At 53.9% G+C, this 97,217-nt stretch carries 69 protein-coding genes, 1 rRNA gene and 2 pseudogenes; 28 read left to right on the top strand and 44 right to left on the bottom strand.

All coding sequences use genetic code 11. The features are described from left to right. The coding region (locus tag JKK62_RS11265) for a TetR/AcrR family transcriptional regulator (protein WP_201427994.1) at positions 1–248 on the bottom strand (248 nt) is incomplete at its 3' end. A 252-nt stretch (positions 249–500) separates the two neighbouring features. Between JKK62_RS11265 and JKK62_RS11260 the strand changes: the two genes are divergently transcribed. Beyond that, positions 501–2,630, top strand: a complete 2,130-nt coding sequence (locus JKK62_RS11260) for a right-handed parallel beta-helix repeat-containing protein (RefSeq protein WP_201427993.1) — start codon at positions 501–503, stop codon at positions 2,628–2,630. Between the two features lie 75 nt (positions 2,631–2,705). Here the strand turns inward: JKK62_RS11260 and sigG are convergent, their stop codons facing one another. From sigG to JKK62_RS11245, 3 genes are all read right to left on the bottom strand, one after another. Then, positions 2,706–3,488, bottom strand: coding sequence for an RNA polymerase sporulation sigma factor SigG (gene sigG, locus JKK62_RS11255; protein ID WP_201427992.1), 783 nt, complete (start codon positions 3,486–3,488; stop codon positions 2,706–2,708). 147 nt (positions 3,489–3,635) lie between these two features. Beyond that, positions 3,636–4,940 carry a DNA recombination protein RmuC gene (locus tag JKK62_RS11250; protein ID WP_436286311.1) on the bottom strand — a complete coding sequence of 435 codons (1,305 nt, stop codon included), beginning with the start codon at positions 4,938–4,940 and terminating at the stop codon, positions 3,636–3,638. 384 nt (positions 4,941–5,324) lie between these two features. After that, entirely contained in the window at positions 5,325–6,245 is a 921-nt protein-coding gene (locus JKK62_RS11245) for a S1 RNA-binding domain-containing protein (protein ID WP_201427990.1), read from the bottom strand. Positions 6,246–6,491: 246 nt separating this feature from the next. On the opposite strand from JKK62_RS11245, the gene JKK62_RS11240 reads away from it, so the two are divergent. The 3 genes from JKK62_RS11240 to JKK62_RS11230 all read left to right on the top strand — a co-directional run bounded on the left by JKK62_RS11240 (position 6,492) and on the right by JKK62_RS11230 (position 9,006). Then, on the top strand, positions 6,492–7,247 hold the full coding sequence (locus JKK62_RS11240; RefSeq protein WP_201427989.1) for a peptidylprolyl isomerase: 756 nt from the start codon (positions 6,492–6,494) through the stop codon (positions 7,245–7,247). 86 nt (positions 7,248–7,333) lie between these two features. Beyond that, positions 7,334–7,903: a peptidylprolyl isomerase gene (locus JKK62_RS11235; protein WP_201427988.1), complete on the top strand. Its 570-nt coding sequence runs from the start codon at positions 7,334–7,336 to the stop codon at positions 7,901–7,903. A 215-nt stretch (positions 7,904–8,118) separates the two neighbouring features. Next, positions 8,119–9,006: an HAD family hydrolase gene (locus JKK62_RS11230; protein WP_201427987.1), complete on the top strand. Its 888-nt coding sequence runs from the start codon at positions 8,119–8,121 to the stop codon at positions 9,004–9,006. 190 nt (positions 9,007–9,196) lie between these two features. Here JKK62_RS11230 and JKK62_RS11225 read toward each other — a convergent pair whose 3' ends face one another. From JKK62_RS11225 to JKK62_RS11210, 4 genes and pseudogenes are all read right to left on the bottom strand, one after another. Continuing rightward, complete coding sequence (locus JKK62_RS11225; RefSeq protein ID WP_201427986.1) at positions 9,197–10,480, bottom strand: ABC transporter substrate-binding protein; 1,284 nt, start codon at positions 10,478–10,480, stop codon at positions 9,197–9,199. Further along, positions 10,477–11,268: an ABC transporter permease gene (locus JKK62_RS11220; protein WP_201427985.1), complete on the bottom strand. Its 792-nt coding sequence runs from the start codon at positions 11,266–11,268 to the stop codon at positions 10,477–10,479. Before JKK62_RS11220 ends, JKK62_RS11225 begins: the two co-directional genes overlap by 4 nt. Then, on the bottom strand, positions 11,265–12,056 hold the full coding sequence (locus JKK62_RS11215) for an ABC transporter permease (RefSeq protein ID WP_201427984.1): 792 nt from the start codon (positions 12,054–12,056) through the stop codon (positions 11,265–11,267). The genes JKK62_RS11220 and JKK62_RS11215 overlap by 4 nt, the downstream gene beginning before the upstream one ends. Before the next feature lie 361 nt (positions 12,057–12,417). After that, positions 12,418–13,452 (bottom strand): annotated as a pseudogene (locus JKK62_RS11210) (ABC transporter ATP-binding protein); the annotation flags it as partial. A 490-nt stretch (positions 13,453–13,942) separates the two neighbouring features. Between JKK62_RS11210 and JKK62_RS11205 the strand changes: the two are divergent. The 5 genes from JKK62_RS11205 (at position 13,943) to JKK62_RS11185 (ending at position 19,567) form a co-directional block, all read left to right on the top strand. Next, positions 13,943–14,839 (top strand): ABC transporter permease, encoded by an 897-nt coding sequence (locus tag JKK62_RS11205; protein WP_201427982.1) that lies wholly within the window; start codon positions 13,943–13,945, stop codon positions 14,837–14,839. Between the two features lie 12 nt (positions 14,840–14,851). Next, positions 14,852–15,673: an ABC transporter ATP-binding protein gene (locus JKK62_RS11200; protein ID WP_201427981.1), complete on the top strand. Its 822-nt coding sequence runs from the start codon at positions 14,852–14,854 to the stop codon at positions 15,671–15,673. Positions 15,674–15,961: 288 nt separating this feature from the next. After that, positions 15,962–17,683 carry a LicD family protein gene (locus tag JKK62_RS11195; RefSeq protein WP_201427980.1) on the top strand — a complete coding sequence of 574 codons (1,722 nt, stop codon included), beginning with the start codon at positions 15,962–15,964 and terminating at the stop codon, positions 17,681–17,683. Between the two features lie 157 nt (positions 17,684–17,840). Further along, positions 17,841–18,548, top strand: a complete 708-nt coding sequence (gene ispD, locus JKK62_RS11190; RefSeq protein WP_201427979.1) for a 2-C-methyl-D-erythritol 4-phosphate cytidylyltransferase — start codon at positions 17,841–17,843, stop codon at positions 18,546–18,548. Further along, positions 18,545–19,567 carry an alcohol dehydrogenase catalytic domain-containing protein gene (locus JKK62_RS11185; protein ID WP_201427978.1) on the top strand — a complete coding sequence of 341 codons (1,023 nt, stop codon included), beginning with the start codon at positions 18,545–18,547 and terminating at the stop codon, positions 19,565–19,567. The genes ispD and JKK62_RS11185 overlap by 4 nt, the downstream gene beginning before the upstream one ends. Positions 19,568–20,009: 442 nt before the next feature. On the opposite strand, the gene groL is transcribed toward JKK62_RS11185, so the two are convergent. The 14 genes and pseudogenes from groL to rpoB all read right to left on the bottom strand — a co-directional run bounded on the left by groL (position 20,010) and on the right by rpoB (position 42,282). Beyond that, a complete protein-coding gene (gene groL, locus JKK62_RS11180; RefSeq protein WP_201427977.1) occupies positions 20,010–21,638 on the bottom strand; it encodes a chaperonin GroEL in 1,629 nt (542 codons plus the stop codon). Positions 21,639–21,656: 18 nt separating this feature from the next. Continuing rightward, positions 21,657–21,941 carry a co-chaperone GroES gene (locus JKK62_RS11175; protein ID WP_201427976.1) on the bottom strand — a complete coding sequence of 95 codons (285 nt, stop codon included), beginning with the start codon at positions 21,939–21,941 and terminating at the stop codon, positions 21,657–21,659. A 262-nt stretch (positions 21,942–22,203) separates the two neighbouring features. Further along, positions 22,204–23,346: an ABC transporter substrate-binding protein gene (locus JKK62_RS11170; RefSeq protein WP_201427975.1), complete on the bottom strand. Its 1,143-nt coding sequence runs from the start codon at positions 23,344–23,346 to the stop codon at positions 22,204–22,206. Between the two features lie 135 nt (positions 23,347–23,481). Continuing rightward, positions 23,482–24,591: a THUMP domain-containing class I SAM-dependent RNA methyltransferase gene (locus JKK62_RS11165; protein ID WP_201427974.1), complete on the bottom strand. Its 1,110-nt coding sequence runs from the start codon at positions 24,589–24,591 to the stop codon at positions 23,482–23,484. A 553-nt stretch (positions 24,592–25,144) separates the two neighbouring features. Beyond that, on the bottom strand, positions 25,145–25,681 hold the full coding sequence (gene hpf / locus JKK62_RS11160) for a ribosome hibernation-promoting factor, HPF/YfiA family (protein WP_201427973.1): 537 nt from the start codon (positions 25,679–25,681) through the stop codon (positions 25,145–25,147). Between the two features lie 22 nt (positions 25,682–25,703). After that, complete coding sequence (locus JKK62_RS11155) at positions 25,704–26,192, bottom strand: S1 RNA-binding domain-containing protein (RefSeq protein ID WP_201427972.1); 489 nt, start codon at positions 26,190–26,192, stop codon at positions 25,704–25,706. Between the two features lie 69 nt (positions 26,193–26,261). Next, the gene (locus tag JKK62_RS17545; RefSeq protein ID WP_243411827.1) at positions 26,262–26,720 is read right to left on the bottom strand and encodes an FtsB family cell division protein; all 459 of its coding nucleotides are present in this window, start codon (positions 26,718–26,720) and stop codon (positions 26,262–26,264) included. Positions 26,721–26,937: 217 nt separating this feature from the next. Continuing rightward, positions 26,938–27,147, bottom strand: a pseudogene (gene yabQ, locus JKK62_RS17990) (spore cortex biosynthesis protein YabQ); the annotation flags it as partial. Beyond that, complete coding sequence (locus tag JKK62_RS11140; RefSeq protein WP_201427969.1) at positions 27,147–27,416, bottom strand: YabP/YqfC family sporulation protein; 270 nt, start codon at positions 27,414–27,416, stop codon at positions 27,147–27,149. The pseudogene yabQ and the gene JKK62_RS11140, both read right to left, overlap by 1 nt. Before the next feature lie 229 nt (positions 27,417–27,645). Beyond that, a complete protein-coding gene (locus JKK62_RS11135; protein ID WP_201427968.1) occupies positions 27,646–28,098 on the bottom strand; it encodes a GNAT family N-acetyltransferase in 453 nt (150 codons plus the stop codon). Between the two features lie 33 nt (positions 28,099–28,131). After that, positions 28,132–28,371, bottom strand: a complete 240-nt coding sequence (locus JKK62_RS11130; RefSeq protein ID WP_201427967.1) for an RNA-binding S4 domain-containing protein — start codon at positions 28,369–28,371, stop codon at positions 28,132–28,134. Positions 28,372–28,542: 171 nt separating this feature from the next. Beyond that, positions 28,543–34,644 (bottom strand): starch-binding protein, encoded by a 6,102-nt coding sequence (locus JKK62_RS17810; RefSeq protein WP_201427966.1) that lies wholly within the window; start codon positions 34,642–34,644, stop codon positions 28,543–28,545. A 279-nt stretch (positions 34,645–34,923) separates the two neighbouring features. Beyond that, the gene (gene rpoC, locus JKK62_RS11120; protein ID WP_201427965.1) at positions 34,924–38,475 is read right to left on the bottom strand and encodes a DNA-directed RNA polymerase subunit beta'; all 3,552 of its coding nucleotides are present in this window, start codon (positions 38,473–38,475) and stop codon (positions 34,924–34,926) included. 15 nt (positions 38,476–38,490) lie between these two features. Then, positions 38,491–42,282: a DNA-directed RNA polymerase subunit beta gene (rpoB, locus tag JKK62_RS11115; RefSeq protein WP_201427964.1), complete on the bottom strand. Its 3,792-nt coding sequence runs from the start codon at positions 42,280–42,282 to the stop codon at positions 38,491–38,493. Between the two features lie 565 nt (positions 42,283–42,847). On the opposite strand from rpoB, the gene JKK62_RS11110 reads away from it, so the two are divergent. Continuing rightward, on the top strand, positions 42,848–43,591 hold the full coding sequence (locus JKK62_RS11110) for a biotin--[acetyl-CoA-carboxylase] ligase (RefSeq protein WP_201427963.1): 744 nt from the start codon (positions 42,848–42,850) through the stop codon (positions 43,589–43,591). 82 nt (positions 43,592–43,673) lie between these two features. Here the strand turns inward: JKK62_RS11110 and JKK62_RS11105 are convergent, their stop codons facing one another. Together JKK62_RS11105 and spoVAC are read right to left on the bottom strand one after the other, a co-directional pair. Continuing rightward, on the bottom strand, positions 43,674–45,713 hold the full coding sequence (locus JKK62_RS11105; RefSeq protein ID WP_201427962.1) for a protein kinase domain-containing protein: 2,040 nt from the start codon (positions 45,711–45,713) through the stop codon (positions 43,674–43,676). 168 nt (positions 45,714–45,881) lie between these two features. Continuing rightward, complete coding sequence (spoVAC, locus tag JKK62_RS11100; RefSeq protein ID WP_201427961.1) at positions 45,882–46,316, bottom strand: stage V sporulation protein AC; 435 nt, start codon at positions 46,314–46,316, stop codon at positions 45,882–45,884. Positions 46,317–46,693: 377 nt separating this feature from the next. On the opposite strand from spoVAC, the gene JKK62_RS11095 reads away from it, so the two are divergent. The 5 genes from JKK62_RS11095 to JKK62_RS11075 all read left to right on the top strand — a co-directional run bounded on the left by JKK62_RS11095 (position 46,694) and on the right by JKK62_RS11075 (position 52,477). After that, entirely contained in the window at positions 46,694–47,824 is a 1,131-nt protein-coding gene (locus tag JKK62_RS11095; RefSeq protein ID WP_201427960.1) for a cysteine desulfurase family protein, read from the top strand. A 177-nt stretch (positions 47,825–48,001) separates the two neighbouring features. Then, positions 48,002–49,174: a tRNA uracil 4-sulfurtransferase ThiI gene (gene thiI / locus JKK62_RS11090; RefSeq protein WP_201427959.1), complete on the top strand. Its 1,173-nt coding sequence runs from the start codon at positions 48,002–48,004 to the stop codon at positions 49,172–49,174. Between the two features lie 104 nt (positions 49,175–49,278). After that, positions 49,279–50,022, top strand: coding sequence for a cache domain-containing protein (locus JKK62_RS11085; RefSeq protein ID WP_201427958.1), 744 nt, complete (start codon positions 49,279–49,281; stop codon positions 50,020–50,022). Positions 50,023–50,063: 41 nt separating this feature from the next. Further along, the gene (gene srtB / locus JKK62_RS11080) at positions 50,064–51,992 is read left to right on the top strand and encodes a class B sortase (protein ID WP_201427957.1); all 1,929 of its coding nucleotides are present in this window, start codon (positions 50,064–50,066) and stop codon (positions 51,990–51,992) included. Between the two features lie 59 nt (positions 51,993–52,051). Continuing rightward, a complete protein-coding gene (locus JKK62_RS11075; protein WP_201427956.1) occupies positions 52,052–52,477 on the top strand; it encodes a hypothetical protein in 426 nt (141 codons plus the stop codon). Between the two features lie 200 nt (positions 52,478–52,677). On the opposite strand, the gene htpG is transcribed toward JKK62_RS11075, so the two are convergent. The 9 genes from htpG to JKK62_RS11030 all read right to left on the bottom strand — a co-directional run bounded on the left by htpG (position 52,678) and on the right by JKK62_RS11030 (position 64,520). Then, positions 52,678–54,567 carry a molecular chaperone HtpG gene (gene htpG / locus JKK62_RS11070; RefSeq protein WP_201427996.1) on the bottom strand — a complete coding sequence of 630 codons (1,890 nt, stop codon included), beginning with the start codon at positions 54,565–54,567 and terminating at the stop codon, positions 52,678–52,680. A gap of 397 nt (positions 54,568–54,964) precedes the next feature. After that, positions 54,965–56,110, bottom strand: a complete 1,146-nt coding sequence (locus tag JKK62_RS11065) for a 3-phosphoglycerate dehydrogenase family protein (RefSeq protein ID WP_201427955.1) — start codon at positions 56,108–56,110, stop codon at positions 54,965–54,967. 118 nt (positions 56,111–56,228) lie between these two features. Further along, complete coding sequence (gene serC, locus JKK62_RS11060; protein ID WP_201427954.1) at positions 56,229–57,314, bottom strand: 3-phosphoserine/phosphohydroxythreonine transaminase; 1,086 nt, start codon at positions 57,312–57,314, stop codon at positions 56,229–56,231. A 478-nt stretch (positions 57,315–57,792) separates the two neighbouring features. Continuing rightward, the gene (locus JKK62_RS11055; protein WP_201427953.1) at positions 57,793–58,953 is read right to left on the bottom strand and encodes a hypothetical protein; all 1,161 of its coding nucleotides are present in this window, start codon (positions 58,951–58,953) and stop codon (positions 57,793–57,795) included. Positions 58,954–59,084: 131 nt separating this feature from the next. After that, the gene (locus JKK62_RS11050; protein ID WP_201427952.1) at positions 59,085–60,476 is read right to left on the bottom strand and encodes an aminopeptidase; all 1,392 of its coding nucleotides are present in this window, start codon (positions 60,474–60,476) and stop codon (positions 59,085–59,087) included. Between the two features lie 138 nt (positions 60,477–60,614). After that, the gene (locus tag JKK62_RS11045; protein ID WP_201427951.1) at positions 60,615–61,244 is read right to left on the bottom strand and encodes a lytic transglycosylase domain-containing protein; all 630 of its coding nucleotides are present in this window, start codon (positions 61,242–61,244) and stop codon (positions 60,615–60,617) included. Next, complete coding sequence (locus JKK62_RS17985) at positions 61,228–62,856, bottom strand: L-threonylcarbamoyladenylate synthase (protein ID WP_201427950.1); 1,629 nt, start codon at positions 62,854–62,856, stop codon at positions 61,228–61,230. The genes JKK62_RS11045 and JKK62_RS17985 overlap by 17 nt, the downstream gene beginning before the upstream one ends. A gap of 149 nt (positions 62,857–63,005) precedes the next feature. Further along, a complete protein-coding gene (gene prfA / locus JKK62_RS11035; RefSeq protein ID WP_201427949.1) occupies positions 63,006–64,082 on the bottom strand; it encodes a peptide chain release factor 1 in 1,077 nt (358 codons plus the stop codon). Between the two features lie 252 nt (positions 64,083–64,334). Then, on the bottom strand, positions 64,335–64,520 hold the full coding sequence (locus JKK62_RS11030) for a DUF951 domain-containing protein (protein ID WP_201427948.1): 186 nt from the start codon (positions 64,518–64,520) through the stop codon (positions 64,335–64,337). Between the two features lie 253 nt (positions 64,521–64,773). On the opposite strand from JKK62_RS11030, the gene JKK62_RS11025 reads away from it, so the two are divergent. Further along, positions 64,774–66,834: a hypothetical protein gene (locus tag JKK62_RS11025; RefSeq protein WP_201427947.1), complete on the top strand. Its 2,061-nt coding sequence runs from the start codon at positions 64,774–64,776 to the stop codon at positions 66,832–66,834. Between the two features lie 352 nt (positions 66,835–67,186). Here JKK62_RS11025 and glmM read toward each other — a convergent pair whose 3' ends face one another. From glmM to JKK62_RS11000, 5 genes are all read right to left on the bottom strand, one after another. Continuing rightward, a complete protein-coding gene (glmM, locus tag JKK62_RS11020; RefSeq protein WP_201427946.1) occupies positions 67,187–68,533 on the bottom strand; it encodes a phosphoglucosamine mutase in 1,347 nt (448 codons plus the stop codon). 5 nt (positions 68,534–68,538) lie between these two features. Then, positions 68,539–69,195: an acyltransferase gene (locus tag JKK62_RS11015; protein WP_201427945.1), complete on the bottom strand. Its 657-nt coding sequence runs from the start codon at positions 69,193–69,195 to the stop codon at positions 68,539–68,541. A gap of 4 nt (positions 69,196–69,199) precedes the next feature. Beyond that, positions 69,200–70,003: a glucosamine-6-phosphate deaminase gene (nagB, locus tag JKK62_RS11010; protein ID WP_201427944.1), complete on the bottom strand. Its 804-nt coding sequence runs from the start codon at positions 70,001–70,003 to the stop codon at positions 69,200–69,202. 695 nt (positions 70,004–70,698) lie between these two features. Further along, positions 70,699–71,706, bottom strand: coding sequence for a UDP-glucose 4-epimerase GalE (gene galE, locus JKK62_RS11005; RefSeq protein ID WP_201427943.1), 1,008 nt, complete (start codon positions 71,704–71,706; stop codon positions 70,699–70,701). Between the two features lie 77 nt (positions 71,707–71,783). Continuing rightward, positions 71,784–73,679 carry a polysaccharide biosynthesis protein gene (locus tag JKK62_RS11000; RefSeq protein WP_201427942.1) on the bottom strand — a complete coding sequence of 632 codons (1,896 nt, stop codon included), beginning with the start codon at positions 73,677–73,679 and terminating at the stop codon, positions 71,784–71,786. Positions 73,680–73,937: 258 nt separating this feature from the next. Here JKK62_RS11000 and spoIIID point away from each other — a divergent pair, with 258 nt between their 5' ends. From spoIIID to JKK62_RS10975, 5 genes are all read left to right on the top strand, one after another. Next, positions 73,938–74,201 (top strand): sporulation transcriptional regulator SpoIIID, encoded by a 264-nt coding sequence (gene spoIIID, locus JKK62_RS10995; RefSeq protein WP_201427941.1) that lies wholly within the window; start codon positions 73,938–73,940, stop codon positions 74,199–74,201. A 242-nt stretch (positions 74,202–74,443) separates the two neighbouring features. Further along, positions 74,444–75,652, top strand: a complete 1,209-nt coding sequence (locus tag JKK62_RS10990) for a DegT/DnrJ/EryC1/StrS family aminotransferase (protein ID WP_366503346.1) — start codon at positions 74,444–74,446, stop codon at positions 75,650–75,652. A gap of 171 nt (positions 75,653–75,823) precedes the next feature. Next, positions 75,824–76,513 carry a response regulator gene (locus JKK62_RS10985; RefSeq protein ID WP_201427940.1) on the top strand — a complete coding sequence of 230 codons (690 nt, stop codon included), beginning with the start codon at positions 75,824–75,826 and terminating at the stop codon, positions 76,511–76,513. Then, complete coding sequence (locus JKK62_RS10980; RefSeq protein ID WP_207752179.1) at positions 76,497–78,080, top strand: sensor histidine kinase; 1,584 nt, start codon at positions 76,497–76,499, stop codon at positions 78,078–78,080. Before JKK62_RS10985 ends, JKK62_RS10980 begins: the two co-directional genes overlap by 17 nt. A 146-nt stretch (positions 78,081–78,226) precedes the next feature. After that, complete coding sequence (locus JKK62_RS10975) at positions 78,227–80,005, top strand: trypsin-like peptidase domain-containing protein (protein WP_201427938.1); 1,779 nt, start codon at positions 78,227–78,229, stop codon at positions 80,003–80,005. A 332-nt stretch (positions 80,006–80,337) separates the two neighbouring features. Here JKK62_RS10975 and JKK62_RS10970 read toward each other — a convergent pair whose 3' ends face one another. Both JKK62_RS10970 and rrf read right to left on the bottom strand, forming a co-directional pair. Beyond that, positions 80,338–81,051, bottom strand: a complete 714-nt coding sequence (locus JKK62_RS10970; RefSeq protein ID WP_201427937.1) for an NAD-dependent protein deacylase — start codon at positions 81,049–81,051, stop codon at positions 80,338–80,340. Between the two features lie 229 nt (positions 81,052–81,280). Further along, positions 81,281–81,397 (bottom strand): 5S ribosomal RNA (rrf, locus tag JKK62_RS10965). Between the two features lie 202 nt (positions 81,398–81,599). Here rrf and JKK62_RS10960 point away from each other — a divergent pair. Next, complete coding sequence (locus JKK62_RS10960; RefSeq protein ID WP_201427936.1) at positions 81,600–82,667, top strand: ABC transporter substrate-binding protein; 1,068 nt, start codon at positions 81,600–81,602, stop codon at positions 82,665–82,667. 177 nt (positions 82,668–82,844) lie between these two features. On the opposite strand, the gene JKK62_RS10955 is transcribed toward JKK62_RS10960, so the two are convergent. Further along, positions 82,845–84,062 carry an immunoglobulin-like domain-containing protein gene (locus JKK62_RS10955; RefSeq protein WP_201427935.1) on the bottom strand — a complete coding sequence of 406 codons (1,218 nt, stop codon included), beginning with the start codon at positions 84,060–84,062 and terminating at the stop codon, positions 82,845–82,847. 126 nt (positions 84,063–84,188) lie between these two features. Here JKK62_RS10955 and rlmD point away from each other — a divergent pair, with 126 nt between their 5' ends. The 4 genes from rlmD to JKK62_RS10935 all read left to right on the top strand — a co-directional run bounded on the left by rlmD (position 84,189) and on the right by JKK62_RS10935 (position 87,468). Further along, a complete protein-coding gene (rlmD, locus tag JKK62_RS10950; RefSeq protein WP_201427934.1) occupies positions 84,189–85,328 on the top strand; it encodes a 23S rRNA (uracil(1939)-C(5))-methyltransferase RlmD in 1,140 nt (379 codons plus the stop codon). 63 nt (positions 85,329–85,391) lie between these two features. Then, positions 85,392–85,679 carry a DUF4160 domain-containing protein gene (locus JKK62_RS10945; protein ID WP_201427933.1) on the top strand — a complete coding sequence of 96 codons (288 nt, stop codon included), beginning with the start codon at positions 85,392–85,394 and terminating at the stop codon, positions 85,677–85,679. 3 nt (positions 85,680–85,682) lie between these two features. Beyond that, complete coding sequence (locus tag JKK62_RS10940) at positions 85,683–86,345, top strand: YoaK family protein (RefSeq protein WP_201427932.1); 663 nt, start codon at positions 85,683–85,685, stop codon at positions 86,343–86,345. A gap of 88 nt (positions 86,346–86,433) precedes the next feature. Beyond that, positions 86,434–87,468 carry a YdcF family protein gene (locus JKK62_RS10935; protein ID WP_201427931.1) on the top strand — a complete coding sequence of 345 codons (1,035 nt, stop codon included), beginning with the start codon at positions 86,434–86,436 and terminating at the stop codon, positions 87,466–87,468. A 469-nt stretch (positions 87,469–87,937) separates the two neighbouring features. Here the strand turns inward: JKK62_RS10935 and JKK62_RS10930 are convergent, their stop codons facing one another. Further along, on the bottom strand, positions 87,938–90,148 hold the full coding sequence (locus JKK62_RS10930) for a right-handed parallel beta-helix repeat-containing protein (RefSeq protein ID WP_201427930.1): 2,211 nt from the start codon (positions 90,146–90,148) through the stop codon (positions 87,938–87,940). A 235-nt stretch (positions 90,149–90,383) separates the two neighbouring features. Here JKK62_RS10930 and JKK62_RS10925 point away from each other — a divergent pair, with 235 nt between their 5' ends. Beyond that, a complete protein-coding gene (locus JKK62_RS10925; RefSeq protein ID WP_201427929.1) occupies positions 90,384–93,695 on the top strand; it encodes a fibronectin type III domain-containing protein in 3,312 nt (1,103 codons plus the stop codon). A gap of 209 nt (positions 93,696–93,904) precedes the next feature. Then, a complete protein-coding gene (locus tag JKK62_RS10920; protein ID WP_201427928.1) occupies positions 93,905–94,711 on the top strand; it encodes a ZIP family metal transporter in 807 nt (268 codons plus the stop codon). 52 nt (positions 94,712–94,763) lie between these two features. Here the strand turns inward: JKK62_RS10920 and JKK62_RS10915 are convergent, their stop codons facing one another. Beyond that, a complete protein-coding gene (locus tag JKK62_RS10915) occupies positions 94,764–96,278 on the bottom strand; it encodes an asparagine synthetase B family protein (RefSeq protein WP_201427927.1) in 1,515 nt (504 codons plus the stop codon). Next, on the bottom strand, positions 96,223–97,217 hold a 995-nt coding region (locus JKK62_RS10910), incomplete at its 5' end, for an LCP family protein (RefSeq protein ID WP_207752178.1). The genes JKK62_RS10915 and JKK62_RS10910, both read right to left, overlap by 56 nt.

Raw genomic sequence — 97,217 nt, 5'->3', positions numbered from 1 at the left:
GTCGTTTTCACTCCGTGCTCCGTGATCAAAAGTCCCAGTTCCGTCAGAACCGTATTCTCCAACTGTTCGTAAATATCGTAAACGTCCAGATAATAGTTGTAGACGGTCGTGCGGCTGACATCCGCCTTCTCCGCTATCTCATGCACCGTAATATCTCTGAGCTCCTTTTCCTGCAGAAGCTCTGCCAGTACGGTACCGATTTGCTTCTTTGTTTTCAGCGCTTTTCTGCTGACTTTGTGTTCAGTCATATTATCACCAGCCTTTTCATATTGGTAATTTTATCAAAAGCCGAATGATTATTCAAGCACATTTACAAATATCCTGCAATTTGTTTGATTTTGAACAGATCAGCCTTTAAGTGTTCAAAAGTGAACACTTTAGGGCAAGATTGATAATTGAAGCCGGCTGACTGTCATGCTATCATAGTGTTGCAATCAAATGAGAGCCCGCCAAAACCGAGCAGACTCTTCCACATACAAATACGGAAAAGAGGAGAACACATGAAAAAGAGAACCATCAAAACCAGAATCATCGCAACCGCATTATCTGTCGTTACACTTTTTTCCCTGTTCAGCGCATGTGCGACAACATCTGCTTCGGCACTTGAGATCGACTACAAAGGGATTATCAAAGAAGCAGCGTCCAACGGCGCAGAAAAAGCGATCGACGCTGTCACCGAAGAAGGCATCGTTAACACGGTGCTCAAAAAAGGCGTCAACTTTCTTCTCGGCTTGCTTTTCGACGAAGACGACAACTCTCCCACCATCCAGGATGTGCTTGATAAACTCGACAATCTTTCAAATAAGCTCGAGGGTTATCACGACGAAGAGATGAAAAACCTCAAGCTCATCAACTCCAACATCGACTCCAAGGACTTCCGCCTTGAAGCGGACAGCATCAGCGACGACTGTCAGGCAGCAGTCAGGAAGATCAGACAGTTCGACGCCAATATCACCACCCCCGGTGAAGGCGTGATCGACAACACCACCTATAAAACCTACAACAAGATCCTTTCCCAGTCCTCCTGCGACCTCTCCGCTCTGGAAAAGAACTTCAACAGAATGGTAGAATATATCAAAGGCGTTCGTTCCTCTACAGATTATCGCTCCGGCTACCGCGTAACCTCCGAGTACCTCATGAACAAGATCCTTGCGAATTACAAGGAGACCGCGCACGACTGGGCGACCTCTCCCGACTTTCTCGAATTCCTCAACAACGTCAACGAAGAGATCGAACTCATGGAAGCGAACGTCACGCTCGATTACTTCACCATCCTCACCCTCAACAACATGGCTTACAAGGTCAGAGAGTATGAGATCAAGAACGGCATCTACGAGGCAAACGACAATGAGCAACCCTATGCCTACTTCGAGAATTTTGCGAAAGACCTGACTGATTCTCTCTCTTCCGTCAACGATATCTACAAGAGCGTTATCGAAGAAAACAACAACAACGGCGATTTTATGCAGGCGACTTCCGAGATCCCGAACGCAGTGGGCGGCAAGAACATCAAGGGTTTCCACACGATCGCCGAAGCATGGGCGCAATCCTTTAAGGCGAGCCCTACCTACACCATCACCCTCAACGGCGACATCAAGGCAGACCCCTACAAAGGCTTCAACTACGAAGGTCTCCCCGAAGGCCAGTATGACTTCAAAAACAATGGTGGTTTCCAAATCAACTACAACAGAAACATCACCTTTGACCTCAACGGTCATACCATCGACTGTACCGCCAACAAGATGATCTTCCTCTTCGATCTGTACTATAACGCGACACTGACCATCAAGGACGGCACGATCGTCGGCGGTGCGTGTGCAGTTTGCGAAGGAAACAAAAGCAACGACGCCCTTGTTATGAAGAATGTCACGATCCGTAACACATCCTTATCACCGATCAACTTCTGGGACGACGATAGGTGGAGTACAGCACACTCCGTTACCTTAGACGGCTGCCATGTCGAAAACTGCCAGAGGATCCAGATCACTTCCTGCAACGCAAAGGTCAACGTCACCAACTCCACCTTCACCAATAACTACTCCGGCTTAACCGGCGGCGCCTTCTATCTGCCCTCTACCCAGTACCCCACCTTCGAGAACTGCACTTTCAAAGGCAACAAAGCGGCGAATGGCTGCGGCGGCGCGATCGACGCCAAAAGCGTGATCTGCAAAAACTGCAACTTTGAAAACAACACTTCCGAAGAAAACAACCAATACGGTACAAAGGGCGCCGGCGGTGCGATCGCAGCAAACGCACTCAAGCTTTATGACTGCACCTTCACCGGCAACACGACCAACGATCAGGCGGGCGCTGTTTGGTGCTGCTGCGGACAAAACTACACTCAGATCATCGAGAGATGCACCTTTGACAACAACAGCTCCAAAAACGTCGGCGGCGCGATCAGAATCGATTTGATCGACGGAAATGCTCACAGCATCAAGAACTGCACCTTCACCAACAACACCTCCGGCAGAGGCGCTGCCGTCTTGGTCGAAAACTTCTGCGGTCACTGCGATGACATCGCCTACCACTGGGGCAACAGCGGCAGCAACAACCGCAACACCACCGGTTACGACGCCAGAAAAGTAGTCCCGGAATTCGCATGGGGTCTGAGCGGAGCAAGAAGATAAGTACAACAGACCGGTACAAAAAGATAACAATATAACACCCGTCCTGTCATCACGCGACAGGGCGGGTGTTCTGCATTACAGCTCCCTTTTGATGCTGTCGATCGCGCCTTTTTCAATGCGGCTGACCTGCGCCTGGGAGATTCCGATCTCCTCGGCGACCTCGGTCTGGGTCTTTCCGCGGAAATAGCGCAAGGATAAGATCCGCTTCTCGCGGTCAGAAAGCTTTTTGAGCGCCTCCTTAAAGGCGATCTCCTCCAGCCAGTCGCGGTCGTCACTCTTGTCCCCCACCTGATCCATGACGTACACCGTATCCGTGCCGTCGGAAAAGACAGGCTCGTATAACGACACCGGCTCGACGATCGCTTCGAGCGCCAGCACGACGCTCTCCTTATCCGTATCGATCGCCGCGGCGATCTCCTCCACCGTCGGCTCACGGTTGAGTTTTACCGTCAGCTCCTCCTTCGCCTTCATTGCGTGATAGGCGGTGTCGCGCATACTGCGTGAGACCCGCACACTGCCGGAGTCGCGCAGATGCCGCCGCAGCTCGCCCATGATCATCGGCACGCCGTAGGTGGAAAAGCGCACATCCAAGCCGACGTCGAAATGATCGATCGCCTTGATCAGCCCGATGACCCCGACCTGAAAGAGATCGTCGAGGTTCTCTCCCCTGCCGGTGAAGCGTTGGATCACGCTGAGCACCAGCCGCAGATTGCCGTTGATCATCTCTTCTCTTGCCGCTTTCCGTTCTGTTGCGGTGCCGTCGCGCATTTTCAATAATAATCCGCGTTTTTGTTCTTCGTTCAATACAGGCAGCCGCGCGGTATCCACGCCGCACAGTTCGACCTTATGATACTGCAAAAAATCCCTCCGTGTCCATACTGCCTTTAGTATGGTCACGAAGGGATGATTTCATTCTGAAATATCAATAGTCATTGCGAGGACGCGTGCGTCTTTTTCTTGGCAATCTCAACCGATTCAGAAGGCTTCGGGCTTCGCGATGACGTTTTATGCATCGTCAATATTATTTTCCACAGAAGAAAAATATGCTTCAATGGGAGTATCGTTGCTCTCCACGGCGCTGAGCTTGCGGGTGATCTGTCGGGTACGCACGCCGACGAGCTTATCCAGCTCCTTGTTCGCCTGATCGAGCTTGGTCTGGGTCGCGACAAGCACGGTGTTGAAGGTCTCGAATTCCTTTTTGACCGAGCCCAAAAGGTTCCAGACCTCTGCCGATCGCTTCTGCACGGCGAGGGTCTTGAAGCCCATCTGGATCGAATTGAGCAGCGCCGCCATCGTGGACGGACCCGCGATATTCACCTTATAGTCGCGCTGTAACAGCTCGACCATGCCGCGGTTGACCACCTCGCTGTACAAGCCCTCAAAGGGCAGGAACATCACGGCGAATTCGGTGGTGTTGGGCGGGTCGATATACTTGTCGCGGATATCCTTCGCCTCGCGGCGGATGGTGTTGATCAGATTCTTTGCCGCGGCGTCGACCGCCTCCTTGGAGCCGCTGTCATACGCGTCGCGCAGTGCGGCATAGCTGTCGCCGGGGAACTTGGAGTCGATGGGCAGGTAGATGAACCCGTCATCCCGCGCGGGGAGCTTGATCGCGAATTCGACCACATCGCGCGAGCCCTTCTTGGTCGCGACGTTGGTGTCGTACTGGTCGGGGGTGAGGATCTCCTCGAGGATATTGCCGAGCTGGATCTCGCCGACGATGCCTCGGGTCTTGACGTTGGAGAGCACCTTCTTCAGATCACCGACGCCCACCGCGAGGGTCTGCATCTCGCCCAGACCCTTGTACACCTGTTCGAGGCGTTCGCTGACCATCGCGAAGCTGCGATTCATCTTCTCCTCCAGCGTCTTTTGCAGTTTTTCGTCAACGGTGGTGCGCATCTCGGTCAACTGCTTGTTGTTATCCTCGCGGATATCGCTGAGCTTTTGCTCCATCGAGCGGCGGATATTCTCGAGCTTCTGCTCATTCTCGAGCGAGAAGGTCTTTAAGCGCTCCTCAAAATGCCCGAGCTTCTCGCTTTGCGAAGCGGAAAAGCTCTGCTGGTTGGTCGCGATCATCTCGCCCATATTCTTGACCGAATTCTGGGTCGAGGTGATGACCTCGGTGCGCAGGGCGGCGATCTCGTCATTGGTATTCTTCATCGTCAGCTGCGTGCTTTTTTCGATCTCGGCGCGCAGCCGGTCGATCTCCTCACTGTTGTTATTATTCTTATTTGGAATAATAATAATCGCGGCGATCGCGGCGATCAACCCCGCCAGCGCGAGCAAACAGAGGATGATAAACTGATACATTTCCATCAAAACACCTCATCACAAGTTGTTGAGGCTATTGTATCACGGAACCCCACATATTGTCAAACGGACGCATGCGTCTTTATCTTGTCTTTTGTGCCGCGTCATCTAAATCAGAGTACGGCATCAAACGATCGCAAGTCTATGTAGGGGATGACGCTTGCGACATCCCGCAACCTTTCCGTTCAGTGTCACCCAAACGCGAAGCAGATCTATTATTCCGCAGGGATGGTCATTAAATACTTGTGCCCCTATCCGCAAAATAACGAACGTTTCTGTTAGCGAAAACAAGTGTTAGGAGAGTGATGTTTCTGCCATACGGGTCGTCATAAATGTCGACCCCTACAATTCCTTTTGCGGGTCGTCGGGGCGCCGACCCCTACATTATCGGAATATTGTTTCAATCAAACGGTTGGACTCCGGCGGCGAGTAAGTGAAACACTCGATATGTCCGCTTGTGATGAAATAATCGGGCACAGCCGGCACATGCGGCTCGCCGAAATGGTCGATGATGATCAGCTTGATCTTCATCTTCTGCGGGATGATGCTCTTGATGTACACAGCGGCGGTATCGCCGACACGCAGGTTATCCCGCAGCTCGGCAAGCCCCGCCAGATTCGGCATGAGCTCCACGAACGCGCCGTAGTTCTCGATAGAACGGATCACACCCGTCACCGTCTCCCCTACCGCGAACCGCGCGGCGTTCTCTGCCCATGTGCCCAACAGCTCCTTATGACTCAGGGTCACGCGGTTATCGGTGACGGACTTGACCACGGCATAGATATCCATCCCCACCGAAAAGCGCTCGTCGGGATGCTCGATGCGCGACACGGAGATCGCGTCGATCGGCATCAGCGCCACCAGTCCGCACCCGATATCGCAGAACGCCCCGAACGGCTCCAGATGTGTGATACGTGCCGGGATGACATCGCCGACATGCAGCCCGCCGATATATTGTCGGGCGCATTGCTGCTGTGCGTCCGCGCGGGACAGCACCGCCGTCATGCCGTTCTCCCGACGGATGAATTCCTTGATGACAAAGCACACCGCTCTGCCGACGCGCGAGATCACCGCGATATCGCGCACACTGCCCTCACGGATCCCCAGCGCCCCTTCCTCACGCGGGATCACGCCGCGCATACACGGCAGATCGACCTTCAGATTATGGTCGTGGTCGCACAATACCGCGCGCGCTTCCAGAATATCGCCGCGCTCCATCGCCGCGCGCATATTTTCATAGGAGCTCAGCGCGTTGCTGTTTTCTGCTGTATCGATTCTCTTTCCCTCCGGGAGAAATGCCGTCATGATGATCCTCCTGATACCGCCGTCTGCCAAACGCCGATCCGGCGCACGGGAACGCGGTAGTTTTTTACATGATACAATCTATGAGCGGGATATGGGAGTTATGACTTTATCATTTTTGAAATAAACGTCGCGGCGACAGCATATTTATTTTCAGTCAGGTATTGAAAAACAATGCCGTTTCGTATACAATAGAAAGGTAAGCCGACTATCATTTACCAAGAACCCGTCGGCAGAAAGGAAACAAACATGAAACGTATTATCGCAATCGTATTGACAGTATTGATGATCGCCGCCGTTACGGCAGGCTGTAACCAGAAGGTCGGCTCCGGCACTACCTCCGCAACCTCCAAGTCGGAATCCAAGTCGGAATCCAAGGCGGATACCGCGGAGACCGCGGCAAAGGACGCTAAATCCACCGAGGCACTGCTGAACATCGACGACGTACCCGCGCCCGATCTGGACAAAGCCGACGCAGAATATCAGAAGAAGGCTCCCGAACAGGGTGAAGAGGTCGCGATCCTCCACACCAACTACGGAGACATCTCCTTCAAATTCTTCCCCGAGGTCGCGCCCAAGGCGGTCAACTCCTTCAAGGCTCTCGCCAAGGATCATCGCTATGACGGCACCATCTTCCACCGCATCACCAAGCCCGAGACCAGCGGTATCGGCGTGGTACAGGGCGGCGACTACACCAACTTCAACGGCACCGGCGGCGTATCCGCGTACGGCACGGGCTTCGGCTTAGAGGTCTCAGATTATCTGAGCAACACCGAGGGCTCCGTCGCGATGGCACGCAGCCAGGATCCCAATTCCAACGGCTCTCAGTTCTACATCAACTCTACCAACAACAACAGCTTGGACGGTCAGTACACCGTATTCGCGCAGGTTTATGACGGCATGGACGTTGTCAGCACCCTCGCAAAGGTACAGACCGGTCAGAACGATAAGCCCGTCAAGGACGTCGTTCTGCAGAGCGTAGAGATCGTGGAATATTCTAAATAAGAATAATGAAACGGTTCTTACCCATTGTACTTTGTATCATTTTGATTGCCGCGCTCACAGCCTGCGGCAATAAGGAGGCAACTAACATGGTTTTATCCGGCGGCTACACCAACATCGATGAGATCCCCGCGGCGAAAACCGATATCCCCGCGGATTATCAGAAAACATCCCCCAAATCCGGCGATACCGTCGCGATCCTGCACACCAACAGGGGCGATATCAGCATGCGCTTCTTCCCCGAGGTCGCGCCGATCGCGGTCAACAACTTTATCGCGCTGGCAAAGGCGGATAAGTTCAACAACACCATCTTCCACCGTGTGATCAACAACTTTATGATCCAGGGCGGCGATTATACCAACTTCAACGGTACCGGCGGCGCGTCGGTCTACGGCAGGGAGTTCAAGCTCGAGACCAACCCCAATGTGCATAACAGCGCGGGTTCCGTCGCGATGGCGAACCGCGGTCCCGGCACAAACGGCTCGCAGTTCTACATCAATCAGGTCGACAACAACTACCTTGACGGCAGTTATACCGTTTTCGGACAGGTATACGACGGCATGGACGTCGTCAACACCATCTGCGGCGTACAGACCAATATGATGGATAAACCCCTCAACGACGTTGTCATCGACAGCATCGAGATCACAACCTACTAAGAAATGAATACTGAAAGCTTAAGATTGAAGAATGAATAATTAATGTATCTCGCTAACGCTCGGTCACTTGTTACAATCCCTCAGTCCTCGTTCGAGGACAGCTCCCTTTACCAAAGGGAGCCTTCATTGGGTGCGGGTATCCCGCCCTTCTTTATTCAATTTTCAGTTTTCAGTTTTCAATCTTCATTATTTTGTACCCTCAACCGGAGGCCTCTATGGAACGACCCGTCATCGCCATCATGTATGACTTTGATAAGACCCTGTGCACAAAGGATATGCAGGACTACGGCTTTATCCCGAGTCTCGATCTGCGCCCCGATGAATTCTGGCACAAAGCCAATGAATTCGGCTTTGGCGCGCAGATGGACGGCGTACTCGCCTATCTGTACACGATGATCGAAGAGAGCAAGCGCAAGGGGATGCCCCTCACGCGCGAGAAGCTGATCGACTGCGGCAGGAGCATCGAGCTGTATGACGGCGTCAGGGAGTGGTTCGACCGCATCAACCTCTACGGTGCGGCACAGGGCGTGCAGATCGAGCACTATGTCATCTCGTCGGGGCTCAAGGAGATCATCGAGGGCTCCGGGATCGCGGACAAGTTCACCAAGATCTTCGCCTGCGAATTCCTGTACGATGACGACGGCTGCGCGCTGTGGCCGAAAACCGCCGTCAACTACACCAACAAGACCCAGTTCGTCTACCGCATCAACAAGGGCGTGCTGGATATCGCGAACGACGTCGACCTCAACCGCTCCATGCCCGACGACTCCAAGCGCGTTCCCTTCACCAACATGATCTACATCGGCGACGGACTGAGCGATGTGCCGTGCATGAAGATGATGAAGGCATACGGCGGCTGCGCGATCGCGGTATATCAGGACAACAACAAGAGCAAGGTCGAAGAACTGCTGATGGGTGATCGCGTGGACTTCATCTTCCCCGCCGACTACACCAAAAAAGGCAGGCTCGACAAGACCGTGCACAACCTGATCAAGAAAATGGCGATCAGCGACGAGCTGGTGAAAGAAAACGCGAGACAGCTGAAAGAATTGGAATCGGAGAACGGAGAACAGAGAACGGAGAACGGTGTCGGGAAACGCTGACGCGTTTTGATAAAGATAATACTGATAGATAACAATAACGCTCATGACTCTTTGAAAAGCCATGAGCGTTGTTTTTTATTCGGTTGAGATTGCCACAGCTCTTACGAGCTTCGCCATGACAATTTATAATCGGGTGCGGGCAGCGCCCGCCATTCACTGTTAACCGTTCTCCGTTAACTGTTCACCGTTCTCATATCTTGTTGATCCTTCCCCTGTTCTTCACCGCTCTGCGGATATCGAGGATGATGATGATCAGGGTCGCGATGATGACCAGCGCCAAGATCACGCCGACAGCCCATACCGCGGCGGGGTTGACGGTCTTTTTCTCGACCTCATTGATCTCCGCGGACGCGGAACACGCTTCGACAAAGCGCTTTTGCATATAGCCGTAGATATCATCGTCGATGTTGGAGAAGGTGTAGCATTTATCGAGATATTCCTGCGGCGGGTTGATCAGCTCGCTCTCGAGCATATCTTCATCGATCAGATCCAGCGCGGCGGTGTTCGGCGTACCGTAGGTGATGTACTCCGAATTCGCGGCGGCGATCCTCGGCTCGCACATGAAGTTGATGAACAGCTCCGCGTTCTCTTTATTCTTGCAGGTCGCGGGGATGCACATCGCGTCGTTAAAGAGGTTGGAGCCTTCCTCGGGCAGACAATAATCGAGGTTCTCATTATTGAGCATCATGGTGTAGATGTCGCCCGCGTAGTAGGCGCAGATACCGCTTTGGTTGCCCTCCATCTCGGCGAACACCTGATCCATGACGTACTTTTTGAGGACGGCTTTCTGCTCGATCAGCTTTTCGGTCGCGCGGTCGATATCCTCACGCGTAAAGCTCTCGGCGCCCGGATCGATCGGCGGATCACACAGCTGCATCGCGATCGCCATCGCGTCACGCGAGTTGTTGAACATCAGGATGCCATCGTCTTTATACTTGGGATCCCACAGATCCTTGAAGCCCGTAACGGAACCCTCTTCGATCATATCGGCATTGTAGCCGATCGCGACAAAGTTCCATGAATACGGCACGCTGTACTCGTTATCGGGGTCATACGCCATATTCTTGAAGCGTTCGTCGATATATTTATAGTTCGGGATATTGCTGAAATCGATCTTGGCGAGCATCCCCTCTTCTCTGAGGCGGCTCACCATGTAATCGGACGGAAAGATGACGTCGTAGGTGGAATTGGAGTTAGTCAGGACGTTATACAGTTCTTCGTTCGTCTCAAAGTTCGTGTAATTCACCTTGATGTGATAGGTGTCCTCGAACTCCTTGATGACGTCGATGCCGCCGTCGTCACCGGGATCGACATACTCGCCCCAGTTATAGACATTGACCTCACCCTGGAATCCGGCGGATTCATTTTCTTCTTCCTCTTCTCCGTCCGCGCTTTTTGACGAACCGCACGCGGCAAACAGAAAGATGCTGCCTAACATCAGCAATACAAGAAAAATGGAAACAAGTTTCCTCATCGTACCGCCTCCTTACTCTTCCTGCGGGAAGCGAGGTTCGAGATGATCAAAATGGCGATGATCACGATGAAAAGCAGCGCTGACAGCGCGTTCGCCTTGGGATTGATGCGCTGGTGGGTCATGGTGTAGATCTGCACGGGCAGGGTCTGGAACCGTGAACCGCGGGTGAAATAGGTGATGACAAAGTCATCCAGCGAATAGGTGAAGCTGATCAGAAAGCCCGAGAAGATACCCGGCATCAGCTCATGCAGCACAACCTTGAAGAACGCCTGTACCGGCGAGCATCCGAGGTCGAGCGCCGCCTCATATAAAGCGGGATCCATCTGTCGGATACGCGGCGTGACGTTGAGGATGACATACGGCGTACAAAAGCCGATATGCGCCAGCAGTACCGTCCAGAAGCCCATCTCAAAGCCCATCATCACACCCGCGAAGGTGAACAGGAGCATCAGCGACACACCCGTGACGATCTCGGGGTTGATGATCGGGAAATTGGACACGTTCTGGATGGCGGAGCGTACACCGCCCTTGAAGTTATAGATACCGATCGCCGCCGCGGTACCGAGGATAGTCGCGATCACGGAGGCGAGTACGGCGATGATCAGCGTATTATACAGGCTGTTCATGATCTGAGCGTCGTTGAACAGCGCGGTGTACCATTTCAGCGTAAATCCCTTCCATACGCTCGTCTTGCCGTCGTTGAAGGAATAGGCGATCAGATAGATGATCGGCAGGTACAGAAACGCCATGATGATAATGAAATAGATCTTGGAACCCAGCTTTTTCATCCTGCGACCGCCTCCTTATCTCCGAATCGGTTCATCACGACAAGGAAGCCGAGGATGACGATCATCAATACCACGGCGATCGCCGAGCCGGTGTTGTGGTCGCTCTGGAACACGCGCTCGATGACGTCACCGATCATGAACTGGGTACCGCCCAGATACTGCGCGACAAGGAAGGTCGACGCGGTGGGGACGAATACCATCGTCACGCCGGAGATGACGCCCGGCACGGACAGCGGAAAGATGACCTTGGTGAATACATGAAAGCCGTTGCAGCCGAGATCCTGAGCCGCCTCGATCAGCGAGGGGTCGATCTTGGTCATCACGGCATGGATGGGCAGGATCATGAACGGCAAAAACTCATAGACCATGCCGACGATCACCGCGCCGGAGTTGCCGATCAGGGTAACATCGACGCCGAAGAGGTTCAATAGCATATCGAGAGGGCCGTAGTTTTGCAGGATCAAAACCCATGCGTAGATACGCAGCAGGAAATTCATCCACATCGGCACCATCAACAGCATGATGATCGTGCTTTGGGTACGCTGAGAGCACCGCGAAACGGAATACGCCAGCGGATATGCCAACACCAGACAGATTACGGTGGAGATCAGCGCGATCCCCAAGGAGTACAGGAACACTTCACTGTAGACGGAAGCGTTCTTGAACGGCTCCAGAGAGAATTGACCGCGTTCATCGGTAAACGCGAAGTAGATCACCATCAGCAGCGGGACGATGGTGAATACCAGCATCCAGCCGAGATACGGGATAGCGGGGCGTTTTGACTTCATCGGCTTACACCTCGCTGATCTCGGCTTTGCCGAAATCGAAACACAGCGGCACATAGGTGGCGACCTGCTCGTCGATATCGCTCTGCATGATCCACTTGCGCTCGTCGGACTCGAGGATGATCTCGTTGTGCTCACCCTTCCAGATGACCGACTCGATATAGACCTCGTCAAGATGACCTACGCCGTCGCCCGCGATATACAGCGCCTCGGGCGGCAGGACGATCTTGATCTTCTTTCCTTCCTCAAAGTAGGCGTCGGGGATGGTGACCTCAACGCCTTCGAGGAGGATGGTAGTGGTATTATTTTCTTTATCGGAATAATAAACATCCGTAATGATATCATTCGTGGGGTTGAGGAACATCTTCTCCATGATATGGATGTTGTACGGATCGATACGCATACCGATCGTATCCCCCACCTTCTGCGCGACGGTGGAGTGGATCAGCCACAGGCAGTTGTTGCACTTGACGCTGATCTCGAAGTGTACGCCCTTGAAGATGACGTTCTCGACAACGCCGTTGAGCTTTGCCTGATCGGGCGCTGTTACCTCGACGTCCTCGGGACGGATAACAACGTCCACGGGCTGGTTCTTCTCAAAGCCCTTGTCCACGCAGTCGAGGTCGACGCCGAGCAGACGAACCTTGCAGTCCTCGAGCATGATGCCGTTGATGATATTCGCCTCACCGATAAAGTCGGCGACAAAGGCGTTGGCGGGCTCATTATAGATGTCCTCAGGCGTGCCGACCTGGGCGATCACGCCGTTGTTCATCACGCAGACACGATCGCTCATGGTCAGCGCTTCTTCCTGATCATGGGTGACGTAAACAAAGGTCTTTTGGGTTTTTTGCTGAAGCTGTTTGAGCTCGATCTGCATATCCTTTCTCAGTTTCAAGTCAAGTGCGCCGAGCGGCTCGTCCAACAGGACGACCTTGGGGTCGCACACCAGAGCGCGCGCGATCGCGACACGCTGCTGCTGACCGCCCGAGAGCGATCGGACAGGGCGCTTCTCATAGCCCTTGAGGTCGACCACAGCGAGCATATGCTTCACCGTTTTCTCGATCTCGGATTTCGGCATTTTCTTGAGTTTTAAGCCAAAAGCGACGTTGTCATACACGTTCAGATGCGGGAACAGCGCGTATTTCTGGAACACGGTGTTGACACTGCGCTTATGGGGCGGGACATCGTTGACCTTATCACCCTCAAAATACACCTCACCGCTCTGGGGCGTTTCAAAGCCCGCGATGATGCGCAGGGTGGTCGTCTTACCGCAGCCGGACGGTCCGAGTAGGGTAATGAACTCCTTGTCATAGATGTCGAGGCTGATATTGTTCAATATCACCTCATTGGAATACTTGAAATTGATATCCTTCAAGGATACGACAGAATTTTGCTTCAACTATCTAACCTCCTTGGTTTAGAACCGCCGCGGCGGTTTTTCCGATCTTCTCCTCCGATACCTTTCATTGCGAAGCCCGAAGCCGTAAGGTGCACCGAAGGTGCAGGCTGTGGCAATCTCCCGGTAACAGATGATGTTTGGCGCAAAGGAAAGGATGCTGCGCGACTTTGTGGGATTGCCACGGTCGCAAGCTCCCTCGCAATGACACCGATCAAAAAACGCTCTCGTCAGCTCTACCGCTTTTACGCTTTACTGCATTATAACAGCATAAACATACAGTAAACCATTATATATGTCTGACCGCGCTTTGTCAACAAATCTCCGTGAAAAATTGACTAAAATAATCGACTTTTTTTCTCAGATATATAGAATCATGCTATATTGACTTTTCGGGGGAATCAGCTATAATAAAGATGACTATGTAAGTCCAAGAAATGGCATATTCTGCCTTTATCCAAATGTCTTTTTACATAGGCAAAGGAGAATGATAATGTTCCAGATCTTTAAAGAACATCAGGGCTTCGGCAAGCAGATCATGCTGCTCGCCAAAAATGAGCTCATCAAAAAATACAAGGGCGCGGTCATCGGACCCCTCTGGTCGGTGGTAAAGCCCCTGTTCACCCTGTTTGTGTACTGGTTCGCGTTTGAGGTCGGTCTCAAAAGCGCCGGTAACGTCAAGGTCATCTTCCCCGAGCTGGGCAAGGCGGGCGGTACCTTTGAGTACAGCCGTTTCCTGTTCATGCTGATCGGCTTCATCCCCTGGTTCTTCATCAATGAAAGTATCGTCCAGGGCGCGAAGTCCATCCGTGAGAACCGCCAGTTCGTCAACAAGGTCAGCTTCCCCGTATCCACCATCATGACCTACACCTCGGTCGCGAGACTCTATGTCCACATCTTCCTTTTGGGCTTGATGTACCTGTACATCACCTTCATCGGCGGCACCTACAAGATCCCCGGCATGGAAGAAGCGGTCACGGGCGGCATCACCCCGAGCATCTATAATCTGCAGATCCTCTTCTATATGCCGCTGATGTTTATTTTCTTCCTCGTGCTGTCATGGTCGACGGCGCCGATGTCGGCGTTCTCCCGCGACTTTGAGAACATGATCGTATCCGTCATGTCCGGTATCTTCTGGCTGTCGGGTATCATCTACGACTCCTACCTGCTGGTCGGCAAGGAGCTGCCCTCTGACTTTATCCGTCACGCGATGCTGCTCAATCCGATCAACTTCTTCGCCAACGGCTACCGCAACTGCTTCCTCTATCACCGCTGGTTCTGGGATTATAAAACCGAGCTGTTTGTTTTTCTTGCCGAGCTGCTGCTCGTCTTTGCGCTGGGTATCTTCAACTACAACCGCCTGCGCAAGAGACTGCCCGACGTACTGTAAGGAGGGATAAGCATGTCAGAAGCGATTATCTCTTTCAAGAACGTATCCAAGGAATATACCTTATATAAAAACGATCAGGAGCGTTTTCGCGCCCTGTTCTTCAAGCCCCGCAACGCCAAGATCAACAAAGCGCTCAAGAACGTCACCTTCGACGTCAGGCGCGGCGAGAGTATCGGTATCATCGGCGATAACGGCGCGGGCAAATCCACCATCCTCAAGATGATCACCGGCGTTGCCTTCCCCAGTGAGGGCGAGGTACAGGTCAACGGTAAGGTCGCGGCGCTGCTCGAGCTGACCGCGGGCTTCTCCACCGAAATGACCGGCAGAGAGAATATCTACCTCAAAGGCTACATCCTCGGTTTGAAGGACGCGTATATCCGCGAGATCGAGGAGAGGATCATCGAATTCGCTCAGCTGGGCGACTATATCGATCAGCCTGTCCGTACCTACTCCAGCGGTATGAAAATGCGTCTGGGCTTTGCGATCAACGTCAACATCGACCCCGACATCCTCGTCGTCGACGAGGCGTTGTCTGTCGGTGACGCGAGCTTCAAGCGCAAGTGTAAGGACAAGATCAACGATATCATCGAGAGTGGGACCACGGTGCTCTACGTCAGCCATAACCCCGAGTCGGTCACCGAGATCTGTGACCGCGCGCTGTATCTGAAAAAGGGCGAGCTGATGTATGACGGCAACGTCAAAGAAGCGTATGCCATGTACACCAAGGTAAAGGAAGAAGAAAAGAAGAAGAAAGCCGCCGAGAAGAAAAAGAAGGACGCCGCGAAAAAGGCTGCCGCGGCAAAAGAAGCAGAGAAAAAGGCTGAAACAAAATAAAGCATTAGCACAACATTTGTAGGGCGGGGGCTGTGCTCCCGCCGTAACATTTCCACCAAACGCCACCCACCGCAGAGCAAATCCATTTTCCGTAGGGATGGTCATCGACCATCCGTAGAATGACGGGCGTTTCTGTTTATCGAAAACCTTAGATAGGAATACAACTCTTCTACCACACGGACGAGCATTGCTCGTCCCTACGTCGAGATTTGATTTGCTTCGCATTTGAACGGCATCTTATGCGCCATACCCTATTATTTATCATACTTTCTATCTTTCGAGGCTGCTATGATCGACAGTGTAATCAAAAACGAGATAACCATGAGCGCGGCGTACATCGAGCGCAAAGGGCTGTATCAGGACGGCGTTTGTATCGTCGGCTCTCACCCTGTCGCACATTATCTCAGCAAGACAACCGAAGCTCTGGGCGGTGAAGTACCTCTGTTTTCCTCTGTTACGAACGTACAGGGGAATTTTTCGCGTTTATGGTATGTCATTGAGGCGGAGAATTACAGCGCGGATGAGCTTGACGCCGCCATCCGGTCGGCGGAACAACAACAAGCGGAGTTCCTTTGTATTATTCTTTTACCGAATATTAAACAGAATTCCGTCATCCAGAAATACGCCGAGATGGAGCTGTTCACCGCGATGGGCGATGTGCTCGATCCGCTGAGAAAACAGCTCAGCGGTCATCGGAATGTCCGCGCAATTTTCCTTGACAGAATTTTCGGCGGTGAATTCGACTGCTTCAACCTCGCCGCGATCTCCCGTGAAGCGCAGGAAAACAACACCATCCGTCTCACGCAGTCGATGGCGAACCGCTACGCCTCCGCCCTGTACATCTCCGACGCGATCGACGCGGTGTTCACCGTCAGCCGCTACGGCAAGGCGGGCAACGTCTATAACGCATCGTCCTTCTACCTCAGCGAGTATCAGCTGATGAGCGAGATCTACAGCATGCTCGCGCGTCACGGGGTAAAGCTGACCGTCACCGGAGAACCATCCGAGCCGATCTACGGCGCGCTCTCCAACGGCAAGCTCCGCTCACTGGGCTATGAGAACGTCTGCGATTTCTCCGACGCCCTGCGCTACACCCTGCTGCATCATCTGGAGCGCTTCAGCATCCAGACCGACCGCATCCATGACGGCTACAGCGGCAAGCTGAACACTCTGCGCGTTATCGAAAAAGACATGCTGCGTGAGATCGACCGCATCTGCCGCAAGCATGACATCAAATATTTCATCAGCTATGGCACTATGCTCGGCGCGGTGCGCCACGGCGGATTCATCCCGTGGGATGACGATGTGGACGTCGCCATGCTGCGCAGTGAGTTTGAAAAGTTCCGTCAAATTGCTCCAAAAGAATTAAACGAGCATTTCAGCTATGAAAGCCATGTGAACAACAACGGCTATCACTACTTTTTTGACAGGCTCACGGCGAAGGACACCTACTTTGCCTCCAAATATTCCGACGACTACGAAATGCACAAGGGCATCTCGATCGACATCTTTGTTGTCGACAATGTCCCTGCCGACCCGAAGGCGGCTTACCGCTTCTGGAAGGGTCTGATGCGCCGCCGCATGATCATGAACGTGCGCTGGAAGAATACCGCGAGGAAAGGCAAGGCATATCTGCTCAGTAAGCTCCTGCTGCCCTTCCTGCGGCTGAGAAGCATGGACAGCTACTCGCGCTCCTATGAAAAGGCGGTGCGCAAATACGAGCACAATGACACGGGCTGGGTCATGCCCGCCTCATCCGATCACAAATACCGCGGCACTTTCCCCGTCGAGACCTTCAGCGAGGTCATCCCCTACCGCTTTGATGATGTAGACACCTTCATCCCGGTCGGGTACAAGGACTTCCTCAAAGCGTGGTATACGGACAACTACATGGAGATGCTCCCGCTGAGTCAGCAAAACCCCTTCCACGATTATTATCGGCTGGATCTGGGCACGCATATACAGGAAGACGCCGAGCCGCGGTTCGATTATATGGGAGAATTGAAATAAATAATAGGCTCCCTTTCCTAAGGGAGCTGTCGCAAAGCGACTGAGGGTTGAAACGTGAGTTGATATATCTCATTTATGAAGATTAGCTCTGTTCGGCAACCCTCCGCCCTTCGGGCACCTCCCTTAGAAAAGGGAGGCAAATAAAGGAGGATACATTATGATATTCGCAGTTATCTTGGCGGGCGGTACAGGCTCGCGCATGGGCTCCACCGATATGCCCAAGCAGTTCTTGGAGATCAAGGGCAAGCCCATCCTCAATCACACCATCGAAAAATTCCTGCCGAACCCGCAGTTTGAGAAGATCATCGTCCTCTCCCCCAAGGCGTGGATCGGCCACACCAAGGAGCTTGTCCGCAAGCATACCGGCAAAAACGACAAGATCGCGGTCATAGAGGGCGGCGCGACCCGCAACGAGACCATCATGAACGCGATCAACTATATCGACAGGGAATACGGTCTTGACGATGATACCGTGATCGTCACCCACGACAGTGTGCGACCGTTCGTCACGCATAGGATCATCGATGAGAATATAAAAACAGCTCTCAGCTGCGGCGCGTGCGACACCGTCATCCCCGCCACCGACACCATCGTAGAGGGCGACGGCGACGCGATCACCGCGATCCCCGACCGCCGCAGGATGTATCAGGGTCAGACGCCCCAGAGCTTCAAGGCGAAGCTGTTGCGCGACTCCTACAACAGCCTGACCGACGACGAGAAAGAGATCCTCACCGACGCGGCGAAGATCCTCGTCATGAAGGGCATCAAAGTCAAATTGGTACAGGGCGAGACGTTCAACATCAAGATCACCTATCCCTATGATTTGAAGATCGCACGGTCTCTTTTAGATGAGGAAACAGAATGATCAACACAGTATACCGCCTGTGCGCACCGCGCAGATTTGAAATCGCGTTCAGCGACCTTGACGTCACACAGGGCGTGATCGTACGCCCGACCCACCTCTCGATCTGTAACGCCGACCAGCGCTACTATCAGGGCACGCGCGACATCAAGGTGCTCAAAGAAAAATTGCCCATGGCGCTGATCCACGAAGGGATCGGTCAGGTCGTCTATGACAGCACCGACAGCTTTCAGCCGGGCGACCGCGTCGTCATGGTGCCTAATATCCCCTGCGAAGAGGACGAGGTAATCGCCGAAAACTACCTCAGATCGAGCAAATTCTGCGGCAGCTCCTCCGACGGCTTCATGCAGGAATACTATCAGCTCACCCCCGACCGTCTGGTCAAGCTCCCCGAGAGCGTCGATTTGGACGTCGCCGCGTTCACCGAGCTGGTATCTGTCAGCGTACACGCGATCACGCGCTTCAAGTCGGTCGCTCATAACCGCCGCGAGATCGTCGGTGTGTGGGGTGACGGCAACCTCGCCTATATCACCTCACTCCTGCTCAAAAAGATGCTCCCGCACAGCGAGATCCACGTGTTCGGCATCAACCGCGAGAAGCTCTCTGACTTTTCCTTTGCCGACGGTACCCACCTGACCACCGATATCCCCGAGGGACTGGCGCTTGACCATGCCTTTGAATGTGTCGGCGGCAACGGTTCTCCCATCGCGATCGAGCAGATCATCGGCGTCATCCGCCCCGAGGGCACGATCTCGATCCTCGGCGTAAGCGAATATCCCGTGCCGATCAATACGCGCATGATCCTCGAAAAGGGTCTGCGGCTCTTCGGCACCAGCCGATCGGGCAGGATCGATTTTCAGCGCACGGTCGAGCTGTACCGCGAATACCCCGAGATCCCGATCCACCTGAGCCGTCTGGTCGGCAATATCGTGGAGATCAACAAATACGCCGATATCAAAGAGGCGTTCGAGGTCGATATCAAAAAGGCGTTCGGCAAGACTATTATGCACTGGAATATATAAAAAGGCTCCCTTTCCTAAGGAGATTCCCCTGTTAGGGGAAATGTCCGCAAAGCGGACAAAAGGGTCTGCTGCCTCCGCTGAGGAGGGCTGTCAGCAAAGCTGACTGAGGGTTTATCAAATCAATCATAAAAGCACAGAATCATGTCGAGTAGGGTACGGCGCTTGCGACGTACCACATATCTGAAACGTATATTTCCTATCTAATGTTTTTTGATCAATATAACGCCCGTCATTCTCGGTACGTCATAAATGCCGTACCCTACAGAGAAACCACCTGCCATACATATAGTCGTTTCACCAAACTTTTCGGGAGGGGCTTGCTCCTTCCCTACATACCCTTGTGGGCCATCGGACACGCGTGTCCAAGCCCCTCCCCTACGCAAATAACAAAAGCTCACTATGAACAAACCGTTCACAGTGAGCTTTTTTATATCATATTCGATCAATACATGCCGCCCATGTCGGGTGCCGCGGGAGCTGCGGCGGGAGCCGGCTCCTTGATGTCCGCGACAAGGCTTTCGGTGGTCAGAACCATCGAAGCGACGGAAGCCGCGTTCTGCAAAGCAGAACGAGTGACCTTGGTCGGATCAACGATACCGGCGGAGATCATGTCGGTGTACTCCTCTTCCAGCGCGTTAAAGCCGTAGCCAACCTTATCCTCGCGGCGGATGTTCTCAACGATAACGGAGCCTTCCAGACCCGCGTTCTTCGCGATCTGCTTGATCGGCGCCTCGAGCGCGCGCAGAACGATCTGCACACCGGTCTTGGTGTCGCCTGTGGTGGTGTCGAGCAGCTTTGCGACAGCGGGGATCGCGTTGATCAGCGCTACGCCGCCGCCCGCAACGATGCCTTCCTCAACAGCCGCCTTGGTAGCGGAGAGAGCATCCTCGATGCGCATCTTCTTTTCTTTCATCTCGATCTCGGTAGAAGCGCCGACCTTGATGACCGCTACGCCGCCTGCGAGCTTCGCCAGACGCTCCTGCAGCTTCTCACGATCAAAGTCAGAGGTGGTATTCTCGATCTGCTGACGGATCTGGTTGACACGGTTCTTGATTTCGTTCTGGTCGCCCTGACCGTCAACGATGATGGTATCTTCCTTGGTGATCTTGACCTGACGCGCACGACCGAGCTGGTCAATAGTAGCGTCCTTGAGCTCCAGACCGAGGTCAGAGGTGATGACGGTACCGCCGGTCAGGATTGCGATATCCTGCAGCATTTCCTTGCGTCTGTCGCCGAAGCCGGGCGCCTTGACAGCGACCGCGGTGAAGGTGCCGCGCAGCTTGTTGAGTACCAGCGTAGTGAGCGCCTCGCCCTCAACATCCTCAGCGATGATAACGAGCTTTCTGCCGGACTGCACGATCTGCTCGAGCAGGGGCAGGATCTCCTGTGTATTGGAGATCTTCTTATCGGTGATCAGGATGAGCGCGTCGTCGATCTCAGCGACCATCTTGTCGGTGTCGGTGACCATGTAGGGAGCGATATAACCGCGGTCGAACATCATACCCTCGACGACCTCGGAATAGGTCTCGGCGGTCTTGCTCTCTTCAACCGTGATAACGCCGTCGGTGGAGACCTTCTCCATCGCCTCGGCGATCAGCTTGCCGATGTATTCATCCGCGGAAGAAATGGTGGCGACACGCGCGATATCATCGGTGCCGGAGATCGCCTTGGAGTTCTCGGTGATCGCCTTGACAGCCTCATCGACCGCCATGCTGATGCCCTTCTTGAGCACCATGGGGTTCGCGCCCGCGGCAACATTCTTCATGCCCTCGTTGACGAGTGCCTGAGCGAGCAGGGTCGCGGTGGTGGTACCGTCGCCCGCTACATCGTTGGTCTTGACGGAAACTTCCTTGACGAGCTGTGCGCCCATATTCTCAAACGCGTCCTCGAGCTCGATCTCCTTGGCGATAGTCACGCCGTCGTTGGTGATGAGCGGAGCGCCGAATTTTTTATCCAATACAACGTTGCGGCCCTTGGGACCTAATGTGATCTTGACGGTATCGGCGAGCTGGTCGATACCGGACTGGAGCGCCTTGCGGGCGTCCTCACCGTATACGATTTGTTTAGCCATAATTCATTTACCTCCCAATTATTCTACAATAGCGAGAATGTCGCTCTGGCGAACGATGGTGTAATCCTCGCCGTCGACCTTGACGTCGGTGCCGGCGTACTTGGAAGCGATCACCTTGTCGCCTACCTTGATGGTCATCTTGACCTCGTTGCCGTCGACAACACCGCCGGGGCCTACCGCGACAACATTCGCGAACTGGGGCTTCTCCTGAGCGGCAGTGGACAGAACGATGCCGGAAGCAGTGGTCTCCTCCGCGTCGTCGAGCTTGAGAACTACCTTATCGAGTAAGGGTTTGATGGTCATATCTATTCCTCCTTCAATGAATACAAAAAGTTGTTGCAAAGTCTTTATGACTTCTGCAAGCGCAACCGAACATCGGTTGTTTAGCACTCTTTATCCCCGAGTGCTAAATCTATTGTAAACCATAAATAGGAAAAAATCAAGGGGGTTTTTGCGATTTCATAAAAAGTTAATAATTCGGTTGAGATCGCCGCTTCTTTGGCTTGACCGGCTCCCCGCAATGACAAAAACACCGCCTGATCAACAGACGGTGTCGTGTTCTTCGTTATTCTGCTTTTGATTCGGCAGCCTCATCCGCCTTTGTGGCGGCGGGAGCCGGCTTTGTCTCAGCAGGCGGCTCGGTAGGCTTAGTCCACATCTCGACCTCACCGAGCGCGGTAGCCGGGATCTCGATGCCGAGCTTATCCCTGATCTCAGCGTTCACCATATTGGTGCAGTCGTGCTTATACGCGACAGGCAGGGTGGATGTCTTGACATGCTCAAACAGGATGTCATGTACCATGTCGGCTGCCTTTCTGCCGATGGACTCATAACTGATCACACTGGTAGCCAGCGCGCCCTGCGCGAGGATCGTTTCATCACCGCAGAAAATGGGGATCTTGTTCTCATGGGAGAAGGTGATGAGCGTATCGATATTCGCGTATAGGAACTTGTCGACCGGAACATAGATGGTCTCGGTTTTGGCTTCCTTGATCTTATCCAGAGCGCTGTCGAGCGAATCCTTGTCATCGATCGTGTACTGTGTACAGGTCAAGCCGATGTTCTCCGCCTCACGCGCGGCGACGATACCCTGTTCGACCGCGTCGGGATCGGTACCGCTGTACAGCGAGGCAACGGTCTTTGCCTTCGGCATCAGCGTTTTGATCAGGTCGATCTGCTCAAAGCAGGGCGTGTAGCTCGACACACCGGTGACGTTACCGCCGGGCACCTCGTTGCTGTCGACCAGTCCGATCACGTCGGGGCTGTTGACAGCCGCGAACACGACGGGCTTATCCTTCGTCAGCTCAGCCGCGGTCTCGGAGGCAAAGCGTCCGATGGTATACAGCAGATCACAGCCGCCGTCGAGCAGCTCCTTGATCTTGGTGCGGCAGACTTCCTCGTTATCCTCTACGACATAGGTGACCTCGATATTGCCCAGCAGGTTGCGCTCATCCATCTCGAGCATAAAGCCGCTGTAGCAATCCTTACTGGCGCTGCCCAGACCTGTCTGGACGATGCCGACCTTGTAATGATCACTGTAGATCGTTTCGGCGACCTGAGCGCCGGACACAACGGAATCATTGGTCGATATACTGTTATCTTTTTCGTTCTTGCTCTTAACAGCCATTCTGACAGCGAGGAAAGCAACGCCCGCGATCACAATAACCAATAAGATACTCAGCAAAACAATAGGAATACGTTTCTTCATGCAAGCCTCCTTATACGAATCTGAAAAGATTGTATGGCGGCAAAATCGCCGCGGTAAAAGTGCTTAACTATTCTGTTTATTATACCGTATTCTCAAATAAAAGTCAAATTCACGGATTATATTTCTAATATAGAATTATTTGTAATATTGATACACCTGACATTTCAGCGTGCCGTTATAGAGCTTGCGACGCTTATCGGCGACTCTGCCGAAGAGCTGCTCGAACCTATCGTCCGGAGAGATGATCGTATAGGAATGGAACGGCTTTTGGCTGAACTTCTCCCCCATCGCCCTATACAGATCGCGCGCCTGTTCGATATCGAGCAGCCGCTCACCGTAGGGCGGGTTGGTGATCACGCTCACCCGCTCAAAGCTGTCGGTATAATCACGGAAATCACGCTTCTCAAAGCGGATCCTGTCGCTGACTCTCCCAAGCTCCGCATTATGCCGCGCCAGCTCCAGAGAAGCGTCGTCGATATCATATCCGTAGCCCATGAACGCCGCGTCATCGCGTTCTTCCTCGCGCGCACGCTGACGCTCGCTTTCGATGACGGCGGGATCGATCTGGGACCACGCCTCAAAGGCAAATTCACGGTCGACGCCCGGCATGATGTTCAGCGCTTTGCGGGCGGCTTCGATGACGATCGTACCGCTGCCGCAGAACGGATCGACCACGATATGATCCTTTCGCACGCGGGCGAGCTCGACCATCGCGGCGGCGAGGGTCTCCTTCATCGGCGCGTCATTCGACAAAGCGCGGTAGCCGCGTTTGTTCAGCGCCGCGCCGGTCGTGTCGAGATAGACGCTGACACGGTTCTTGAAGATGCGGAACTGGATCTGATGCACGCCGCCGTCCTCCTCGAACCACGAGGTGTGATAGCGCTCCTTGAGCTTTTCGACGACCGCCTTTTTGATGATCTTCTGGCAGGCGGGGATGGAGTTGAGCTCCGAGCTCAGGCTGCTGCCCTTGACGGGGAACGCGTCGCGCTCGCCGATATAGCGGCTCCAATCAGCCGCCTTGACCCCCTCAAAAAGGGTATCAAAATCCCGCGCGTCAAACTCAGCCATCAGGATGAACACCCTCGCGCAAAGGCTCGAGCAGAGATTGGCGCGCACCAGGGTGCTTTCATCGCCCGAAAACAGCACCTTGCCGTTTTCGGCACGGACGTCGGATATTCCTTTGAATTTCAGATCGTTGGCGGCAAGCCCTTCCAGCCCCAGCAGACAGGGCGCGACAAACTGCATAGCATCATCCTCCTCTTATCAAGTCCATTATAACACGGAAACTGCCTTTCGGCAACGAAGAATCTTGTAGGGCGTGGGTTCGATGAAATCGTAGGGTACGGCGGACACACGTATCCAAATGCCGTACCGCAGCGGAACGTTAGGTAACAAATCCTAACGATCGAGGATACGAAGCATTTCCGTAGGGACGAGCAATGCTCGTCCGCATGACAGAAACGTTTCGATCCTATCTTTTGCTTTCGATCAATGAATCGTCCGTCATCCTCGGTACGTCATAAATGCCGTACCCTACGGAGTAGTTGATCTGCTTCGCATATTCCATCCATTTATCGGAAAGGTTGCGGGAGGAGCAAGCCCCTCCCCTACGATAAACGTTATATAACGAAAGCGGACAGCAGAAACGCTGTCCGCTCGTACAAGGGAAGAATCTAACGGAGCTTCTCCCCTGTCTTTCGATCAGTTAAGATCAGACGTTCTCGTTCTGATCCCGCGATAATTGAGAATGCCACGGCAATGAAAACGCAGTCTCACAGCCTTGCATCGACAATACCGTTTACTCGCCGGATGTCGGAACCAGCAGGCCGTATTTGCCGTCATCACGCAGATAGACGACGTTGACCTCGTTGGTATCCGCGTTAGTGAACATATAGAACTTGTGACCGACCATGTTCATCTGCAGGATCGCCTCATCCACAGAGATCGGCTTGACGGGGATCTCCTTGGTGCGGACGATGGTGTACTCCTCTTCCTCGATCTCCGGCTCTTCCGCGGGAGCGACCAGCTCCTCGAGAGAGCCTTTTCTGAGGCGTTTCTCCAGCTTCGACTTATTCTTTCTCAACTGACGACCGAGGACGTCGATACACTTATCTACAGCGTCATTCATCTCAGGCATTGTCTTTTCAGCTCTGTAAACCATCGATTTATCACGGATCGTGATCTCAACGGTCTGAGAGTTTTTGTCAACGGTGGCGACCACAAACGCCTGAGCCTCATCGGAGAAGATCTTGTCAAATTTTGAAAGCTTCTTCTCGACTCTCTGTTTGAAGTTGTCCCTAAGATTACACTTGCGTTCGGTGTAGGTAATCTTCATAATAATGCCTCCCAGCAATAATTTATTTACGACCGCCGCCGTTCCCGCGTCGGGAATAGCCGCGGCTCTCGCCACGTTTAAGGTCGGACATCTTATCCTCGGAGGTGCGCTTGAACTTGCTCATCATGTCCTCGAAGGATCCGCCCGACGAAGAGCTCTGCCACTCAAAGTCGCCCGGAGAGGTGACCGGAGGCGCGGGCTCATATTTCTTTCTCTGCTTTTGGGGTTCACGCGTACGCGGCTTGCCTTTCGCCGCGGGCTTTTTGCTTGCGTCAGCTTTTTCCAGCTGTTTCATCGACAGCGCGACCTTGCCGTCATCGGCGACGGAAATCACCTTGACCGTCACAGCCTGTCCGATCTTGAGGACGGATTTGATGTCCTCGATATAGGAGCGGGATATCTCAGAGATATGGATCATCCCGCGAGAACCATCTTCGGTCTCGACAAACGCGCCGAAGTTAGTGATGCCTGTTACCTTCCCGTTTACGATTTCGCCTACACTCAATGCCATTCAGTTGTTTTCCCCTTAACTCTTTACTGTGCCAAGGCCCCTCAGCCTTGTTGTGGTGATGTAAAATACTCAGTCACCGGCTACGTTGACAAATACACGCTCGCCCTCTTTGATATAATCAAGATCATCGCGGGCGATCTGCTCCGCCAAAGCGGAAAAGTCAGAATCCGTGCCGGTGGAATTATACAATTTTTGGATATCCTCGTTTTTGATCTCCTGTACCGTGATCTGCTCCTTGAGCTCAGCCAGCTCCGCCTGACGTTCGCGGATCTGGGAGCGGATGCCGATGATCGATACCATGGAGTAAACCAAAAACGCTACCGCAACCAAAGAGATCACGACGATCACAGGGCGGGACAGAAGTCTTCTACCCTCGCTCTGCGGCTCTTCTGCGCTGTCGCGTTTTCGCTTTGACGCGGTATGCGGTTTTTTTGTTTCTTTTTTGCTCATGATATTTATCCTTATTGTAGCGCCGACGTTGTCGTTTTGACCTTTCGGCACGATGGTTTTGTTTTTTCTCAGCCGCATATCGATGCAACTTATCTATTATTACACCTACATTATACAACAGATAGGCTATGGACTTCAATAGGTAATTGAAAAAAATTTGTAAAATTTTTCGTATTTTTTGTACAAAACTACGTATCTTCTTTGCCGAAAATGCGTACACCTTACCCATAACGCTGCCCAACGTAAGGCGATACGCTAAGAATCCGACCGCCTCACCGAACAGGATGAACGCACGCACATCTCCCTTGTTGAACGGCAGTGAAAACAGCGAGGTGATCACGCCGCACACCGCGAAGAATACAATGTCGGAGATCAGCACATGGATTTTTCCCGCGCGCAATACCATACGCGCGGCGCGGATCACATCATACAGCACGCCGAGTGCCGCACCCAGCACCAGTGACCACAAAAAGTAGGCGGTCTGGGCGGAAAGCGAGATCCCCATCAGCGGAACAGCCGCGAGCGCAGTGATCCGTTGGACGCGCCCAGATATTGCAGAGAGGTGATCAGCCCGTCGATCACCACATCGCCGCTCTCGAGACTCAGCTTGCTGATATGCAGTCCCGTGCCCTTGACGACCAAGGTCGCGTCGCTCAATTTGACGTTGATGGTCTGTTCATCGAACCCGGACACATCCTCTACCCCGCTGAGCGTAAGCAGCTTGCGGTTATCCAGCGTCAGGATATGCGGCTTTTTCATCGTATTTTCAGGCATAACAAATCCCCCATATTATCTTATACTATTTTCGAATAAAACAGCTTAGCATCTGTTGTGCCTAATTCCGTATAACTTTGTTGGACTCCTTGACATACGTCAGTATGCCTGCGTCGTCCGCCTCGTTCTACGGAATTATTCGTCAACATCTGATTAATCCGTTTTATTTGAAAACAGTATTATCTGTAGATAATATGAGGGTTTTTCTTCAAATATGCGTTTGAGATGTTCAGCGGTGGATATACATCCGCGTCATGTCCGGCTCGCCATCACCCTGCACCATGCAGAGATACTCCCAGCCGTAGCGCTCATAAAAGCCGGTGTGATCCGTCACCAGATACAGCGGACTGATCCCCTTTGCTTTCATATCGTCAACGACCATATTCAGCAGATGACCGGCGATACCCTGTCCGCGGTATGCCTCTTCCGTATATACGGCACACACGTTGGGCGACAGATCCTTTCGATCGTGAAAATCGTTTTCGATCACACCCAAGCCCGCGATGATCTTTTCACCGTCCAGACACAGGTACCAGCCGTTTTCCGTCTGTTCACCGAGATACTCTTCCATACATTCGAGGTACGCTTCTTTCGGAACACCCCATTTTTCGTGAAACCACTGCGCGGCGGCGTCCTTTAACGCAGGATCCTCACGCAGTGTGAGACAGCGATATGATTCCATAATCTATTCAACCTTTCTTTGTTTTGATTCAGCCTATAAAGGCGTGTACATCGAGGATACATCCTCTTTGCGGATGGTCTCAACCACCTTGTCGACGCGGAATTTGACGGAGCGGGATTCAAAATTCAGCTCCACCACGTCGCCGACCTTCACATCATAAGAAGCACGCGCGACCTTGCCGTTGACGACCGCCTTGCCCGCGTCGCATACCTCGTTGGCGACGGTGCGGCGCTTGATGATGCGGGAAACCTTCAAATACTTATCTAATCTCATCTTGACCTCCATATACAGTCATTATTTGAAGCAACTTTCTTCCTTCGTGCGCCTCCTTCAAAAAAGAAAGCTAATCTATTATAACGTCTTTGCGCAGAATCGTCAACCGCAAGAAACAGGGGCAGACCGAAGCCTGCCCCTGTAGCAAAGGTATATTATTCTAAATTTGAATTATGACCATTTACCGTCACTACTTCCCCATCCGGTAATAGTGTATGTTTTTCCGATATTGCCATTCAGTGAAAGGTCATCGGTCTGGTTCCAAACGCTGTCCCAACTGCCTGCTGACTCAGCCGGATTTTCACGAACAAAGATACAGTTAGAGTTTGCAGTTGTGTAGCTATCCGGAAGCTCAAAGCGATAAGTGCTGCCAACCTTTGTAGCGGTCAGCCACTCCCCTTCATCTTGACCGTCATTCCAAACATACAACTCAAAGCGTGCATTTGCCTGATCCCAAAGACTGGAACCGCCTGCATTCAGATAAACATAATTCTTAGCGGGCTCGGGAGCTGTGGTCGGCTCGGGAGCGGTAGTCGGATCCGGTGTTTCGATGTCATAGAAAGCTACTTGGTAGTTGCCTGTGCCATCCTTATCGGTCATGTATACGCCGGTAGCGCCGGTGAACGGAATGTCAACAGTCTGCTGTTCACCATCGTTAATGATGTAGTTGGTCATGCCGGCGGGCATCTCGAATGTATATCTCTTTTCGCCCAACTCATTGGTATCGAGATAAGTCATCGGAACGCCGGGCCACTCTACGGGCTCGTCTTCATCAGACCAATAATAAATATTGACAGTGCTGAAGCCCTTGTTGTTAGAGAAGATGATGGTTCTGTTGGTAACATCGGAAGCCTCAGTCGGAGCTGTTGTCGGATCGGGAGTCGGTGTAGAACCGCCGTCGATATAGAGATATCCGCCGAATGCGCTCCAATCAGCCTGATAGGCGGGCTTGAAGTAGACAGTGACGTTGCCCGCGTGAGCCGCGTCAACAGTGTAGTCGTTATTCATACCGTCGGGATACCATGTGGTGATCGCGCCGTTCTCGACCTTGACCGCCTTGACACCGTCGCCGGAGGCGAGGGTGGTGTTGAGCATATACTCGCCGGGGTTGGAGGCGTTCTCACTGAACTTGTAAGCGGATTCCGCTTTCCAATCGGTCATGGTACCGACCAGATAGTAACCGTCAGTGATATCAGAAGCGGGAGTAGTCGGCTCGGGAGCGGTGGTAGGATCATCACCGCCGACGATCTCATAGAACGCCACCTCATAGTTGCCGTCGGTGTTCTTATCGGTCATGTAGACGCCGGTAGCGCCGTTGAAGGTGATGTCAACGGTCTGCTGTGTGCCGTCGTTGATGATGTAGTAGGTCATACCGGCAGGCATCTCAAAGATGTAGCGTTGCTCATTATGCTCGTTGGTATCATAATACGTCATCGGAACGCCGGGCCAGTCTACGGGCACGTCGTCATCAGACCAGTAATAGATGTTGACGGTGCTGAAGCCCTTGTTATTAGAGAAGATGATGGTTCTGTCAGTGACATCGGGAGCCTCAGTCGGTGCCACAGTGGGCTCGGGAGCCTGAGTGGGAACGGGAGCATCCGTCGGCTGTGCCGAGGGCTCGATAAAGGAGGCGTGGAGTCTGAAATCGGGAAGGAGGATCTCACCGTTTTTGATGATGGGATCAACATCCTCATTAGACATTGCCAGCGTTACCATCTCATTGGTGACCTCCGCCTCGCCGGGCGCCTTGACCGTGTAATGGGATTTGATCAGGATAGCATTGTTGCTGTCAAACATAAAGCCGTTAACGATCGAAGGTGTAGACGCGTTATAGAAGATCGCGCCGCGGGTAGGATCATGATACTCCGGATCATCGGTCAGATCGGTCATATTACCGCCTGCCATGGTCGCGTTCATGGTGACCGGGAACATGCCCTCAAGGTCGATGATATCACCCGAAGTGGAATCGTACTGATCGGCAAGCTCGAGAACCGCGTTGGTGTAGAGCTGTCTGCCGTCCAGCGTACCGATTTCGCCGTTGTTATATGCGGAGGTGTTCAGTGTAGTGTATACCGTGAAGGTATCGCCGACATTGAATTCCAGTGTTTCGCTTCTGCCGTCAAGACCGCGAACGGTGACGGTCGCCTTACCAACGGGAGCATCTGTCGGAGCCTGAGTCGGAGCTGAGGTAGGAGCCTGAGTCGGAGCTGCGGTGGGAGCCTGAGTGGGCGCCGCGGTCGGAGCCTGTGTCGGTGCCGCGGTCGGAGCAGGAGCATCCGTCGGCTGTGCTCCGGGCTCAGTGTAGGAAGCGTGGACTGTGAAATCGGGAAGGAGGATCTGCTTCTTGTCAACGATCTTGGTCAGCTCCTGATTGGACATTGCCAAGGTCATCAGCTCATTGGTGATCTCAGCTTCGCCGGGCGCCTTGACAGTGTAATGGGACTTGATCAGGATCGCGTTGTCGTTATCGAACTTGAAGCCGTTAACGATCGAAGGTGTAGACGCGTTGTAGAAGATCGCGCCGCGGGTCGGATCATAGTATTCTTCATCCTCGGTCAGATCGGTCATATTGCCGCTCGCTATGGTTTGATAGCGGGTGACCGGGAACATACCCTCGATATCGATGATATCACCCATTTCGGGATCATACTCGTCGGCAAGCTCGAGAACCGCGTTGGTATAGAGCTGTCTGCCGTCCAGAGAACCGATTCGACCGTTGTTATATGCGGAGGTGTTCATTGTGGTATATACCGTGAAGGTATCGCCTACGTTGAACTCTCTTGTCTCGGACTCACCGTCAAGACCGTAAATCGTGACGGTCGCCTTACCTGCGGGAGCATCCGTCGGAGCCTGTGTGGGCGCCTGAGTCGGAGCTACGGAAGGAGCCTGCGTGGGCGCCTGTGTCGGAACAGGAGCATCCGTGGGCTGTGCTCCGGGCTCGGTATAGGAAGCGTGGACCGTGAAATCGGGAAGGAGGATCTGCTTCTTGTCAACGATCTTGGTCAGATCCTGGTTAGACATCGCCAGCGTCATCAACTCATTGGTGATCTCTGCCTCGCCGGGTGCCTTGACAGTGTAATGGGACTTGATCAGAATCGCGTTGTCGTTATCAAACTTGAAGCCGTTAATGATCGAAGGTGTAGACGCGTTGTAGAAGATCGCGCCGCGGGTCGGATCATAATACTCTTCATCCTCAGTCAAATCGGTTTCCTTGCCGTTTGCGATCGTTTGGTACTTGGTAACCGGGAACATACTCTCGGGATCGAGGAAATCACCCGATTCGGGGTCGTACTCGTCAGCAACCTCAAGGATCGCGTTGGTGTATACCTGTCTGGCATCCAGAGAACCGATTCGACCGTTATTATATGCGGATGTGTTCATTGTGGTGTATACCGTAAAGGTATCGCCGACATTGAATTCCTTTGTTTCACTTTCACCGTCAAGACCGTAGATCGTGACAGTCGCCTTGCCTGCGGGAGCATCCGTCGGAGCCTGTGTAGGCGCCTGTGTCGGAGCTTGTGTGGGTACTATGGTGGGAGCTTGTGTGGGCGCCTGTGTCGGAGCTACGGTAGGAGCCTGAGTGGGAGCCTGAGTGGGAGCCGCGGTAGGAGCCTGTGTGGGTGCCTGTGTCGGAGCTGCGGTCGGTGCCTGTGTGGGCGCCTGAGTCGGAGCTGCGGTCGGTGCCTGTGTGGGCGCCTGAGTCGGTACCGTGGTAGGAGCCTGTGTCGGAGCCTCGGTTGCGGGAGTTGTCCATGTGACGGTCATCTTCGCACCGGTCTTGGTAGTGAAGTCGAAGCCGGTCAGGTCGAGCTGCATCTTGATGGTGGTGCCGGGCTCGAGACCCTCGATCTTCAGGTTCTTGGGACCGTTGTAGATCGCGTCGGTCGTTACGCCGTTTACGATCACACCGTTGTCGCCGAGACCGAAGTTATGGGTCCATGCGTCGTTGATCGCGAACTTAAACTCAGGATCAGAGGTGTCGTACTCGCCGAGTGTGTACTCGATCTCGTAGATGTCGGCATCGCCTATCTTAGTCATGTGGTTGACTGCGGCAGCGGGATCCCATTCAATGTTGTTCAGCCAGTTGTCGCCGTCGGGAGTACCGTTACCTACCGCGGTGACGGACTGGACATCCAGACCGTCATCATAGGTGACGATATCGCCCACTACCCATGTCTTGGTGCCGTCGCAATATACGGTAAAGGTGCCTGCTGACTTGAGGTTGAAGGTGACGTTGTTGCCGGTCTCGTCGCCGATCCACTCGGAACCGTTCTTGACCGCCTTGAGCTGTACATCCTTCTTCGCGCCGTCAACAGTGTACGCCTTAGACCATACGTTGTTCGCGAAGGTCATGGTGTTGTTGGTGTCGTTACCGTTCCAAGAGGTACCGAAGATCGTGGTATCGTTACCTGCTACGATATAGGTATCGGCAGGCTGAGGAGCCTCGGTCGGAGCTTCGGTAGGAGCCTGAGTAGGCGCCTGAGTCGGAGCCTGTGTGGGCGCCTGTGTCGGAACAGGACCGTCTGACGGCTGTTCCTCGGGCGGGAGGAAGGAAGCGTGGAGTCTGAAATCAGGCAGGAGGATCTGCTTATTGTTCACGATCCGGGTCAGCTCCTGATTGGACATCGCCAGCGTCTTCAGCTCATTGGTGATCTCTGCCTCGCCGGGCGCCTTGACGGTGTAATGAGACTTGATCAGGATCGCGCTGTTGCTGTCGAACTTGAAGCCGTTCTTGATCGAAGGAGTGGACGCGTTGTAGAAAATCGCGCCGCGGGTCGGATCTAAGTACTCTTCATCCTCGGACAGCTCGGTCGCATTACCGTTCGCAACGGTTCGAGAGAGGGTGACCGGGAACATACTCTCGAGATCGAGGATATCACCCGATTCGGGATCGTACTCGTCGGCAAGCTCGAGGATCGCGTTGGTGTAGAGCTGTCTGGCATCCAGAGAGCCGATTCGGCCGTCATTATATGCGGAGGTGTTCAGCGTGGTGTATACCGTGAAAGTATCGCCGACATTGAATTCCTGTGTTTCACTTCTGCCGTCAAGACCGCGCACGGTGACGATCGCCTTTTCAGCGGGCGCATCCGTCGGAGCTACGGTCGGAGCCACGGTGGGCTTAGGTGCCTCAGTCGGAGCCGCGGTAGGCGCCTGAGTCGGTGCCTGTGTAGGAGCCTGTGTGGGTGCCTCAGTGGGAAGCGGAACGATTGTAGGTGTAGGTTCCTTAGTCTCCTCAGGCGGAGCCTCTGTCACAGGAGTTAAGGTAGGAAGGGGCGCATCCGTCGGAGCCTCGGTGGGTTTGGACGCTTCTGTCGGAGCTTCTGTCGGAGCAGGTGCTTCGGTAGGCGCCTGTGTCGGCGCCTCGGTAGGTGCGGAACCGGGCTTGTCGAATGTCGCGTTGACTGTCAGTGAAGCATCGGATGCCACAACGCCGTCGTCCACCAGCTTGGTCAGGTCGTCATCTGCCACTGCCAAATAAGACAGCGCGTTTCTGACCTCGCCGACGCCGCCGTTTTTGACTGTGTAAGTGGTCACGATAGCCAGATCGTCATCGGAATCAAATACGAAAGCATCGGATGTGCCGGGAGTAGACGCATTGTACTGGACAAGACCGGTGTCTCTGAGTCGACCCATCGCCTTATCGCCGAACACCGGGAATACGGTATCGGTATCAGTGAAGAACTGCTCATCATCAACAGGGCTTGTTAATGTCAGAACGGAATCGGTAAAGGTCTGCTCACCGCTGGCAGCAGCGATCTGCACATCTTCGCCGGATTTCTTAGCGTTCAGCGAGGTATAGACCGTGAAAGAATCACCGATGTTGAATTCCCTGGTCTCCGACTGACCGTTCAGACCGTAGATCGTTATGGTCGCGGTCGTGTAAACGGGCTCGCCGATACCCTTGTCCATCGCGATGGGTTTATGCGCGACAAACTGCTTGATCAAAAGGACGTCGTTGCCGTCGATGATCGGAGTTTCTTCATCTTTATAACAGTTGGCAACCTTGAACTCGATGGAATCGACGGACATCGAGTTATAATCAAGATATCCCTCTGAAAACCGTTTTGTAATCGACTTGTTCAATACCAAAACATCGGTGCCGTCGACGATACCGTCACGGTTGACATCGCCTAACAGCGCCGGTTCATACGGGGGATCCTGGTAAATGGTCTTGGTATCAGCAGCCGCGCCCTGCACCATGCCGACGGAAACGACCGCGAACAACATGGCGAGAACCAGGATCATGCTGATAACCTGCTTACAATTTCTCATGTTATCTCCTCCTAAATGGTTACCTGTTCGGGGCAAAACAGCCCTCAAACAAGCACAGTCAATTTAACAGAGCATACACTTCGGGTATACTCTCGCTATTATGAATATTATATTACAATCACGTAATCTTTTCAATAAATCCGACCTCCTTTTGTCGGAGCTCAGGCATAGAAAAAACAACCCTGTTTTTGGCAGTTTTGCACAATAGCGGAAGTTATTTTTAAATAATTCTCACAAAGAAAAATGAGCCCCCGAAAAGGAGGCTCATATGATTGGATCTTATTCTTCTGTCGGAGCGGCAGGAACAGCGGGGATGTAATTCTCCTCGAGTTCGATGTTGTTGTAGCGGTTCATACCGGTACCGGCGGGAACCAGCTTACCGATCAGAACGTTTTCCTTCAAGCCGACCAGCGGATCGACCTTGCCCTTGATCGCGGCGTCGGTGAGCACGCGGGTGGTCTCCTGGAAGGAAGCGGCGGACAGGAAGCTGTCGGTCGCGAGAGAAGCCTTGGTGATACCCAGCAAAAGCTGTGTCCAGGTAGCCTCTCTGAGACCCTCTTCCCCATTCGCGATACGCTCTTTTATTTCTTTATTCGCATAAAGAACATCGGTACGGTTGTACATCTGACCGGGCATGAAGTCGGTCGAGCCCGGATCGTCCACTCTGACCTTCTTGAGCATCTGGCGCACGATGACCTCGATATGCTTATCGTTGATATCAACACCCTGCAGGCGGTAGGTACTCTGTACCTCGCTGATCAGGTAATCCTGAACCGCGTTGGTGCCCATGATGTCAAGGATATCGTGAGGATTGACAGCACCGTCGGTGATCTTGTCACCCTTGTTGATGTGCTGACCTTCCTCGACCGCGACACGGAATCCGAAGGGGATCAGATAGCTCTTTTCCTCGGCGGTCTCGGTATTGTATACGATCGCGTGACGGGTGTTCTTGATCTCCTCAAAGCGAACGTCACCCTCGATCTCGGAAATGATCGCGAGATTCTTCGGCTTACGGGTCTCGAACAGCTCTTCAACACGCGGCAAACCCTGTGTGATATCCTCCGCCGACGCAACGCCGCCGGTATGGAAGGTACGCATCGTCAGCTGTGTACCGGGTTCACCGATGGACTGCGCGGCGATGATACCGACCGCCTCACCGACGGTGACAGGCTGACCGTTCGCAAGGTTTGCGCCGTAGCACTTCTTGCAGATACCGTGCTTGGAGCGGCACGCGAGGATCGAGCGAATCTCGATGCTCTCGACGCCGGAATTGCAGATGATATCCGCCTCACGCTCGCCCATGAGCTGATCCTTGGAGACCAGCACGTTGCCGTTCTCGTCGCAGAAATCGCGAACGAGGAAACGACCCATCAGACGCTCGTGCATCTCTTCGATGACCTGCTTGCCCGCCTTGATGTCAAAGACCTCAAGACCTTCGTTGGCATGGCAGTCCTCGTCGCGGATGATGACCTCCTGCGATACATCGACCAGACGACGGGTCAGATAACCCGAGTCGGCGGTACGCAGCGCGGTATCAGCCAGACCTTTACGCGCGCCACGGGAGGATATGAAGTATTCCAAAATGTTCAGACCCTCACGATAGTTCGCGCGAATCGGGATCTCGATGGTCTTACCGGAGGTGTTTGCGATCAGTCCGCGCATACCCGCGAGCTGACGGATCTGGCTCATGGAACCACGCGCGCCGGAATCGGCCATCATGTAGATCGGATTATATCTGTCCAGATTATCCTGGAGCTTTTCGGTAACATCGTTGGTCGCCTTTTCCCAGATGGAAAGTACCTTTTCGTATCTTTCCTGATCGGAACGCAGACCCATGTTGAACTCTTCGCGGATCGCGTCGACGTCCGCCTCGGCCTTTTCGATGATCTCCTTCTTCTCGGGCGGGATGGTCGCGTCGCAGACAGCGACGGTGATTGCGCCGATGGTGGAGTATTTGTAACCCTGCGCCTTGACGTTATCGAGCACCTCAGCGGTGACCTCGGTACCGTGGACGCGGATGCAGGCGTCGATGATCTTTCCGAGCTGCTTTTTGCCGACGAGGAAGTCCACCTCGAACTTGCAGACGTTTTCATCCTGTGTTCTGTCAACAAAGCCCAGATCCTGCGGAACGGCGCGGTTGAAGATGATCTTACCGACGGTGGTGTCGATGATCGCGCTCTTCTTCTCGCCGTCTACCTCGACCTCGCGTCTGACCTTGATCTTGCTGTGCAGGGTCAGGATGCCGGTCTGGTACGCCATCAGCGCTTCGTCGATATCCTTGAACGCCTTACCCTCACCGGGTTCGCCGTCCTTATCGAGCGTCAGATAGTAGGAACCGAGGACCATATCCTGCGTCGGAACGACGACAGGCTTACCGTCGGAGGGCTTCAAGAGGTTGCCGGCAGCCAGCATGAGGAAGCGAGCCTCGGCCTGTGCCTCTGCGGAAAGCGGTACGTGAACCGCCATCTGGTCGCCGTCGAAGTCGGCGTTGTACGCGGTACATACCAGCGGATGGAGCTTTAACGCGCGACCCTCGACCAGTACGGGCTCAAACGCCTGGATACCCAGTCTGTGCAGGGTAGGCGCACGGTTCAGCAGAACCGGATGACCCTTGATGACGACCTCGAGCGCGTCCCAGACCTCGGGCTTTGCTCTCTCGACCGCCTTACGAGCCGCCTTGATGTTCTGTGAGACCTTGGTCTCGACCAGACGCTTCATGACGAAAGGCTTGAACAGCTCGAGCGCCATCTCCTTGGGCAGACCGCACTGGTACATCTTCAGCTCAGGGCCGACGACGATAACGGAACGGCCGGAGTAGTCGACACGCTTACCCAGCAGATTCTGACGGAAACGACCCTGTTTACCCTTGAGCATATCGGACAGGGATTTGAGGGAGCGGTTGGAGGGTCCCGTGACGGGACGGCCGCGGCGACCGTTGTCGATCAGCGCGTCTACCGCTTCCTGCAGCATACGTTTCTCGTTGCGGATGATGATATCGGGCGCCTCTAACTCAAGGAGTCTTGCGAGACGGTTGTTACGGTTGATGACACGGCGATACAGATCGTTCAGATCGGAGGTCGCGAAACGACCGCCGTCGAGCTGTACCATGGGTCGGATATCCGGAGGAATGACCGGGAGAACCTCCATGATCATCCACTCGGGACGGTTGCCGGAAAGGCGGAACGCCTCAACGACCTCGAGTCTTTTACTGAGGCGGGCACGCTTCTGAGAGGTGGAGCAATTATCGAGCTCCTCCTTGATCTCAGCGGAAAGCGCCTCCAGATCGATCTCTGCGAGCAGATCACGGATCGCCTCGGCGCCCATGCCCGCGGAGAAATCATCCTCATACTTTTCCTTCATATCGCGATACTCCTGCTCGCTGAGAAGCTGGAGCTTAGAGAGCTCGCGCGCGTCGCCGGGATCGGTGACGATGTAAGAGGAGAAGTAGAGAACCTTTTCCAGTGTTCTCGGGGAGATGTCCAGCATCAGAGAGATACGGGACGGAATACCCTTGAAATACCAGATGTGGGATACGGGAGCGGCGAGCTCGATATGACCCATGCGCTCACGTCTGACCTTGGCGCGAGTGACCTCAACGCCGCAGCGGTCGCAGATCTTGCCCTTGAAGCGGATGCGCTTATACTTACCGCAGTGGCACTCCCAGTCCTTGGTCGGTCCGAAAATGCGCTCACAGAAAAGACCGTCGCGCTCCGGCTTTAAGGTTCTGTAGTTGATCGTCTCCGGCTTTTTGACCTCGCCGTAAGACCATTCTCTTATTTGATCGGGAGAAGCAAGACCGATTTTGATAGAATCAAATACATTATTATCCATGTTAGCCCCTCCTTTTTAAACTTCGTCGGATCCGAAATCGTCATAATCGAGCATGTCGTCCTGATCCTCATAAATGGAATTCTCATCGAACATATTGCCCTCTTCATCCTGATCCTCATCGAGCAGGAAGCCGTCCATCGAGGTCATGACCTGATCCTCCTCGAGCGTCTCGTCATCGGAAGCGACAACGATATCGTCGTCCTCCTCGAAATGCTGTTTGAGGTCGATCTCTTCACCCTCATCGTTGAGTACGCGGACGTCGAGCGACAGGCTCTGCAGCTCTTTGATTAGAACCTTGAAGGACTCGGGGATACCCGGCGTCGGGATGTTCTGACCCTTGACGATGGATTCATACGCCTTGACACGGCCGACAACATCGTCGGACTTCACGGTCAGGATCTCCTGCAGGGTGTAAGCGGCGCCGTAAGCCTCCAGCGCCCAAACTTCCATCTCACCGAAGCGCTGGCCGCCGAACTGCGCCTTACCGCCCAGAGGCTGCTGGGTGACCAGGCTGTACGGGCCGGTGGAACGCGCGTGGATCTTATCGTCGACAAGATGATGCAGCTTGAGGTAGTACATGTAACCGACGGTGACGGGGTTATCGAAGAACTCACCGGTTCTGCCGTCACGCAGACGGGTCTTACACTCCATGGAGATACCGTTCTGACGGAAGCATTCGCCGAAGTCGATACCGGTCTCGTCGCGCATGTCTTTATAATCTTCTTTATCTCTGATGCGCTCGAACAGTTCAAAGATGTCCTGCTCGTGAGCGCCGTCGAATACGGGAGTCATGATCTTCCAGCCAAGTGCCTTACAAGCGTAGCCGAGGTGAACCTCGAGCACCTGACCGATGTTCATACGGGAAGGTACGCCCAGGGGGTTGAGGACGATATCCAGCGGAGTACCGTCGGGCAGGAAGGGCATATCCTCCTGCGGCAGGATGCGGGATACGACGCCCTTGTTACCGTGACGACCCGCCATTTTATCGCCGACCGAGATCTTGCGCTTCTGCGCCAGATAGCAGCGGACGACCTTGTTCACGCCGGGCTGCAGCTCATCGCGGCTGTCCTCGCGGGTGAACACCTTGACGTCGACAACGATACCGCTCTCGCCGTGGGGTACGCGCAGGGAGGTATCTCTGACCTCACGCGCCTTTTCGCCGAAGATGGCGCGCAGCAGGCGCTCCTCGGCAGTCAGCTCGGTCTCACCCTTGGGAGTGACCTTACCGACCAGGATATCGCCGGCATGGACCTCGGCGCCGATGTGGATGATACCGTTCTCGTCCAGATCCTTGAGCATATCCTCGCCGACATTCGGGATGTCGCGGGTGATCTCTTCGGGTCCGAGCTTGGTATCGCGGGCGTCGATCTCATACTCTTCGATATGGATAGAGGTATATACATCGTCGCGGACGATCTTTTCGTTGATCAGTACCGCGTCCTCGTAGTTGTAACCTTCCCAGGTCATAAAGCCGATCAGGGCGTTCTTACCCAGCGAGATCTCGCCGTCCTTGGTAGCGGGGCCGTCGGCGAGGACTTCGCCCTTGACGACGCGCTGTCCACGCTCGACGATCGGGATCTGGTTGATACAGGTGCCCTGGTTGGAGCGCAGGAACTTGATGACCTCGTGCTCCTTGACCTTGCCGTTATCATACTGAACGGTGATATGGTTCGCGTCAACGCTCATGACGGTACCGTCGTCATCTGCCAGTACGCAGACGCCGGAGTCGGTACCCGCCTTGTATTCCATACCGGTGCCGACGATCGGGGATTCGGTCACCATCAGCGGAACAGCCTGACGCTGCATGTTCGCGCCCATCAGCGCACGGTTCGCGTCATCGTTCTCGAGGAACGGGATCATCGCGGTAGCGACGGAGACGACCATGCGGGGGCTGACGTCCATGTAATCGAACCTGGATGCTTTGAGCTCGACGAATCCGTCCTTATGACGGCCGACGACCTTCTTATGGACGAAGTGACCTTCCTCATCGAGAGGCTCGTTCGCCTGCGCGACATAGAACTCGTCCTCCATGTCAGCGGTCATATAGACAACTTCCTTGGTGACGATGCCGGTCTCTTTATCGATCTTGCGGAAGGGGGTCTCAACAAAGCCGTACTCGTTGATCTTCGCGAAGGTCGCGAGATAGGAGATCAGACCAATGTTGGGGCCTTCGGGGGTCTCGATAGGACACATACGTCCGTAGTGGGTATAGTGTACGTCACGTACCTCGAATCCCGCTCTGTCTCGGCTCAGACCGCCGGGACCCAGGGCTGACAGACGTCTTTTATGTGTCAGCTCGGCGAGGGGGTTGTTCTGGTCCATAAACTGGGACAGCGGAGAGGAACCGAAGAATTCCTTGATCGCCGCGGTCACGGGACGGATATTGATCAGTGTCGCGGGAGAGAGCGCCTCGGGATCCTGCGCCTGCAGGGTCATGCGCTCACGGATCACGCGCTCTAAACGGCTGAAGCCGATGCGGAACTGGTTTTGCAGCAGCTCGCCGACGCAGCGGATGCGGCGGTTGCCCAAGTGGTCGATATCATCGGTGGTACCGATATGCTCCGCGAGACAGTTCATGTAGTTGACGGACGCGAAGATATCCTCGACCGTGATGTGGTTGGGAACGAGCTCGCCCGCGCGGCGCTCGATCTCAGCCCTGAGCTCATCCTCGTTCTCGCAGGAGTCGAGGATCTCGCACAGTACGTCGAAGCTGACGCGCTCCTTGACGCCCAGCTCGGAGCAGTCGAAATCGACATAAGCGTTGATGTCGACCATGCCGTTGGAGAGCACCTTGACCTCATGACCGTCCTCGGCGGCGATGTAGACGAACTTGACGCCCGCGTTATCGATCTCAGCCGCCGTCTCACGGCTGACGGTGTCGCCGCGCTGTGCCAGCACCTCGCCGGTGCGGGGCGCGACAACGGGCTGGGTCAGGGTGTGGCCGGTGATACGACCGGCTAAATTCAGCTTTTTATTATATTTATATCTGCCGACGCGCGACATATCGTAGCGCCTCGGGTCAAAGAAGAGGTTATTGATGTGCGTTTGAGCGCTCTCGATGGTGGGAGGCTCGGAGGGGCGCAGCTTGCGGTAGACTTCGATCAGACCGTCCTCAACGCTCTTGCAGGTATCCTTTTCAAAGGTCGCCTTGATGCGCTTGTCGTCGCCGAACATCTCGACGATATCGCCGTCGGTACCCAGACCTAAGGCGCGCAAAAAGACGGTGATCGGCAGCTTACGGTTCTTGTCGATACGGACATAGAACACATCGTTGACGTCGTTCTCATACTCCAGCCATGCGCCGCGGTTCGGGATGACGGTGGAGGAGAACAGCTCCTTACCGGTCTTATCGTGGTTCATCTTGAAATAAACGCCCGGAGAACGAACGAGCTGAGATACGATAACACGCTCAGCGCCGTTGATGACGAAGGTACCGGAATCGGTCATCAGCGGAAAGTCGCCCATAAAGACGTTACTCTCCTTGATCTCACCGGTCTCCTTATTCAGCAGACGCGCGGTAACACGCAGCGCCGCGGAATATGTCGCGTCTCTCTCCTTACATTCGATGACCGAATAGTTCGGATGATCCACATCGAGGGAATAATCAATGAAGTCGAGCACAAGGTTGTTCTGGTAGTCGTTGATACCCGATACATCCTTGAACACTTCCTTGAGTCCGTCCTCGAGGAACCACTGATAGGATTTTTTCTGGATCTCGATAAGGTTCGGCATATTGATGACGTCTTCAATCTTGCCGAAGCTCTTACGCTCTGCTTTGCCCAATTTTACGTCTTTGACATTGACCAAAAGCACATCACTCCTTCTTTTGATAGTTCACGGAAAACACGGTTTGGATCACATTCTGACATCGATAAAAGAGCGGTATTGACCGCAGCTGCAGCGCACAACCGATACATGGGTTCTCGCTTACGCTCGATCAATGATCCAATCCCTCACCTGCTCACGCAGGAGCTCCCTTTACCAAAGGGAGCCTTGATGACAAGATTGTATCCAAATCACCTCTTGACAAACGCGTTCGACTTTGCTATTATACTTTGTCGAAAATTCCGTTTGACACGCAAGGCGTAAATGTTCCCATAATGATACATTCTAGTAGTTTATATGATTTCGTCAAGAATGTCAATAGATTTTTTAAAAAAGTTTGTTTTTAATTCCTATTTGCAATTATAAATAAAATCCTTTTGTTCTCGAAAGCGTAAGAAACACCCGACTACGTTTAATGTTTTATGCTGTGCATATCAACAGATGTTTATGAAAACTATACAATTCCGCCGTACTCCCGGCGATTATTATGAAAAAATGTACTAACAAAGCGGGAAAAGCTACCCTCTCCCTGTAAGGAATGTTACAAATGAAACTGAATTCCGAAAAAATCCAAGCATATTGTCCCGAGCCGGTCGCCGTCTGTCTGTACGACAGCATCGACTCTACCAATAATGAGGCGAAGCGCAGAGCCGATCACGGCATCTGCCTATACGCAACGACCCACCAGACCGCCGGACGCGGCAGACGCGGCCACAGCTTTTACTCCCCCAGGGACACCGGGCTGTACATGACCCTCTCCCTTCCCCTGTCCGCATCCGCGGCAAACGTGCAGAAGATCACCTGCGCCGCCGCCGTGGCGGTTTGCGAAGCTGTCAGCTCGCTGAGCGACATCGATCCGCAAATCAAGTGGGTCAACGATATCTATGTGAACGGCAAAAAAGCGGCGGGCATCCTGACCGAGCTTGTCAGCGACAGCGACAACCGCCCCCGCGCCGTGATCATCGGGATCGGGATGAACCTGTGTACCGAGCGATTTCCCGAGGAATTCGCCGACAACGCCGGCAACCTCGGCGATATCGAGGTCAACGCCCTGTGCGGTACCGTCACGGCAAAGCTGATCGACTGTTACGCGCACCTTGATGATAATTCTATTATAGAAAAATACAAAGAGCGGAGCTTCTGTATCGGAAAAACTGTCCGCTACAGCAAAGACAACGTCACCCATACCGCCAAAGCCGTCGATATCGATGACGGCGGCGGACTGATCGTCGAAGAAAACGGCGTGCGCACCACCCTCAACTCCGGCGAGATCAGCGTCATTCCACTGTAATAAAGCACAAAAACGCCCTGTATGCCAAGCACAGCATACAGGGCGAGCTTTTATTCAGTTTTCGCTATCACGAATCATTCGATCAGTCATATGGGTCGTGGACATAATAATCGTATACATAGCCTTCCTTGCCGTTATAGCGCACCTTTGCCCATCTGACATGATAGCCGTCGTTGACATAGCCATGATCCTCGTAAGTGCCGAGGAAGGTCATTGACGCGCCGCAGGGTATCTCAGCAAGCTTGGAGCTATTCTCGGATGCGGAGGATCTCAGCGCCAAAAAGCCGTCGTCGATCCCCTCGTTCACACAGATGGGATCGGTAGTAGGCGGAATGTCGGAGGGGTCGGCGGAGAGATAAGACGTACTGACGTATCCCGTGACTTTTCCATCGGAAACGCGGTACCACTTCGATGAAGTGCGTTCGATCAGCTTTACATCGTCGCCTCTCCAGAGCTTACCCAGCTGCTCGCTTCCGCCACTCGGGCTCGCGTGCATTTCCACATAGTTTCTGGCAGTGCTGTAATAGGTCGTAGAGGAAGGCGCCGGAGCAGGCGACGGATCCTCCTTTTTCGCTTCGGTCTTCGGCTCGGGCTTTTCAGTCTCGGGAGCCTTTGCAACATACAGCGTGATCTTGGTATCCGAAGAGATCTCGGCGTTTTTACCCGGAACCTGATTAAAGACCTTGCCTGCGGATTGTATTTCCGTTTCTTTTTCGATACAGATGGTATCGACAGCCGGGTTTATGTTTTTCAGCGTATTTTTCGCTTCTTCCTCGGTCATACCGGTCAGATCGGGCATTTTCAGCAGCTGTACGGTTTCTTCCGCAATGACAGAGGATGAATCGTTGTTGTTGTTCCGGGTGATGATCGCTACTAACGTGATCACGACCGAAAGCACCGCGATAAAGACCAGCAGTCCCGCGATGATCGGCGCATAGGAGCGCTTTTTCGGTACAGGCTGAGGCTGTTGAGCCGGATACTGCTGAGGCGGATACTGCTGCATGGGCGGACGATAATTCTGTTCCGGCGGGCGTTGATAGCCCTGACTGACACGCGGATCATTCTGTTGATAACGCGTATGATAAGCGTCTGCCGCGACCGTCTGATTCGGATCCATCGTTCGGTCATCACGCATGAAAACAGCGCCTACGACCGGTACCAACTCACCTCTGAGCGCCTGTTCAAACATCCCGATCAGCGTCGGCATATCCGGACAGCGGTTCTCCTTGTGGACCGCCATACCGTACATGAGGGTGTTCTCCATGGCGGGAGAGATGTTCACACCGCACTGTGAAGGCGGCTGCAGGATGTCCTGATAGACGCGGTCGATCGAATCGACCGGCGTGATGCCGGTGATCGCGCGGTAGATGGTCGCGCACATACCGTAAACATCCGTCCACGGGCCCTGTTCTCCATTGCGGCGATACTGCTCGGCGGGAGCATATCCCTGCTTGAGCATGATCGACATTGAACGGTTATCCGCATTGTCATAAACACGCGCCGCGCCGAAATCCATGAGCTTCAAGGTACCGTCACGCAGTACCATGATATTGTCGGGGCTGATATCACGATGGATCACGCCCGCGCTATGTATCTTGACCAACGCGCGCATCGCCGGAAGGAGCATCCCGACAGCCTGTTCCGGCGCAAGGGTACCGTACTGCTTGAGGTAGTCGCGCAGGGTGATGCCGTCAAGATATTCCATGACGATATAGGCAGTATTATTCTCCTCGAGAAAATCAATGACATTGACGACGCCGGGGGCTTCCTGAAACCTCGCCAGTGTTTTTGCTTCTTGCAAAAAGCGGGAACGACCTTTTTCAAAATACTCCTGTTTGTCATCGGAGGTCACCGCTACGGTATTGCTCACCGTCGTATTGCGGTTGCAGTACCCGAACGGATAGTACTCCTTGATCGCCACGGTGATCCCCAAGGTGTTTTCCAACGCGATGTAAGTGATGCCGAAGCCGCCCTCGCCGATAACGTTACCGAGCGTATAGCGATTGCCGATCACGGTACCGGGCGCGATCTGATGCGGCTGCAGCTCCACACTGCCCTGTGCGTGACAGTGAGGACAGATCTCAGCGTCACCTTTTTCACGCATACAATGATAACAGAGCATAGTCCCCCTCCAAATCCATTAATTTACATTTTTCATTATAAAACTTTTGACACTGTTGTCAATAATTTAAGATAATTCTCACAAACTGTTCTATATTTTTTAACGATTCATTCATAATTGACGGAGCTTCTCATCATTTGAACGGTTTAGTTCGCCTGCTTTGAACAGTCAGACAGTCGTCAGCCAGTAGATAAACCCATAGATCACAGCGGCGGTTGTACCGTATACCAGCACGGGTCCGGCAATAACGAACATCTTTGCCGCCAGCCCGGTGATCAACCCTTCCGCCTTGAACTCGATCGCGGGCGAGCTCATCGCGTTCGCGAAACCCGTGATCGGCACCAGCGTACCCGCACCGCCGTGCTTGGCGATCCGCTCATACAGATGCAGCGCCGTCAGCAGCACGCCGATGAAGATCAGCGTCACCGAGGTGAGGGTCTTTGCGTCGTTCTCCGAAAGCTCCGTCATGAGGAACAGCTCCAGTATCCCCTGCCCTATCGTACAGATCGCGCCGCCGATCAAAAATGCCTTCAGACAATCGATCCCCATGCGGCTGTTGCGTGAGCGCAGCTCGACCAGCCTGGAATAGTTTTCCTTTGTCATATCATCACCGAAGATAGTATCCGCGCGCGTTTACAAATTATTCAACAAAAATTTCATTCTACTTCTTGTTTTTATCCCCATATAGATATATAATTATACTGATTTAATACGGTCATTCCGAGAGAGCGCCGACAACGTGTCGCGCGACTGTGGGAATCTCAACCGATTTATTTGTCATTCCGAGGGAGCGTCGGCACACGTGTCACGCGACTGTGGGAATCTCAACCGATTTATTTGTCATTCCGAGGGAGCGTCGGCACACGTGTCACGCGACTGTGGGAATCTCAACCGATAATTTGTCATTCCGAGGGAGCGCCGACAACGTGTCGCGCGACTGTGGGAATCTCAACCAATTATTCCTATGAAAGAATCACGATATGAACATCCATTATTTAGATAACAGCGCCACCACACAGGTGTGTCAGGAAGCGGCAGACGCGGCGTACCGCATGATGCGCGAAAACTACGGCAATCCGTCCTCCCTGCACAAGGTCGGGATACAGGCGGAGACCGCTGTGGAAGAGGCGCGCGGGATCATTGCCGACGCGCTGAATGTACAACCAAAGACCATCTACTTCACCTCGGGCGGCACCGAAGCGAACAACACCGCGCTGTTCGGCGCGGCACAGGCGCTCAGGCGGCGCGGCGATCGCGTGATCGTATCCGCGGTCGAGCACAGCTCCGTCTATGAGAGCGCCAAGCGGCTCGGCGAACTGGGCTTTGACGTTCAATTCGCTCCTGTCACCGATCGGGGCGTTGTCGATATCGACGCGCTCAAAGCACTGCTCACCGACAAAACCATCCTCGTCAGCATCATGACGGTCAACAATGAAACAGGCGCCGTTCAGCCGATCGAGCAGATCGCGAAGCTGGTGCACAAGAACTGTCCCGAAGCACTGTTCCACTCCGACGCGGTACAGGCGTTCGGCAAACTACCCGTCAAGCCGAAGAAATGGGGCGTTGACCTGATGAGCGTCAGCGCGCACAAGATCCACGGCGCAAAGGGCTGCGGCGCACTGTACATCCGCGACGGAGCACGCATCCTGCCGCTCCTTTACGGCGGCGAGCAACAAAAGAAGCTCCGTCCGGGCACCGAAAGTGCCCCGCTGATCGCCGCCTTCGCGACCGCGGTCGGTTTTCTGAATTTATCCCAAAATGCGGATCATATCAGGGAACTGAACCGCTGCGCGCTGGAAAAACTGCAAGCGCTTGAAGGCGTCACAATTAACTCCCCCACCGACGCCCTGCCGTACATCATCAATATCTCGGTCAACGGCATCCGGTCGGAAACCATGCTCCACCATCTGGAGGAAAATGGAGTATATGTCAGCTCGTCCAGCGCCTGCGCCAAGGGCAAGCGCAGTTATGTGCTCGAGGCGATGGGGCTTAGTGATGACCGCATCGACAGCTCCCTTCGTATCAGCTTTTCACGATACAACACCACCGAAGATATCGACGCGTTGATCGAGGGCTTACAGAGCGGTATCGCCACCCTGCAACGAAAATAAAAGCCTTCCCCTTGAGGGGAAGGTGTCGCCCGAAGGGTGACGGATGAGGTGGAAACGTTAATGCCTTATCCCATAAAATGTTGATCCGGTCAGGGTTACACCTCATCCGACCAATTCGCAAGCGAATTGCCCACCTTCCCCTCAAGGGGAAGGCAAATACAGATTAGGAAGAAGATTATGCAAGAAATCATATTGATCAAGCTCGGCGAAATGGTCCTCAAGGGGCTCAACCGCCGCGCGTTTGAAGACGTACTTATCAAAAACATCAAATACCGTCTGCGCGGGCTCGGCAAGTTCACCATCAAGATTGCCCAGTCCACCATCTATGTCATCCCGCAGTCCGAGGACACAGACCTCGACGACGTATGCGAGCGTATCTCGGAGGTGTTCGGCATCGTCACCTTCTCACGCGCCTGCGTATGCGACAAGACGCTCGATGATATCCTCGCAAAAGCGCCCCTCTACTGCAAGGAATACTTAGAGGACGCCGAAACATTCAAGGTAGAATCCAAGCGCTCCGACAAGCGCTTCCCCTATAAATCTCCCGAGATCTCGGCACAGGTCGGCGGCAAGCTGCTCTCCACCTGTCCCCATCTCAAGGTCGACGTCAAGAATCCCGAGGTCACCGTCACCGTCGAGGTGCGCGACTTCGGCGCCTATATCCGATGCGCGACCATCCGCGGTCAGGGCGGTATGCCCGTCGGCACATCGGGGCTGGCTACCGTGCTCATCAGCGGCGGTATCGACTCCCCCGTCGCCGCCTATATGATGGCGAAACGCGGCCTAAAGCTCAACGCCGTCCACTTTGAATCTCCGCCCTATACCTCCGAGCGCGCGCGATTAAAGGTCGAAAAGCTGCTCAAGGAAGTCAGCCGCTTCGCGGGCTCCATCGAAATGCACACCGTTCCGCTGACCAAGGTGCAGGAGACCATGCGCGATCGCTGTCCCGAAGAGCTGTTCACCATCCTGCTGAGACGCGTGATGATGAAGATCGCCACCCGCGTCGCCGAACAGACCAAGTCCGGCGCGCTGATCACCGGCGAGAGCCTCGGACAGGTCGCGTCACAGACGATGTACGCGCTGAACTGCACCAACGTCGCCGCGGGCAAGATCGTGTTCCGTCCGCTGATTGGCATGGATAAGCAGGAGATCATCAACATCTCCCGCCGCATCGGCACCTTTGAGACCTCCATCGAGCCGTACGAGGATTGCTGTACCATCTTCACACCCAAGCACCCGCGCACCAAGCCCATCCTGCATTTTGTCGAGCAGGCGGAGCGTGAGGCGGAACTGGATGAACTGATCGAGGAAGCGATCCGAAACACCACGGTCAAGACAATCGACTTCTGATTATATTTCTTTTATAGAATCAATTTTTCATCAGGAACTAACAGAAAAGGCGCTTTTCTGTCAATAAAATGTTTGAAAGGGTCACCTTTCGGAAAGGATTTGTCATGAAAAAAATATTCACAATCGCAGTATCCGTCGTCCTGATCTGCGCGCTTCTCGCGGGATGCAGCGCAAGCAAGGGATTATCCGCCAACCTGGATTACGCCAAGGGCAAGATCGCGGATTTTGCTCACGATCAAAAACGCAATGAATCCGTTTTTGCCGGCGACGTCTTCAAAACTGCCAATATCGCCGCGATGCTGATCACCAAGGACAGCACCGAGGAGGATTTTGAGAAAGTCGCCAAGACGCTTTCTCTCGACGGATTGACGGTAGCGGATGAGACCCGTACCGTCGTCGGCTCCTATCCGGCAGGCGACAAGGACAAGAACCTGAAGGATCTCGCCGACAAGAAAGAATTTGCCGGCATCGTCAGAAATACCGCAGACAAGCAGATGACCGATCCGGTCTATCACGCGGAGGACGGCACCTACAGCCTGATGGCAGGCGTCAAGCGCACCGACGGCACCGGTGTTGTCATCATTACCTTGACCACCGACGCTTACGGCGATGTCGTCGGCGACAATCTCGCTGAGAAATGCGGCAACAATATGATCGTCGTCAAAGGCGATACCGTCATCAGCTCCACCGTCGACGGCGTTCTCAAATCCGATACGATCGATATCGTCAAGCTCACGCAGGACGATCTCAAAAAGGACGCTGTCAGCTTCACCTCCGACGGCACGAGCTACAGTGCGAAAGTCGCGAACGAGAGCGGTTATACCGTTATCTGCGCCGAGCCCAAGTAATCAAGGCGCTCCCCTATCCTACCAGACAAGAAGGATCTTCTATGTTCAAATGTGAATTGTTCTCTATCCAAAAGAATAAAGCCGACGCAAAGGCATATACGGACACAGCTGCCGAGATCAGCTCTGCTCTCGAAGTGGACGGCGTCGAGCTGCAGTACACCACCGAATGTGCCGCAGACGCCAAAAAGCTGTCAAAGGCGATCACGGAAAAGCTGAACGCAAGCGAAAGTGATCTGTTTTTGTTCGTCAATGCGCTCGATTCGACCGACAACAGCTCATTCCGCAAGCTGTTTTACAAAACGATCGAGAATCTCGAAGCCGGTATCCCGCGTGATGAAGCGCACAAGGATCTGACGCCGAAGCTCAAGGTCTCCTCTATCGGCGATCTGGGCAACGGCTATAAGGGCTACTGCTTCTCCTATTCGGGAAAGCGCTTTATCGCGCTGCCCTGCGCTTCACTGACAGGCGCCTCGCTCAAAGATGTGATCCGCGGCGGTATCGCGGGCGCCAACGATGTGTTCACGAAGAACGCGGCGCTCTACCCTGTTGGTATCGCGTTCTTTGACGCGAGCGGCAACGAGGTCGACGCCGAGCTCAATCAGATCGATCTGTCCAATGATGCCGCGGTACCGAAGAAAAAGCAAGGCTTTATCCAATCCTTTATTCCTCAGAAAGGGGATACCAAAAAGCAGAAGATCCGCAAGATCGTCGTACTGATAGCGATCGCCGCGTTCATCGCCGCGCTGATCTACGTGCTGGAGTTCTACATCTTCGGCCCGATGCGCAACAATGCCGTCACCAGCGAGATCCAGACCATCGCCCATAACAAAAACAACGAAGATGGCGAAGGTGAAGGCCCCGAACAGGATTGGGACGCGCTCAAGGAGATCAACGACGAGATCGTCGGCTGGATCACCATCCCCGACACCAAGATCGATTACCCAGTCCTGTATCACGAGGGCGACGACCGCTATAATCAATATTACCTCAAGCGCACCTACAAAAAGGAAAGCTCCGAATACGGCAGCATCTTCATTGACTACCGCTCTACCGAGGGCGAAAAATCGCGCAACGTCATCATGCACGGTCACGATATGCTCGACGGCAGTATGTTCGCCGGACTTCTGGGATACTCGCCGAAGGGCGATCTGAAGGGCGATCTCGAATTCTATCAGGATCATCCCATCGTCAAGTTCAACACCCCCGACGGCGACGCCAAATATAAGATCATCTCGGTGTTCAAGACCTCGACCCGCTACGAGCACGGCGAGTTCTTCAACTACATGCAGGGCGATTTTAACTCCGACGCGGAGTTCATGAACTTCGTCTACAATATGCGCGTGCGCTCGTTCTTCGACATTCCTGTCACCTGTAACGAGGGCGACCAGATCATCACCCTGTCTACCTGCTGTTATGAATTCTACCAGTGGCGACTGGTGGTCGTCGCGCGTAAGGTACGCCCCGGAGAGGATCCTAACGTCGACGTCAGCTTGGCGTCGCGCAGCTCCGATCCGTTGTTCCCGGATGTTTACTACAGCCGCTACGGCGGTACCCGTCCCGAGACCGAGACCTTCAAGTCGGCAAATGCCAAGGGTCAGGTTGACTGGTACGACGGCAAGGGTAATCTGGAGGGCTCGGAGGATCTGACCGCGACCCTCGCCTCCAACCCGACGGAGCCTCCTACCGAGCCGCCACCCACGGAAAAGAAAGGCGCTCCCAAGCCGACAGAACCGCCGGTCATCACCTACTACCCCGTCACCTACCGCAACTTTGACGGCAGTCAGTATGCCGCCTACAACGTCAAGGAGGGTGATCCGGTACCCACGCCGGGCGGTGACCCGGTCATGCCGGAGGATGACTACTACACCTATGTATTCGAGGGCTGGGACAAGGATGTTTCCGGCGTCGACTTCGACCATCTGAACGTCGGTATCGATATTTATCCCAAGTTCACCGCCGTTCCCAAGTAATAAACGTATCGGGGGAAGGGGTTCATCCCTATCCCCCGTCAACACAGCAAAGGATCGCTATGAAGTACAATCTGATTTTTTATCTGTCAAGAAAAACCTCATACTGTGAAAAAGCGCTGAGAAAAGCGCTCGCCCCCATCGGCGGCGAAGCGCATCTGATCACCTCGGCGACCACGCCGGTCGAGCTGGGGGCGCAGGTCAGCCGCAGCTTGAAACTCTGTCCGCTGACCGTCATCATCGGCGGCTTCGACTCCTTTGAGGACGACAACCTGCGCGTCGTGCTGTCGCGCGTATTCTCCAACTCCGCGCTCACGCTCGATAATATGCGCAAGTTAAGCGCAGTGAGCGGCAGCGAGGGCTATATCGTCAGGGATAAAAATCAGATCCTGCTTTCCTTCCCCGACTCCCCCGAGGACATCACGGAAATGTGCGGTGAGGAACTGTTGGAGTATATCGGGAGTAAACTATCGTCGGTTAACGGATAACGGAGAACGGTGAACGGTGTTGGGAAACGCTGACGCGTTTTGGATTGATATTTCATAGATGTAAAAATATAACGTCCGCGACTCTATGATGAGTTGCGGACGTTTTTATATAAGCATATTTGAATAAAAAATACTACAAATCGGGTGCGGGTGTCCCGCCCTTCACCGTTAACCGTTAACCGTTAACCGTTAACCGATCCTCATACCATCAGATCACATACCAGATCGCTGATCTCGGCGGGGTTGTCGAGGTTCAGACCGTTGATCAGTCTTGCCTGGGCGTACAGGATCTTGCTGTAATCGGCGAGCTTCTCTTTATCGTTACCGAACAGATACAGCAGCTTATCCTTGATCGGATGATCCTTGTTGATCTCAAGCACGGTCTCCGCCTTGATATTTTGACCCTCGGTGCCGGGCATCTTGTTGAGGATCTGCTCCATGCCGACGGACACATTGCCCTCGCTGGAAAGGCAGACGGCGTGGTTCTTCAAGGTGTTGGTGTAGCGCACCTTCGCCACCTTGTCGCCGATACTCTCCTTCATGAATTTAAAGAGCTCCTCGGACTTGTCATTCTCTTCCTTGAGCTGTGCCTTCTCTTCCTCATCGCCGAGGTCGAGGTTATCGGTACAGACATTCAGGAAATCCTTGTTATCATAATTGCGCAGGATCTGGACGCAGAATTCGTCGATGTCCTCGGTCAGGTAGAGCACCTCATAGCCCTTGGCAAGCACGCTCTCCACCTGCGGGAGCATGGCGATCTTCTCGACGGTCTCGCCGACCGCATAGTAGATCTTGTCCTGATTCTCTCTTGCACGGTCGATATATTCTTTTAAAGAAGTATACCTGCCTTCGTCGGACGTCTTAAAGAGCAGGAGATCCTGCAATTCCTCACGGTTCACGCCGAAGGAGGAATAGATGCCCCACTTGAGCTGCGCGCCGAACTCACGGAAGAACTGCTCGTACTTTTCGCGGTCGGTTTTCAGCATTTTGCCGAGCTCTGAGGCGATCTTTTTCTCAAGCGCCTTAGCGATGATCTTAAGCTGACGGTCATGCTGCAGCATCTCACGCGATATGTTCAGGCTCAGGTCGGCGCTGTCCACCAGACCCTTGACAAAGCTGAAATGATCGGGCAAAAGATCCTTGCACTTCTCCATGATCATCACGGAGCTGGAATAGAGCTGCAAGCCCTTCTCATAATCGCGGCTGTAATAATCATACGGCGCGTGAGACGGGATGAACAGCAGCGCGGTATAGGTCGCGTTACCCTCGGTGGACTGGCGGATCACCTTGAGGGGCGCTTCATAATCGTTGAACTTGCCCTTGTAATACTCGGCATATTCCTCATCGGTGACCTTGCTCTGCGGCTTCTTCCAGATGGGGGTCATGCTGTTGAGGGTCTCATCCTCATAAATGTCCTCATACTCGTTCTCGGTGCCCTCTTTGAGCTGTTTATGCGAGGTCTCCATGCGGATCGGGTAACGGATGTAGTCGCTGTATTTCTTGATCAGCTCGCGGATGCGATAGACTTCGAGGAACTCACCGTACTTTTCTTCCTCGGTATCCTCCTTGATGTGCAGGGTGATGACCGTGCCGGCTTTGTCCTTCTCACACTTCTTGATGGTGTAGCCGTCCGCGCCCGAGGATTCCCATACAAAGGCTTCGTCACTGCCGAACGCCTTGCTTTCCACCTTGATATTATCGGCGACCATGAACGCGGAGTAGAAGCCTACGCCGAACTGACCGATGATATCGATGTTCTCGCTTTGATTCTCTTCATCGGTCTTGAAGTCGAGTGAGCCGGACTTCGCGATGGTACCGAGGTTGTTCTCGAGCTCTTCCTTGGTCATGCCGATACCGTTATCGGTGACGGTCAGGATACGGCTGTCCTTGTCCGCGGTGAGACGGATCTCAAAATCATCGTGATCCATACCCACGCTGTCGTCGGTCAAGGATCGGAAATAGAGCTTATCGATCGCGTCGGACGCGTTAGAAATCAGCTCGCGCAGGAAAATCTCCTTATGGGTATAGATGGAGTTAACCATCATATCCAGCAGTTTTTTGGATTCTGTTTTGAATTGCTTTTTCGCCATGTTCATACCTTCTTTTTCATTTGTCATTTCATAGCTCTTTATCATGGAGGCAGCTTTTCGCCGAAGAATTGTTCCTCCGTATAAAATGACATTTTTTATTACAATATCTATTATACTCCATATTTTAGCACTGTCAAGTCGAGAGTGCTAATTCTTTTTTAAACTTTATGTGAACATCCGCGATACAGCTGTCTTTTCGTTATATGTCACCCAAACGCAAAGCAAATCGATTTCTGTAGGGCGGGGTGCTCCCCTACAAATCCGCTGAAACGTAACTCTTCACTCCTAACTCCTCACTCCTAACTCCTAACTCCTAACTCCTAACTCCTCATTAAAAAACGCCCGCGGCGATGAAACCACGGGCGCTATTATTATGTTATTATTCTTTTTCGGAAAATTACAGCTTTCTGATACGGATGATGCCGTCTACCGCCTCAGCGGCCTCGAGGGCGTCGGGATTCGCGCCTGTCACGTCGATGATGGTGTAAGCGTAATCGCCGCGGCTCTTGTTCTCCATGTTCTCAACGTTACCGCCGATCTTCTCCAGCAGATTGGAGATCATCTTGGGTGCGTTGTGATGGAACACACAGAAACGGGTATCGCCGGTTCTGGGCATGGAAACATTCGGGAAGTTGACGGAGTTCTTGATGTTGCCGTTCTCCAGATAATCCTTCATCTCGTCGGCAGCCATGATCGCGCAGTTATCCTCACTCTCGGGAGTGGAAGCGCCGAGGTGCGGAATCGCGACAACGCCGTCTACGTCGAGCAGATCGTTGGTAGCGAAGTCAGTCACATAAGACGCCATCTTACCGCTCTCCAGAGCAGCCTTGATGTCAGAAGAGACGACCAGACCGTCACGAGAGAAGTTCAGCAGGCGAACGCCGTCCTTCATCTTTGCGATGGTATCGGCGTCGATCATGCCGCGGGTGCCGTCGTTGACCGGCAGATGCAGGGTCACATAATCAGCCTGCGCGTACAGCTCGTCGATGTTGTTGACAGTCACAACGTGACGGGACAGATGCAGTGCCGCGTTGACGCTCAGATAGGGATCGTAACCGATGACATGCATATGGAGCGCACGCGCCGCGTTCGCGACCAGTACGCCGATCGCGCCGAGTCCGACTACGCCGAGGGTCTTGCCCTTGATCTCGGGACCGACGAATTGGCTTTTGCCCTTTTCAACAGCCTTGAGGTTATTGGGATCGTCCTTGAGGGTCTTGCACCACGCGATACCCTCGCTGATCTTACGGGAGCCGAGCAGCATGCCCGCGATCACCAGCTCCATAACGGCGTTAGCGTTAGCGCCGGGAGTGTTGAATACACAGATACCCTTCTCGGCACACTTGTCGAGCGGGATATTGTTGACGCCTGCACCGGCACGAGCGATCGCGAGAAGGCTCTCGGGCAGCTCCATGTCGTGCATAGAAGCGGAGCGGACGAGGATACCCTCGGGCGCGTCGCACTCGTCAACACAGTTATAATCAGCGCCGAAGCGCTCGATCGCAACAGGAGCGATCTTATTCAGCTTTAAAATGTTATACATATCAATTCTCCTTTTTCAAGGTCCCCTTTCCTAAGGGGGCTGTCGCAAAGCGACTGGGGGTTGCAACCCTCCGCCCTATCGGGCACCTCCCTTAGGAAAGGGAGGCTGATTTTGATTCTTATTTGTTTTCCTCTTCAAACTTCTTCATGAAGGCAACGAGCTTCTCAACGCCCTCGATCGGCATTGCGTTGTAGATAGAAGCGCGCATACCGCCGACGGTGCGGTGACCCTTGATGTTGATGAAGCCGGCTTCCTTAGCGGCAGCGACAAACTTCGCGTCCAGATCGGTGTCGCCGGTAACGAACGGAACGTTCATCAGAGAACGATCCTCGGGAACGACGGTGCCCTTGAACATCTCGGAAGAATCGAGGAAGTCATACAGGATCTTCGCCTTCTTCTCGTTGAGCTCCTTCATCTTCTCCAGACCGCCGACCTCGTTCTTGATCCACTCGAGGACGAGCTTCATGATGTAGATGGTGTAGCAGGGAGGTGTGTTGTACATAGAACCGTTATCCGCATGGATCTGGTAGTTGAGCATGGTGGGAGTGATATCTCTCGCCTTGCCGAGCAGATCCTCACGGATGATGCAGATGGTCACACCTGCGGGAGCTACGTTCTTCTGAGCGCCGCCGTAGAGCATACCGAACTTGGTAACGTCGAGCGGCTCAGAGAGGAAGCAGGAAGAGATATCAGCGATCAGCGGAACGTCGCCGGTATCGGGCAGCTCATGGTAAACAGTACCGTAGATGGTGTTGTTCATGCAGATGTAGAAGTAGTCGGCATCCTTAGTAAAGGTGCTCTTGTCGAGCTTCGGGATATAAGAGAAGGTCTTATCCGCGGAGGAAGCAACGATGTTGACGTCGCCGTAGCGGCCTGCTTCGGCAGCAGCCTTCTTCGCCCACTGACCGGTCACAACATAGTCAGCCTTACCGGTGCCGTTCATGAAGTTGAGCGGGATAGCGGCAAACTGGGTGGAAGCGCCGCCCTGCAGGAACAGGACCTTGTAGTTGTCGGGGATGTTCATGATCTCACGCAGGAGAGACTCAGCCGCGGTGATGATCTCGCCGTACTCCTTGGAGCGGTGGGACATCTCCATGACGGACTCGCCGGTGCCCTTGTAGTCGAGCATCTCAGCAGCCGCGGTCTTCAGTACGCTTTCGGGCAGCATCGAAGGACCTGCCGAAAAATTGTAAACTCTTGCCATAATATATACCTCCTAAATTTGTCAGGCGCAGGTGCTCTCACACCGCGCGTATTCAAGACAAAACATTGACATGATACGGGATCACTCCGAACGGAGCTTCGATTTCTCCCCATATCTGTTACAATTATATGACAATTCCCCTGTTAATTCAATAACAATCGAGAATTACGGCATAGTAATTTCGCAAAAAATCCCCGCCATTTTTATACATTTTGCAAAAAATCCGCCAAAATCTAACAAATTGTAATGAAGTATAACATCTTTTTAGGGAGCAAGGAGATAAGGGTGAGGAGTTAGGAGTTATGGGTGGGCGTTGCCCGCACCCGTTTGCTATTGTTTCAATCAAACACAACCGTATTAAAACATTTGAATCAAAATGCGAAGCATTTCCCGCAACTCCTCACTCCTAACTCCTCACTCCTAACTAAAAAAGAGCCGCCGTGATTATCCCACGACAACTCTGATTACTGTTTTTCCATTACATCGGGTTTGTATCGGTTGTTTCAGCTTTCTGTACATCTTCATATTTCCGATAATCCAGCACCTTCTCTGTCTTACCGTCACTTATGCGTACACGGCACAGTACACTTTCCAAGTTATTGTTGTAGTACACATATGTATCATCAAAAAGATACAGGCTGCGAAATTCCAGATCTGAATCCTCCACGAGGGTGCGGAGAGATGTGGGATGTTGGGTGTCGAGCTCATACAGAACACCCTTTTGATCGAAGTTTTCCGCAAGATAGAGTTTTCCGCCGCCGCAGTTGAACATCAGCCTGAGACCATCTTCTCCCGTATAGAGCGCTTCACAGGTATCATTTTCCAAATCTATATGGTAGATCGTAGCGTTTTCGCTACAGTAAACATCGCTTCCGTCTGCAATGATATTGTTCAAACCGGGGTTAGACGTTACGGAGTCCGCTACCTTGACTTTATCGACGGTCTTACCCTTTGTACAATCATATCGGCATAAATAAACGGTTTTTCCCACCGTCGTACCATAGTACACATACGGCTCGCTGATATACATACCGAAATAACCGTTTTCAAACGGATCAAACAAAACATCATTGATGTTTCCAACAGGCAGATCACTCTTGCTGATGATCGGCGTCGTCTTGTTATCACCGTCACAGCGAAAAACATCTTTTTCGTTATGGATATAGAGTCTGCCGTTGCAAACACACGGATACCAAAAACCGGATCGTTCTAACACGATCTTTGTCGGTTCTTTTATCGTACCTGTTTCTAAATCAACATGACGATCGGAATATCGGGAGTTCGAATCCTGATAGCCGATCTGAGGAACGCATAGCATATCATCGAGCACATACAGCGTATTCCCGTACCATATTTCGGATTCTCCTATATTCATCGGCTCCGTATAGACTATGCGAACGCCGTCGGACGATATCTCGCAAAGATTGTTGACCTCATATCCGGAAGCGATCGTATAGAGCTTATCGCCGATCTTCATAAGGAAATCGGAGCTGTTCACCATACTGTTGTTTTGATAATAGTCTGTTCCCTCAAATTCCGTTTCAGGCAGTTCATAGGAACGTCCGCGCTGCGCACAGCCGCACAAAACGCCCGCAAAAAGCATTATCACAAGAAACAAAACGGATAATCTGCGCTTCATATAATCTCCTCCCGAACAGAAAAAGCATTCCGTATACATTCTATCACACTCTTATAAAAAAAACAAGCAACAGCACAAATAACACAGGGGAGTCGACAGTTTTTATCAACACCCCTGAACAATCATTGTATTTAATTAAAAAGACCCCAAAACGCCTTATGCGCCATGTAGATATCCGCCTTGGAGATGACCTCAAAGGGCGCGTGCATGCACAGCACCGCTACGCCGAGGTCGACCACATCGACGTTCATGTTGGCGACGTATTTGGCGATGGTACCGCCGCCGCCGATATCGACCTTGCCCAGCTCGCCGACCTGCCACTTGACGTCGTTTTTCGCAAGCATGGCGCGGATCTCACCCATGAACTCGGCTGACGCGTCGGAGGTGTCATACTTGCCGCCGTGACCGGTGTACTTGCTGATGACAACACCCTCGTTGATGAACGAGCAGTTCTTTGCCTCATACACGGACGGGAAGGTGGGGTCGAAAGCCGCGTTGACGTCCGCGGAGAGGCACTTGCTCTTAGAGAGCACACGATAGCCCTCGTTTCCGTCGAGCTTAGCCAGATCATAGATGAAGTATCTGAGGAAGTCGCTCTGCATACCGGTGTTGCCGTCGGAGCCCGTCTCTTCCTTATCGGTCAGATAGGTGATACAGGTACATTCGGGCAGCTTGGTGTCGAAGATCGCCGTAACGGACGGATAAGCACAGCACTTGTCATCGTGACCGTAGCCGCCGATCATCGAGCGGTCAAAGCCGACGTCGCGGGTCGGATACGCGGGACAGAAGTTCAGCTCCGCGGAGAGGAAGTCGTTCTCCTCGATACCGAAGCGGTCGTTGAGGATCTTCATCACATTCAACGCGACAAGATCCTTCTCCTCGCTGTCGTCATAGGGTCTGGAACCGACAAGGATATTCAGATCCTCGCCCGTAAAGAGCTTCGACACGGTCTTCATCGCGCCCTCACGATCGAGGTGCGGCAGCAGATCGGTGATCAAAAAGCACTCGTCCTTGGGATCGTCGCCGATGCGGATGTCCACGGTGGAGCCGTCGAGCTTGACCACTCTGCCGTGCAGGGCAAGCGGCACGGTCGTCCACTGGTATTTTTTGATACCGCCGTAGTAATGGGTCTTGAACAGCGCCAAGCCATTATCCTGATACAGCGGATTGGGCTTCAGATCGATGCGCGGGGAGTCGATATGCGCGATTGCCAAACGTACACCGTTCGAGGTGCCGTTCTTGCCGATCACAGCCAGACCGATCGCCTTCTCGCGGTTGATCACATAGACTCTGTCGCCGGGCTGATAAGAGCCGTCGGGATCGAATTCCACAAAGCCCTCTTTTTCAGCCAACGCCTTGACGTAGCTGACCGCCTCACGCTCGGTGCGGGAGTTATCGAGGAACTTCTTGTAATCCTCGCAGTAAGCGTCCGCCTGAGCGAGCACCTCTGCCGAATAGGTCGCCGCGCCGCGGCGTTCTTTCATCATCAGTTTTTCTCTGAGTTCTTTTGCGTTTTCACTCATTTTGTACCTCCTGAATACGGATAACGGTTAACGGATAACGGTTAACGGTTGAAGGAGGGCGTTGCCCTCACCCATTTTTATCAATCAAAAATCCGCAGGGATTATTCCACAACTGTTCTCCGTTCTCCGTTGACCGGATTATTGATAATATAGTTTTTGATACAGATCATACGCGTGGCCGACGCGCTCGACGTAAGCGGCGGTCTCCTCATACGGGATGTTCGTCAGCGTCTTGCCGTCGGGCGATATGTTCGGATCCTGCAGCCAGCCGTCCACGGTAGTGGTGCCGGCGTTGTAGGCGGCGACAGCCGTATCGCGGTTGCCGTACTTTTGGAGAAGTACTGACAAGAGATAGGTACCGTATCGGATGTTGATATCGGGATCCCTGAGAGAGTCGGTGGAGTAGATCACCTGTCCGTCCAGGCTCTCCTGCAGCCAGTCAAAGGTCGAGGGCATCAGCTGCATCAATCCCAGCGCGCCCGCGGAGCTCTCTACATCCTCCCGAAACCCGCTTTCGGTACGGATGACAGCAAATACGAGGGGTTCTTCCACGCCGAACTCGGTCGCGTATTTGTGCACCTGTTCCCCGTATTGCTGTTGATAAAACATTTTGTATACCTTGCCCTTTGTTCCCTTATAGTTTGTGTCGGAAACAAAAAAGAATACCAGCACGCCCACAAACAGCAGGAGTACAAATGTCACGAGGAATCCGATCGCTCCGTGCCCCTTGGTATCGCGTGAATGTCGTCGGTCATATCTTCTGCTCATCCGCGCACCACCTTTCGCCGTATTGCCGCACCGCGTCAAAGAACGCCTCGGCGGAACCGTTATTATATAGTATATCGTCACAGTGGGCGATAAAGAACTCTTCACTGAGCTGTACCGACATCCGACGCTCCGCCTCTTCCCTGTTCAGCCCGTCGCGCCTCATGATCCTCTCTCTTCTAAGCTCGGGATCGGCGAGCACGCCGACGATGCGGTAGCAGAACACATCCTGTCGCGCTTCAAAGAGCTGAGAAGCGTCAAAAATAACGATGTCGCCATTATTTTTTTCAACCTGCGCGAGCATGATCTCGCTGATCTTGGGATGGGTGATCGCGTTGAGCGTTTCGGTATTCTCGGGTGACGAGAACGCGATCTGCGCGACACGCCGCCTGTCAAGACTGCCGTCGGGCAAAAGCACGTTGCCGAACGAAGCGCAAAGCATCGCTTTCACTTCACTGTCCTCAACCGCAAGTCTGGCGGCTTCATCCGCGCTGACGACCGGGAATCCGCACTCGGCGAGCAATCGCGCCGCTTCACTCTTCCCCGCGCCGGTCTGACCGGTCAGGCCGATGATCCGCTTTTCGGGCAGATCGATGACCTCGAACGCCGCCGCGCGGATCAGGCGGTTGTACAGCGCCATGCCGACGCCGGTCGCCTCGGGACAATGGGCATAAACAGAGGTCACATCCTCCAGATCATCCACCGCTCTAAGCGCGTCAAACAGCGCCTTTGCCTGCGCTTTTTCATCATCCATGCCGCCGATCGTGATACAGGGCATGTCGAGCTGCGGCTTATCCTCGTCATAGCACATTGCCGCGATATGCGGATCACGGGCGTACAGACGGTTCATATATGTGATGTAGCGCTCGTCACTGCCGCGCAGGAGCACGACTCTGGTACGAGGCGCGTAGTGCTTATACTTCATGCCGGGTGACGAGGCTTTTTCGTTGTTTTCCAGTTGATGGAGCACCGCGTGATCGACCTCGATCGCGCCGATGACGGCTTCGATCTCTTCACGGGTGATCAACCCCGGCCGCAGGATACGCGGCGTATCGGTCGCGAGCGTGATCACGGTACTCTCCACGCCGACAGAACAGCTGCCTCCGTCGATGACCGCCTCAATCCTGCCCTCCATGTCGTCGATGACATGCTGCGCCGTGGTCGGACTGGGCTTGCCGGAGGTATTGGCGGAGGGCGCTGCCAGTGCCAGACCGCTTGTTTTGAGCAGCCTTTGCGCGTCGGGATGGGACGGGATGCGGATCGCCACGGTACTCAGCCCCGCGCTGACTTCATCGGGGATGACCTCGCCCTTGGGCATAATGATGGTGAGAGGTCCCGGCCAGAAAGCCTGCGCGAGCTTCACCGCCTTTTCGGGGATCTCGGAAACAAGGCGCAAGCGTTCGATGTCGGAAAACTCCGCGACATGGACGATCAGCGGGTTATCCATCGGACGACCCTTCGCCTCAAAGATACGGCGTACCGCCTCACCGTCGAGGGCATTTGCCGCCAGACCGTAGACCGTTTCGGTAGGCATAGCGACCAGACCGCCGTCACGCAGGATGGCGGATGCCTGTTCGATATCCGATTGTGTGTTGGTTAAATGGTAGGTTTTCATCTTGTTAATTAGGAATTAGTAATGAGGAATGAGGAATTATGGGAAGCACTTTGTGCTTTTGATTCCTATATAAGTTTGAAAGGAACCGTTTCCTCTCATATTTAAATGGGTGAGGGCGGAGCCCTCCATCAATTCCTAATTCCTAACTCCTAACTCCTCATTGTATCTTGAAGTTGCTCCGCTCTTTGCGCGGTGACCAATGCGTCGATAATCTCGTCGAGGTCGCCGTTCATGATCTCGTCCAGTTTATACAGCGTCAGCCCGATACGGTGATCGGTGACGCGGCTCTGCGGGTAATTGTAGGTGCGGATCTTCTCACTGCGGTCACCCGAGCCGACCTGAGAACGCCTGTCGGACGCGATCGCCTCATGCTGTTTATCCTGCTCGATCTTGAGCAGGCGCGACTTGAGCACCTTCATCGCCTTATCCTTGTTCTTATACTGAGAGCGTTCATCCTGACATTCGACCACCATACCCGTGGGCTTATGGGTGATGCGGATCGCGGACGAGGTCTTGTTGATATGCTGACCGCCCGCGCCGGAGGATCGGAAGGTGTCGATCTCCAGATCGTTCGGGTTGATGTCGATCTCTACGTCATCCGCTTCGGGAAGCACGGCGACCGTCGCCGCCGAGGTATGGATACGCCCGGAGCTTTCGGTCTTGGGCACACGCTGGACGCGATGGGTACCCGACTCGAACTTAAAGCGGCTGTAGGCGCCGTCACCGCTGACGATGAAGGACACTTCCTTATAGCCGCCCAGCCCCGTCTCGTTGAGGTTGATAACCTCGAGCTTGTAGCCTCTGCGCTCGGCGTACATGCTGTACATACGGTACAGATCGTAGGCGAACAGCGAGCTTTCCTCACCGCCCGTACCGCCGCGGATCTCGACGATGACGTTGCGTTCATCGTTCGGATCCTTGGGAAGAAGCAGGATCTTGAGCTCCTCTTCCAGCTCGGGCAGTTTGCGCTTCGCGTCATCGAGCTCAATGGACGCGAGCTCCCTGAGCTCTTCATCGGACGACGCGTCGTCGAGGATCATCAGGCTGTCCTCGATGGTCTGCTGAGCGCTCTGGTACTCACGGTACTTTTTGACCACCGGCTCGATGGACGCGTATTCGCGCATCACCTCGCGGTAGCGGTCGGGGTTGGACACCACATCCGGCTCATACATCCGCTTTTCCAGTTCGTTATATCGTTTATCAAATATCGCTAATCTGCTGAACATTGTATCTCCCTGTTGAATGAGGAATCAACTCAGCCTTCCCCTCAGGGGGAAGGTGTCACCGGAGGTGACGGATGAGGGGACATCCTCTCCACAATATGATAGATTCGGTAAGGCTGTATGGCTACCGATAATGACGGAATTGCTTATCACTCTTTGTTTCATTGTTTAGCCGGATAAGTTAGCCCCTCATCCGACCAATTTGCTCAAAGCAAATTGCCCACCTTCCCCCCGAGGGGAAGGCTTTGACCTATACTAATCCTCACTTCTTATCACTTTCCTGATATTCCTCTCGACCTTCTTGCGGGGCACCATGACCTCTCTGCCGCATTTTTGACAGCGGATCTTGAAATCCATGCCGACGCGCAGGACGAGAAAACGGTTGTCGCCGCAGGGATGGGGCTTTTTCATGATCAATTCATCGTTGACGCGGATATCCATACGCCCCTCCTCAGTCCGTTTCTGATATCGTATGATTAAATGGTAAACCGTTCACCATTCACCATTCACCGTTAACCATACTCGATATTATACCATATATTGGCAGAAAAAGCAAATAACGTTTCTGTCATATAAACCATATATTGTGAAATTACTGTTAACACTTCTCAATATCTTGACTACGGCGGGCAGATGAAGTATAATGTAGGATGATGAATTGGAAATAATTCCGAAACAAACATGAAGGTACATTATGGAAGATAAACATTATTCTCTCAAACACCGGTTCGCGTTCGGCGCCATGACCGCGGCGCTGTTCTGTTTTACGCTGCTGGTGTACGGACCGCTCTCGCTGTATGTGACCGGTAACGATGAAATGTGGTTCAGCTTTCGATCGCTCCTCACCCCCGTCATCGTCGTATCGCTGATCGGATTTGTCGTGATGACGCTTTTACTCTCACTGCCCAAGGGCGTGTTCCACAAGGTGCTGTGCTGTCTGACGTTCGGTATCTCACTGGGATTGTACGTCCAGTGCAGCTTCTTCAACATCAGCTACGGCTCCGGTGTGCTGGACGGCTCCCAGATCGCGTGGATGGACTACACCACCTACGGCGCGATCGACTCGGCGATGTGGGCGGCGTGTATCGCGATGCCCTTTGCGCTGTTCATGGTATTCAAGCGCTCATGGCGGCATGTGCTGATGGTCGCGGCGGTGTTCATCATCTTCACCCAGATCGCGGGACTGTCGCTCGATTTGTACAAGAACCAGAACACACTTGACAAGCTCAGTCATGAGGTCACCACCGACGGCATCTATGAGCTGTCGGATAAGGACAACACGCTGGTGTTCGTCTTGAGTTCCATGGACAAAGAGTACTTTGACGAATACAAAAAGGAGCATCCCGACGTCGAGAATCAGCTCAGGGGATTCACCGAGTACACCAATGTTTTGTCAACAGGCTCCGACTCGCTGGTATCGGTACCGGCGATGCTGACCGGCGAGGTCTACAAGAAGGACGTCAAATACACCGAATACGTCAACGGTGCATGGAACGCCAACAATGCCTTTGACGTACTGCAAAAATACGACGCTGACGCCCGCGTCTATGCCGACGACAAATATTTCGGCAACGCCGCGGTGCGCAAGGTGGACAATATCTCCGACCGCGCCAAGGATAAGGACGCGTACAAGGTCATCGGCTCCACCATGTACCGCTACACGCTCTATAAGGCGGTGCCCCATTATATGAAGCAACTCTTCTGGATGAGCCTGAGCGACTACTCCAACTTCAAGAGCAACAATACCTATAACCCCGACGCCGACGACAAGTTCTTTGCCGACTATGATAAGGCGGAGGGCTTCACCTACACCGACAAGTATCCCTGCGCGGTACGTGTCTATCACCTCAAAGGCGCCAAAGCACCCTACCGCCTGACCTCAGAGGGCGAGAAGGATCCCGACGGCACCTCGCGCACGGAACAGATCGAGGGTGAATTCAGCTGTATCTTCAAGATGATCGACGACCTCAAGAGCAACGGTAAATTCGAGAACGCGCAGATCGTCATCACCGCCGACAACGGCAACGAAGATTATAACCAGCGCCCGATGCTGCTGTACAAAGACAAGAACGCCATCGATGTATACCGCACCAGCGCGGCGCCCGTGACCCTCTTTGATCTGCCCGCCACCCTCGCGTCGTCCGTCACCAAGGATTACGCGAAGATCGGCACCGGCAAGACCTTTGATGACGCGGAAAAATCCACTCCCAAGCGCGAGCGCTACTTCTACCGCAGCGTCGGCTCCAACGCGGAGTCACGCATCGAAGAATACCTGATCAACTCCGCTGAGCTCGATTCCAAAAAGATCAAGCTGACCAACAGCTATCTGCTCAACGGCGGCGTTGTGGAGAACTATGTGCTGGGCAAAGAGCTGACCTTCACCGAGGATGAGACCGCCGCCATGTACTGCAAATCCGGCTTCGGCCACACCAACGGCTGGCGCACCATCATCAACGGGCAGACTGCCCAGATGGAGATCCCGCTCGATGATCTGCCCGGCAACCTCACCGACCTGCACGCCTATTTCAACGTGCTCAATGTCTATGAGGAGACCGACTGTGTGATCACCGCCAACGACGTGACCGTCTACACCGGCAGGCTCGGCAATGACGCCCGTAACCACGGTTTGAACTTCCTGATCCCCACCGATGTGATCGGCAGGGACAAGACCATTCGCCTGACCTTCACCTTCCCCGAGCTGTACGAGGACACCGACGTCATGGCGCTGACCTCCTTCAAGATCTACAAGCAGTGACAGAACCGGAGAACGGTTAACGGAGAATGGTGAACGGTGAAGGGAGGGCTCCGCCCTCACCTGATTTGTAATACTCTCTGAAAAATGTGATGATAAACAAAACGTCCGCAACACAGAGTCGCGGACGTTTTATTATATTAGCCGTTATTCCAATCAAAAACGCGTCAGCGTTTCCCTTCACCGTTAACCATTCTCCGTTCACCGTTAACCATTCAAAAAAGAGCCGCTGCGTTTCCGCAACAGCTCTTCTCAAAGCATTGAATGTTAAAACAGATGCCTGTATGTCACGCCGTTGATGATAGGTGAATCAACAGCCAGCGTATCCAAAAGGCAGAACAAGGGCACGCGTGCCTTAGGCAAGATGACCCTTCGCCGTGATGACCTCGATGACCTGATCGACGTACTTCTCACAGACCTCGTCCGAGCCTGCCTCGACCATCACGCGGATGACGGGCTCGGTGCCGCTCTCGCGGACAAGGATACGACCGTCCTCGCCGAGTTCATCAGCGACCTTCTTGACAGCCGCCTGTACATCGGGATCATTCTGCGCGTCGGGCTTGCTCTTAACGCGGACATTCTTGAGCACCTGCGGATAGAATACGCAGGGTGCCGCCAGCTCGCTCATGGGCTTCTCCTTGGAGAGCATGACCTCCATCATTTTCAGAGAGGTCAGGATGCCGTCGCCGGTGGTGGCGTACTTGCTGAAGATGATGTGACCGCTCTGCTCACCGCCGATGCGGTTGCCGGTCTGCACCATGTTCTCATAGACATACTTGTCGCCGACAGCGGTCTTTTCATACTCGATGCCGACCTTGTCAAGCGCCTTGTACAGTCCGAAGTTGGACATGATCGTGGTGACGACCTTGTTGTTGAGCAGCTTGCCGCGCTCCTTCATATACAGACCGTAGACATAGAGGATGTGGTCGCCGGTGACGACGTTGCCCTTTTCATCTACGCATAAGCAGCGGTCAGCGTCACCGTCATAAGCGAAGCCGATATCCAGACCCTTTTCGACCACAAACTTCTGTAAGTGCTCGATATGGGTGGAACCGCAGTCGGTGTTGATATTATAGCCGTCGGGGCTGTCGTTCATGACATAAGTCTTAGCGCCCAGCGCGTTGAACACGCCCTTGGCGATGCTCCACGCAGCGCCGTTTGCGCAGTCGAGACCGACCTTGACGCCCTTGAAGCTGTACTTGCTCATGGAGATCAGGTAGCCGATGTAACGGTTACGACCCTCGACATAGTCAACGGTTCTGCCGATATTCTCGCGCTCAGCGACCGGGATATCGATCTTGCCGTCGATGTATTCTTCGACCTTCAGCAGGGTCTCTTCCTCCATCTTCTCACCGTTGCCGTTGAGCACCTTGATACCGTTGTCATAGAACGGATTGTGAGAGGCGGAGATCATGATACCGCAGTCGAAGTCGTCGATGCGGGTGATGTAAGCGACAGACGGGGTGGTGGTGACATGCATGATGTAAGCGTCAGCGCCGCTTGCCATAAGACCGGTGCACAGCGCGTACTCGAACATATACGAGGAACGTCTGGTATCCTTACCGATCAGCACCTTTGCCTTTTTGCCCTGATTCGCGCCGTAGTACCAGCCGAGGAAACGACCGATCTTGATGGCGTGATCAAAGGTCAGGTTCTTGTTCGCTTCACCGCGGAAGCCGTCTGTACCGAAATATTTACCCATGGGAATTACCTCTTTTCTACGATTTCACCGCTGTTTTTGTAAATGCAGTTCTCGGGAACAACACCGCGCACACAGGAGGTCGGATAGACGTTAGAGTGTCTGCCGATCACGGTACCGGGGTTGCATACGGCGTTGCAGCCGACCTCGACATAGTCGCCGAGCATCGCGCCGAATTTCTTGAGTCCGGTCTCGATCTTCTCGGTGCCGTTATGAACGACAACGAGCTGTTTGTCGGACTTGACGTTCGAGGTGATGGAGCCCGCTCCCATGTGGGAGAAGTAGCCCAGGATCGAATCGCCGACATAGTTATAATGCGGGGTCTGAACGTGATCGAAAAGGATGACGTTCTTGAGCTCGGCGGAGTTGCCGACAACGCAGTCAGCGCCGACCAGAGCCGATCCGCGGATAAACGCGCACTGGCGCACCTCGGTGTTCGGTCCGATGATGCAGGGAGCGCCGAGATAAGCGGAGTCAAAGACCTTGGCAGTCTTGTGTACCCACACCTGAGGCTCTCTCTCTTCATAGTCATCGCCGAGGGTCTCGCCCAGCGCGATGATCATATCCTTGATACCCTTTAACGCCTCCCAGGGATAGGTGAACTGCGAAAGATAATCCTTTGCGAGCGTATGGTCAAGGTCGTATAAATCCTTAATGGTATACATTGGTTTACAGTCTCTCTTTCTTTTCGATATCGAGGAAGTATTTGTAAGCGCCGACGGTCAGCTCGTCGCATGCCGCCTCATCGCAGGCGATGATCGCGCCGTTGTGCATCTGCAGAGCGGAACAGGTCCACTTGTGGCTGACAGAGCCCTCTACGGTCTCAGCCAGCGCCTTAGCCTTGTTATGGCCGTTGATCAGGATCAGAACTTCCTTACTGTCGGTAACGGTGCCTACGCCGACGCTCAGTGCCTGAGCCGGTACAGCCTCGGGGTCGTTGCCGAAGAAGCGGGAGTTGACGATACGGGTGTCGGTGGTCAGGTTGCGGACGCCGGTGCGGGAAGCAAGGCTGGTGAACGGCTCGTTGAACGCGATATGACCGTCAACGCCGATACCGCCCATGAACAGGTCGATGCCGCCGTAGAGAGCGATCTTCTCTTCATAGCGCGCGCACTCACCCTCGGGATCATCGGTCATGCCGTTGAGGATGTTGATGTTCTCGGGCTTCATGTCGACAAGATGATTAAAGAAATTGTCGTGCATGAAGTACCAGTAGCTCTGGTCATGCTCGCGGGGCAGTCCGAGATATTCGTCCATGTTAAAGGTCACGACATTCTCAAAGCTGACCTCGCCCGCCTTATTCATACGGACAAGCTCCTTGTAAACTCCGATGGGAGAAGAACCTGTGGGAAGACCGAGGACGAAAGGACGGTTCAAAAGCAGTCCCTTCTTATGGTTGTTGATCTTAGCGGCGATATAGTTCGCAGCCCACTTGCACATCTTATCGTAATTGTCCTGAATTACAACTCTCATAATAATTTCCTCCGTAAAATAGTAGGTTTGTATTATTGATAAAGCGACGAAAAAAACCTCTGTTACAGTGTTGATTCTGCTTTTTCGTTTCTCTCTTACGACACGCTGTACGCAAAATAATTTATGTAAAATACCTTCCGAGTATTACAGAAAGCTGCCCCTTGCAGCCTATGAAGAAACCACCTTGTGTGATCTCGCATGAGCTTGCGTATTTGCCGTGGCGGCATCCGCCGAATCTTTCGATAACCGCCAAACCTCGTCAACCTATTACGGTCCCGGCGCTAACAGACCTCTTGACCTCCTTTGAAAGGGCTGTTTTAAGGTACAGTATATACGGATACACCATACGTTAAAATTTTATCATAAGAGGGTCAAAAAGTCAAGAAATCCCTATCGAAACCCTATTGGCATTATGGTGCAAATATTTCGCTTTGGTGCGCTGATTTTTATGGAATAGTTGGAACGGTGAACAGTTAACGGTGAATGGAGAACGGAGAACAGTGAACGGTGAACGGTGAAGGGAGGGCTCCGCCCTCACCCGATTTGAATATTTCTCAAATCAAACACGATAATAAACAAAATGTCCGCAACTCACCAAAGAGTTACGGACGTTACTTTTTGCAGTCAGTATATCAATCCAAAACGCGTCAGCGTTTCCCGACACCGTTAACCGTTAACCATTAACCGTTCTCCGATCAATACCCCTTCGGGTTGTTCTTCTGCCAGTTCCAGCTGTCGCGGCACATCTCTTCGATGCCGTATTGCGCTGTCCAGTTCAGCCCTTCCTTCGCCTTGGCGGGGTCGGCGTAGCACTCGGCGATGTCGCCCGCACGGCGGGGCTTGATGTCATAAGGGATCTCGATATCGTTGACCTTCATAAAGGCATTGACGATATCCAGCACGCTGTAGCCGACGCCGGTGCCGAGGTTGAAGATCTCGGTGCCCTTGTGCTCCGCGGCATAGTCGATCGCCCTGAGGTGACCCTGCGCCAGATCGACGACGTGGATATAATCGCGCACACCGGTGCCGTCATGGGTGGGATAATCGTTGCCGAATACGCCGAGGCGTTCGAGCTTACCGACAGCCACCTGCGTGATATAAGGCATGAGATTATTGGGGATGCCGTTGGGATTCTCGCCGATCAGACCGCTCTTGTGCGCGCCGATGGGATTGAAGTAGCGCAGCAGCACTACGCTCAACTCGGGATCCGCGGTCGCGGCGTCGGTCAGGATCTGTTCATTCATGTATTTTGTCCAACCGTAGGGGTTGGTGCAGGAGGTCGGCATACCCTCTCTGAGCGGCACTTCCTCGGGGATACCGTAAACGGTCGCCGAAGAACTGAACACGATATTGTGAACGCCGCGCTTTTTCATCACCTCTAAGAGGGTGAGGGTGGTGTCGATATTGTTGCGGTAATAGCGCACGGGGATAGCGCAGCTCTCGCCTACCGCCTTGAGTCCCGCGAAATGCACCACCGCGTCAAAGTTCTCTCTCTGGAACATCGCGTCCACCGCGGAGCGATCCGCGACGTCCAGCTCATAGAGGATGGGACGGGTGCCGGTAATGGTCTCGATACGGTCGATGACCTTGGGTGAGCTGTTGTCAAAGTTATCGGCGATCACGACCTCATGACCCGCTTCGATCATCTCGACGGCGGTATGACTGCCGATATACCCGGCGCCGCCGGTCAGTAATACTTTCATAATATCCTCCTTTGTCGGGTGAATGATGCTGGGAACCGCAGACGCATTCAACCGCGTTAAAAAAAAGCATATACCAATCAGTTTACATTATGATGGAAGGTGTCCACCATGCTCTCTAGCTTCTTGACGGTCGCGTCATTATCGTTGGTCTCGACGATCTCATGCAGCTCATCAAGCTGTCGGTTCAGCTTTTCGGGATCGGTTTCGATCTGGTTGCCGATGAAGATCTTCTTGTTATCGGTCTTTTGCAGACCTTCTTCGTCCATCAACAGCTCCTCATAGAGCTTTTCGCCGGGGCGTAAGCCGGTAAACTTGATCTCCACATCACGATACGGCACCTTGCCGTACATGCGGATCAGGTTCTCGGCGAGGGTGGTGATCTTGACGGGATCGCCCATATCGAGCACGAAGATCTCGCCGCCGTTAGCGATCGCGCCGGCTTCCAGCACCAGCGATACCGCCTCGGGGATCGTCATAAAGTAGCGGATGATATCCGGATGAGTGACGGTGACGGGTCTGCCCGCCTCGATCTGTCGGCGGAACAGCGGGATGACCGAGCCGTTGGAGCCCAGCACGTTACCGAATCGCGTGGTGACAAATTCAGTCTTGCCGCCCTTGTGGGAATGGTTCTGCACGATCATCTCACAACAGCGCTTGGTAGCGCCCATGACGTTGGTGGGATTGACCGCTTTATCGGTGGAGATCATCACAAAGCGCTCCACCTCGTATTTTTCGGCAAGATTCACCATATTGAGCGTGCCGAAGATATTGTTCTTGACCGCCTCGGTCGGAGATACCTCCATCAGCGGAACATGCTTATGCGCCGCCGCGTGGAACACGACCTGCGGACGGTACTCCGCAAAGATGGTGTCCATCTTCGCGTAGTCGCGCACAGACGCGATCAGGGTGACGAGATCCAGACTGTCGCCGTACTCGATGTACAGCTCCTGCTGGATATCGTAGGCGTTGTTTTCATAGATATCCACGATGATGATCTGCTCGGGATTGTACTTGGCGATCTGGCGCACCAGCTCGGAGCCGATGGAACCGCCGCCGCCCGTGACCATGCAGATCTTGCCGTTGATAAAATCGCGGATCTTCTTTTTATTGAAGGTGATCGGAGGTCTGCCAAGCAGATCCTCGATCTTGATATCCTTGATCTGAGAGAGGATCTGGGTCGAATCGTCATCCAGAAAGAGCTGGCTCAAATAAGGCACCGTTTTGATACGGCAGCCGGATTCGGAGCAGTAGCCCATGATGCGTTTGCGCTCCTCCTCGGTGCAGGAAGGGATCGCGAAGATCACGAGGTCGATATTATACTGGCGGCATACCAGCGGGATATCCTTGGTGAGTCCGACGACCTCCACGCCCATCAGCTTGGTGTGGAATTTGGACGGATCATCGTCCACCATGCACACCGGCAGGATCATGTTGGAAGGATTGTTCTGATCCTGTCGCGCGTATTTGATCTCCTGCAGGATCATGCGCGCGGCGTTACCAGCGCCGACGATCAGGGTCCTGTCGTATTCCTCGCTGTTGAACTCGCCCGCCTGGATCAGGTGTACCACCGTGTTGCGGAAGCAAATACGGAAAATGCAGATCGCCGATACACTCAACAGCGTATCCAACGTCATAAACTCTACTGTAGGGGGCTTGTCCATCAGGTTCATGAACAGAAAACTCAGACCCAGACCGAGCACGACCGCCAAGGCGCACATGGCGATATCGCCTGCTTTGAGATCGCGCCAGACCTTGTTATACGCGCCGAATACGAACAGAAAGAAGAAGCAAAACAGCATACTCATGCCGATCACACCAACGATACGGACAGGCTGTACGGCAATACCCATTGTATTTCCGCGGGTCATAATACCGTACCAGCCGAGCAGCATATTGCTGAGCAGCGCCGATATCGCGATCAGCCCCGCGTCGGCAAGCATCAGAAATATTTTTCTGACATTCATTTTCTTCATAATCAAAACCCTTTTTATCTATACTATTCTTGATGCACACAATAAATCATGATAATTATACCGCATAACGCGTCTAAAGTCAATCACTTTCACATCGTACATTTTTTATAAAAACGCCGCATGATTATTGCCGCATCCGCCCGCATATTCCTCCTGTAAGCGCCATATACTTTATCAGAATCCGTGCGGCGAAAAGCACATGACAGCGGCCTTTTGACCGCCGATCCTTTTCTCCGCGCCACGATCAGGGAGGCTTCCATGAAAGGAATCTTAGAAGACCGCGCCATCCGTTTAGGCGAGTATATCATTGAGCATCAGAGCACCGTGCGCGATACCGCAGCGGTATTCGGCGTCAGCAAGTCCACCGTACATAAGGACATCACCACCCTGCTCCCCAAGCTCAACTCCGGGCTGTACAAGGAGGTGCGCGCCGTGCTGGACGTCAACAAAGAAGAACGCCACCTCAGAGGCGGCGAGGCGACCAAGCATAAGTACGAGATGTTGAAAAGAATGAGGAATTAAGGGAAACACTTCGTGTTACGATTCCTATAGGATAAGAATGAAGCGTTTAAATTACTTATATGGATCAGGTGCGGACAGCGTCCGCCCATAACTCCTAATTCCTAATTCCTAACTCCTAATTCTTAACTCCTAATTCCTCATTCATATTCCTAATTCCTCTTTACATTCTCCCTCATAAGGTGTATAATATATTCTGTATAAATAGGGCGAACAATGTTTGCCGCGTACAGGAGATATGTCTTATGATGAATATACCTTTTTCCCCTCCCGATATCGGAGAGGATGAGATCGCGGAGGTCGTAGATACCCTGCGCTCCGGCTGGATCACCACAGGCCCCAAAACCAAGCTGTTTGAACAGGAGATCGCCAAGAAATGCAACACAAAAAAGGCGGTATGTCTGTCCAGCCAGACAGCCTGCGCGGAAATGACCCTGCGTCTGCTCGGCGTAGGCCCCGGCGACGAGGTCATCGTGCCCACCTACACCTACACCGCTTCGGCGTCCATCATCTATCATGTCGGCGCGACGCCGGTGATGATCGACTGCAAGCAGGATTCCTACGAGATGGATTACGACAAGGTGGAGGAAGCGATCACCCCCAAGACCAAGGTCATCATCCCTGTTGATCTGGCGGGCGTGGTGTGCGATTATGACCGCATCTTTGAGATCGTCGAGAAGAAGCGCTCGCTTTTCAGGGCTTCCGAAAATCCGATCCAGCTCGCACTCGGACGCGTCATCGTTATGGCTGACGCCGCTCATGCCTTCGGCGCGCAGTGGCACGGCAAGATGTGCGGTTCCATCGCCGATTTCACCAATTTCAGCTTCCACGCAGTCAAGAACATGACCACCGCCGAGGGCGGCGCCGCGACATGGCGCGAGATCCCCGGTGTGGACAGCAACGATCTGTACAAGCAATATATGCTGATGACCCTGCACGGCCAGACCAAGGACGCGTTCACCAAGGACAAGGGCACCTCATGGGAGTATGACGTCGTCAACACCCAGTACAAGTGTAATATGCCCGACGTCCTCGCGGCGATCGGACTGGCACAGCTTCGCCGCTATGACAGGATGCTCAGCCGCCGCCATCAGCTGATCGCCCGCTACAACAAGGCGTTTGAGGGTCTGAATATCCAGGTGCTCGACCACCGCGGCAGTGATCACCGCTCCAGCGGCCATCTGTACTTTGTGCGCTTCTTAGGCAAGGACGCCGAGTTCCGCAACCGCTTCTATGATGAAATGAAGCAGCGCGGCGTCAACTGCAACGTCCACTTCAAGCCGCTGCCGATGATGACCGCCTACAAGCAAAAGGGCTTTGACATCATCGACTACCCTTATGCGTATAATATGCACAAGAATCAGCTGACCCTGCCCATGAACTCCGTGATGACAGATGAAGAGGCGCAGTATGTGATCGACACCTTCATTGAGGTGTATAACAAGTTGACGTAATAATGAAATAATAAAGAGGCTGCGCGAGCGGCCTCTTTTGGAATCGGCAAAAATTGCTTTTCCCCATATTTCAACCGATCCTCACCATAAGTTTAAAAAAAGTTCACTATTTCGCTAAAATATATATTATAATGTAAAAGAAAGAAAAAACAGAAACCGTGAGGTAACGCTATGAACAATCGTAAAATCCTTATTGTAGACGACGACCAGAACATCTGCGAGCTGTTGCGCCTGTACATTGAGAAAGAGGGCTACACCACTGCCATCGCCAACGACGGCGAACAGGCGCTGGAGCTCTTTGACCGTGAACAGCCCGCGTTGGTGCTGCTCGATATCATGCTGCCCAAGATGGACGGCTGGCAGGTATGCCGAGAGATCCGCAAAACCTCCGACTGCCCCATCATCATGCTCACCGCCAAGGGCGAGGTATTCGACAAGATCCTCGGTCTGGAGCTTGGAGCGGACGATTATGTGGTCAAGCCCTTTGAGGCAAAGGAAGTCGTCGCGCGCATCCGTGCCGTCCTGCGCAGAACGGGCAGTACCGAAGAAGAAGCCGTCAAGGAAGTCCGCTGGGACAAGCTCGTCATCAACCTGACCAACTATGAGCTGATCGTCGACGGCAAACAGATCGACACCCCGCCCAAGGAGCTGGAGCTGCTGTATCACCTCGCGTCCAACCCGAACAAGGTTTTCACGCGCGATCAGCTGCTCGACCAGGTCTGGGGCTTTGAATACTACGGCGACAGCCGTACCGTTGACGTACACGTAAAACGCATCAGAGAGAAAATCGACGGCGTCTCCGACAAATGGGAGCTGCGCACCGTCTGGGGAGTAGGCTATAAATTTGAAACAAAAGGCTGATCAAGCGAACAAAACGTCCGCTTCTTACCGTGGAAAAGCGCCGCACTTTCGCGTGCGGCGATCCCTCTTCAAAAAATATCTGATCTTCGGCATCTCGATCCTGCTGACCAGCTTCATCGCGCTGAGCGTGACCATGTACACCTTTGTCAACCGATACTGGGAAGAAGAAAAGAAGAAGACGCTGCTGGATAACGCCCACAAAGTATCAGAGGCGATCACCACCTATTCGTACATCATCCCGTCGGTTCATTCGCTGGTCATCGACGAGCATTCTCCGGTCGGCATCACGGTCGGCAGTATCTCGAAAAGCCTCGACGCCGACGTGCTGATCACCGACAATAAGGGGATTTGTCTGTATTGCTCGGAGGGTGACAACTGCATACACAAGACACGCGCCTTCCCTTCCAAGGTTCTGTTCGAGACCACCCCGGGCGAATACTTCTCCTCGGGTACGCTGGACGGCTACTATTCCGACAACCGCTATACAGCGGGCGTACCGATCGTGCTGGATTCCGACATCAACCCGTCGGCGTTCTGCTATGTCACCACTAAGGCGACCTTCCTTTCGGGACTGCCGGTCACGTTTTTGCAGATCTTCCTGACTGCGGCTGCGGTGATGCTGATCATCATTATCATCTTTGTCGCTTTCATGTCCTACAGCATGACTAAGCCGCTCAAGCAGATGTCATACGCCGCCAAGAAATTTGCTGTCGGCGATTTTTCCGTGCGCGTCAATGTCACCTCCGATGATGAGATCGGCGAGCTGGCGACCGCGTTCAACTATATGGCGGACAGCCTTGCTTCCAGCGAGGGAATGCGCCGCTCGTTCATCTCCAACGTATCACATGAGCTGAAAACGCCCATGACGACTATCGCGGGCTTCATCGACGGTATGCTTGACGGCACCATCCCGCCCGAACGACACGATCACTATATGAAGATCGTGTCCACCGAGGTCAAGCGTCTGTCGCGGCTCGTGACCTCCATGCTGAACCTGTCGCGCATCGACCGCGGCGAGCTGAAGGTCAACCGTCAGAAGTTCGATATGTTCTCGCTGATCATCACGATCCTCGCGAGCTACGAGCAAAAGATCATCGCCCGCAAGCTGCACATCACGGGTCTGGAGGACTTTCGCAGTATCATTGTCGACGCCGACCCCGATCTGATGTATCAGGTCGTGTATAACCTGATCGAAAACGCGGTCAAGTTCACCGACGAAGGCGGCACCATCCACTTCGGTGTGGAAGAGACACGCTATGATGTATCCGTCAGCATCACCAACACCGGCCCCGGCATCCCGCCGGAGGATATCCGGTACGTCTTTGACCGCTTCTATAAAACCGACAAGAGCCGCAGTATCGACAAGAAGGGCATGGGCCTGGGTCTGTTTATCGCCAAGACCATCATGCGACTGCACGGCGGCGATATCTATGTCGATTCCCGTGTCAACGAATTCACTACGTTCACCATCCGTCTGCCGAAGACCGTTCAGCAGACCCCCGAAACCAACAAGGATAAAGAGCAAAAATACGTAGAAGCGACCGTTGACAACGAAACGGAAGAATAACGCTATCGATCAGTCATTGCGAGAAAAGGACGCACGCGTCCAATCTCAACATATTAAGAATCATCTCACTATCATACTCCGCCGCGTATTGCCCACGGTAACGCGGTCATGGAAAAATCGTGGGCGGAAAGGAAAGGTATTTGAATATGGACGATTTGACGCCGAAAAAGGCATATCATCCCGAAGAAGAATACGAATCACTGGAGCTCGAACAGCAAGGCTTCGGAGCAGAACAGGTACAGGCTGACAGCGACGCCATCCCGGAACCTGTCGCCGACACTCCCGCCAATGAACCCCCTGCCGAAGCAATAAAGCCCGAGCCCATGCAGGAATACACGTTACCGCAGCAGCCTCAACAGCAGACGCCTCCTGCACAGCCTGTGCAGCAGCCCGCGGCTTATCCGAATACAACGCCCTACGGCTATCCCTACTACCCGCAGCAGCCGGTACAGCAGCCTATGCAACAACCGGTACAGCAGCCCGTGCAGCAACCCGTACAACAGCCGGCGCAGTACTACTATCCGAACACGGGGTATCAGCAGGCGCCGGTCTATCCGCAGACGCCGCCCCAACCCGATCAGTCGATCAAAAACTTCCAGCCCTACGCGCCCATGCCGAGTCAGGCGCCGAACCCCGCTCAGCCGGTGAATCAAAAGCCGCCGAAGGAGCCTACCTCCACCGGCACCAAGGTGTTCATCATCATCCTCTGCGCACTGCTCGCGGCAATGGTCGTGGGATTCGGATTCTATATCGCGAGCACACATCGCGGACAGGGTACACCCACGATCGATCCCGATAATCCTTTCTCCTTCGGAGATAACGGTGAGGACGGCGACGGCAACTCCGAATACGGCGTCAACCCGTTTTCCTTCAATCAAAACAGCGACAGCTACACCGACGTTGAGGACACCATCACCCTGATCGCCGACAACGGCGAGACCCAAAAGCGTGACGATGACAATCCCGATTCCGTCGGAAAGCCGGATGAGGACGCAAAAAACATCCAACTCGAGGATCTTCCCAAGGATAAGGATGACGCGAAATACACCACCCAGAGCGCGTATAATACGGTGAGCGACAGCGTCGTGACCGTCATCTGCTATCAGGATAAGATCACGGATGATATCGCCGACGCCGTCTCGCAGGGCTCCGGTGTGATCATCTCGTCGGACGGCTACCTGATCACCAACGCCCACGTCATCGGCAACAGCCGCGCCTACGCCGTCAGCATCCTGATGAACAACGGCGACAAGTATCAGGCGCAGATCGTCGGCTACGACACATGGACCGACCTCGCGGTACTCAAGATCGACGCAAAGGATCTCAAAGCGGTCACCTTCGGTGATTCCGAGAAGATCGCGATCGGCGACGATGTGATCGCGGTCGGCTCTCCCGGCGGTAAACAGTTCCAGAACACCCTGACCAGAGGCGTTGTGTCCGCCGTGGACCGTGAGCTTTCCGTCAACAAGAACGTGCGCTACATTCAGTGTGACGCCGCAATCAGCCCCGGCAGCTCGGGCGGTCCGCTGTGCAACCTCTACGGTCAGGTGATCGGCATCACCACCGCCAAGGTGGTCGCCGAAAACTTTGAGAGCATGACCTTCTCCATCCCCTCCGCGACAGTGGAGCGGATCGCGGGCGATCTGATGCACTACGGCTATGTCAAGGGGCGTACCCGCATCGGCTTCTCCGGCAAAGAGCTCGCCTCCGGCGATTACTCCGGCGCTCCCGCAGGCGTTCTCGTCAGCAAGATCGATTCGGAAGGCTCCCTCGCGGGCACCGATATCAAAGAGGGCGATATCATCACGGAGCTGGACGGCAAGACGATCACCTCCTTCCAGGATATCTACGATGTCCTCGACGACCACAAGCCCGACGATAAAGTAACCGTCAAAGCAAAACGCCCCTCCGCGGCAATAAAATAAACATTAAAACACAAAAAACAGCGCTTCCGCAAGGAGGCGCTGTCTTACTTATAATATTATTTGTAGGAGAGGGTCTTGACCCTCCCGGTACACATTCAATCGAAGTCAGATAAACGCAGAGCAAATGTCTGTTTCCGTAGGGATGACCATCGGTCATCCGCAGAATGACGAACGTATATGCTATCGAAAACGCAGGATAGAAAAGAAACGTTCCTGCCATGCGGACGAGCAATGCTCGTCCCTACGCTGACGTACCGATACATATAAAAATGTCATTTATACGCGGAGCAAATTATACCGTAAGGTACATCAAACACGCATATCCGTAAGCCTCACACCTGCGACAGCACCTCGCCCACCTTATCGTGGATCACGAGGTCTGCCATATGGTCATAGGGGGTCGCGTCGCGGTTGATCAGAATCATGTGATCGCCGCCGAAGCAACGCACATAGGATGCCGCCGGATAGACCGTCAGCGAGGTGCCCGCTACGATCAGCGTGTCCGCGCTGCGGATATCTTCGACCGCCTGCATCACCGTGTCCTCGGGCAAGGCTTCTTCATACAAAACGACGTCGGGCTTGATGATACCGCCGCATTCGCACTGCGGCACGCCCTCGCTCTCGGCGATCTTCTCCACGCCGTAGAACTTGCCGCATTTCATGCAGTGATTGCGCAACACCGAGCCGTGCAGCTCATGTACGCGCTGACTGCCCGCCGTCTGGTGCAGTCCGTCGATATTCTGGGTCACGACAGAACGCAGGATGCCCTCTCTTTCCCACTTGGCGAGCGTGAGGTGCGCCTTATTGGGCTTTGCTGTCAGGCACAGCATCTTATTGCGGTAAAAGCGATAGAACTCCTCCGGATTACGCACAAAGAAGGTGTGGCTGAGGATCTCCTCGGGCGGATAATCATACTGCTGATGATACAAGCCGTCAGCGGAACGGAAATCGGGGATCCCGCTCTCGGTCGATACGCCCGCTCCCCCGAAAAAGACGATGCGGTGACTGTTATGGATGATCTCTCTGAGTTTTTCGATGTCTGTCATACGGCGCCTCCTGTGCACTTTTTCTCTATTATAGCGCGCAAAAGCGGCGGGAGCAAGCCCCCACCGCTAATATTTCTTTATTCGGTTGAGATTGGACGCGCGCGTCTTTTTCCGCAATGACAATTCTGATCGGTTGAGATTGCCACGGCATAAAAGCCTCGCAATGACGATTTGAATGATATTTTTTGACATAAAAAAACAACCACCCTACTGGGTGGAAGCTTTTATGTGTTGGCATCTTCCTATTTTCACACTCCGTCGCCAGAGCACTATCTTCGGCACTACAGGGCTTAACTTCCGTGTTCGGGATGGGAACGGGTGGACCCCCTGCGTCATCAACACCAACTATGTTCTTTTCGGAACAGTTGCTATTATAGCACCGTCAATTTGAAAATGCAAGTACTTTTTAACAATTTTTTAATAAAATTTAAATTTTCGTAGTATTTCATAGTTTTATTTGACTATCTTATCCAATTTGAGTACAATAGAGATAAGTTGCTTTGATTCTGTCGAAACAAGGCAAAAACAGAAACCATGAGGTGTCACAAATGAAACGAATTCTTTCTATCGTATTATCCCTGTGCCTGATCCTTTCATGCGCGGCGATCTTCGGCGGATGTAATACCAAAACCTCCAACGACTGGCCTGTCACCATCGGCGACGTCACCATCGACAAAGAGCCCGAGAACATCGTGGTGCTCAATGATGTTTTCGCCGACGTCATCTCCTATATCGGCTATGACATCAAGATGGCGGGACGCTCGGAGGAATGTGATCAGGAATTCCTGCACGTTGTCCCCGTGATGGGCAAGGGAGCCGCTCCCGATACCGCGGCGATCGCGGCGGCTAAGACCGATCTGGTTATCGCGGATAAGACACTCAGCGCCGACGCGAAGAGCGCGATCGAATCCAACGGCGCCAAGGTCATCACCTTCGATGTACCCACCACCTCGGACGCGCTCAAGAGTCTGTATACCGATCTCGGCACTGCCTTAGGCGGTAAGACCACCGGCAAAGAAAAGGGCGAAAAAGGCTATGATGAGCTGCTCGATATGCTCAGCACCATGAACACCGCCACCTCCAACGTCGTACAGACGGTCGCCTACATCTATCTGGACGCAGACGGCAAGCCCTGTACCTTTGTCAAGGGTACGCTGGAGTACCAGTTCTTCAACTACAACGGCAACAGCAACGTATTTGCCAACCAGACCGCGCCGCCCATCAACCTTGACGAGCTTAAGCTCGGTTCTCCCAATTTCATCTTCTATGACAACGATAATGTGCTGGCGATATTAAATGCCGATCCGAGCCTTGCCAATGTCCACGCACTCTCTGAGGGTCACACCTATCAGATCCCGAAAAAAGCCTTCTTCCGCTTCGGCAAATCCGCCGAGCAGGCGATCTTTGATATGCTCAACTACATCGACAAGACCACCAAGGGTACGCCCGACAGCGCGACACGCGACTATTCCGTGCCCGCGACAACAGCTGAGACCGCAGCTGCTGCCGCAGACGCTCCCGCCGCTACCGAGGCTCCGGCCGCAACCAACGCGGCGCCCGCCGCGGCAAGCAGCCAAAACGACAGCGATGAGATCAACTTCAGCGTAGACGGATAACCCACAGATAACAGCAACAGCCTCCGTGAAAACGGGGGCTGTTTTTTCGGTTGAGATCGCCGCTGACGAGGGGGCATACCAAGTTTTTACCCCGTGACACATATCACTCAGAAGTAAAACACACAGAATATGTTCTTCCGCAAAAGGAAAGCCCCTCATAAAGAGGGGCTGTTGTATTTATCCGGTGACGGTCACCGTGCGCGTGACGCGCGTTTTGAGGTTGAAGTCATCAGTGATCGAATAGGTCAGATAATAGACGCCGGGCTTCTCGGGAATGACCTTGCCGGCGACCTTGACGCGGTCGGAGATATCATTGCCGCAGATATCGGCGGCGGTGACGCCGTCCAGCTCGTTGAAATGTCCGCCCTTCTTCAGCGTCAGATCATCCGCGCCCTCGAGGGTCGGCATTTTGCCGCGGAAGGGATTTCCCTCCGTATCGTCGGTGGGATCCCATGTCGCGCCGACAGGCAGCTTCGGGGCGTTGGGTCTGCCGAGCGGATCCGCCTTTGTATCGGCGTCGATCACGTGAACGGGCGTATTGAGCTCACAGTTGCGCATGATCCAATAGACGTCGGACACCATCATGCGGACACAGCCCTGAGAGGCTGGCTCGCCGAGCTTGTTGAACTCCGCCGTCTCGAGCGAATCGTGAGTGGTGTTCTCATAGGGGATGCTGTGGAACAAAAAGTCATCCTTGAAGCCCGAAACGAACATACCGTACACCTCGTCATAGAGCGGATGCCACGGCTCTTGGAAATAGATGGAGAAGTCGCCGGTGATGGTGGTGAACTCGCCGCCCTTGCCGCAGGAGCAGATCATCGCGCGGACAGGCACGGTGTACTGACCGTCCTGATCCTTGGTATACACGGTGACGGTATTGGTGCGGCGGTTGACGGTGATGCTGTAGATATCACGCATACCGCTCGCCTGATTCTGCGCGAGCACATCCTGATTCGCCTTGAGCGCGGTGGTCACCTCATCCGGACGCTCCGGCTCGGTGTTCTGGGTGACGGTGAACTGACATTCTGCCGTGAAATTACGTGCGGTCGCGGTGACAGTCGCCTTACCGACAGCAAGCGCGTCGGTGTGTCCGGCAGCGTCTACACGAACAACGTCGGGATCAGTTGATGTAAACTCGACCTCCTTCATGTTGATGGCAGAAGGCATACTCAGGATACAGACATCGCCGGTCTTGACATCCATCGTCGTCACCTTGTCCGCGCTCATCTGCATATTCAGCGCTCCGTTATCCACTGCCTTTTTACTGAGGTTCACAAAGCGCAGGACAACCATCACCGTCAATGCGATGATCACAATGACGCCGACAATGATCAGTATCTTCTTAGCCGGATTGCTCCGGGATTGATCGTAACGGTATTTGCTACCGTATCTCATTACTTTTATCGGTCTCATAACCCTGATTATACACGATTATTCACGATTTATCAAGTTACAGTTTATTTATCGCGAATATCACCGCAAAAGATTGAAAAAAACGCCGCGCCATGCTACAATTACAATATGAATGATTTTTGTCGATACGCGAAAAAATGCAATTCCTGTCAGTTGTGTAATCTCAACTATGAGGAACAGCTCCGACATAAAGAGAATATCTGCCGCAAATATCCGGGCAAGCTGTGCGCCGTCAAAAAGATCTCGCCCTCACCCAAGATCACGGGCTATCGCAACAAGGCGCAGTTCGTCTATAAGCGCGAGGGCAAGCGCGTCATAAGCGGTCTGTACAAATCCGCCACGCACAGTGTGATGGCGGCGGATCAGTGCGCCATCTGCACGGATACGGCTAACACGATCACCGCGGCGCTCGCAAAGCTCTTTTACAGCTTCAAGGTCATGCCGTATGACCCCTACACCGAAAGAGGCTGGCTCAAAAGCGTGGTCATCCGTGAGGCCGCGGCGACAGGCGAGGTGATGGCGGTCATCAACGGCGCGGACAGGATCTTCCCCGCCAAGCGCACCTTCACCACCGCCCTGCAAAAGGCGTGCCCGATGCTCACCACCGCCGTGATCGCGGTCAACCGTGACCGCGCCAAGCTCTTCACCGGCAAGCAGAGTGAGATCCTGTTCGGTGACGGCAGGATCACGGACGTCCTGTGCGGAGAAAAATTCATCCTCTCCCCCACCTCGTTCTATCAGATCAACCATGACCAGACGGAGCAGCTCTATCAAAAGGCGCTGGAGCTTGCCGGGCTGTCGGGCAGCGAGGTCGTGCTGGACGCTTACTGCGGCATCGGCACCATCGGCATCATCGCCTCCCGCAGAGCAAAATTCGTCCACGCGGTCGAGCTGAATCCCGCCGCGATCGCCGACGCGAAGCGCAACGCGAAACTCAACGGCGTCGAAAATATCCGCTTCACTGCCGCTGATAGTAAGGAATACGTAAGGAGATTAACAGAAAAAGACGCTCGCGTCGACGTCGCCTTCATCGACCCTCCGCGCGCGGGCTGTACCTCCTCCTTCCTCAACTCACTGGCGAGGCTCTCCCCTGACAGGATCGTCTACATCTCCTGCAATCCCGAGACACAGGCGCGCGATCTGCGGATCCTCGGCAGACTCGGCTACAAATCAAGGGTCTGCTATCCGTTCGACATGTTCCCTCACACCAATCATTGTGAGTCGATCGTGAAACTCACACGAGGTTGATTGATCTGATCAAAACACTTTTATCGGATCGACAAACCGCAGTTTAAAAAAGGAGGTACCGTCATGGGAAGGAAACAGGTGATTTCAAAGTTTTCCGGAATGACGATCGATATGGATTATATGCTGTGTATCCCATCGATTCATGCCTTATACGGCGAAGAAGAAGCTGTTATCGACTATGGCGGAGAAATCAGAAGTCGGAGCAGTCGATTTCCGGATGCGAAAATCAAACTACTGAAGCGTTGGATCGCTAAGCATAGAAAGGAAATAGAAAAGAATCATCAGAAATGCGGACACGATGAATATCCGCTTGATCCTATCAAGTCGTTAAGACTCATACTGAAAGACTGACCCATGAAGAATACAACAACACAAACATCAGAGAGCTTCCTGCTCAGCGCGATCCTGTCCTTTTCAGGCGGCTTACAGGACGCTTACACCTACAACATACGCGACAATGTGTTCGCCAACGCGCAAACAGGCAACGTTGTCCTGATGAGCCAAAGCTTTTTGACGGGAAACTGGCAGAGCGGTATCCACTATATGCTCCCCCTGCTCTCCTTCGCGTCGGGCATTTTCATCACCGAGCAGATCGAAGCGCGGTTCAAAAGCAATCAAGGGGTGCACTGGCGACAGATCGTCCTGATCATTGAGATCCTGCTGCTGGGCATCGTGGGATTCCTACCGCGGGAACTAAACATGCTCGCCAATATCCTTGTGTCGTTCTCGTGCGCGATGCAGGTACAGACATTCCGCACCGTACACGGCTACGGCTACGCGAGCACGATGTGCATCGGTAATCTGCGCAGCGGAACAGAGAGCCTGTCAAAATATCTGCGCACACGCGACAAGCCATTATTATATAAGGCGCTCCACTTCTTCGGCATTATTCTGATCTTTGCGATCGGAGCGGGTATCGGCGGCGTCCTGTCGACCCTGATCGGGATCAAAACCATCTGGATCTCGACGATCCTTCTGTTGATCGTCGTCATCATGATGGCAAAGGAAAGCCGATAGGCACGCAAAAAAACATCGTGCCGTTATCGTATCATACAACCGGTCGAGTTGATCGCATCAATCGCCGACCGTCACAGAAAGGTTCATTATGGTTAGAATCCTCGTATATTCCGCAGCGATCTTTTTCTGGGTCCTGCTGGTCATTTCATTCCTCATTGACAGAAGCAGATACCGCAACTGTTATTTTTTATTTCTCTCGCTGGCAAGCTCGATCATCGCAATGACGTTTTTGGCGGGCGAGCATCAAAAAACCGTGCTGGTCATATTGTTCAACATCGTCATCGTAACCCTCCTGATCGTACCGATCTTTTTGATCTGCAACGGTGTGGTGATGCTCCGGCGTGAAGGGCGAAGTATGGCGAACCTGTTGTCGCTGTTCTTCGGGATCATCATCGCCGTCGGCGAGATCGCGACACTGGTCGCGGTGATGATACCGATACTCGTCGGCAGAGAATGGGTCACAGAAAGCTATCTGCGCAACATCAGTCACATCAGTATCTTTATGAGCGTAACGGTCATCTATATCTCGATGTGCTTTGTGGTGTTCATGCTCTACTGCGTTTTTCTCATGATCATTCCACGCAAGCGTGATTTTGACTATGTGATCATCCACGGCGCGGGACTGCTCGACGGCGACCGCGTCTCCAAGCTCCTCTCCGACCGGCTGGATAAGGCGATCGAGGTCTATCACAAGGATCCGACCCCGCCGATCATGATCCCCTCCGGCGGCAAGGGCTCGGATGAGACGATCTCCGAAGCCGAGGCGATGGCGCGCTATCTGATCGACAAAGGGATCCCGCCCGAGCAGATCATCAAGGAGGATCAGTCTTTGACCACCTTTGAGAATCTAAAGTTCTCCAAAAGAATTATCGACTCACGCGAGGGCAGTAAATACACCGTCCTCGTCACCAGCAACTACCACGTATACCGCGCGCTGCGCTACTGCCGCAAAAACAAGATGAAGTGCACCGGCGTCGGCAGTCATGTGGCGTTCTATTACTGGCCGAGTGCCCTGATCCGCGAGTTCATCGCCGTCCACTCCGAGAAAAAGCATCTGATCACCTTCATCATCGGCTGGGTGCTGTGCATGATCCCGCTGATCGTCATGTGCTTTGCGCACTGAACATAAATGGAATATAAAAAACACGTGAGTCATTGACCCACGTGTAATATTTTGAAGAGCCTATAACGAAGCCTCCCTTTGGTAAAGGGAGGTGGGCTCGCTTGCGAGCTCGGAGGGATTGCATCAATTGACCGACCGAAGGGAGATACTCTATTATGATACTATGCGATATCATCTAGGTAATATCATTGAGATACTCGCTCCGCTCATACAGTTTCGTACAATCCCTCAGTTTTTTATCGGTTTGAGCCCTCCTAGCGGAGACAGCAGACCCTTTTGTCCGCGTTGCGGACATTTCCCCTAGCAGGGGAATCTCCTTTACAAAAGGGAGCCTTTTTAGTGACAGCGCGTCGCACGCGACCCCTTTACCAAAGGGAACCTCGGAACGGCTTACTCTATATAGACAAAAACTTTTTCGATAAAAAACACGTGAGTCATTGACCCACGTGTTTTTTCTTTATTAGAAATATCAGAACGGTTCACCGATCGGGTACGGTGTGTTGATGTTGGCAAGGTAGCGCTGGATCAGCGAGACGTCCAGCACATCCACCGAGTCGTCGCCGTTCACGTCGCCGTGGCTGAGCGTCACATCGCCATAGGGGATGTCGATGTACGCGAACCTGCGCAGGAGTACGGTGGTGTCGGCGGATTCGACAACGCCGTTGCCGTCGGCGTCACCGAGGATGAGCACCGGCGCGGCGGGCTTGCCGGTCAGGTGCGATACACCGCCGCTGCCCTCTACCGTGACGGCATACGTCTTTGTGATATTGTTATTCGACCTGACGGTGATGGTCGCCTGACCCTCGGCAACGGCAATGACCATGCCGTTCGCGTCTACCGTCACAACATCCTCATCACTGCTCGAATAAGTGAACGAGGCGATGGCGTTGGTGGGGCGCACATCGGGGGCAATATGGAAGATCGAGCCCACGCCCATCTTCGCGCCCGCCTTATCCGTCACATCCCACGGGATATAGAAATTAGTCAGCGCCGAAGCAGAGGAGTAATGCGACTGAACGGTGTTTCTGCCGAAGGAATCGGAGTCGGCGCACCCGACGGTCGTATTGCTCTTGATGGTGGTCGCCGTCGTGGTGGAGGTCAGCCAGATGCCCGCGTCCGAACAATAGCGGATACGGTTCCAGCGGACGTTGCTCAGCGTGCAGTCCGTAGCGAACAGACCGATATTATTGGTATTCATGATATCGTTATCTTCGATCTTGTCGATGCTCATATCATAGATGCCGATGCCGTACTTGCCGCAGTTCGAGATACGGTTGAAGCGGACGTTATTGACCTTGCCGCCTTTGCCGCCGTCGATCTGGATGCCGTTGACCTCGGCGCCGCTGATGTTATTATAGCTGACGGTCGAAGCGGAGGCGTTGGCGCGCACGACGATGCCGTAGTAATTGTCGTTATGGACGGTGTTTTTGGAGCAGACGATCTCATTGTCGGTGACGGATGTATTGCGCACATCCTCCAGACGGATGCCGTTGCCGCGCACATCGATGATATTGTCATGGATGGAAGCGCCGTCGATGTAGTAGTCGCCCGGAGGCAGACCGCCGCTCTCATCATTTCCGCCGACAGGAGAGGTCGTATCCAGCTTCTCGCCCAATACGGCGATACCCTGACTGGAATAGGAAGCGTAGCCGTCCGCGCTCGTGCCGATGTCCGTCAAAATGTTGTAGGCGATCGTGATATTGGCTTTGCCGGGCGCCTGATAGGCGTCGGTCGCATGGCTGTCCGTATTGCCCTTTGCCGCTAATTTGCTCGACAGATAGGTACAGCCGCCGGGCTCGGCATACATCGTGATACCGCGAGGCGCGTTTTCGATGATATTCTTGGTGATGTTCACGTTCGTCCAGTTGTGCCCTTGGATCGCGATACTGCTCATATCGGTAAAGTAATTGCCGCGGATGGTGATGTTGTCATGCGGACGGTTATGCACCGCCGTATGCGAGCCGATCGCGCGGGGCATATCCGAGAACATACATTTCTCGATCAGCACGTTGGTCATCGGCAGATCCTCACTGCGACCGTTGGCGACATGGAACGGATGGAGCACATCGAGCTGGATCGCCTCATAGCCGTAGTTGCCGGGGGTGAGCTGCTGATTCTCAAAGACACAGCCGCGGATGGTCAGACCGTCCACGCCCGCGAACTCGGTCATGTGACCCTCCTTCTCGTTGAGGAGCGTCACCTCGTCCATCGTGAAGTTTCTGGTATGGAAGGCTTTGATAATGGTGTTCTCGCCGAAGCCGCCGTCAAAGACGCCGCCGATCAGGTGGATATTCTCATACGCGTAGCCGGTCACACCGGTGTTGACGCTGTCCTCACTGCCGACACGCAGCATATTGCCCGCGCCCGCGCCATCGCGCCGCATGGTCACACCGCGCAGATCCAGCGTCGTGTTGCTGAAGATCCGCATAGCGCCGCGCATCTCATAATCACCCCTCGGAACGACGACCGTATAGGGCGACTCCGCCGTGGCGTGATCCGCCGCGTCATTCAGCGCGAACTGTACCGCGCGCGTAAAGCCGTAGTCGTCGATAAAATCCTCTCGGACATAGATATAACCCTCTGCCACCTCGGGCGCCGCCGAAGCGGAGATCACCGCCGCGCCGAGCACCAGCGTCAACGCGAGGATCAGACTCAGGCTGTGTTTGATTATTCTTTTCATCCAATCACCTCATTGGTATGTTTCATTATTATTGTAAAACAACTGAGGATAAAAATCAATAGCAGACTGTGAACAGATACAATATATTCACAGAATCGAAAAAGTTTTTTGAACATCTTGTCAAATTTGATTGTAATAGCAGGAAAACTGTGGTAAAATGGCATTGTATAAAAACACTCCCGCGACAGCCTGTTTCAGACAGTCGCGGGAGTCAATAACGAGGAAGTGTAGAACAATGAAAGCATGTAAAAAGGGCGTATCCCTGCTGCTGTCGATCCTCATCGTTTTGACGGTGATGACGGTCGGTATCGTTCCTACTACGCTGAGCGCGAGCGCGGCGAGCTGGAACGGCTACAACAACGGCGGCGGCAGACTGTACGGCTCCCAATCCTTTTTAGAGGCATTCGGCATCGACTATGACGAATACATGAACTGGATGGATACCCACGACGCGGACAGCGCCAACCCTCACTACTACTTAGGCACCCCCTACGCGCACAACGACCACCGCAATCCGCAGGGCGATTGCGCGGGCGCGCGCGGCGCTTATGACACCCCCGGTGTGGCGGCGATGAACTGCACGGGCTTTGTATGGCATGTCCTGTACAAATCCGCGGTCGCGTCCGGCGCTCCGAGCTACAAGATCAACCGCCTGAGCGTCATGGCGGGCGTACCCCAGTCATGGAACACCTACGACGTCAACCGCATCTGGTTCGACTCCGTCGACGACGCCTATGATTCCGGCGTACTGGAAAAGGGAGATCTGATGTGGCTGTACGGCACAGGCGACAACCACAACGCCATCTTCTACGGCGACAGCCCCAAGGACTGGATCTACTGGGACAGCGCCGGTGAGAGAAACCGCTACTGCGACGTCCACGCCATCGGCGACAGCAGAGGTCTGTGGGTCGCCAAGGTCACCCAGCCCAACCTGATCGAGCTGCAGATCGACACCGCCTCGGGCGGCAAGGGTACCAAGTTCGGCACCAAATACATGATCTTCAACAGCAAGGCAAAGGCACAGGCGGCGCTTGACCATCCCGACAGCGATTATTACTGGGATCAGCGCGAGGGCACCATCGTCCTCGACAGCAACGGTCACGGATGCTTCCGCAAGCAGAGCGCGCCCTCCGCGAGTGAGCTTTGGTCGGGCGGCAGTCCGCGCACCAATCACAGCTACTTTGACTCCGACGCTAAGAGAGTGGACAGCAGCGATACCTACTACGCGGTACAGTGGAGCCACGGCGAGGGCATCTCCGAGGATGACACCATCCACACCTTCACCGACTCGGGCAGACGCACCGGCAAGGGCTACCGCATCTTCAGCTTCAACGCGCCCATCCATGTCGACACGCCCGTATTCAGCGATATCTCCAGCACCTCCGACGGCGTACAGCTCAAGTGGAACGCCGTTAAGGACGCGTACAAATACCGCGTATACTACAAGAACCGCTACAATGACTGGAGCCGCATGACCGAGACCGCGTCGACCTCCTACATCGACAGCGACGTCCGCGACGGCTCGACCTACATCTACACCATCCGCTGTGTCGATCGCGACGGCAACTTCATCAGCGATTATGATACGACCGGCAAGAGGCACACCTATCATATCTTAGACACGCCCGCGATCACCTCGCTGGAGAGCACGACAGAGGGCGTCAAGCTCAGTTGGGACGCGGTACAGAACACGATCGATGACTCCCCCACCCGCTACCGCGTCTATTACAAGAGCTCACGATACGGCTGGCGGAAGATGACGGAGACCACCGACACCTCCTATGTCGACACCGACGTCAGCAAAGACGGCACCTATACCTACACCGTCCGCTGTGTGGACGCAAAGGGCAACTTTGTCAGCAAGTATAACACCACCGGCTGGAAGCACACCTATCTGGGCGTTGACACGCCGCAGTTCACCGAGACGATCAGCGAGCCCGAGGGCATCCGCCTGAAATGGAACGCGATCGATAACGTCTACGCGTACCGTGTCTATCGCCGCTCCGGCAGTGATTGGCTGCGCATCGGTGAGACGAGCGCGACTCAGTTCGTCGATCAGGATATCACCGCGGGCGAGACCTATGTCTACACCATCCGCTGCATCAACAGCGCGGGCAGCTTTGTCAGCGACTTCAACTCCGACGGCTGGAGCGTCAAATATAAGGGTATCGCGACGCCGCAGATCACCGAGCTCACCCCGCAGAGCGACGGCGTGAACATCGCATGGGGCGCTGTTGAGAACGCGGTCGACTACCGCCTCTATCGCAAGACACCGGGCGGCAGCTGGACGAGGATCGCGCAGTTGCCCGAAACCGCCTACTTTGACGGCAACATCGACCCGAACACCGATTACCTCTACACCGTGCGCTGCGTCAACGAGCAGGGCGGCTTTATGAGCGACTGCAACTATGACGGCTGGAAGGTGCATTATCAGGGTGTTGATACTCCGCAGATCACCGAAGTGACCGCGCAGAATGACGGCGTGAACATCACATGGGGCGCTGTCGAGAACGCGATCGACTACCGCCTCTATCGCAAGACGCCCGGCGGCAGCTGGACGAGGATCGCGCAGTTGCCCGACACGACCTATTTTGACGGCGACGTCACACAGAACACCGACTACCTCTACACCGTGCGCTGTGTCAACGAGCAGGGCGGCTTCATGAGCGACTGCAACTATGACGGCTGGAAGGTCAACTACAAGGGCGTTGAGACACCGCAGATCACCGAAATCGACAGTAACGCCGACGGTATCAGCTTCACATGGGAGCCCGTGGAGGGCGCGGTCAGATACCGTGTCTATCGCAAGCTCGCAAATCAGGGCTGGACAAGGCTTTCGGAGCAGACCGACACCGCTTACTTTGACAAGGACTGTGAGCTGGACACCGAGTATCGCTACACCGTGCGCTGTGTCAACGAGCAGGGCGGCTTTATGAGCGACTACAACAAGGACGGTTGGAAGGCGACCTACAGAGGCGTTGAGAACCCCGCATTCACCGAGGTAAAGAATGAGCCCGAGGGTATCCGCCTGAAATGGAACGCCATCGACGGCGTGACCGCCTACCGTGTCTATGCCCGCGGCAGCAACGGCTGGGATCGTCTGATTGAAACGACGGACACCGAGTTCTTTGACGACAAGGCGCCCTACGGCGCGACCCGCCGCTATACCATCCGCGCGCTCAACGATCACGGCGATTTCGCGAGCAACTTCAACGAGCAGGGCTGGACGATCACCTACACCGGCGTCGCCACCCCGCGGATCACCGCGCTGGAAAGCACCAAGGACGGCGTGAGCATCAAATGGGATGCCGTAGAGGGCGCTGTGCAGTACCGCGTCTTTTACATAGGCGACGACGGCTGGGAGCGTCTCGGCGTGACCGAGGACACCGAGTTTGTCGATATCGCCGCACCGATCGGCAAGAGCCGCACCTATACGGTACGGTGCCTGGGCAGCAAGGACAACTACATCAGCGACTACGACCGCACCGGCAGCACGATCGAATATCTGCTCCCCACCGAGCCCGAACAGGGAAACCCTCCTGTTTAATTAGGAATTAGTAATTAGGAATTAGAAATTTAGTTTTCGATAACACACAAAAGCCTTCCCCGCGGGAAGGCTTTTGTGATTTCGCAACACGTTACAGTGATACAGAATATTGCACCCGCACCCGATCCCATTCACCTCCCCCATCCACCCTGCATAGGATGATAGTACTGATCGTATCAGGAATTCAATGGGATAAGGAAGCAAGGTACATGATAAATTCAGATGTGATCTTCGGATTGATGATACCGTTTTGGGGCACGGCGTTGGGAGCCGCGGCGGTTTTCTTTATGAAGCACCGTTTCGGCAAAGGTCTCTCGCGGGCGCTCACGGGATTTGCGGCGGGTGTGATGATCGCTGCTTCGGTATGGAGCCTGATCATCCCCGCGATCGAGCAGTCGGAGCACATGGGGCGCTTCTCGTTCCTGTGCGCGTTCATCGGATTCTGGCTGGGCATCCTCTTTTTGTTCCTGCTGGATCGGGTCATCCCCCTCCTGCGCCGTTACTTAGACAATCCAAAAGCAGACACGCAGAGTAAAGTCGCTCAGAAAAAAGGCACGCGTGCCCGTGCCCTGATGGTGACGGCTGTTACGCTGCATAACATTCCCGAGGGGATGGCGGTGGGCGTGGTGTACGCGGGGCTCATGACCGGAACGCAGAACGTCACCCTCGGCGGCGCGTTGGCGTTGGCGCTGGGGATCGCGATCCAGAATCTGCCCGAGGGCGCGATCATCTCCATGCCCCTGCACGCACAGGGCAAGAGCAAACCGAAAGCCTTTCTCTGCGGCGTGCTGTCGGGCGCGGTGGAACCGATCTTCGGCGCCCTGACCCTATTGTGCGCCGCGCTGATCGTCCCCGCGATGCCGTATCTGCTGAGCTTCGCGGCGGGCGCGATGGTGTATGTGGTGGTCGAGGAGCTGATCCCCGAGATGACGCAGGGTGAGCACTCGCACATCGGCGTGATGTTCTTCGCCACAGGCTTCACCCTGATGATGTCGCTGGATGTGGCGCTGGGATAGAAAATTAGTGGTCAGTGATCACTAACCACTGACCACTGACCACTAATCACTCTCAGAATTTCAGATCATACCACAGCAGGAAGGCGTAGATCGCGTAGACGCGGTTCCACAGCAGCGACTCGCCGCCGACAAAGCGCTCCCACAGATCCTTCATCTGATCCTGATCGAAGAAGGTCTGCGACGATCTGCCGAAGAGCTTCTCCTTCACGGGCTGATTATAGCGCTCATCCGCGAGCCACTGACGCACCGGCACGGGGAATCCGACCTTCTTGCGGAACGCGGACTCGTAGGGCAGGATACTGCTCGCCGCCTTGCGGAACACATATTTATTCTGTTCCTCGCGGAACTGATATTCGGACGGAATACGGCTGGCGACCTCAAACAGGCGGTAATCGGAGAACGGCGTGTGCAGTTCGATCCCGCAGGCGGTGGAGGTGCGGTCGGTGTTGAGGTAGATGTCGCCGTCGAGCCAGAAGGAGATATCCATCGTCAGCTTGGAATCGAGCTGATCCTCCTGCTTCGCTTCTTCCCACAGCTCCATCAGCGGATCGGAGGGCTTGACATTCTCGTCAAAATCGATCATCAGCGCCTTGACGACGTCCGTATTCATGATATGGGAGCAGGTCAGATAGACCCAGTCGCTCGGGATCTTGCGTTTATGAGCGTTGTAACCGCCGAAGAATTCGTCGATGCCCTCGCCCGAATAGACGACGTCGGCATGCTCCTTGACCGCCTGACAGCCGATGGAGAACGCCACCGCGGAGGCGTCGCCGAGGGGCTGACCCATCTTATCCATCACGGTGGGGATGCGCTCAAAATACGCCTCGGGAGTGATCATCTTGACGCGGAAGCCCTTATTGAAGTGCTCGGCAGTCTGCCGCGCGAGGTGCGCCTCGCTGAAATCCGCTTCCTCATAGCCGACGGTGTTGGCGCACTGCGCGTCACTCGCCGCCAGCAGATAGGAGGAATCCACGCCGCCGGAGAGGAACGATTCCTTATACGGCAGCTCGGTATCCGCGCGCTCCTCCTCGAGGATCTCGGTCACGACAGCCTTGATCTCGTCGGCGAACTCGTCGATGGACTTGTCCTCGGGGCGGAAGAGCGGCTTGAAGTAACAGTTCTTCTTGAGGCTTTTGCCGTCCCATTCGAGGAAATGACCGCCCCCCAGCTTGTACACGCCCTCATAGAAGGTCTCTTCGCCGATCGGATAGCCGTAGAACAGATATTGCTGGAGCATACGCATGTTCAGGCGCTTCTCAATACGGCTGTCGGTCACGATGGCGTCGATATCGCCCGAGCAGAGCAGTTCATCGCCCGCAACGGCATAGAACATCTGCTTTTGACCGACCGGATCGCGGAACACATAGAGCTTGTCCGCCGCGTCGTCATAGAGCGCGAACGCGAATGCGCCGAAGATGTGCTCGGGCAGCTCCGTGCCCCATTTCTCAAAGCCATTGATCAGGATCTGCTCCTCGCGCTGTTCGCGGCTGAGCGGGGTGATCCCGAGCTCCTCACAGACTTTTTTGAAGTTGCGGATGTATCCGCTGTAATAACGTACCTGTACCATGTTTCTTCCATCCTTCCGTGTCAAATTTTGTCAAAATTATACCACTGCTCTTGATGATGGTCTCGATCAGATTGCGCTGGCGGGAGGTACGATCCCAGTCGTCGCCGGAGAAGCTGTACTCGGGATTACCGCCGAGGCTCTCCTCGCCGCGGTCTCTTGCGTACCAGAGCGCCTGATAGCCGTCGAGGTGTACCATCTGCTTTTCTTTAGACGGATCATAAGTCAGGAACGAAGTAACGTCCGTCTGATCGTTGACGTCGATCTGGGCGTTGATATACTTGATCTCTTCGAGTGTCAGCTCGATATCGACGCCGCCGAGGGCTTCGATGACCTGACGGAAGGACGAGAAATCGACCGTCGCGTACTTATCGACCTTGATACCGAAGTTGGTCTCGATCGTGTCGATGGAAAGACGCTCGCCGCCGAAGGTGAAGGCGGAGTTAATCTTGTTGTCGCCGTGTCCGGGGATACTGACGTAGGTATCGCGCTGGAAAGAAGTCAGCTTGAGCTTCTTGTTCACGTTGTCGATGGATAAGAGGATCGTCGTATCGGAACGGCCGTGGTCCTGTTCTGTCGCGGGTGAATCCTGACCGAAGAGCAGGATATTCAGTACGTTGTCACTGGAAAGCAGTGTCGCGCCGCCGCTGGCGATGGAATAGGTAGTGGTCTCGGAAACGTTAGTGGTCGCCGTAACGGGTGCGGGATCGAGCTCTTTGAACGTCATACTGTCGAGAACTTTGTAGTAATACAGTAATCCCGAACCTACAAGGAGCATGATCAGGGAAAGCACCAGAACGAAGATCCTGCGTCCCAAGCCTTTATTCTTTTTCTTCCTAGGCTGCGGTCTTCTGTTGTCTTTCCCGTATGCTTTATCGATGTCTTCCGTTGAAGAAATATCGACAAAGTCGTCGTTATAATTAGCCATAAAAACTGCCGCCA

Source organism: Ruminococcus difficilis (assembly GCF_016680995.1).
The sequence above is the reverse complement of the archived record's forward strand: the minus strand, read 5'-3'. Positions and strand labels throughout refer to the sequence as shown.

What these genes read in the sequence shown, in the direction of transcription:
- thiI (WP_201427959.1), top strand. Translation starts at nt 48,002, where the DNA reads ATGCAAGAAATCATATTGATCAAGCTCGGCGAAATGGTCCTCAAGGGG.
- JKK62_RS11015 (WP_201427945.1), bottom strand. Translation starts at nt 69,195, where the DNA reads ATGTATACCATTAAGGATTTATACGACCTTGACCATACGCTCGCAAAG.
- JKK62_RS11025 (WP_201427947.1), top strand. Translation starts at nt 64,774, where the DNA reads ATGGAAGATAAACATTATTCTCTCAAACACCGGTTCGCGTTCGGCGCC.
- JKK62_RS11030 (WP_201427948.1), bottom strand. Translation starts at nt 64,520, where the DNA reads ATGGATATCCGCGTCAACGATGAATTGATCATGAAAAAGCCCCATCCC.
- JKK62_RS11185 (WP_201427978.1), top strand. Translation starts at nt 18,545, where the DNA reads ATGATCAACACAGTATACCGCCTGTGCGCACCGCGCAGATTTGAAATC.
- JKK62_RS11260 (WP_201427993.1), top strand. Translation starts at nt 501, where the DNA reads ATGAAAAAGAGAACCATCAAAACCAGAATCATCGCAACCGCATTATCT.
- JKK62_RS10940 (WP_201427932.1), top strand. Translation starts at nt 85,683, where the DNA reads ATGAAGAATACAACAACACAAACATCAGAGAGCTTCCTGCTCAGCGCG.
- spoVAC (WP_201427961.1), bottom strand. Translation starts at nt 46,316, where the DNA reads ATGACAAAGGAAAACTATTCCAGGCTGGTCGAGCTGCGCTCACGCAAC.
- spoIIID (WP_201427941.1), top strand. Translation starts at nt 73,938, where the DNA reads ATGAAAGGAATCTTAGAAGACCGCGCCATCCGTTTAGGCGAGTATATC.
- JKK62_RS11205 (WP_201427982.1), top strand. Translation starts at nt 13,943, where the DNA reads ATGTTCCAGATCTTTAAAGAACATCAGGGCTTCGGCAAGCAGATCATG.
- JKK62_RS11155 (WP_201427972.1), bottom strand. Translation starts at nt 26,192, where the DNA reads ATGGCATTGAGTGTAGGCGAAATCGTAAACGGGAAGGTAACAGGCATC.
- JKK62_RS10985 (WP_201427940.1), top strand. Translation starts at nt 75,824, where the DNA reads ATGAACAATCGTAAAATCCTTATTGTAGACGACGACCAGAACATCTGC.
- JKK62_RS11240 (WP_201427989.1), top strand. Translation starts at nt 6,492, where the DNA reads ATGAAACGTATTATCGCAATCGTATTGACAGTATTGATGATCGCCGCC.
- JKK62_RS11235 (WP_201427988.1), top strand. Translation starts at nt 7,334, where the DNA reads ATGGTTTTATCCGGCGGCTACACCAACATCGATGAGATCCCCGCGGCG.
- JKK62_RS11050 (WP_201427952.1), bottom strand. Translation starts at nt 60,476, where the DNA reads ATGAGTGAAAACGCAAAAGAACTCAGAGAAAAACTGATGATGAAAGAA.
- serC (WP_201427954.1), bottom strand. Translation starts at nt 57,314, where the DNA reads ATGGCAAGAGTTTACAATTTTTCGGCAGGTCCTTCGATGCTGCCCGAA.
- rpoC (WP_201427965.1), bottom strand. Translation starts at nt 38,475, where the DNA reads ATGGATAATAATGTATTTGATTCTATCAAAATCGGTCTTGCTTCTCCC.
- JKK62_RS11175 (WP_201427976.1), bottom strand. Translation starts at nt 21,941, where the DNA reads ATGACCATCAAACCCTTACTCGATAAGGTAGTTCTCAAGCTCGACGAC.
- JKK62_RS17985 (WP_201427950.1), bottom strand. Translation starts at nt 62,856, where the DNA reads ATGAAAACCTACCATTTAACCAACACACAATCGGATATCGAACAGGCA.
- rlmD (WP_201427934.1), top strand. Translation starts at nt 84,189, where the DNA reads ATGAATGATTTTTGTCGATACGCGAAAAAATGCAATTCCTGTCAGTTG.
- JKK62_RS11000 (WP_201427942.1), bottom strand. Translation starts at nt 73,679, where the DNA reads ATGAAGAAAATGAATGTCAGAAAAATATTTCTGATGCTTGCCGACGCG.
- htpG (WP_201427996.1), bottom strand. Translation starts at nt 54,567, where the DNA reads ATGGCGAAAAAGCAATTCAAAACAGAATCCAAAAAACTGCTGGATATG.
- nagB (WP_201427944.1), bottom strand. Translation starts at nt 70,003, where the DNA reads ATGAGAGTTGTAATTCAGGACAATTACGATAAGATGTGCAAGTGGGCT.
- JKK62_RS10945 (WP_201427933.1), top strand. Translation starts at nt 85,392, where the DNA reads ATGGGAAGGAAACAGGTGATTTCAAAGTTTTCCGGAATGACGATCGAT.
- JKK62_RS17810 (WP_201427966.1), bottom strand. Translation starts at nt 34,644, where the DNA reads ATGAGAAATTGTAAGCAGGTTATCAGCATGATCCTGGTTCTCGCCATG.
- JKK62_RS11085 (WP_201427958.1), top strand. Translation starts at nt 49,279, where the DNA reads ATGAAAAAAATATTCACAATCGCAGTATCCGTCGTCCTGATCTGCGCG.
- JKK62_RS10990 (WP_366503346.1), top strand. Translation starts at nt 74,444, where the DNA reads ATGATGAATATACCTTTTTCCCCTCCCGATATCGGAGAGGATGAGATC.
- JKK62_RS11215 (WP_201427984.1), bottom strand. Translation starts at nt 12,056, where the DNA reads ATGAAGTCAAAACGCCCCGCTATCCCGTATCTCGGCTGGATGCTGGTA.
- groL (WP_201427977.1), bottom strand. Translation starts at nt 21,638, where the DNA reads ATGGCTAAACAAATCGTATACGGTGAGGACGCCCGCAAGGCGCTCCAG.
- JKK62_RS11105 (WP_201427962.1), bottom strand. Translation starts at nt 45,713, where the DNA reads ATGCTCTGTTATCATTGTATGCGTGAAAAAGGTGACGCTGAGATCTGT.
- JKK62_RS10935 (WP_201427931.1), top strand. Translation starts at nt 86,434, where the DNA reads ATGGTTAGAATCCTCGTATATTCCGCAGCGATCTTTTTCTGGGTCCTG.
- JKK62_RS11170 (WP_201427975.1), bottom strand. Translation starts at nt 23,346, where the DNA reads ATGAAGAAACGTATTCCTATTGTTTTGCTGAGTATCTTATTGGTTATT.
- hpf (WP_201427973.1), bottom strand. Translation starts at nt 25,681, where the DNA reads ATGAAGATTACCTACACCGAACGCAAGTGTAATCTTAGGGACAACTTC.
- JKK62_RS11130 (WP_201427967.1), bottom strand. Translation starts at nt 28,371, where the DNA reads ATGAGATTAGATAAGTATTTGAAGGTTTCCCGCATCATCAAGCGCCGC.
- prfA (WP_201427949.1), bottom strand. Translation starts at nt 64,082, where the DNA reads ATGTTCAGCAGATTAGCGATATTTGATAAACGATATAACGAACTGGAA.
- glmM (WP_201427946.1), bottom strand. Translation starts at nt 68,533, where the DNA reads ATGGGTAAATATTTCGGTACAGACGGCTTCCGCGGTGAAGCGAACAAG.
- JKK62_RS10960 (WP_201427936.1), top strand. Translation starts at nt 81,600, where the DNA reads ATGAAACGAATTCTTTCTATCGTATTATCCCTGTGCCTGATCCTTTCA.
- JKK62_RS11135 (WP_201427968.1), bottom strand. Translation starts at nt 28,098, where the DNA reads ATGGAATCATATCGCTGTCTCACACTGCGTGAGGATCCTGCGTTAAAG.
- JKK62_RS11195 (WP_201427980.1), top strand. Translation starts at nt 15,962, where the DNA reads ATGATCGACAGTGTAATCAAAAACGAGATAACCATGAGCGCGGCGTAC.
- JKK62_RS11165 (WP_201427974.1), bottom strand. Translation starts at nt 24,591, where the DNA reads ATGCAGTTTGTCGCGCCCTGTCTGCTGGGGCTGGAAGGGCTTGCCGCC.
- JKK62_RS11200 (WP_201427981.1), top strand. Translation starts at nt 14,852, where the DNA reads ATGTCAGAAGCGATTATCTCTTTCAAGAACGTATCCAAGGAATATACC.
- JKK62_RS10970 (WP_201427937.1), bottom strand. Translation starts at nt 81,051, where the DNA reads ATGACAGACATCGAAAAACTCAGAGAGATCATCCATAACAGTCACCGC.
- JKK62_RS11055 (WP_201427953.1), bottom strand. Translation starts at nt 58,953, where the DNA reads ATGAAGCGCAGATTATCCGTTTTGTTTCTTGTGATAATGCTTTTTGCG.
- JKK62_RS10920 (WP_201427928.1), top strand. Translation starts at nt 93,905, where the DNA reads ATGATAAATTCAGATGTGATCTTCGGATTGATGATACCGTTTTGGGGC.
- JKK62_RS11045 (WP_201427951.1), bottom strand. Translation starts at nt 61,244, where the DNA reads ATGAGCAGAAGATATGACCGACGACATTCACGCGATACCAAGGGGCAC.
- JKK62_RS10915 (WP_201427927.1), bottom strand. Translation starts at nt 96,278, where the DNA reads ATGGTACAGGTACGTTATTACAGCGGATACATCCGCAACTTCAAAAAA.
- JKK62_RS11065 (WP_201427955.1), bottom strand. Translation starts at nt 56,110, where the DNA reads ATGTATAACATTTTAAAGCTGAATAAGATCGCTCCTGTTGCGATCGAG.
- JKK62_RS11225 (WP_201427986.1), bottom strand. Translation starts at nt 10,480, where the DNA reads ATGAGGAAACTTGTTTCCATTTTTCTTGTATTGCTGATGTTAGGCAGC.
- JKK62_RS11250 (WP_436286311.1), bottom strand. Translation starts at nt 4,940, where the DNA reads ATGTATCAGTTTATCATCCTCTGTTTGCTCGCGCTGGCGGGGTTGATC.
- srtB (WP_201427957.1), top strand. Translation starts at nt 50,064, where the DNA reads ATGTTCAAATGTGAATTGTTCTCTATCCAAAAGAATAAAGCCGACGCA.
- JKK62_RS10925 (WP_201427929.1), top strand. Translation starts at nt 90,384, where the DNA reads ATGAAAGCATGTAAAAAGGGCGTATCCCTGCTGCTGTCGATCCTCATC.
- JKK62_RS11110 (WP_201427963.1), top strand. Translation starts at nt 42,848, where the DNA reads ATGAAACTGAATTCCGAAAAAATCCAAGCATATTGTCCCGAGCCGGTC.
- JKK62_RS11140 (WP_201427969.1), bottom strand. Translation starts at nt 27,416, where the DNA reads ATGCCTGAAAATACGATGAAAAAGCCGCATATCCTGACGCTGGATAAC.
- JKK62_RS11095 (WP_201427960.1), top strand. Translation starts at nt 46,694, where the DNA reads ATGAACATCCATTATTTAGATAACAGCGCCACCACACAGGTGTGTCAG.
- JKK62_RS11220 (WP_201427985.1), bottom strand. Translation starts at nt 11,268, where the DNA reads ATGAAAAAGCTGGGTTCCAAGATCTATTTCATTATCATCATGGCGTTT.
- JKK62_RS10955 (WP_201427935.1), bottom strand. Translation starts at nt 84,062, where the DNA reads ATGAGATACGGTAGCAAATACCGTTACGATCAATCCCGGAGCAATCCG.
- JKK62_RS10930 (WP_201427930.1), bottom strand. Translation starts at nt 90,148, where the DNA reads ATGAAAAGAATAATCAAACACAGCCTGAGTCTGATCCTCGCGTTGACG.
- galE (WP_201427943.1), bottom strand. Translation starts at nt 71,706, where the DNA reads ATGAAAGTATTACTGACCGGCGGCGCCGGGTATATCGGCAGTCATACC.
- JKK62_RS11075 (WP_201427956.1), top strand. Translation starts at nt 52,052, where the DNA reads ATGAAGTACAATCTGATTTTTTATCTGTCAAGAAAAACCTCATACTGT.
- JKK62_RS11230 (WP_201427987.1), top strand. Translation starts at nt 8,119, where the DNA reads ATGGAACGACCCGTCATCGCCATCATGTATGACTTTGATAAGACCCTG.
- JKK62_RS17545 (WP_243411827.1), bottom strand. Translation starts at nt 26,720, where the DNA reads ATGCGGCTGAGAAAAAACAAAACCATCGTGCCGAAAGGTCAAAACGAC.
- JKK62_RS11245 (WP_201427990.1), bottom strand. Translation starts at nt 6,245, where the DNA reads ATGACGGCATTTCTCCCGGAGGGAAAGAGAATCGATACAGCAGAAAAC.
- JKK62_RS10975 (WP_201427938.1), top strand. Translation starts at nt 78,227, where the DNA reads ATGGACGATTTGACGCCGAAAAAGGCATATCATCCCGAAGAAGAATAC.
- ispD (WP_201427979.1), top strand. Translation starts at nt 17,841, where the DNA reads ATGATATTCGCAGTTATCTTGGCGGGCGGTACAGGCTCGCGCATGGGC.